General features: G+C 42.1%; 96 protein-coding genes and 1 pseudogene (2 of these 97 running past the window's edge). 79 read left to right on the top strand and 18 right to left on the bottom strand.

The features are described 5' to 3' along the window. The 26 genes from ACFSN5_RS05605 to ACFSN5_RS05480 form a co-directional block, all read left to right on the top strand. On the top strand, positions 1 to 244 hold the final stretch of the coding sequence (locus ACFSN5_RS05605; protein ID WP_165210802.1) for a LysR family transcriptional regulator. Its footprint begins 662 nt before the window's first position; 244 of the gene's 906 nt are visible here — the last part of the coding sequence; its start codon lies off the left edge, out of view; its stop codon occupies positions 242 to 244. Positions 245 to 306: 62 nt separating this feature from the next. Continuing rightward, on the top strand, positions 307 to 771 hold the full coding sequence (gene lspA, locus ACFSN5_RS05600; protein WP_165210805.1) for a signal peptidase II: 465 nt from the start codon (positions 307 to 309) through the stop codon (positions 769 to 771). Beyond that, entirely contained in the window at positions 755 to 1,654 is a 900-nt protein-coding gene (locus ACFSN5_RS05595) for an RluA family pseudouridine synthase (protein ID WP_165210808.1), read from the top strand. Before lspA ends, ACFSN5_RS05595 begins: the two co-directional genes overlap by 17 nt. 447 nt (positions 1,655 to 2,101) lie before the next feature. Further along, a complete protein-coding gene (gene pyrR / locus ACFSN5_RS05590; RefSeq protein ID WP_165210811.1) occupies positions 2,102 to 2,623 on the top strand; it encodes a bifunctional pyr operon transcriptional regulator/uracil phosphoribosyltransferase PyrR in 522 nt (173 codons plus the stop codon). 41 nt (positions 2,624 to 2,664) lie between these two features. Beyond that, the gene (locus tag ACFSN5_RS05585; RefSeq protein WP_165210814.1) at positions 2,665 to 3,927 is read left to right on the top strand and encodes a uracil-xanthine permease family protein; all 1,263 of its coding nucleotides are present in this window, start codon (positions 2,665 to 2,667) and stop codon (positions 3,925 to 3,927) included. Positions 3,928 to 3,933: 6 nt separating this feature from the next. After that, entirely contained in the window at positions 3,934 to 4,860 is a 927-nt protein-coding gene (locus ACFSN5_RS05580; RefSeq protein WP_165329033.1) for an aspartate carbamoyltransferase catalytic subunit, read from the top strand. A gap of 224 nt (positions 4,861 to 5,084) precedes the next feature. Further along, positions 5,085 to 6,173 carry a carbamoyl phosphate synthase small subunit gene (locus tag ACFSN5_RS05575; protein ID WP_165210820.1) on the top strand — a complete coding sequence of 363 codons (1,089 nt, stop codon included), beginning with the start codon at positions 5,085 to 5,087 and terminating at the stop codon, positions 6,171 to 6,173. A gap of 237 nt (positions 6,174 to 6,410) precedes the next feature. Then, on the top strand, positions 6,411 to 9,590 hold the full coding sequence (gene carB, locus ACFSN5_RS05570) for a carbamoyl-phosphate synthase large subunit (RefSeq protein ID WP_165329032.1): 3,180 nt from the start codon (positions 6,411 to 6,413) through the stop codon (positions 9,588 to 9,590). A gap of 858 nt (positions 9,591 to 10,448) precedes the next feature. Beyond that, entirely contained in the window at positions 10,449 to 10,835 is a 387-nt protein-coding gene (locus tag ACFSN5_RS05565) for a hypothetical protein (RefSeq protein ID WP_165210826.1), read from the top strand. Positions 10,836 to 11,007: 172 nt separating this feature from the next. Continuing rightward, a complete protein-coding gene (locus ACFSN5_RS05560) occupies positions 11,008 to 11,301 on the top strand; it encodes a hypothetical protein (RefSeq protein WP_165210829.1) in 294 nt (97 codons plus the stop codon). Positions 11,302 to 12,189: 888 nt separating this feature from the next. Then, on the top strand, positions 12,190 to 12,996 hold the full coding sequence (locus ACFSN5_RS05555) for a Cof-type HAD-IIB family hydrolase (protein ID WP_165210832.1): 807 nt from the start codon (positions 12,190 to 12,192) through the stop codon (positions 12,994 to 12,996). Positions 12,997 to 13,006: 10 nt separating this feature from the next. After that, positions 13,007 to 13,390, top strand: a complete 384-nt coding sequence (locus ACFSN5_RS05550; RefSeq protein WP_165210835.1) for a VOC family protein — start codon at positions 13,007 to 13,009, stop codon at positions 13,388 to 13,390. Positions 13,391 to 13,578: 188 nt separating this feature from the next. After that, positions 13,579 to 14,178 (top strand): histidine phosphatase family protein, encoded by a 600-nt coding sequence (locus ACFSN5_RS05545; protein WP_165210838.1) that lies wholly within the window; start codon positions 13,579 to 13,581, stop codon positions 14,176 to 14,178. Further along, positions 14,175 to 14,777 (top strand): histidine phosphatase family protein, encoded by a 603-nt coding sequence (locus ACFSN5_RS05540; protein WP_165210842.1) that lies wholly within the window; start codon positions 14,175 to 14,177, stop codon positions 14,775 to 14,777. The genes ACFSN5_RS05545 and ACFSN5_RS05540 overlap by 4 nt, the downstream gene beginning before the upstream one ends. Positions 14,778 to 14,947: 170 nt before the next feature. After that, positions 14,948 to 15,550: a histidine phosphatase family protein gene (locus tag ACFSN5_RS05535; protein ID WP_165210845.1), complete on the top strand. Its 603-nt coding sequence runs from the start codon at positions 14,948 to 14,950 to the stop codon at positions 15,548 to 15,550. A gap of 113 nt (positions 15,551 to 15,663) precedes the next feature. After that, a complete protein-coding gene (locus ACFSN5_RS05530; RefSeq protein WP_165210848.1) occupies positions 15,664 to 17,103 on the top strand; it encodes a 6-phospho-beta-glucosidase in 1,440 nt (479 codons plus the stop codon). Positions 17,104 to 17,228: 125 nt separating this feature from the next. Continuing rightward, positions 17,229 to 17,750, top strand: a complete 522-nt coding sequence (locus ACFSN5_RS05525) for a hypothetical protein (RefSeq protein ID WP_165210851.1) — start codon at positions 17,229 to 17,231, stop codon at positions 17,748 to 17,750. 179 nt (positions 17,751 to 17,929) lie between these two features. After that, on the top strand, positions 17,930 to 18,304 hold the full coding sequence (locus ACFSN5_RS05520) for a DUF1149 family protein (protein WP_165210854.1): 375 nt from the start codon (positions 17,930 to 17,932) through the stop codon (positions 18,302 to 18,304). A gap of 1 nt (position 18,305) precedes the next feature. After that, entirely contained in the window at positions 18,306 to 19,154 is an 849-nt protein-coding gene (locus ACFSN5_RS05515; protein ID WP_165329031.1) for a DegV family protein, read from the top strand. 66 nt (positions 19,155 to 19,220) lie between these two features. Continuing rightward, positions 19,221 to 19,988: a 4-hydroxy-tetrahydrodipicolinate reductase gene (gene dapB, locus ACFSN5_RS05510; protein WP_004229002.1), complete on the top strand. Its 768-nt coding sequence runs from the start codon at positions 19,221 to 19,223 to the stop codon at positions 19,986 to 19,988. Beyond that, positions 19,985 to 21,193, top strand: a complete 1,209-nt coding sequence (locus tag ACFSN5_RS05505) for a CCA tRNA nucleotidyltransferase (RefSeq protein ID WP_165210860.1) — start codon at positions 19,985 to 19,987, stop codon at positions 21,191 to 21,193. Before dapB ends, ACFSN5_RS05505 begins: the two co-directional genes overlap by 4 nt. A 66-nt stretch (positions 21,194 to 21,259) precedes the next feature. Continuing rightward, on the top strand, positions 21,260 to 23,137 hold the full coding sequence (locus tag ACFSN5_RS05500) for an ABC-F family ATP-binding cassette domain-containing protein (protein WP_165210863.1): 1,878 nt from the start codon (positions 21,260 to 21,262) through the stop codon (positions 23,135 to 23,137). A 141-nt stretch (positions 23,138 to 23,278) separates the two neighbouring features. Then, positions 23,279 to 25,018: an ABC transporter ATP-binding protein gene (locus ACFSN5_RS05495; RefSeq protein WP_165329030.1), complete on the top strand. Its 1,740-nt coding sequence runs from the start codon at positions 23,279 to 23,281 to the stop codon at positions 25,016 to 25,018. Positions 25,019 to 25,031: 13 nt separating this feature from the next. Further along, on the top strand, positions 25,032 to 26,777 hold the full coding sequence (locus ACFSN5_RS05490) for an ABC transporter ATP-binding protein (RefSeq protein ID WP_165210869.1): 1,746 nt from the start codon (positions 25,032 to 25,034) through the stop codon (positions 26,775 to 26,777). A 127-nt stretch (positions 26,778 to 26,904) separates the two neighbouring features. Then, positions 26,905 to 27,477 (top strand): GrpB family protein, encoded by a 573-nt coding sequence (locus ACFSN5_RS05485; RefSeq protein ID WP_004225287.1) that lies wholly within the window; start codon positions 26,905 to 26,907, stop codon positions 27,475 to 27,477. Positions 27,478 to 27,771: 294 nt separating this feature from the next. Further along, positions 27,772 to 27,990, top strand: a complete 219-nt coding sequence (locus tag ACFSN5_RS05480) for a hypothetical protein (protein ID WP_165210872.1) — start codon at positions 27,772 to 27,774, stop codon at positions 27,988 to 27,990. A 166-nt stretch (positions 27,991 to 28,156) separates the two neighbouring features. On the opposite strand, the gene ACFSN5_RS05475 is transcribed toward ACFSN5_RS05480, so the two are convergent. The 5 genes from ACFSN5_RS05475 to ACFSN5_RS05455 all read right to left on the bottom strand — a co-directional run bounded on the left by ACFSN5_RS05475 (position 28,157) and on the right by ACFSN5_RS05455 (position 31,949). Further along, positions 28,157 to 28,660, bottom strand: a complete 504-nt coding sequence (locus ACFSN5_RS05475; RefSeq protein ID WP_165210875.1) for an HdeD family acid-resistance protein — start codon at positions 28,658 to 28,660, stop codon at positions 28,157 to 28,159. Between the two features lie 219 nt (positions 28,661 to 28,879). Further along, positions 28,880 to 29,740, bottom strand: a complete 861-nt coding sequence (locus tag ACFSN5_RS05470; RefSeq protein WP_165210878.1) for an aldo/keto reductase — start codon at positions 29,738 to 29,740, stop codon at positions 28,880 to 28,882. 286 nt (positions 29,741 to 30,026) lie between these two features. Continuing rightward, positions 30,027 to 30,611, bottom strand: a complete 585-nt coding sequence (locus ACFSN5_RS05465) for an NAD(P)H-binding protein (RefSeq protein ID WP_165210881.1) — start codon at positions 30,609 to 30,611, stop codon at positions 30,027 to 30,029. Between the two features lie 14 nt (positions 30,612 to 30,625). Next, complete coding sequence (locus ACFSN5_RS05460) at positions 30,626 to 31,447, bottom strand: SDR family oxidoreductase (RefSeq protein WP_165329029.1); 822 nt, start codon at positions 31,445 to 31,447, stop codon at positions 30,626 to 30,628. A gap of 124 nt (positions 31,448 to 31,571) precedes the next feature. After that, a complete protein-coding gene (locus ACFSN5_RS05455; RefSeq protein ID WP_165210887.1) occupies positions 31,572 to 31,949 on the bottom strand; it encodes a nuclear transport factor 2 family protein in 378 nt (125 codons plus the stop codon). A gap of 215 nt (positions 31,950 to 32,164) precedes the next feature. On the opposite strand from ACFSN5_RS05455, the gene ACFSN5_RS05450 reads away from it, so the two are divergent. From ACFSN5_RS05450 to ACFSN5_RS05440, 3 genes are all read left to right on the top strand, one after another. Further along, positions 32,165 to 33,052: a LysR family transcriptional regulator gene (locus ACFSN5_RS05450; protein ID WP_165210890.1), complete on the top strand. Its 888-nt coding sequence runs from the start codon at positions 32,165 to 32,167 to the stop codon at positions 33,050 to 33,052. Between the two features lie 303 nt (positions 33,053 to 33,355). Continuing rightward, positions 33,356 to 34,708 carry an NADP-specific glutamate dehydrogenase gene (gene gdhA, locus ACFSN5_RS05445; RefSeq protein WP_165210893.1) on the top strand — a complete coding sequence of 451 codons (1,353 nt, stop codon included), beginning with the start codon at positions 33,356 to 33,358 and terminating at the stop codon, positions 34,706 to 34,708. 678 nt (positions 34,709 to 35,386) lie between these two features. Next, a complete protein-coding gene (locus tag ACFSN5_RS05440; RefSeq protein WP_165210896.1) occupies positions 35,387 to 36,412 on the top strand; it encodes a YdcF family protein in 1,026 nt (341 codons plus the stop codon). Between the two features lie 688 nt (positions 36,413 to 37,100). Here the strand turns inward: ACFSN5_RS05440 and ACFSN5_RS05435 are convergent. Next, positions 37,101 to 38,090 carry a hypothetical protein gene (locus ACFSN5_RS05435; protein WP_165210899.1) on the bottom strand — a complete coding sequence of 330 codons (990 nt, stop codon included), beginning with the start codon at positions 38,088 to 38,090 and terminating at the stop codon, positions 37,101 to 37,103. A gap of 519 nt (positions 38,091 to 38,609) precedes the next feature. On the opposite strand from ACFSN5_RS05435, the gene ACFSN5_RS05430 reads away from it, so the two are divergent. The 7 genes and pseudogenes from ACFSN5_RS05430 to ACFSN5_RS05400 all read left to right on the top strand — a co-directional run bounded on the left by ACFSN5_RS05430 (position 38,610) and on the right by ACFSN5_RS05400 (position 50,485). Further along, entirely contained in the window at positions 38,610 to 39,062 is a 453-nt protein-coding gene (locus ACFSN5_RS05430) for a LytTR family DNA-binding domain-containing protein (RefSeq protein WP_165210902.1), read from the top strand. Continuing rightward, positions 39,052 to 39,498, top strand: a complete 447-nt coding sequence (locus ACFSN5_RS05425; protein ID WP_165210905.1) for a DUF3021 domain-containing protein — start codon at positions 39,052 to 39,054, stop codon at positions 39,496 to 39,498. The genes ACFSN5_RS05430 and ACFSN5_RS05425 overlap by 11 nt, the downstream gene beginning before the upstream one ends. Beyond that, positions 39,473 to 40,306, top strand: coding sequence for an alpha/beta fold hydrolase (locus ACFSN5_RS05420; RefSeq protein WP_241154196.1), 834 nt, complete (start codon positions 39,473 to 39,475; stop codon positions 40,304 to 40,306). The genes ACFSN5_RS05425 and ACFSN5_RS05420 overlap by 26 nt, the downstream gene beginning before the upstream one ends. 68 nt (positions 40,307 to 40,374) lie before the next feature. Next, positions 40,375 to 40,733, top strand: a pseudogene (locus ACFSN5_RS05415) (ATP-binding cassette domain-containing protein); the annotation flags it as partial. 71 nt (positions 40,734 to 40,804) lie between these two features. After that, complete coding sequence (locus ACFSN5_RS05410) at positions 40,805 to 41,626, top strand: alpha/beta fold hydrolase (protein ID WP_165211313.1); 822 nt, start codon at positions 40,805 to 40,807, stop codon at positions 41,624 to 41,626. A 508-nt stretch (positions 41,627 to 42,134) separates the two neighbouring features. After that, a complete protein-coding gene (gene guaC / locus ACFSN5_RS05405) occupies positions 42,135 to 43,118 on the top strand; it encodes a GMP reductase (protein WP_165210908.1) in 984 nt (327 codons plus the stop codon). 287 nt (positions 43,119 to 43,405) lie between these two features. After that, positions 43,406 to 50,485, top strand: a complete 7,080-nt coding sequence (locus ACFSN5_RS05400; protein WP_165329267.1) for a mucin-binding protein — start codon at positions 43,406 to 43,408, stop codon at positions 50,483 to 50,485. A gap of 512 nt (positions 50,486 to 50,997) precedes the next feature. Here the strand turns inward: ACFSN5_RS05400 and ACFSN5_RS05395 are convergent. After that, a complete protein-coding gene (locus ACFSN5_RS05395; RefSeq protein WP_165329266.1) occupies positions 50,998 to 53,091 on the bottom strand; it encodes a surface-anchored 5'-nucleotidase in 2,094 nt (697 codons plus the stop codon). Positions 53,092 to 53,319: 228 nt separating this feature from the next. On the opposite strand from ACFSN5_RS05395, the gene ACFSN5_RS05390 reads away from it, so the two are divergent. From ACFSN5_RS05390 to ACFSN5_RS05325, 14 genes are all read left to right on the top strand, one after another. Then, positions 53,320 to 53,748 carry a MarR family winged helix-turn-helix transcriptional regulator gene (locus tag ACFSN5_RS05390; protein WP_165210917.1) on the top strand — a complete coding sequence of 143 codons (429 nt, stop codon included), beginning with the start codon at positions 53,320 to 53,322 and terminating at the stop codon, positions 53,746 to 53,748. 7 nt (positions 53,749 to 53,755) lie between these two features. Beyond that, the gene (locus ACFSN5_RS05385) at positions 53,756 to 55,585 is read left to right on the top strand and encodes an ABC transporter ATP-binding protein (protein ID WP_165210920.1); all 1,830 of its coding nucleotides are present in this window, start codon (positions 53,756 to 53,758) and stop codon (positions 55,583 to 55,585) included. After that, complete coding sequence (locus tag ACFSN5_RS05380) at positions 55,575 to 57,323, top strand: ABC transporter ATP-binding protein (RefSeq protein ID WP_165210923.1); 1,749 nt, start codon at positions 55,575 to 55,577, stop codon at positions 57,321 to 57,323. The genes ACFSN5_RS05385 and ACFSN5_RS05380 overlap by 11 nt, the downstream gene beginning before the upstream one ends. Before the next feature lie 546 nt (positions 57,324 to 57,869). Further along, positions 57,870 to 59,297 carry a DHA2 family efflux MFS transporter permease subunit gene (locus ACFSN5_RS05375; RefSeq protein WP_241154254.1) on the top strand — a complete coding sequence of 476 codons (1,428 nt, stop codon included), beginning with the start codon at positions 57,870 to 57,872 and terminating at the stop codon, positions 59,295 to 59,297. Positions 59,298 to 59,757: 460 nt separating this feature from the next. Continuing rightward, positions 59,758 to 60,204, top strand: coding sequence for a MarR family winged helix-turn-helix transcriptional regulator (locus tag ACFSN5_RS05370; protein WP_165329265.1), 447 nt, complete (start codon positions 59,758 to 59,760; stop codon positions 60,202 to 60,204). Beyond that, on the top strand, positions 60,201 to 60,830 hold the full coding sequence (locus ACFSN5_RS05365) for an ABC transporter permease (protein WP_165329264.1): 630 nt from the start codon (positions 60,201 to 60,203) through the stop codon (positions 60,828 to 60,830). Before ACFSN5_RS05370 ends, ACFSN5_RS05365 begins: the two co-directional genes overlap by 4 nt. Further along, positions 60,827 to 61,735 carry a glycine betaine ABC transporter substrate-binding protein gene (locus ACFSN5_RS05360; RefSeq protein WP_165329263.1) on the top strand — a complete coding sequence of 303 codons (909 nt, stop codon included), beginning with the start codon at positions 60,827 to 60,829 and terminating at the stop codon, positions 61,733 to 61,735. Before ACFSN5_RS05365 ends, ACFSN5_RS05360 begins: the two co-directional genes overlap by 4 nt. Before the next feature lie 54 nt (positions 61,736 to 61,789). After that, positions 61,790 to 62,548, top strand: a complete 759-nt coding sequence (locus tag ACFSN5_RS05355) for an ABC transporter ATP-binding protein (protein ID WP_206222663.1) — start codon at positions 61,790 to 61,792, stop codon at positions 62,546 to 62,548. Next, positions 62,541 to 63,170 (top strand): ABC transporter permease, encoded by a 630-nt coding sequence (locus ACFSN5_RS05350; RefSeq protein WP_165329261.1) that lies wholly within the window; start codon positions 62,541 to 62,543, stop codon positions 63,168 to 63,170. The genes ACFSN5_RS05355 and ACFSN5_RS05350 overlap by 8 nt, the downstream gene beginning before the upstream one ends. Positions 63,171 to 63,794: 624 nt before the next feature. Further along, entirely contained in the window at positions 63,795 to 64,412 is a 618-nt protein-coding gene (locus ACFSN5_RS05345) for a GTP pyrophosphokinase (protein ID WP_165210941.1), read from the top strand. Beyond that, entirely contained in the window at positions 64,413 to 65,108 is a 696-nt protein-coding gene (locus tag ACFSN5_RS05340; RefSeq protein WP_165210944.1) for a response regulator transcription factor, read from the top strand. After that, complete coding sequence (locus tag ACFSN5_RS05335; protein ID WP_165210947.1) at positions 65,101 to 66,342, top strand: sensor histidine kinase; 1,242 nt, start codon at positions 65,101 to 65,103, stop codon at positions 66,340 to 66,342. The genes ACFSN5_RS05340 and ACFSN5_RS05335 overlap by 8 nt, the downstream gene beginning before the upstream one ends. 82 nt (positions 66,343 to 66,424) lie before the next feature. Beyond that, positions 66,425 to 67,435 (top strand): hypothetical protein, encoded by a 1,011-nt coding sequence (locus ACFSN5_RS05330; RefSeq protein ID WP_165210950.1) that lies wholly within the window; start codon positions 66,425 to 66,427, stop codon positions 67,433 to 67,435. A gap of 19 nt (positions 67,436 to 67,454) precedes the next feature. Further along, entirely contained in the window at positions 67,455 to 68,414 is a 960-nt protein-coding gene (locus ACFSN5_RS05325) for a hypothetical protein (RefSeq protein ID WP_165210953.1), read from the top strand. A 112-nt stretch (positions 68,415 to 68,526) separates the two neighbouring features. On the opposite strand, the gene ACFSN5_RS05320 is transcribed toward ACFSN5_RS05325, so the two are convergent. Next, a complete protein-coding gene (locus ACFSN5_RS05320) occupies positions 68,527 to 68,883 on the bottom strand; it encodes a DUF1304 domain-containing protein (protein WP_165210956.1) in 357 nt (118 codons plus the stop codon). A 386-nt stretch (positions 68,884 to 69,269) separates the two neighbouring features. Here ACFSN5_RS05320 and ACFSN5_RS05315 point away from each other — a divergent pair, with 386 nt between their 5' ends. Then, on the top strand, positions 69,270 to 69,458 hold the full coding sequence (locus ACFSN5_RS05315) for a Blp family class II bacteriocin (protein ID WP_165210959.1): 189 nt from the start codon (positions 69,270 to 69,272) through the stop codon (positions 69,456 to 69,458). Between the two features lie 112 nt (positions 69,459 to 69,570). Here the strand turns inward: ACFSN5_RS05315 and ACFSN5_RS05310 are convergent, their stop codons facing one another. Next, positions 69,571 to 69,753, bottom strand: coding sequence for a 4-oxalocrotonate tautomerase (locus tag ACFSN5_RS05310; protein WP_165210962.1), 183 nt, complete (start codon positions 69,751 to 69,753; stop codon positions 69,571 to 69,573). Positions 69,754 to 70,119: 366 nt separating this feature from the next. On the opposite strand from ACFSN5_RS05310, the gene ACFSN5_RS05305 reads away from it, so the two are divergent. From ACFSN5_RS05305 to ACFSN5_RS05245, 13 genes are all read left to right on the top strand, one after another. Continuing rightward, complete coding sequence (locus ACFSN5_RS05305; protein WP_346773312.1) at positions 70,120 to 70,710, top strand: thymidine kinase; 591 nt, start codon at positions 70,120 to 70,122, stop codon at positions 70,708 to 70,710. After that, positions 70,710 to 71,789, top strand: a complete 1,080-nt coding sequence (gene prfA, locus ACFSN5_RS05300) for a peptide chain release factor 1 (protein ID WP_165329260.1) — start codon at positions 70,710 to 70,712, stop codon at positions 71,787 to 71,789. Before ACFSN5_RS05305 ends, prfA begins: the two co-directional genes overlap by 1 nt. Beyond that, entirely contained in the window at positions 71,786 to 72,616 is an 831-nt protein-coding gene (prmC, locus tag ACFSN5_RS05295) for a peptide chain release factor N(5)-glutamine methyltransferase (RefSeq protein ID WP_165210971.1), read from the top strand. Before prfA ends, prmC begins: the two co-directional genes overlap by 4 nt. Next, positions 72,609 to 73,208 carry an L-threonylcarbamoyladenylate synthase gene (locus ACFSN5_RS05290; protein WP_165210974.1) on the top strand — a complete coding sequence of 200 codons (600 nt, stop codon included), beginning with the start codon at positions 72,609 to 72,611 and terminating at the stop codon, positions 73,206 to 73,208. The genes prmC and ACFSN5_RS05290 overlap by 8 nt, the downstream gene beginning before the upstream one ends. A 392-nt stretch (positions 73,209 to 73,600) precedes the next feature. Beyond that, positions 73,601 to 74,851, top strand: coding sequence for a serine hydroxymethyltransferase (gene glyA / locus ACFSN5_RS05285; RefSeq protein WP_165329259.1), 1,251 nt, complete (start codon positions 73,601 to 73,603; stop codon positions 74,849 to 74,851). Position 74,852: 1 nt separating this feature from the next. Then, on the top strand, positions 74,853 to 75,830 hold the full coding sequence (locus ACFSN5_RS05280) for a nucleoid-associated protein (protein ID WP_004229090.1): 978 nt from the start codon (positions 74,853 to 74,855) through the stop codon (positions 75,828 to 75,830). Between the two features lies 1 nt (position 75,831). Continuing rightward, positions 75,832 to 76,437 carry a lysozyme family protein gene (locus ACFSN5_RS05275; protein WP_165210980.1) on the top strand — a complete coding sequence of 202 codons (606 nt, stop codon included), beginning with the start codon at positions 75,832 to 75,834 and terminating at the stop codon, positions 76,435 to 76,437. Between the two features lie 2 nt (positions 76,438 to 76,439). Next, positions 76,440 to 78,161 (top strand): ABC transporter ATP-binding protein, encoded by a 1,722-nt coding sequence (locus tag ACFSN5_RS05270; protein ID WP_165329258.1) that lies wholly within the window; start codon positions 76,440 to 76,442, stop codon positions 78,159 to 78,161. A gap of 2 nt (positions 78,162 to 78,163) precedes the next feature. Continuing rightward, positions 78,164 to 79,888 (top strand): ABC transporter ATP-binding protein, encoded by a 1,725-nt coding sequence (locus ACFSN5_RS05265; protein ID WP_165210986.1) that lies wholly within the window; start codon positions 78,164 to 78,166, stop codon positions 79,886 to 79,888. 13 nt (positions 79,889 to 79,901) lie between these two features. Further along, complete coding sequence (locus tag ACFSN5_RS05260) at positions 79,902 to 80,303, top strand: SMU1112c/YaeR family gloxylase I-like metalloprotein (protein ID WP_165210989.1); 402 nt, start codon at positions 79,902 to 79,904, stop codon at positions 80,301 to 80,303. Positions 80,304 to 80,496: 193 nt separating this feature from the next. Further along, entirely contained in the window at positions 80,497 to 81,333 is an 837-nt protein-coding gene (gene licT, locus ACFSN5_RS05255) for a BglG family transcription antiterminator LicT (RefSeq protein WP_165210992.1), read from the top strand. A gap of 551 nt (positions 81,334 to 81,884) precedes the next feature. Beyond that, positions 81,885 to 83,774 (top strand): beta-glucoside-specific PTS transporter subunit IIABC, encoded by a 1,890-nt coding sequence (locus ACFSN5_RS05250; RefSeq protein ID WP_165210995.1) that lies wholly within the window; start codon positions 81,885 to 81,887, stop codon positions 83,772 to 83,774. Positions 83,775 to 83,899: 125 nt separating this feature from the next. Next, positions 83,900 to 85,576, top strand: coding sequence for a carboxylesterase family protein (locus ACFSN5_RS05245; RefSeq protein WP_165210998.1), 1,677 nt, complete (start codon positions 83,900 to 83,902; stop codon positions 85,574 to 85,576). A gap of 45 nt (positions 85,577 to 85,621) precedes the next feature. Here the strand turns inward: ACFSN5_RS05245 and ACFSN5_RS05240 are convergent, their stop codons facing one another. Next, a complete protein-coding gene (locus ACFSN5_RS05240; RefSeq protein ID WP_165211001.1) occupies positions 85,622 to 86,542 on the bottom strand; it encodes a helix-turn-helix domain-containing protein in 921 nt (306 codons plus the stop codon). Positions 86,543 to 86,752: 210 nt separating this feature from the next. Between ACFSN5_RS05240 and ACFSN5_RS05235 the strand changes: the two genes are divergently transcribed. The 14 genes from ACFSN5_RS05235 (at position 86,753) to queF (ending at position 103,515) form a co-directional block, all read left to right on the top strand. Continuing rightward, positions 86,753 to 88,192 (top strand): glycoside hydrolase family 1 protein, encoded by a 1,440-nt coding sequence (locus ACFSN5_RS05235; protein WP_165211004.1) that lies wholly within the window; start codon positions 86,753 to 86,755, stop codon positions 88,190 to 88,192. 1,191 nt (positions 88,193 to 89,383) lie between these two features. Further along, positions 89,384 to 91,186 carry a carbohydrate-binding domain-containing protein gene (locus ACFSN5_RS05230; protein ID WP_165211010.1) on the top strand — a complete coding sequence of 601 codons (1,803 nt, stop codon included), beginning with the start codon at positions 89,384 to 89,386 and terminating at the stop codon, positions 91,184 to 91,186. A 387-nt stretch (positions 91,187 to 91,573) separates the two neighbouring features. Next, on the top strand, positions 91,574 to 92,029 hold the full coding sequence (locus tag ACFSN5_RS05225) for a GNAT family N-acetyltransferase (RefSeq protein WP_165211013.1): 456 nt from the start codon (positions 91,574 to 91,576) through the stop codon (positions 92,027 to 92,029). A gap of 346 nt (positions 92,030 to 92,375) precedes the next feature. Beyond that, positions 92,376 to 93,062 carry a response regulator transcription factor gene (locus tag ACFSN5_RS05220; RefSeq protein ID WP_165211016.1) on the top strand — a complete coding sequence of 229 codons (687 nt, stop codon included), beginning with the start codon at positions 92,376 to 92,378 and terminating at the stop codon, positions 93,060 to 93,062. After that, a complete protein-coding gene (locus ACFSN5_RS05215; protein WP_165211019.1) occupies positions 93,052 to 94,041 on the top strand; it encodes a sensor histidine kinase in 990 nt (329 codons plus the stop codon). Before ACFSN5_RS05220 ends, ACFSN5_RS05215 begins: the two co-directional genes overlap by 11 nt. A 363-nt stretch (positions 94,042 to 94,404) precedes the next feature. Then, positions 94,405 to 95,160, top strand: a complete 756-nt coding sequence (locus ACFSN5_RS05210; protein WP_165211022.1) for an ABC transporter ATP-binding protein — start codon at positions 94,405 to 94,407, stop codon at positions 95,158 to 95,160. Then, positions 95,141 to 97,033 carry an ABC transporter permease gene (locus ACFSN5_RS05205; protein WP_346773311.1) on the top strand — a complete coding sequence of 631 codons (1,893 nt, stop codon included), beginning with the start codon at positions 95,141 to 95,143 and terminating at the stop codon, positions 97,031 to 97,033. Before ACFSN5_RS05210 ends, ACFSN5_RS05205 begins: the two co-directional genes overlap by 20 nt. Before the next feature lie 493 nt (positions 97,034 to 97,526). Continuing rightward, positions 97,527 to 98,858 (top strand): methylenetetrahydrofolate--tRNA-(uracil(54)-C(5))-methyltransferase (FADH(2)-oxidizing) TrmFO, encoded by a 1,332-nt coding sequence (gene trmFO / locus ACFSN5_RS05200; RefSeq protein WP_165211028.1) that lies wholly within the window; start codon positions 97,527 to 97,529, stop codon positions 98,856 to 98,858. Positions 98,859 to 99,011: 153 nt separating this feature from the next. Beyond that, positions 99,012 to 100,145 carry an AI-2E family transporter gene (locus ACFSN5_RS05195; protein ID WP_165211031.1) on the top strand — a complete coding sequence of 378 codons (1,134 nt, stop codon included), beginning with the start codon at positions 99,012 to 99,014 and terminating at the stop codon, positions 100,143 to 100,145. 66 nt (positions 100,146 to 100,211) lie between these two features. Continuing rightward, a complete protein-coding gene (locus ACFSN5_RS05190) occupies positions 100,212 to 100,814 on the top strand; it encodes a hypothetical protein (RefSeq protein ID WP_165211034.1) in 603 nt (200 codons plus the stop codon). Positions 100,815 to 101,095: 281 nt separating this feature from the next. Next, positions 101,096 to 101,749 carry a 7-cyano-7-deazaguanine synthase QueC gene (gene queC, locus ACFSN5_RS05185; protein WP_165211037.1) on the top strand — a complete coding sequence of 218 codons (654 nt, stop codon included), beginning with the start codon at positions 101,096 to 101,098 and terminating at the stop codon, positions 101,747 to 101,749. Further along, positions 101,749 to 102,195, top strand: coding sequence for a 6-carboxytetrahydropterin synthase QueD (queD, locus tag ACFSN5_RS05180; protein WP_165211040.1), 447 nt, complete (start codon positions 101,749 to 101,751; stop codon positions 102,193 to 102,195). Before queC ends, queD begins: the two co-directional genes overlap by 1 nt. Positions 102,196 to 102,197: 2 nt before the next feature. Beyond that, on the top strand, positions 102,198 to 102,914 hold the full coding sequence (gene queE, locus ACFSN5_RS05175) for a 7-carboxy-7-deazaguanine synthase QueE (RefSeq protein ID WP_165211043.1): 717 nt from the start codon (positions 102,198 to 102,200) through the stop codon (positions 102,912 to 102,914). Between the two features lie 106 nt (positions 102,915 to 103,020). Beyond that, entirely contained in the window at positions 103,021 to 103,515 is a 495-nt protein-coding gene (gene queF / locus ACFSN5_RS05170) for a preQ(1) synthase (protein WP_165211045.1), read from the top strand. A 117-nt stretch (positions 103,516 to 103,632) separates the two neighbouring features. On the opposite strand, the gene ACFSN5_RS05165 is transcribed toward queF, so the two are convergent. From ACFSN5_RS05165 to ACFSN5_RS05130, 8 genes are all read right to left on the bottom strand, one after another. After that, on the bottom strand, positions 103,633 to 105,024 hold the full coding sequence (locus ACFSN5_RS05165; RefSeq protein ID WP_165211048.1) for a cation:dicarboxylate symporter family transporter: 1,392 nt from the start codon (positions 105,022 to 105,024) through the stop codon (positions 103,633 to 103,635). A gap of 295 nt (positions 105,025 to 105,319) precedes the next feature. Then, a complete protein-coding gene (gene xerS / locus ACFSN5_RS05160) occupies positions 105,320 to 106,390 on the bottom strand; it encodes a tyrosine recombinase XerS (protein WP_165211051.1) in 1,071 nt (356 codons plus the stop codon). A 205-nt stretch (positions 106,391 to 106,595) separates the two neighbouring features. After that, entirely contained in the window at positions 106,596 to 107,318 is a 723-nt protein-coding gene (locus ACFSN5_RS05155; protein ID WP_165211054.1) for an ABC transporter ATP-binding protein, read from the bottom strand. Positions 107,319 to 107,349: 31 nt separating this feature from the next. Next, on the bottom strand, positions 107,350 to 109,701 hold the full coding sequence (locus ACFSN5_RS05150; RefSeq protein WP_165211057.1) for an ABC transporter permease: 2,352 nt from the start codon (positions 109,699 to 109,701) through the stop codon (positions 107,350 to 107,352). A gap of 11 nt (positions 109,702 to 109,712) precedes the next feature. Continuing rightward, the gene (locus tag ACFSN5_RS05145) at positions 109,713 to 110,966 is read right to left on the bottom strand and encodes an MFS transporter (RefSeq protein WP_165211060.1); all 1,254 of its coding nucleotides are present in this window, start codon (positions 110,964 to 110,966) and stop codon (positions 109,713 to 109,715) included. A gap of 99 nt (positions 110,967 to 111,065) precedes the next feature. Next, positions 111,066 to 111,656 carry a TetR/AcrR family transcriptional regulator gene (locus ACFSN5_RS05140; RefSeq protein ID WP_165211063.1) on the bottom strand — a complete coding sequence of 197 codons (591 nt, stop codon included), beginning with the start codon at positions 111,654 to 111,656 and terminating at the stop codon, positions 111,066 to 111,068. A gap of 228 nt (positions 111,657 to 111,884) precedes the next feature. Then, positions 111,885 to 114,506: an ABC transporter permease gene (locus ACFSN5_RS05135; RefSeq protein WP_165329257.1), complete on the bottom strand. Its 2,622-nt coding sequence runs from the start codon at positions 114,504 to 114,506 to the stop codon at positions 111,885 to 111,887. 9 nt (positions 114,507 to 114,515) lie between these two features. Further along, positions 114,516 to 115,217: an ABC transporter ATP-binding protein gene (locus ACFSN5_RS05130; RefSeq protein ID WP_165211069.1), complete on the bottom strand. Its 702-nt coding sequence runs from the start codon at positions 115,215 to 115,217 to the stop codon at positions 114,516 to 114,518. Between the two features lie 113 nt (positions 115,218 to 115,330). On the opposite strand from ACFSN5_RS05130, the gene ACFSN5_RS05125 reads away from it, so the two are divergent. Continuing rightward, a protein-coding gene (locus tag ACFSN5_RS05125) for a TetR/AcrR family transcriptional regulator (RefSeq protein ID WP_165211072.1) crosses the window boundary here: on the top strand, positions 115,331 to 115,343 show its 5' portion. It continues 539 nt past the right edge of the window; only the first 13 of its 552 coding nucleotides appear in the window; its start codon is at positions 115,331 to 115,333; the stop codon falls past the right edge of the window.

The following is a 115,343-nucleotide window of genomic DNA, read 5'->3' as shown; positions in this document are numbered from 1 at the left end:
TTCGCTTATGTACAATGTAACAGACCGGGCTACTCTGAATGGCATTTTAGAGCGGACAGACGCCTATGCGACAGGATCGGGCTTCTTAGACAGTCGCAGTGTCAATGGGATTACAGTTATTCCCCTAGAAGATCATCTGGACAATAAAATGGTTTACGTTAAGCGGGTTGACACTAATCTCTCGACTTGTGCCCTTAAATTTATTGAGGTCATGACTGAGTATTTTAAAAGTTTTAAACCCTAGAAGCTAAGAAAGCTAGTGTCAGCGGACCTTTTAGCTGAATGTCGAGCAAGGAGTAAAAAAGCATGCGTAAGCTTATGATTCCATTGATGATTATCATATTAGTTATTTTGGATCAGTTGAGTAAATTTTGGGTGGTTGAGCATATCCGCCAGGGGGCTGTGCAAAAATTTTTACCGCCGATTTTTAGTTTAACCTATGTCCGCAATTATGGGGCTGCTTTTTCCATCCTGCAGAACCAACAATGGTTCTTTACCTTGATGACCATCCTAGTGATAGGAGTGGCAGTTCGATACCTTTGGAAACATTTATCTGGTTCTTTCTGGCTTGTCGGCGCTCTGACATTAATTATTGCTGGTGGGTTGGGGAACTTTATTGACCGATTGAGACTGGGTTATGTAGTTGATATGGTTCATCTTGATTTTATGGACTTTGCCATTTTTAATTTGGCAGATTCCTGCCTTAGTGTCGGCGTTTTACTATTAATTATTGCTTTTTGGAGAGAGGAGCAGCATGGAAGTCATTATTAATCAAGAGGGACAGCGACTGGACAAGGCGCTTGCGGATTTAACCAGTCTGTCGCGTTCTCAGGCCCATCAGGCCATCAAGAACGGTACTGTTCTGGTTAATAGCCAAGTCAAGAAGGCTAAGTACAGTGTCAAAGCTGGGGATATCATCACGTACGAAGAGCCTGAAGAAGAGGTTTTAGACTATGTCGCCCAAGACCTCCCTCTGGAAATTGTTTATGAGGATCAAGATGTTGCTGTCATTAACAAGCCTCAGGGAATGGTGGTTCATCCATCAGCCGGCCATCCGTCCGGCACTTTGGTTAATGCTCTCCTCTACCATATTAAAGATTTGTCCACCATTAATGGTGTGGTAAGACCTGGTATTGTCCATCGTATTGATAAGGATACTTCTGGTCTACTGATGATTGCTAAGAATGATCAAGCTCATCAAGCTTTGGCCGATGAGCTCAAGGATAAGAAGTCCTTGAGAAAGTATCTGGCTATTGTCCACGGTAATCTCCCCAATGATCGAGGACTGATCGAAGCACCGATTGGCCGTTCAGCCAAAGACCGAAAAAAACAAGCCGTTACTGCTAAAGGTAAACCAGCCGTGACGCATTTTCACGTCTTAGAACGATTTGGAAACTATACTCTGGTCGAATTGCGCCTAGAGACTGGCCGAACTCATCAAATTCGTGTTCACATGGCCTATATTGGTCACCCTATCGCTGGCGATCCTCTCTATGGACCTCGCAAAACGCTCAAGGGTCACGGGCAGTTTCTGCACGCCCAAACTCTCGGTTTCACCCACCCGACGACAGGAGAACTTCTTGAATTTTCTGTTCGGCCTCCGAAACTCTTCCAAGAGACCTTAGAGAACTTGCGTCAGAGTAGGTTGTCATAAAGTGTGTAACTTAAGGCCTCTTTGTTACACAGTCATATTTATGCAGCAAGGTTGAAAACTCTTCAAGAATGATAACACTTTGTGGATGAGGGCCAATTAGCTGTTTACTCCAGCCTCGATTTGTAGGAAAATGCATGTTTGTTCTATTCGTCAAGTGGACTTCCTGCACTGATGTTTTTGTTTTGACCATCAGAGTAACTTAAAAAATGAGGTGCTCAATGAGGTCGCAAAAGACTTACGGTTAATTCTTGCCTTAGCTAGTAGTTTTTGCTATAATGAGCCCAATGAATAAAATCCTTTAAAACTGTCCAGAGAGGCAGGCAAGGAGACAAGCTCAGAAAAAATGATAGGGTAGGCTGTACCCTTATCGCTTATTTTGTGTCATCTCCTTGCAAGGGCAGGGAGATTTTTTGTTCAAAAAAATTATTTTATAAGGAAGGATTTCTTATGAAGACAAAAGAAGTCGTCGATGACGTAACCATGAAGCGGGCTATCACCCGCATCACTTATGAGATTATTGAGCGCAATAAGAGTCTTGATAATCTTGTACTTGCAGGCATCAAGACTCGCGGCGTTTACATCGCTCGTCGGATTCAGGACCGCCTCAAACAGATTGAGGGGATTGATGTTCCAACGGGTGAATTAGATATTAAACCCTTCCGAGATGATGTCAAGGTTGAAAAAGACACGACAACAATGCCTGTTAACGTTACTGATAAGGATGTTATCCTAGTTGATGACGTTCTGTATACAGGACGAACAATTCGAGCTGCTATTGATAACTTAGTGAGCTTGGGACGGCCAGCTCGTGTCAGCTTAGCTGTTTTAGTTGACCGCGGTCACCGTGAATTGCCAATTCGAGCTGATTACGTCGGAAAGAATATTCCAACCAGCTCAGCAGAAGAAATTACTGTGGAAATGGTAGAGGTAGATGGAGCTGACCGTGTCACTATCAGTGATCCAAGTTAAGATAGAAACCTCCGAGGACAAGGATTAGTAAGGAAGTAGTTGTGCAAGAAATAACATACGATATTAGCGACATGCCCAAACCAGGGCTTCTCCTAGGCCTATCTTTCCAGCATCTTTTTGCCATGTTTGGCTCGACAGTGTTGGTACCAATCCTAGTAGGAATCGACCCTGCCATTGCTCTCTTCTCAAGTGGTCTGGGAACTCTGGCTCACTTAACTGTTACCAAGTATAAGATTCCAGCCTATATGGGTTCCAGCTTTGCTTACATAGCAACCATGCAAACCCTCTTGAAGACAGATGGGATGCCGGCAGTGGCTCAGGGAGCTATCTCAGGCGGCCTAGTTTATCTTTTGGTAGCTCTGATTGTTAAGTTTGCTGGTAAGGATTGGATCGATAAGATTTTGCCGCCCATTGTGGTTGGCCCCATTATCATGGTTATTGGACTTAGTCTGGCAACATCAGCTGTCAACAATGCCATGCTGAACGATGATAAATACAGCATTACAAGTTTGGTTGTTTCCATGGTTACGCTCTTTTCGGTTATTCTTTTTAGTATCTATGGGAAAAAGATTGTTGCTGTCATTCCGATTTTATTGGGTTTAATTGTTGGTTACTTCTTTGCTGTTGGACTGGGATTCTTAACAGGTCAAACAATTGTTGATTTTTCAGGAGTGACCAAGGCTTCCTGGTTAGATATCCCCAACTTCCATATCCTATTAGCTGACGGTCATTTTAAACTTTATCCGAGTGCTATTTTGACTATGGCTCCCATTGCTTTTGTTACCATGACTGAGCATTTCGGCCATGTCATGGTTCTCAACAGTTTAACGGGCCGCGATTTCTTTAAGGATCCTGGCTTGGAAAGAACTTTAACTGGGGATGGTTTAGCTCAAATTATTGCTGGTTTCTTCGGTGCTCCTCCGGTAACCTCCTATGGTGAAAATATCGGTGTTATGGCCCTCAATAAGATTTTCTCTGTTTATGTCATTGCCGGGGCTGCAGTAATTGCGGTAGTCATGAGCTTTATTGGTAAGATTTCGGCCCTCCTCCAGTCCATTCCAGTCGCTGTTCTGGGTGGCGTTTCTATCTCTCTCTTTGGGGTCATCGCTTCCAGCGGTTTGAAAATTCTAGTTGAGAACAAAGTCGATTTTGACAATAAGAAAAATCTCTTCATTGCTAGTGTTATTTTAGTGTCAGGGATTGGTGGGCTTATGTTACAAATCGCCCATCTCCAAATCACCAGTGTCGCTTTCTCAACACTTCTTGGTATTATTCTCTATCAAATTCTTCCAGAAAAGGACTAAAGACCTATGGCAGTAACAAATGGTATGGTCTCCCTCAAGCATCTGGTGACCATGGAAACTCTCTCCAATGAAGAAGTTCTCGGGCTGATTAAACGAGGCATGGCCTTTAAACAAGGAAAAGCTGACTTTCATTTGGACCGGCAATATTTTGCAGCAAATCTCTTCTTTGAAAGTTCAACTCGAACCCACAAATCCTTTGAGGTGGCTGAAAAAAAGCTGGGGCTGGATGTGATTGAATTCGATGCTAAGACCAGTTCTGTCAACAAGGGCGAGACTCTCTACGACACAATTCTGACTATGTCAGCTCTGGGGGTAGACATCTGTGTGGTTCGTCACTCCAAGGATGACTACTATAAGGAATTGATTGATAGCCGGACCATTCAGGCTTCGATCATCAATGGCGGCGATGGCTCGGGTCAACATCCCAGTCAGAGTCTCTTAGACCTCATGACCATCTATCAAGAATTTGGCACTTTTGAGGATCTTAAAATTGCTATTGCTGGCGATATTACTCATTCGCGCGTAGCCAAGTCCAACATGCAAATTCTTAAGCGTCTTGGGGCCCAGCTCTATTTCTGCGGTCCAAAGGAGTGGTACTCGCACGAATTCGATGTGTATGGCCAATACGTCACTATTGATGAGATTGTAGAACAGGTTGATGTCATGATGTTCCTGCGGGTACAGCATGAACGCCATGATGGTAGTGAATCTTTCTCAAAAGAAGGCTACCACCGTCTCTATGGTTTGACTAAAGAACGCTATAATCGCTTGAAAGAAGAGGCTATTATCATGCATCCAGCTCCAGTCAATCGTGATGTAGAAATCAAAGATGACTTGGTCGAAGCGCCTAAGTCTCGGATTGTAGCCCAGATGCAAAATGGGGTTTTTGTCCGTATGGCGATTATCGAAGCCGTTCTGAGAGGGAAAGCTTAGGCTAAATTGGAATTTAGAATTATTTGATTAATAATGTAAACCATTTAATTGAGTATGAGCTAAAATTTTAGTAAAAAGATAAACTGCCTTGTGCTTTGGCAGCATAGTGTCAGTTTCCTATTTTATACAGATTTTTCAACGCTCTTTGTATCTTAAATAAAGGAGAAAACAAGTTCATTCTTGCAAGTTTTTGCAGAATATGACCTTGTCCTGAGGATAGATTTATGACAAAAAGACTATTAATTTTAGAAGATGGTACGATTTTTGAAGGTCAAGCCTTCGGAGCTGGGATTGATGTGACCGGTGAAATTGTCTTCAATACTGGTATGACTGGTTATCAGGAATCCATCACCGACCAGTCCTATAACGGTCAAATTTTAACCTTCACTTATCCTTTGATCGGGAATTATGGTATCAACCGTGATGACTATGAGTCCATTACACCAACCTGTAAAGGAGTAGTTGTGGCGGAAAGTGCCAGACGAGCCAGCAATTGGCGTAATCAAATGTCTCTGGATGAATTTTTAAAATCCAAGAATATTCCAGGGATTTCTGGTATTGATACTCGTGCTCTGACCAAGATTATCCGTCGACATGGTACTATGAAGGCAACCTTGGCTAATGCAGGCGATACCATTGAACACCTACAGGATCAATTACGAGCGACAGTTCTGCCGACCAATAATATCGAACAGGTCTCTACCAAGGCAGCTTACCCAGCTCCCGGTGTTGGCAAAAACATTGTTTTGGTAGACTTTGGGCTCAAACATTCCATTCTGCGGGAATTTTCTAAACGTAGCTGTAATGTGACTGTTGTCCCTTACAATACGACAGCTGAAGAAATCCTCAACCTCAATCCAGACGGTGTCATGCTGTCTAACGGGCCGGGGAACCCTGAGGATGTGCCTGAAGCTCTGGACATGATCCGGGGAGTCCAAGGCAAGATTCCTATTTTTGGTATCTGCATGGGACATCAGCTCTTTAGCTTGGCTAACGGTGCTAGAACCTATAAGATGAAGTTTGGGCATCGGGGCTTTAATCATGCAGTGCGTGAAATTGCTACAGGGCGGGTTGATTTTACCAGTCAGAATCACGGTTATGCTGTTGATCGCGAGACCTTACCGGATAGTCTGATTGTCACTCATGAAGAGATTAATGATAAGTCTGTCGAAGGGGTTCGTCATCGCTACTATCCAGCGTTTTCGGTTCAGTACCATCCAGATGCTGCCCCAGGTCCTCATGATGCCAGCTATCTCTTTGATGAGTTTTTGGAATTGATTGATGCTTTCAAATTAGAGAAAGCTATCCGCTAATATTTAATGTTGTACAGTGAGACGACGAATAGTAGAAAGGAGAAGTTCGGTTAGCGTTCCTAACTGAACATGGGACTAAATCCTTAGGAAAAAAGAGACGTAGCTGTTGGTGCTTTGGCACTTTACAGATATAGATACTTAGCAGTGTAAAACTTCCTAGGTGTTGACCTCTGCGCCAGATTTCCTATTTTTCTACAGGATTTTTTGCAAGCAAACTGTCCCTTTGTATCTTGTATTATGCCAAAACGTTCTGATATTTCTAAAATTATGGTCATCGGGTCTGGTCCAATTATTATTGGTCAGGCTGCTGAGTTTGACTACGCTGGTACCCAAGCCTGCCTAGCTCTGCGTGAAGAAGGTTATGAGGTTGTCTTGGTTAACTCGAACCCAGCCACTATCATGACCGATAAAGAAATCGCCGACAAGGTCTATATTGAACCTATCACGACCGAATTTGTGACCCGCATTTTGCGCAAGGAAAGGCCAGACGCCCTCTTGCCAACTCTTGGTGGCCAGACCGGGCTCAATATGGCTATGGAACTGTCTAAAGCGGGTATTCTGGATGAGCTGGGTGTTGAACTTCTAGGAACCAAGCTTTCAGCTATTGATCAGGCTGAAGACCGTGACCTCTTCAAGCAGCTCATGGAAGATTTGGAGCAACCGATTCCTGAATCACAGATTGTTAATACTGTTCAGGAGGCCTTAGATTTTGCGGCCGAGATTGGCTACCCTGTCATTGTCCGCCCTGCCTTCACTCTGGGAGGTACCGGTGGCGGTATGTGTACCAATAAAGAAGAATTGCGTGAAATTGCCGAGAATGGCCTGAAGCTCTCGCCTGTTACACAATGCTTGATTGAGAGATCCATCGCTGGTTTCAAGGAAATTGAATACGAGGTTATGCGGGATAGTGCTGACAATGCTTTAGTGGTCTGTAACATGGAAAATTTCGACCCTGTTGGTATCCACACAGGAGATTCCATTGTGTTTGCCCCAACTCAGACGCTGTCCGATATTGAAAATCAGATGCTGCGGGATGCCAGTCTAAAAATCATTCGTGCCCTTAAGATCGAAGGTGGCTGTAATGTCCAGCTGGCTCTGGATCCTCACAGTTTTAAATACTATGTCATCGAGGTTAATCCGCGGGTATCGCGTTCTTCAGCACTGGCTTCTAAGGCAACAGGTTACCCTATTGCTAAATTGGCTGCTAAAATTGCAGTTGGATTGACACTTGATGAGATGATCAATCCAGTAACTGGCACGACATATGCCATGTTTGAACCAGCCCTTGACTATGTTGTGGCAAAGATTCCCCGTTTTCCATTTGATAAGTTTGAAAATGGAGAACGCCGCCTAGGAACACAGATGAAGGCGACGGGTGAAGTCATGGCTATCGGCCGCAATATTGAAGAAAGTCTGCTCAAGGCTTGCCGTTCGCTGGAAATCGGTGTTCACCACAATGAGATGCCAGAATTAGCGACAGCTAGTGATGACCAGCTTTTCGAGAAGATTGTCAAAGCTCAGGATGACCGACTTTTCTACATTTCGGAAGCTATCCGTCGCGGTTTTAGCATTGAAGAAATTTCAGACTTGACCAAGATTGATATCTTCTTCTTGGATAAGTTGCTCCATATTTTTGAATTGGAGCAAGAGTTGCAAAAGAATGTTGGCAATCTTGATATCTTGAAAGAAGCTAAACGTTTTGGTTTTGGTGACAGAAAAATTGGTCAACTTTGGGGAATGGCTGCCGCAGACATTCGCCAGTTGCGCTTAGATAATAATATTATTCCTGTTTACAAAATGGTTGATACCTGTGCCGCAGAATTTGAATCTGCGACTCCATATTTCTACTCAACCTATGCCTTTGAAAATGAATCAATCAAATCAGATAAGGAATCAGTTATCGTACTGGGTTCTGGCCCAATTCGCATCGGTCAAGGGGTGGAATTTGACTATGCAACCGTTCACTCAGTTAAAGCCTTGCAGGCAGCTGGTTATGAAGCCATTATCATGAATTCCAATCCAGAGACCGTCTCGACTGACTTTTCTGTATCCGATAAGCTCTATTTCGAACCTCTCACTTTCGAAGATGTCATGAATGTCATTGATTTAGAGCAGCCTAAGGGGGTTATCGTACAGTTTGGCGGTCAGACCGCTATCAATCTGGCTGAACCATTGTCTAAGGCTGGTGTTAAAATCTTAGGAACCCAAGTGGCTGATTTAGATCGAGCAGAAGACCGTGACCTTTTTGAACAGGCTCTACAAGACCTTGATATTCCGCAGCCACCGGGTCACACAGCTACCAACGAAGAAGAAGCAGTAGCTGCAGCCCGTCAAATCGGCTTCCCAGTATTGGTTCGTCCTTCCTATGTCCTTGGCGGTCGTGCTATGGAAATTGTTGAAAACGAAGACGACCTTCGCTCTTACATGAGAACAGCGGTTAAGGCGAGTCCAGATCATCCTGTTCTTGTCGACTCTTATCTGGTTGGTCGTGAGTGTGAAGTCGATGCCATATCAGATGGTAAGAATGTCCTCATTCCGGGGATCATGGAACATATCGAACGAGCCGGGGTTCACTCAGGAGACTCTATGGCTGTTTACCCACCGCAAACCTTCTCTCAAGAGATCATCGATACCATTACCGACTATACCAAGCGTCTGGCTATCGGCCTTAATTGCTATGGTATGATGAACATTCAGTTTGTCATTCACGACGAAAGAGTTTATGTCATCGAGGTTAATCCACGCGCCAGCCGGACCGTGCCATTTTTATCCAAGGTAACAGATATTCCAATGGCTCAGGTAGCAACTAAGCTGATCTTAGGGCAAAGCTTAGCTGATTTAGGCTATCAGGACGGTCTCTATCCTGAGAGTGATCGAGTTCATGTCAAGGCCCCTGTCTTCTCCTTTACCAAATTGGCTAAAGTAGACAGCCTCTTAGGCCCTGAAATGAAATCAACTGGTGAAGTTATGGGGTCAGATAAAACCTTAGAAAAAGCCCTCTATAAAGCTTTCGAAGCCAGTTATCTTCACCTACCAACCTTCGGTAATGTCATCTTCACTATTGCAGATGATACCAAAGAAGAGGCTCTGGAGCTGGCGCGCCGCTTTGATGCTATCGGCTATGGTATCTATGCAACAGCTGGAACTGCCCGCTATTTCAAAAAACATGGTTTAAATTCAGTCATTGTTGATAAGCTAGGTGATAACGATGACAATGACATTCCAGCCCTGGTTCGGACCGGTGTTGTCCAGGCCATTGTTAACACGGTTGGTACCAAGCGAACAGCAGATGAAGATGGTCAGACTATCCGTAGCTCGGCCATTGAAGCAGGTGTTCCTCTCTTTACTGCACTGGATACGGCAGATGCTATGGTTAGAGTACTGGAAAGCAGGAGCTTTACAACTCAAGCTATTTAGAGAACCTTAGAATTTTTTATTATCAACTTAAGACTGGGAGAATTTCTCAGTCTTTTTTAGAAGTCTGAAAATGCAACTGGCTGTACTGATGATTTTGATAAAGTGATGCGTGAAGCAGCCAAATCGGCGTACTTTTAGCCTCTTGATCGTCAAACAGTTTACAGTCGCTGACAAATGAATAACATTATTTTTATCCTCAAAAAAATCGCAGTCAGACTAGGTGACAAGCCACAGAGTGTTTAAGCTATTCAGTGGGTAGTTTGAAATTGAGGATAAGGCAAGTGACAAGTTTGCAAGATTGAAGGTATGGCAAGGTGAAGATGACAATGTATCATTTGGACTTTAAAGAAGATTTGGTCAGTTTCACATCGAAGAAATTCTATAATCCCCCAACTAACCGATAGATTGTTAGAATTTAGGGAATTAAAAAGACGAAAAATTTTAAAAAAAGTCGATTCACGACATATTTTGGCCGTTTCACGACATTTTCGTGCACAAAGTAAAAAATAGGTTATACTGTCATTGTTGGATGCAATAGTTGAAGCTTGTTAGTATTTTTGATTGGTGATTAACTCAACAAGCTTCCTGACTCCTTCTTTATTTAAATCAACTCGGGTCCTTTGCTACTTTAGGCCCGAGTGATTCTTTACTCCCAAATAGTAAAAGGAGAGGCCGTATGGGTGCTTTCCTTTTGCTTTATTTACTAGTTTATACTCAAAGAAAATCAGTAATAGATAAGACGACGAAGCATAGACAGTACTGGGTTACGGCAAGCTGAAGCCAACGGGATATAGTTTTGATTTTTAAAGAGTATTAGCTTAATGTGCAATGCCACAGTCTTATAGGAGGTAGCGGCGAATGAGAACCTATCGGAGGTTTACTGTAACCAGCCTTATCACCCTAATGCTCATTATCTGGCTGGGATTTTTCTTGTCGATTGCCCTATGGAAGATTATCTTTCTAGGAGTAATTAATTTTATCCTAGACTATTTGGCCTACCGTGTAGCTTATGAGGAATCTTCTGGCAGTGAATTAACGTTGCGAGAAACATTACAAGGATTTTATCGGCTGATCGGCAATAAGTACTCACTAGTATTTTTAGGTCTTGTACTTATTACAGTCATCTACGATTATGTGACCCACAAACCTCAGATTGATAACTATTTCTTTATCAGTCTTCTCATAATGACTTGTGGGATTCAGTTTATCAGCGCTTCCAATGGTAGATCTAAGAAGTGCCAATAACATCCCAATCAGCTTATTCTTCTAATCTTATTTAATAAAATTAACAAAAATAAGTAATTGAGATGTTATTTTGGGATGGTAAAGTGTTAGAGTGGGTTTTCGATAATAGTTGTTAATTGAAAGTTAATTATTGTTAAAAATTTAGGTGATATTTATTTTATGGAGAAAAGTGATGAAAGCAAGTTATAAAGGAAAATTAATTGATGTCTGGCGAATTAGCAAGGCCGCTCCTTATCCTGCTTGGGTGGCAGAGGCCTTTAAAAAGAAGTGTTTGACTTGGAGGGATAGCAAGAATTTGCAGGTTCTGATTCCAGCTTTGGATCCTAATTGGGCTAGTGACAGCCATTTTTATGGCTATGGTATGTATGCAACAGCTCAGGTTGGTGATGTTATCGACCATACCAATGGACGGATTATTCCTGCTGAACGTTTCGAGCAAGCTTATCGTACTATTGGTGATTGGTAATAAACTTACCTAGAGATGGGGATGATTTTACGATAGGCTTATCCTCACCTTAGCTTTTTAATCAGTGTGAAAGTTTCTGCTGGCGGCAATTTTGGATTTTTCATGAGAGTGAGACAAAATCAGTAGGAGAATAGCAGTAAAAAACTCAAAAGTTGAAATTTTAGTTTGTATTCCTACCTCCGCACAGTTTAATCAAGATCCAAAGCCGTTAAGTCATGCAAAGGAATTTAGGAAATCTCCTAGGTGATAAAATACTTAGGAGATTTTTTATATTATCAGTAGACATATTTGTAAGGAGCTGAGCGCCAGCAGCTATGTCTCTAATTCTACAGTATGGTAGGCATGTTCAATTTTAGCTCTCAAACAGTTCAGTGACTGTTTAAGAGGGGTGTCTGAAAATGAGGAAAGTCTCCCAAGCATATTTTTGTAGACGCTTTCTTTTAGGCTTTTAAAGAAGGAAAATGAGCAATGGCCGATTCAAAAAGGACGACTGAAGCCTTGACCAGCTTTTTTCTAATCTTATCTATTATCATTATCCCGTGTATTTGGGGGACTTATTTACAGTGCACTAGCGATTTCTGATAGTGAAAGTCGGATGTTAGACTGGTGCCTGTAGGAATATTTTTGGCCCTTTCAGTACTTTTAGTTTGAGGATGATGTCTATTAAAAAATTATGAGTGACCCCCAAACAGTCTAAATCATCACTTCTGTCTAGTTTAATGATATAAATTGGATGTTTCAATCAGTTCAGCATTTCGTCTCGGTTTTATAGCTGAGATTTTTTAACAGTCTAAATCATAGGATTCTATCAGTATTTCCCTAGATAGTATAAGTTTTATGAGTGAAATCGTGCTATACTCCTATTACTATTGGAAGAAGGAGCAAAATATGATTAAGGTAATTGCGACCGATATGGATGGAACCTTTTTAAGAGATGATAAAACCTTTGATCGCCAGCGATTTGCCCGGGTTCTCAAGAAGTTAGAGGAACGAGATATTAAGTTTGTTATTGCTAGCGGCAATCAGCATTGCCAGTTGCGGTTGAATTTTCCGCAATACGATCACAGATTGACCTATGTGTCAGAAAATGGTTCTCATGTTGTGACAGAAAATCAAACGATCTGGGAAAATTTTATCGAGCGGCAGACAGCTCTTGACTGTTTGAATTTTCTTAAAGAAAACTTCCCTCAAGCTCTAAATATGGTTATCTGTAAAGATATGGCTTATTTATTGACAGATGCCGATCCTAAAACGATTGATGTGCTTAAGAGTTATTTGTTGCCAAAAATGCAACTGGTCGAGCGTTTTGAGCAAATGCCAGAGGATCCTATTTTTCAGCTGACGGTCTGGGTTCCTGAAGAATTAACCCAGCAAGTTGTGACGGAAGTTTCTCAGACTTTTGCTGACCGAAATTTGACAGGGACCTCCAGTGGTCCCGGAAGCGTTGATATCATCATCTCTGGTATGCATAAGGGGAAAGGGCTGAGCTATCTTCTTGATTATTGGGGGCTGGAAGCAGCTAATCTCATGTGTTTTGGTGATGGTGGCAATGATATTGAGATGCTAAAGCTGGCCGGTCAATCCTATGTCATGGCCAATGCACCAGAAAGCATTAAGGAGTTTGGACAGTTAGCACCATCGAATAATGAAGATGGGGTCTTACAGGTTATTGAAAACTATCTAGATAGGTTGTGAGAAGAAAGCTATGAAAATTGAACATTTAGCTATCTATGTCAAGGATTTAGAGGGAGCTCGAAATTTTTTTGAAACATACTTTCAAACCCAGTCCAATCAGCTCTACCACAACCCAAAGACTGGCTTTCGGTCTTATTTCTTGAGTTTTACAGATGGGGCTAGACTGGAAATTATGAGTAGGCCAGATACGTTAGACCTTGCTAAAGCAGCTAATCGAACTGGGTTGGCTCATTTTGCTATGAGTCTCGGAAATAGGAAGGCGGTTGATGATTTGACGAAACGCTTAGAGGCCGATGGTTACAAGTGCATCAATGGCCCTCGAACAACAGGCGATGGCTATTATGAATCTGTTATTCTAGGATTTGAGGATAATACCATAGAATTAACTGTCTAAATAATCGTATTTCTTATCTGTCTTTTAATATAGAGTTTAGCTGGTGATTTTCATCAGCTTTTTCCGTATGTAATCATAGGATAGTACCAATTCCTAGTAGGATTCTATAAGAAAGAGCCGTTATAAGGTTTTATAATATCAATAAGACTTAGCTTACGAAAGGAGTGGGGGTTGGCCCTAACTGATTTATGACCAAGAAATTATATTTGATGCGGCATGGAGAGACTCTTTTTAACACCCAAAAACGGGTTCAGGGCTGGTGCGATTCTCCTCTAACGCCAGATGGTATTGAGCAGGCGAAGCAGGCTAGGAACTGGTTTAAGGCCAATGATGTTGACCGTCAAGCTATCTATTCTTCAACCCAAGAACGAGCTGCAGATACGGCACGCCTTATTGCTGAAAATGATAGGATTAAGCAGCTCAAGGGGCTCAAGGAAATGAACTTTGGTATCTTCGAGGCCCAACCAGAAAATCTTTTACCAAAAATGCGGCCAGGAGCTCGCTCCTTTGAAAATCTCCTGGTTCCTTATGGCGGTGAGGATATTATTAAGGTTGGTGAGCGGGTTTGTCAAGAGGTTCTAATGACAGCAGAAAATGACCCAGCACAAGAAATCATTATGGTCAGTCATGGAGCAGCCCTCTGGGGACTCATTCAGCATTTAGATTTGGCTTTTCCAGAAGGAGTAACATTCGGTAACTGCAATATCTGCCTCTACGAGTACGAGAGTGGTAGTTTAATACTAAGAAAAGTCATTGATCCTTTAGGTAAGAAAGAAGTGGTTTTATGAAAACACTCTACCTCATGCGACATGGGCAAACACGTTTTAATGTGCAAAAACGAATCCAAGGAGCTTCAGACTCTCCCTTGACAGAGTTAGGTATTGAACAGGCCAGATTAGCTAAGCAATTCTTTGATGACCAGAAAATCGAGTTTGATGCTGTTTATGCCTCAACCCAAGAGCGAGCCGGCGATACAGCCCAAATCGTCAGCGGTCGTAATGATATTATCCGTCTCAAGGGACTCAAAGAGATGGATTTCGGCTCTTATGAGGCACAGCCGGAATACCTCAATCCACCTCTGCATACGGATGGAACAGGCTATCGCGATGCCTTCGTCTTTTTTGGAGGAGAAGATACTATGGCTGTCCGCCGCCGCATGGTTGAAACGCTCACCAATCTCATGGGGGAATTAGCAGAAGGCAGTCAGGTTTTAGCGGTCAGTCACGGGGCTGCCATTGCTCAGTTTTTTCGAGGAGCTTTGGAAGAAGTTCCTGATGTGCGAGGAATGAGTAACTGTGCTATTCTCAAGTTCACCTATGATAAAGGACAGTTTGATATGCACTATATCTACAATCCGATGCAAAAAGAGTTTATCTATCAAAAATAGTCGAACCTCTCCTTGGGAACCTCAGCCATTCGTGTTAAATATGGGATCGAGGTTGAGTTTTCCCTTTTTATTAACTGATTGCTTGGTAGTGGCTTAAGCAGCTGTTTCGTTAAGACAAGTAGAGTTGTATAATAGTCTTGTAAATCATTTTCCTAGAAGGAGTAGCTTAGATGGCAACACATCTTTATTTGATGAGGCATGGTGAAACCCTCTTCAATGTTCAAAAACGGATTCAGGGTTGGTGCGACTCTCCCTTAACTCAAAAAGGAGTTGATCAAGCCAAGCAGGCGGGCCGTTATATGCGAAAGCATGGTATTAAGGCAGACGCTTATTTTGCTTCAACAACTGAGCGGGCTTGTGATACCTTAGAGCTGGCGACAGGCGTAAGCAAGTACGGCCGTCTCAAGGGTCTCAAAGAAATGAGCTTTGGTAGCTTTGAAGGGCAGCAAGAGTACCTTCACCCACCGCGGGACTATCGTCGTAAGGTCGGTAATTATTATGAAATCCATGGTGGTGAGTCTGATAGTCAGGTTCAGGAGCGCCTTAAGGCAACCATCACCCAGCTGGCTCAAGATTATGATGGACAAACAATTTTAGCGGTCAGTCATGCTGGAGCCCTCATGCATTTTGCCCATGCCGTTGGGATTAATTGGGAATCCTACCAAATTTTTCCGACCAATTGCTCAATTTTTGAATACAGCTATGACCGAGGTCAATTCAAGCTACTAAGGCTAATTGATCCTATTCAAGAGGTCGTTTATAACTTTGATTAAAAGGTCAGATTAGAGCGAAAGCATAGGATAGTATTAGAATTTCTAATGATAGATGAGGTTTGCCAAATTTTATCGGGCTATAATAAGAATAATGAAAGAAAGGAAGTATTCTCATGACTAAATTACAAGCATTTCCAGATGGTTTTTTATGGGGTGGAGCAACGGCGGCTAACCAATGCGAAGGGGCTTACGATGTTGATGGACGTGGCCTAGCCAATGTTGATGTGGTCCCGATTGGTCCCGATCGTTTCCCAATCATTGCTGGTAAACGAAAAATGTTCGACTTTGAAGAGGGCTATTTCTATCCGGCCAAGGAATCCATCGATTTCTACCACCACTACAAAGAAGACATCGCCCTCTTTGCTGAGATGGGATTTAAAACCTACCGAATGTCTATCGCTTGGTCGCGAATTTTCCCCAAAGGGGATGAAAGTCAGCCTAATGAAAAAGGTTTGGCCTTCTACGAAGCAGTCTTTAAAGAATGTCACAAATATGGCATTGAACCTCTAGTGACCATTACTCATTTCGATTGCCCAATGTTCTTAATTGAGCATTATGGCGGCTGGCGAAATCGCAAACTGATTGACTTTTACGGTAATCTCTGCCGGGCTATCTTTAATCGTTACAAAGGACTAGTTAAGTATTGGTTGACCTTCAATGAAATCAATATGATTCTGCATGCACCATTCATGGGAGCGGGTATTTGCTTTGAAGAAGGTGAAAACGAAGAAGAAGTCAAATATCAAGCAGTGCACCATGAACTGGTCGCCTCAGCCTTGGCCACTAAGATAGCTCATGAAGTAGATCCTGAAAATAAGGTTGGTTGTATGCTGGCGGCAGGGCAATATTATCCGAATACCCCTAATCCTGCTGACTACTGGCAAGCCATGCAGGACGACCGGGAAGGCTATTCTTTGATTGATGTTCAGGCGCGTGGCTACTATCCAAACTACCTCCTTAAAAAATTTGAACGTGATGGCCTTGATATCACAATGACCGAGCAAGATTTGGGACTCCTGAGAGACCATACGGTTGATTTTGTTTCTTTCTCTTATTATTCCAGCCGAGTGGCTTCTGCCGATCCAAAAGCTAATGAAGAAACACAAGGTAATATCTTTGCTTCCATTAAAAATCCTTACCTGACCTCATCTGAATGGGGCTGGCAGATTGATCCTCTAGGACTTCGGATTACCTTGAATACCATCTGGGATCGTTACCAAAAACCATTATTTGTCGTCGAAAATGGTCTAGGGGCAATTGATGAACCGGATGCGAATGGCTATGTTGAAGATGATTATCGCATTGACTACCTGCGGGAACACATCAAAACTATGAATGCGGCTATCAATGAAGACGGTGTTGAGCTTCTTGGCTACACCACTTGGGGCTGTATTGACCTCGTATCAGCTGGTACTGGTGAAATGAAGAAGCGCTACGGATTTATCTATGTTGATCGTGATAACCAAGGAAATGGCAGTCTCAAACGCTCCAAGAAGAAGTCCTTCGACTGGTACAAGAAGGTTATTGCTTCCAATGGGACAGATATTGATTAGAAGCCGAGTGTACTACAGGCAAAGTCAAGACCTCAGACTTCTGTGGCTTTAAAGCTCAAAAAGACGCTTTTATACTGAAAGTTGTCTTTTTCTTATGCCGAAAAATTCTGTGTTATACTAAATTCATGAAAACTTTTGAAGAAATTTATGCCAACCATGCGGAGATGCCCTATATCTCAGCTAAATATGAGGACGAGCTGAGACGCAAGACCATTCCTAAGCGTAACATGGAACGAACGAGAGAAGGTTTGCTACCTGGACACATTATCTTGCTTTGGCGGATTAATTTTGGTACCTATACGACCTACAGTCCTCAGCACAAATATTTCTATACGACTTATGGTATTGACGTCCAGAAGGAATTGGACTGGTTGATAAAACACGATTACCTTCGTCTGATGTCTGCCCAAGAATCACTCATCTATTTGCGAGCTGATGAGCTTAAAGACTTCCTAAAAATTAAGACAGTCAAGGGCTTGTCCAAGATGAAGCGGCAGGACTTGGAGCAAAAAACGTTAGAGGTATACAGTGAAGACGAATTGGCGCCGCTCTTTGTTCTGCGGGGGTATGCTTTGACAGCCAAGGGTAAAGAGGTCTTAGCTGCTCATTCAGAAATTGTTCGGCGACACCCGCAAAAGAAATTTTAAGTGATTACCGTAACCAAGGCTGAATTTTCAAACTCATTTCCAATCTCCCTTTCTGTCCAGAATTTTCTTTGAGGATTAAGCCCCATAAATAAATAATACCAGACAGGAAAAGCCCTTTGAAGCGAGAGCGAAGTGTGCTATAATAAGCTAGTTAAAAGATTCAAATTAGGAGAAGAATAATGGAACTAACTCGTGATCAAGTATTCGTTAATCAATATCACTATGATGCCCGCAATTTGGAATGGGAAAAGCAAAATGGTGAACCCAAAACCAATGTTGAAGTAACTTTCCAATTGGTCAGCAAGGATGACAAGAAAAACGAAACTCATTTGGTAGCTGTTTTGCAGTTCCAAATCGTCCGTGATGAATTTGTCATTGCTGGTGTCATCTCACAAATGGTGCACGTCCATAATCGTTTAGTTAATGAACCAAAAGAATTTTCTCAAGAAGAGGTTCAAAGTTTGGCAGGACCGCTCTTGGAAACGTTGCAGCGCCTAACTTACGAAGTGTCTGAAATCGCTCTTGACCGTCCAGGTATTAATCTGGAATTCTAAAATGAAATTAGCAGTTATAACGGACTCCTCGGTCTACCTCCCCAAAGATTATTCGGATCACCCCGACCTTTATATCTTGGATATTCCCATTATGATTAGTGGTGAGACCTATGTCGAGGGGAAAAATCTGACCATTGAGGAATTTTATCCCAAGATGCAGCAAGCTTTCGATCTGCCGATGACTAGTCAGCCCAGTATCGCAGATTTAGAGGAGACCTTGATCAATTTGGAAAAGGGCGGTTACAGCCATATTCTGGGGATTTTCCTTTCCAGCGGTATCTCAGGCTTCTGGCAAAATATCCAGTATTTGATTGAGGAACACAGCCAGCTGACGATCGCCTTTCCAGATAGTAAGATTACTAGCAGTCCCATGGGATATATGGTGACCTCAGCTTTAGAAGGAGCGAAAGCCGGGCTGAGCTTTGAAGAGATTTTAGGCCAGTTGGAAATCATGATTGCTGGAACTGAAGCCTATATTATGGTAGATGACCTCAATCACTTGGTAAAAGGCGGCCGCCTCTCCAATGGAGCTGCTCTTTTGGGAAATCTGCTTAATATCAAACCCATTATGTATTTCAATGATGGGGTCATTGAGGTTTTCGAGAAGGTTAGAACCGAGAAAAAAGCCCTCAAACGTTTAATTGCGATTTTAGACCAGAGAGCTGAAGAAAGAGCCTACAAGACTTGGATTATTGAGGCCAATGCCCAAGACAAGGCTCAAGCCTTTCGTCAGCAGCTCTTGGCCAGTGGCTTTAAAGGTGACTTGGATATTGTTCCTTTTTGTGGCGTGATTTCTACCCACCTTGGAGAAGGGGCAGTGGCGGTCGGTTTTACACCCAAGGCGGATTAGCGGCCGCATTTTTTAATAAGGCTGACTTGGTCAACTGTACTTAGTCAATTATAGGAGGAAACAGGTATGAGTATTAAAGTTATTGTGGCAGGATTTAAGGGACGGATGGGCTCAACCGCTGTCGATATGGTCAAGGGAGATGCTGATTTGGAATTGGCGGGACTTCTTGATCCCTTCGCTCCTGAAAAAGAGATTGATGGCATTCCGGTCTTCAACAAGAAGGAAGACTTAGTTGGCTTCGATGCTCAGGTTTGGGTTGATTTCACCATGCCCAAGGTTGCCTATGAAAATACTCGTTTTGCTTTAGAAAACGGCTTTGCTCCTGTTGTTGGGACAACAGGCTTTACACCTGAGCAAATCAGCGAATTGATCGAACTTTCTCGTCAGCAAAAAGTCGGTGGTCTGATTGCGCCTAACTTTGCTATCGGAGCCATTCTTCTTATGGAGTTTGCTGCTAAGGCAGCCAAGTATTTCCCGGATTTAGAAATCATCGAACTCCATCATGATAAGAAAAAAGATGCCCCTAGCGGAACGGCCGTTAAGACTGCTGAATTAATTCAGAAGGTCCGTGCTCCTAAGAAACAGGGGGCTCCGGATGAGGAGGAGACCCTGACTGGTGCACGTGGAGCTGAGTTTGATGGTTTTCGCATCCATTCAGTCCGCCTTCCGGGTCTGATAGCTCACCAAGAGGTCATCTTTGGTGCTGAAGGCCAAGGCTTGACCCTTCGGCACGATTCCTATGACCGCGTTTCCTTCATGAGCGGAGTTAATCTAGGGATCAAAGAAGTGGTGAAACGAGAGGAACTCGTTTATGGGTTGGAAGAATTACTATGAGATTAAAAAATTTGCCTTCTGAGTTTCAGGAGGCTTTACCAGTCTTAGAGAAGATAAAATCAGCAGGCTATGAGGCCTATTTTGTCGGAGGATCGGTGCGGGATGCCCTCTTAAATCGGCCCATCCACGATGTCGATATTGCGACCAGCTCCTATCCTCAGGAAACCAAGAGGATCTTTGAGAGGACGGTAGACATTGGCATTGAACACGGAACAGTCTTGGTCTTGGAAAATGGCGGCGAGTATGAGGTTACGACCTTTAGAACTGAAGATGTTTATGTTGATTACCGCAGACCCAAGAGCGTCTCTTTCGTCCGCTCCTTGGAAGAAGATCTCAAACGACGAGATTTTACTGTCAATGCTTTTGCTTTAGCTGAGGATGCCCAAATTGTTGATCTTTTTGATGGCTTCAGCGACTTGGAGAACCAGGTTCTGCGGGCGGTTGGCAGAGCTGATGAGCGTTTTAGCGAGGATGCCTTGCGAATTATGCGTGGGCTTCGTTTTGCGGCTAGCTTGAATTTTACCATTGAAACTAGTACTTTTGCGGCCATGAAGATCTACGCTCCTCTCTTAGAAAAAATTTCGGTTGAGCGGTCCTTTATCGAGTTTGATAAGCTCTTGACTGCTCCTTATTGGAAAAAAGGATTGGAAGCCTTGATTCAGGCTAAGGCTTGTGACTATCTGCCTGATTTACAAGGGAAGGCTGACAAATTGGCGACCTTGCTGACAGATTATGCAGATGATTTTGTCTTTGCGACCAGCGAACAAGCCTGGGCTGCTCTCTGCTTAGCCTTGAAAATCAAGAATTGCAAGGCTTTCTTGAAAAAGTGGAAGACCTCCAGTCACTTTCAAAAGATGGTAACACAATTAGTAGCTATTTACGACCATCGTCTAACGGCTGTCCACGATAAGCAAACCCTTTATCGCTACAGTAAGCCTCTGGCAGAGTTAGCTGAAAATCTACGACAGGCTCAAGGTTTGACGGTCGATTTTGACTTGATTGCCCAGTTGGATGCTAGTCTCCTCATTCATCATAAGAAAGAGATTGTTGTCAACGGCGGTGACCTCATGGCTCAATTAGGACTCCAGCCAGGTCCAGCGCTGGGGCAGGTTTTGAACCAGATAGAGGCCGCTATTGTTCAAGGGGAGTTAGCTAATGAACGAGAAGCTATTTTAGCCTTTGCTGGAGCCAAGACTGATAACTAACCATAATTATCTAGCATAAATATATTTATGTAATATAAAAGAATTTTCTAGTCCTAAGGAGGAAAAATGAACGATTTTATTGTAGAAGGATTGACCAAATCGGTTGGAGATAAGACCGTTTTTTCAGATATTTCCTTTATTATTCACGATCTGGATCGCATCGGTTTGATTGGGGTTAATGGGACTGGGAAAACAACACTCCTAGATGTTTTGGCGGATAAGATTGGCTTTGATGGAGATGTTTCTCCTTTTTTAAAGGCCAAAGATTATAAAATGGCCTACCTGACTCAAGAGCCAGATTTTGATGATAGCCAAACAGTGTTAGATACGGTTCTCTCGTCTGATTTGAAAGAAATGGTGCTGATTCGCCAGTACGAGGAACTTATGCTCCACTATGATGAGGCCAATCAAGCCCAGCTGGATCAGATCATGGCTGAAATGGACAGTTTAGATGCTTGGACTATTGAGAGCGAGGTTAAAACTGTCCTGTCTAAGTTGGGCATTTCCGAATTGACTCAAAAAGTCAGCCAGCTTTCCGGAGGATTAAAACGGAGGGTGCAGCTGGCTCAGGTTTTGTTAGGGAATGCGGACTTGTTACTGATGGACGAGCCAACCAACCACCTCGACATTGACACCATTGCCTGGCTGACGAATTTTCTCAAAACCTCCAAGAAAACCGTCTTCTTTATCACTCATGATCGCTATTTCTTAGATAGTGTGGCGACACGCATTTTTGAATTGGAGCAGGCCCGATTGACCGAGTACCAAGGCAACTACCAAGATTATGTCCGTCTCAAGGCCGAAGCAGATGAGCGAGAAGCAGCCAATCTGCATAAGAAGCAGCAGCTCTACAAGCAGGAATTGGCCTGGATGCGGACCCAACCCCAAGCCAGAGCTACCAAGCAACAGGCCCGAATCAATCGCTTTAAGGAGCTCAAGGGGGAATTACAAAAGCCATCCTCGACCGGTGAATTGGCCATTAATTTCCAAACCAGCCGAATTGGCAAGAAGGTACTCAATTTCAAGGGGGTATCTTTTGCCTATCCCAACAAGCCAATTTTGCAGGATTTTAATCTTTTGGTGCAGAACAAGGATCGAATCGGCATTGTCGGTGATAATGGCGTTGGCAAATCGACCCTCCTCAATCTCATTAATGGAGATTTACGGCCGACTTCTGGCCAGCTTGATATTGGTGAGACAGTGAGAATTGGTTATTTCTCCCAGCAAATTAAGGGGATGGACGAGAGCAAGCGAGTCATCAATTATTTGCAAGAGGTGGCCGATGAAGTCAGGACAACTGTGGGGACAACCAGTATTACCGAACTTCTGGAACAGTTCCTATTTCCGCGTTCTAGTCATGGTACACGGATTGCCAAGCTATCTGGCGGTGAGAAAAAGCGGCTGTACCTTCTTAAGATTTTGATTGAGAAACCTAATGTTTTACTTCTGGATGAGCCAACCAATGACTTGGATATTGCAACCCTGACTGTTTTGGAGAATTTTCTCCAAGGTTTTGGCGGGGCTGTTATCACTGTTAGTCACGACCGCTACTTCCTAGATAAGGTAGCTAATAAAATCTTAGCCTTTGAAAATAACACGGTTCGGGAGTTTTTTGGCAATTATACTGATTATCTGGATGAGCAAGAATTTCTTCGACATCAAGCCAGCCCTGACAGTCAAAAGGCTGAAAAAGAATCCCAAGATGCTCCAAAAGAAGAGTCTGTCAAGAAACGCATGTCTTGGCAGGAAAAGCAGGAATGGGCTTCAATTGAAGATGACATTGCCAGTCTGGAAGATAAGATTGCGGCAGTTGAAGCTGATATGGGAAATTATGGCAGTGACTTCACCAAGTTGGCCGACCTGCAAAAAGAACTAGACCAGCTCAACCAAAACCTGCTGGAAAAATATGAGCGCTATGAATATCTGAGTGAGTTGGAGAGCTAAGGACTAGTTTATTTCTTAAGTAGCGAGATCGTTAGAAACTCCGAAAAGAAGTTGCTTGCGTCTGCACTGCCTAAGAAAGCATCAAAATTCTGATTGTGATTTTAATCAAGTACGAGTATAAGAAAGGAAACCAAACCCTCTATGAACCTTATCTGGTCTTATTTGAAAAAATATCCTAAGTGGCTGGTTTATGACTTCTGCGGAGCTTTCTTATTTGTAGTGGTCAATCTGGGCTTACCGACGGTTTTGGCTCGGATGATTGACCAAGCTATTAATCCCAAAGATAAGCAGTCTCTGACCTTTTGGGCCCTGATTATGCTGGCTGTTGTCATTTCGGGAATTATCGGCCGGGTGACACTGGCCTATGCAACTGGAAAGCTATCGACGAATATGGTCCGAGATTTGCGTCGGGACATGTATGCCAAACTGCAGGACTATTCCCACGAAGAGTATGAAAAAATCGGTGTCTCTTCACTGGTGACACGTATGACTAATGATGCCTTTGTTTTGATGCAGTTTACCGAAATGAGTTTGCGGATGGGGGTGGTGACACCGCTTATGATGACTTTTTCTGTTGTCATGATTTTAGTCACCAGCCCGTCCTTGGCCTGGGTAGTTGCTGTTTTTATGCCTTTCTTAATAGCAACCATTGCCTATGTGGCGATCAAGACCCGTCCTTTATCTGAGCGGCAGCAGAGGACTTTAGATAAAATTAACCAGTATGTTCGGGAAAATCTGAGCGGCCTGCGGGTCATTCGGGCCTTTGCTCGTGAGTCATTCCAAGAAGACCGTTTTGACGAAAAAAATCAGGATTATGCTGGTATTTCAACGAAACTCTTTACCCTGACCGGCCTGACTGAACCCCTGTTTATCCAGATTATTGTTGCTATGATTGTGGCGATTGTCTGGCTTGCTTTGAAACCTCTGCATCAGGGAAGTCTGCAAATCGGAGATTTAGTGGCTTTCATCGAATATAGTTTTCATGCCCTCTTTTCTTTCTTAATTTTTGCCAACCTCTTTAATATGTACCCTCGGATGGTCGTTTCCAGTCGACGGATCAATGAAGTCATGGATATGCCCCTATCTATTTCGCAAAATCCTGACGGGGTAACCGAAACAGACAGTCGGGGTTATCTGGAATTTGATCATGTCACCTTTGCCTATCCGGGTGAAACAGAAAGTCCAGTTCTCCACGATATTTCCTTCAAGGCTGGCCCCGGGCAAACGACGGCCTTTATCGGCTCAACTGGTTCTGGAAAATCCTCTCTGGTCAGTCTGGTCCCGCGTTTTTACGATGTCACCTTGGGCAAGATTTTGGTTGATGGTGTCGATGTCCGTGATTACAATCTCAGGGCCCTGCGGCAGAAGGTTGGCTTTGTTCCGCAGAAAGCTTTGCTTTTTACCGGTTCGATTGAAGAAAATCTCAAATATGGGAAGCGTGATGCTGACATTCAGGAGCTTGATCAGGCAGCCTCAGTAGCCCAAGCCAAGGAATTTATCGACAGTCGTGAAGAAGGGTACGCCACCCATCTAGCCGAAGGCGGCAGCAATCTTTCTGGTGGTCAAAAGCAGCGCCTAGCCATTGCCCGAGCCGTTGTCAAAAAGCCTGATATTTATATCTTCGATGATTCTTTCTCAGCCTTGGATTATAAAACTGATGCACAGCTGCGAAAACGGCTCAAGGAAGTCACTCAGGATGCGACTGTCTTGATTGTAGCTCAGAGGGTGGGAACTATCATGGATGCAGATCAAATCATTGTTCTTAACGAAGGTCAGATCGTCGGTAGAGGTACCCATGAAGAACTCATGAAAACCAATGATATCTACCGCGAAATCGCTAACTCCCGGCTCAATGCTGGCAAGCTCTTGGAAGAAAACTAGAAAGGAGGGGCTTATGTCAAAAAATGTCTTTTTACGCTTGTGGTCCTATTTAAAACATTATCAGAGCACCCTCTATCTGGCAATCTTTCTTAAAATTGTGGGAGCAGTGGCCAGTGTTGTTGAACCCTTTGTTTTGGGTCTCATGGTGACAGAACTGACCTCTAGCCTTTTATCCGGTCGAGCTATTGATGGGAAGAAAATTCTCTTTCTCATTATTGTTTATGCTATTCGTGGTCTTTTATCTGAAATTGGTAGTTATGGTTCTAATTATTTCATGACCAGAACGGTGCAACGCTCTATCCACGATTTGCGTCATGATCTCAGTCATAAAATCAATAAGATTCCTGTATCTTATTTTGATAAGCACAAGTTTGGGGATATGCTGGGGCGCTTTACCAGCGATGTTGAAACTGTTTCTAACGCCCTGCAGCAATCCTTCTTGCAGATTATCAATGCAGTTCTAACTCTAGCCATGGTCATCGCTATGGTTCTCTACCTCAATATCCAATTAGGCCTTTTCGTTATTGCAACGATTCCCATCACTTATTTCTCAGCGTCTTATCTTCTGAAAAAATCCCAGCCCTATTTCAAACGTCAGGCTGATGTTTTAGGAGATATGAATGGTTTTGTTCAAGAAAATCTGACGGGTTTTAATGTTATCAAGCTCTACGGCCGAGAAGAGGCTTCTGCGCAGGAATTCGACGGTATTCTCGACGAGTTGCAGGAGGTTGGTTTCAAGGCCAGCTTTATTTCAGGTATCATGATGCCTATCCTCAATGCCATCTCAGATACTTCCTATTTGATTATTGCTGTCTGGGGCGGCCTCAAGGTTATCGCCGGAAAATTGACCATTGGTAATCTTCAAGCTTTTGTCCAATACCTCTGGCAAATTGGGCAGCCCATTCAAACATTGACTCAATTAGCTTCTATGCTCCAATCAGCCCGCTCATCTCTAGAACGGATTTTTGCTGTTCTGGATGAAGAGAATGAAGTAGCTGATGTCACCGAGCACCTCTCCCATGATTTAACCGGTCAGGTGTCCTTCAGGCATGTAGATTTCCAATACGCAGAAGGAAAGCCATTGATTAAGGACTTTAATTTGGATGTTCAGCCTGGTCAGATGATTGCTATTGTTGGGCCGACTGGAGCAGGCAAAACAACCCTAATCAACCTGCTTATGCGCTTTTATGATGTGACCAAGGGCGCTATTACAGTAGATGGCCACGATATTCGCCATCTATCTCGGCAGGAGTACCGTCAACAGTTCGGTATGGTGCTCCAAGATGCTTGGCTTTATGAAGGAACCATCAAGGAAAACTTACGCTTTGCTAAGTTAGATGCGACAGATGAGGAAATTATCGCAGCAGCCAAGGCGGCTAATGTTGACCACTTTATTCGAACCCTGCCAGGCGGTTACAATATGGAAACGAACCAAGAATCCAGCAATGTTTCTCTGGGGCAGAAGCAGCTCTTAACCATCGCTAGGGCTCTTTTGGCCGATCCAAAGATTCTGATTTTGGATGAGGCGACTTCCTCGGTTGATACCCGTTTAGAACTCTTGATTCAAAAAGCCATGAGTCGACTTATGGAGGGACGGACAAGCTTCGTCATTGCCCATCGCTTATCAACCATTCAAGAAGCTGATAAGATTCTGGTTCTCAAGGACGGTCAAATTATTGAGCAGGGCACTCACGACAGGCTCTTGGCTGATAAGGGCTTCTATCATGATCTTTATATGAGTCAATTCAGCCAGTCTTAAAACAGTGCTATCAATTCCTTCACTGCAGGCTAACCTCTTTTGCCCTTTTGAATGAAAGTATTTATGGGAGAAGCGTATCGAGAATGAAAAAAGCACGGAAAGTCTATTTTAAACAAAGGAGTTAACAATGAATGGATTAGAAGATATGAGCTCAGAAGAACTTCGGCAGCTTTTTCCTATCTTTTTGGTAGCCCACAATGATGACTGGACAAATTGGTATGAAGAGGAGAAAAAGAGTATTTTGGACTTACTTGCGGATAAATTTTCTGTCAGCGTTCATCATATTGGCAGCACCGCTATTCCCAAGATTTGGGCTAAAAACATTGTGGATATTTTACTGGAAGCTGATAACAGACAAAGTCTTCAAGAGATTAAGACCATCCTGCTGGCTAACGGTTGGCTTTTTATGAGCAAGACTGAAACTCGCATATCGCTTAAGAAAGGTTACACAACAAGTGGTTTTGCTCCAAGAGTTTTTCATCTGCATCTGCGACTTTTGGGAGATTGTGATGAACTCTATTTTAGAGACTATCTGATTAAACATCCGAAAACGGCTAAAGCTTATGAAGAGTTGAAACTTTCTCTCTGGAAAAAATTCGAACACGACCGTAATAGTTATACGGAGGCTAAAGCAGACTTTATCAGGAAATATACTGAATTAGAAAAGCAAAAGGGTGATAAGAATAGGAAAATCCTATAATACAGCCTACTTTCCTCGGTTTGACAGATAGCCAAACAATTGAAGTGTTAATCATTTGTCAATCCTGCATCGGCCATGATGCAGGATTTTTCATTATGGCTTGAAGCTAGTTTTTCTCAAAGAGAAAAACAAGAAAACCACCAGCTTAGCTGGTGGCTGATAAAGACTTCTAGTTTCCATTTATTATGCGATTGTCAGTTCGCTTTGCGGCTTTGGATGCCAAACAAATAAATCACTCGCAAATGTCTAGAAGAAAATTGCTATGATAAGAATGTAAGGAGGGGAGAGAAGTGCATGATGATTTTGAAAGATAAAGGTCAAGAAGTTATACACCTTTCTGCTAGACAAAGAGACTTTATGACTTCTGAAGCTTTGACACAGGAACTCCAGGCCATTTCATCAGCGGCTTTTTATAGTATGTGTTTCGCACTACCGATCTTTTTTGAATTTTTATATTTTACAAGGCTGAGAATACTTTGTAGTTATGAAGCTAATATTTCTTATTATGATTAGCCAGATTGGATTTGGATATTAAAAGGATGGATTGACCATTGACCAAATTTTTGAAAATATTTTATGATTTGTCTCGCACCGCAAGGTGCGAGACGGACTAAAAGTCACATAATTAAAAAGGTCCGAAATTTTTCGGATCTTTTGTTGTTATTTAATAGTTTACAGTTCAGCGAATCCTAAAGTAGAGCGAGAGAAGGGCAATGCCAATCATCAAGAAGAAGGAAGCGACCATAATGCCAATAATACTGGCCGAAAACAGGGGGCTGCCCAGTAGAATAAGGCCAAATAGGATAGTAAGAACAGCCGAGGAGAGATTGATGGAGTATCTCGGATAGCCAGCCCGACGTAGCTGAACGCCAGTGACTAGGCGCAGCAGTCCAGATAGCAAGACCCAGTAAGCAATGATGGTCATAAAGGCTTTAGTCAAGGAAAAGACAGAGCTGCTCAGAAGTACAAAGCCAAAGACGACAGAAAGCAGACTTTGAATGAGCTGCCAAATGCTACGGTATTGGGGACTGTTCAAATATTCCAAAAAACTAGCAATTCCAGTCACAAAGATAATCAAGGCGATGATCCAGGCAATCGTAGCCACGCTTGTTAGTGGATTAGCAAAGAGAAAGACAGCGTACAGGATTGAAAACACTCCTCCGATTAAAGGAAACCATTTCATAAGTAGACCTCACTTCTATGTTTATCCCTATTATAGTTTAGCAATAAAAGAAAAGCAAAGAGAACCCATCATTATTAATAAAAATAGGGACATGGCAATAGTTCGAGACCATCGCTATGTCCTTTTCTCAGAAGATCTAGTAGTTTATACTCTTTGAAAGTCAAAATAATAAGCCTTCGAGTACACAGCCTAATACATTCGTGGCAAGTTTCTATGTTGTTACTCATTAGCATGAATGTCATAATTGTTGAGTAGCCAATCACCAACGCCCGGTGCGTCTGGGTTGTGAGCAGGTTGATTTTTATCAAGAGCGCGCAGTTCTTCCATTTCTTGGCTTGTCAATTCAAATTCGAAAATATCAAGATTCGATTTGATACGAGCTGGTTTAGTTGATTTTGGCAAGACAAGGATACCTTCTTGGTTCTCAAAGCGAAGGATAATTTGTCCGACATCTTTACCGTATTTTTCAGCCAGCTTTTTGATGACTGGATCAGACAGCAGCTCCTTATTCCCCTGACCAAGTGGTCCCCAAGCCTCGATGAGGACATTATCTTTAGCTAGCAGTTCTCGCAATTCTTTTTGTTGGGCATAGGGGTGCATTTCAACTTGGTTGACAGCAGGCCTAGTTTTAAACTGTGGCACATACTCTTTCCATAGTTTAGGTGTCATATTAGAGACACCGATAGATTTGATTTTGCCAGCAGCCTGAAAATTCTCCAAGGCACGCCAGCCATCTAAGACCTCTCCGTAAGGCTGATGAAGCAGGACCAAATCGATGTAGTCTAAATTAAGCTTTTCTAACGAAGTATTTAAGCCTTTGACGGCTAAATCATAGGCGTAATCCTGCAGCCAGAGCTTGGTAGTCACGAAGATTTCTTCGCGCGGAATGCCAGAGTCCGCAATAGCTTGGCCAACTTCTTTTTCATTCATGTAAGCCTGTGCGGTGTCGATGTGGCGATAGCCCACCGCGAGAGCTTCTTTGACTGCCGTATAAGTCGAGCCGTCCGCAGGGATGCGGAAGACCCCGAAACCAACTGCGGGGATAGTATTGCCGTCGTTAAGTGTAAATGTTTGTACCATGGTTTTTCTCCTTTTTAACAAGATATAAAGCCGTTAAGCGACTCAAAGAAATTTAGGAAACCTGACGAGGAAACACTAAAGATCCTAGGAAAGCGAGTCTAATTTCACAGAGTCGTAGGCGCGTTCAATTAACAAGATACAGCCAGATATCTGTTAGCTAAGTGTTATGCACTTGGTAACAAAGGCTAATGATAAGAGTGAATTGGCTGCTTCTAGTTTTATTTTTTTCAAAATTTGCCAAAAGCTAACTAAATAATATAAGCTATTACTAAACAAGTAATGTACGCTAATCGCGTACAATGCCAAAGTTTGTATTGACAAATCTGCTTGGTTCCAGTGCGACTTCCTTTACAAAATCAGCGATAGCCAGCCGCGAAATATTGTTGGCATAAATGATATCACCTTTGGGAATTAAATCATAAGAGCGGTCGCTTGAATTGTCAAGCCAACCTGGTCGTAAAATTGTGATATCAAGGCCTGAGTTTTCCAAAATATCAGCAGCCTGTCGATAAGGTCTTAGAATTCCTGCAACTTGGCCATTTTGACCAGGTAATTCACCATAAATGCCATAAGATGAAATAAAAATAATGCGCTTGGTCTGTGTTGCCTGCATGGCATTGATGATGGCTGTTACCATTCTTGGCAGATCGCCTGATAAAGCAACGAAAACGAGATCACTGCCAGTAAGGGCTTGTTCTAAGGCAGCTTTATCAAAGACACTGGCTGCGATTTTTATCGTACGAGCGCTATCTGGCAGTTTATTGGCCGACCGAGAAAACAAGGTTAGCTCCGCATCTGTCTCATCTAATAATATTTTTGTTGTGGCACGGCCGAGTGACCCTGTTGCGCCGATGATTGTTACTTGTGTCATTTGATATCCTCTTTCTATCCCATACGGCCATTCTTCATGGCAGCGATGACCCCACCGTCAATAAGAAGGTCTGTTCCTGTAATGAAGCTAGCCTCCTCGCTAAGTAAATAGGCACTCGCAGTGGCAACTTCAGCTGTTGTTCCAACACGTTTAGTGGCCGAATTATCAATCAAAGATTGGTAACCAGTCGGATTTGCTTTCAGTTCGTGACGTGCCAAAGGTGTAATGATGATACCAGGGCTGATACTATTGAGTCGAGCTCCGCGCTCTGCCCAATTTAGACTTTCTGCCTGAACCCTCAGAATATTGCCCTGCTTGGAGATACCATAGGCACCTCCAGGCATATCTTCTTGAATAAAATCCAATTTGCCTAAATCATCTGCTGGTGCTGTCATCAAGGCTTGACGTTGTTCAACTGTCACAAAGTCCGTAAACATGTGTCCAGCCATACTTGAAATGACAAGACCAGAACCACCAGGTGCTATGATTTTTCCGAAAATTTCTAGAGCGATAGCTGTCCCAACCAGATCCACCCGAAGGACATCCGCAAAAGTAGCTTGATTTGGTGAAAGTCCCGCTGTATGGACGTAGTAGTTGATATCGCCTAGTTGTTTGGCCTTATCGGCAAAGGCTTGGATAGAGGCGCATTCACCTGCGTCAACAATGACTGTTTCGACGGTGAAGCCAGCATTCTCCAAATCTTCCTTGGCATTCTCAAGATTTGTTTGATTGATATCTCCTAAAATAAGTGTTTTGCTGGTTGCGATGCGGCGCACAATTTCAAGTCCAATAGCTCCTGTACCTAGCAGGACTACAATATCCTTTGATTTTTTCATATTTATAATTCATTCCTTCCTTATCCTATAGTTTTAATCAATTTTACACGCCCAGCCGGTAAATTTCTGCTCCAGTCATTATAATACTTAGTAACTTAAGAGTGCTAGAGTAAAAAATCCTTTCTCAATAGGTGCTAGCCACTTGCTTGGTAATTTTCCACTGACCGTTCACTTTTTCAAAATACATTTTGGTTTGCAAACGCCAGATTGAAGGCCCTATGCCCCAAACCCGCGCTTTGATACGGCTTTGCCCGATGAGACTGGCGCTGTTTTCCCCGACAGTCACCCCCTTAATGGCCTCCTCCTGCCAGGAGTAGTAGGTCATCTCCCCTGAAGCGATCTGGTCCAGCCACTCGCTCACCGGCTGACGATAACCTGTCATGTGAATCAGTAAGGTACCTGGTTCCAACAGCTTTTCAAGCATATTAATATCCTTGGTCACCATAGCTTGATTGATTTGGCGGTAAAGATTTTTCAAGATTTCATCATCTGTCACAAGCATTACCTCCTTTTGGTTGATGAATTCAGTATAAACCCTTATAATCAAATTATCCAATACTTATTTTTGATTATTAATAAAATTATTTTATAAGGAAAAGAAAGGAGCTAAACACAGGCTGTGTGTGAAGTGAGTTAAAAGTTATTTATCACTGAGATGCAAGTATCTTCGGTTAGTTTTCTATCTTAGCCACGTTCGCTTAATAGCCTATTTTAATTATGAATACCAAACAAATGACTTACCTGATTGAAACGGCTAAAACCCTGAATTTGAGCCGTGCTGCTGAAAATCTCTACATTTCTCAGCCATCCTTATCCTACCAAATCAAGGTTATTGAAGAAGAAGTCGGCTTTGCAATTTTTGATCGTATTGGAAAAAGCATTCGTCTGACGCCTGCTGGAGAAGAATTGGTTGTGTCGCTGCAGCGCATTTCGAGGGAGCTGCAGTTTGCCATTGAGCAGGCACAAAATATGGGGGAACGCTACAAGGATTCGATTAAAATTGGATTTTCAACCCGAACATCCCTCTATTATCTGCCTGAGGCTATCAAAATCTTTGAGAAAAAACAACCATCGGTGCAGATTGTGCCAAAGATTCAGTCACCCGATGATTTCGTCAGTTCCTTCATGCGCAGAGAGCTGGACATGATTTTGCTGCCAAGGGAAGAGGCTGAAAAGTTAGCTGGCGTCAGCCTTCATCCACTTTTTATAAGTCACATCTATCTCTTGTGCCAAAATTCAGATCTGCTCGCTCAGAAAGAAATCATCACAGCTGATGACTTGGCCCACCGTACTTTGCTGGTAAACGGAGGTTCATCGTCAAAACTTCGCCAAGTCCAGCAGCGCGTCTTATCAAGTGTTCCTATTCATTACTATAACAGTCCGACGCATGATTTTACTCTGATCCAAGTCGCAAGTGGCAAAGCCATTTGCCTCTCGCCAGGTTTCCTCAATGATTACTCGGGACAGTTTGCTTGGGTACCATTTGATTGTCCAGAGCAGTTTGACTTTGTCTTAGTGACACATGAGGATAATCGTATCACTAGTGTCAAGGTGCTGATTGACATCTTACAAGATTTATATGATGGGGCGAGAGATCGTTTTTAAGTATTTTAAAGTATCAAAACTTTGCATCGTTTTGAATGCTCCTCTATAATTCATCAGATATAAAAAGGATTTCCTTGAAATTTAGCTAGAAGTCACTTAGAGATAGTGATCATCCCTTTTGAGATTTAATTTTCCACCAGATAAGAAGGGGAGCAGCCTGAGAGTCGTGTTATAAAATCTAACATAAAAATCGAAAAAAATTAAAAAAATTGCACAAAGGCCTTGACAAAATATTCTGAAAATTTGTATAATAGCACACGTAAATAGATTTACGAATTAAATCGTATTGGAGGATTTATAATTATGACAACAGGTAAGCAGTACGTTGATAGTGTCTTCGAAAAGGTAAAAAAGCAAAATAGCCATGAGCCGGAATTCTTGCAAGCGGTAGAAGAAGTTTTCCAATCTTTGGTGCCTGTCTTTGATAAGTATCCTAAATATATTGAAGAAAACCTTTTAGAACGTTTGGTTGAACCTGAACGTATCGTGTCTTTCCGTGTCCCATGGGTTGATGACCAAGGAAAGGTTCAAGTAAACCGTGGTTTCCGCGTGCAATTCTCATCTGCCATTGGTCCTTATAAGGGCGGCTTGCGTTTCCATCCATCGGTGAACCAATCCATTATCAAGTTCCTCGGATTTGAACAAATCTTTAAAAATTCGCTAACTGGTCAGCCTATCGGAGGCGGTAAGGGGGGATCAAATTTTGATCCTAAAGGTAAGTCTGACAATGAAATCATGCGCTTCTGTCAAAGCTTCATGACTGAATTGAGCAAACACATCGGTGCAGATACTGATGTTCCTGCCGGTGATATCGGTGTTGGTGGACGTGAAATTGGCTACCTCTACGGTCAATACAAGCGCCTTCGCAATGAATATACTGGCGTTCTTACTGGTAAAGGCCTGCAATGGGGTGGATCACTCGCTCGTACAGAAGCAACTGGTTATGGAGCTGTTTACTTTGCTGAACAAATGCTCAAGGATCGCGGTGAAACCTTCAAGGGTAAAAAAGCTCTTGTCTCAGGTGCCGGTAATGTTGCTATTTACGCCTGTGAAAAATTGGAAGCTCTCGGTGCTAAGGCTGTGACTGTTTCTGACTCATCAGGTTTCGTCTATGATCCGGATGGTATTGATGTGGCTCTCTTGAAAGAAATCAAGGAAGTTAAGCGTGAACGTATCGTTAAATACGCTGATGCTCGTCCAAATGCCACGTTCACACCAGCTGGTGGTGACAAGACTGTTTGGTCTATAAAAGCGGATTTGGCCTTCCCATGTGCTACTCAAAATGAATTGAGTGAGACAGACGCTGAAACGCTTGTGAAGAATGGTGTTATCGCCGTTTCTGAAGGGGCAAATATGCCGTCAACGCTTGGCGCTATTGATGTCTTCCTTAAAGCAGGTGTAGCCTTTGGCCCTGCTAAGGCTGCCAATGCTGGTGGTGTTGCTGTATCAGCACTTGAAATGGCACAAAATAGCCAACGGACATCATGGTCATTTGAAGAAGTTGACTCTAAACTCTATGACATCATGAAAGGTATCTACGAAAATTCAGCAGCAGCAGCTAAAGAATTCGGTCATGAAGGCAATCTCGTTGTTGGTGCTAATATCGCTGGCTTCCTCAAAGTCGCTGAAGCAATGTCTGCTCAAGGGATTGTTTAGTCCAACACGTATGGCAAAGATCTCACTGTGATCTAATGCACGATCGATATTTTTCAATAGATTAGGCTCGGAATATCTTTTTCCGAGCCTTTTTCTTGCTCAAGTTCATGTATTGTATTTTAAAGGGAAGCTAAAATTCGGGTACAAAGGATACTAAGAAAACGAGCAGAAAATTAGGCCATTTGGCGAGGGATAGCAAGTCCTGAGAAAGCTTATCAATTTTCACAGAAACATAGACAGGTGCAAACTAGGCCATTGAGTGATCCAAAGGTTGAGGAAATCTTTAGAGGTCTGTGTGTTATTTAAGGAACTTAACGTAATAGAGTTACTAAAGACTCAGGAAAAGTGAGTTACAGTGGTCAATTGGCAGTACCTATCACTTTGTGATAGCGTCCAACCTTAATCAACTTTGCAGAGGGGCTACTACGAAATTGGCTTTTCGAGCATCAATTTTTCTGTACTTCCCTTTAAATTTACAGCATCGTAGGCGAATTGCATGACAGCGTCTATCGTTTCGATGTTCAAAGACTATTATTATCTTAATGTGTCCTGATAGTTACTCTAAAACATGATGGTTAGGAACTCTGATTTTTGTAATAACCATCAGGCGTTTATGGTATAATTCTTTTAGTAGTTATACATATTCAATTTTATGCAAGAAAAAGATAAGGGGAAACTATGACCTTGTATGCGCTGACTGCAGTTGTTGTCATTTGGTTTATCATTTCGTTTAAAATAGATCGGCGAAAGTTATCAAATGCCTTCTTGTTTTTATTTTCATTAGGCTTGTTATTTCTCAGTTTTGCTTATTTTGCCTACGAACGCCAGTGGGAAACGATTCATGGCCTTTTTATCTTGTTTGTATATGGCTTTATCCCAGTCAGTTTGATGATATTTGCGACTTACATGATTATCAATGGTATCCTTATTTTGAGAAAAGAGCGCAAAAGCCTAGCCAATAGTTTGTCTATTTTCTTTGGAATAGGGATTTTATTTTATTTAGCGATGACGATCTTATATGTGCGCTATTGGTTTAGGCTCTATGTTCAAAATAGTATGCAGGGCTATATTGCTCAATATAGTTATATTATCCTTAGTTTCTTCTTTATTGTTTTTCTCTTTATCTTTTTTGCTTTCTTGGCTTACTCTATTTTGTATTTGACTTTACCTAAGAATAAAGATTACGATTATATCATTATTCATGGGTCGGGCTTGATAGAGGGGGATAAGGTTCCTCCATTATTGGCTTCAAGGATAGATAAAGCAATAGGGGCTTATCGTGCAGCGACCAAGGACGATGTTCGCATCATTGCCAGCGGGGGACAAGGACGTGATGAAATAATTTCTGAGGCGAGAGCAATTGCTGATTATCTAATAGCGAAAGGGATTAAAGAAGACCGTATCATATTAGAAGAGCAATCGACTTCAACTTATGAAAATTTAAAATTTTCGCAAGAACTTACAAGAGGGCAAAAGGAAAATCCTAAATACCTCTTTGTCAGTAATAACTACCATGTCTTTCGTGCGACCCTGTACGCTAGACGGCTCCACATGGATGGTGAGGGGGTTGGAGCTAAAACGGCCGGTTACTATATTCCCAGCGCCTTTTTGCGAGAATACCTTGCCATTTTGAATAAGATAAAGGGAATATTGATTGTGATTTCGGTAGTTTTTCTCCTGTTAGTCTACTTTTCATTAAAATAAGAGTTTGTGATGACCATTACAATAGGTATCGTTGAAGATGTTTAGATTTGGTCAATTTTGTCCAAGGCCACTTAATAAGATATGACTTTGAAATAGTTCTCTATGAGGTTTTTAGGTCTATTGACCAATTTATTGATGCTCAGCAGCCGGACCTTATTTTGCTGGATATTATATTCCTTATTATGATGGTTTTTACTGGTGCTCTGAAATTAGGAACAATACTACAGTCCCAACTATCTTTATATCTGCCGGAACAAAAGAATACGACCAGATAAGAGCGTTATAAATGGTAGTGATGACTATATTACCAATCCATTTTCCTAGAGCTTACTGTTGACAAAGGTCAATTCGAATCTGAGAAAGAGCCTACGGTAATATGCTAATAAAGAAACTGGAGAGATCTTAAAAAATAGATTGAAGAGAAAAGTCCGTTTTGGACACAATTCTTCGATCTATTTTCTTTTTTAAGACTGCTCGATAAAAACTCCTATGAGCATTGGTAATATCAATACTTATAGGAGTGCAAGCTGTCCAGAGATTTTTGCGATAAATAAGAGACTAAGGAAGGATGATCACTGCGGCATTAGAAATTCCGTCTGGCTTTTCAAAATGCTGTCTCTATACCATCTGTGATATGGTCAATAAGGAAAGAGAGAGAATCATTAACGAAATGGGACAAAGGCCTTCATTATTTTTGGCTTTGCTTTTCCCTTTCTTCTTGTTTGGTAATACCGTGGTGACTCGGTTCGTTTTTTCTCATATAGTCTAATTTAAAAGTATGAGCTTGGGCGATAGACTTTTCTATAGCATTTTCAAATTTATCCTTATCTTTTGCAGGATAGTAGACATTAGCAGTGACAATATTGTAGCCTACTTTAAAGAGATAGATAGCCTCAATAACATCACCGTCAGCATAAGACATCGTTTGCTGGTAGATATAGACAGTTCGGCCACGAAGTGTCAGAGAATCATAAGTAATAGTTCCATGCGTCAGATTAAGGGCATTCCCAACATTGTCTAAATTTCTGTTAAATTGTATGTCCTCTTGTCTCTCTAGTTCATGGGCAAAATCGTACTGGGACTTATCTATTTTCGCAAACCGCTTAGCCTCCTTTGAAGCAGCATAATCTCCTGCAGTCTTATATTGTCCGCCAAAAGCCGCAATTTCAAAAAAGATGAAAGCGCCCGAATTGTCTTTGCTATTGAGAATCAGACCGTATTTACCGCCAAAATCAATAGGGGCCTGTCGATCTTTATAAGTTTGTTGCCATTGCTTAGGAATCGGGACAGCAACATCAGTGCCTGGGAGCCAAGACTCATTGGCCTTTAGCTCTTGCGGTTTGGTTTTCTGATAGGTATCAGCCCAGTCAATCAGGGAGCTTTGTTGCTGCTCCTTAGTTGAGGTTCCTGTGGAAGAATTCATGGCCTTGCGATAACTATTTTCTTTAAAAATAAAGAAGAGAGGATCTTGATATTTTCGGACGGCAGCCATATAGTCAATTTCTGCTTCAGTATAAGGCGCGTGCTTATTAATAAGAGCCCTGTAGTAGTCTGACGTATTGTCTTCACGCCAGGAGACTAAGACAGCATAGCCCACCGTAGATAGCAGAGCTATCAGTGATATCCCTAAAATCCCTAGAATAAAACGACCAATTTTAGATTTAAAAAATTTTTTCATAATAGCTTCCTCGCTAAATGTCATTAGAGTAATAGTTGGGGGAGCATCATTAATATGACAGGAGTGGTTATTAAGCAAGAGGGCAGCTATCCAGGTCTCTGACGGACTAAAATGATTCAATAATTTTTTAATGACAGAAATGGAAAGAATTCTCCAGCTCATTTATTTTTATAGGGAAAGCGCTTACCTACCTTAATTATACCATAAAATACTTTAAAGTAGTGATTAAATTTGGTCCTTACAATCTATCCAAACCTTTTGTGCTGCCTGCACTTCATCGCCTTGGCTGTTCCTTGCTTTTCTGTGAGTATTAGTGGCTAGCAGTTGTAGAACAAATAAGTAGGAGTGATTTTTTCTAGCTAGTTTTAAATGAGCGGGCTCCTGTTTCTGGCTGTCATTACGGTAAAAACAGCGGCAAAAGAAGAACGATTGCATCTTGAATGAGATTTTTGCACCTTAATTAAAAGAGGGAGTTGCACTCCCAAATTTCTGTTATAATGACCGCAAAGGAGAAAAGCAGTGAAGTTACGATTAGAACACATTTCCGATGGCCAAGAAGAAGTTATCGTACGTTATCGAACAATGACTCCGACTATTCAGGCTATCAGTAACTTAGTCACCCAAGGGCAGGAGAAAATCCTTGGCAGAAATGAGCAAGGTGAGCGCTATCTCGCCTTGGATGATATCCTGTATTTTGAGAGTATTGACGGTAAGACTTTTGCCTACACGCAAAAAAAAGTCTACCAAGTCGCCTGCACTCTCAAAGACTTAGTCAGCAATTATGCTTTTAAGGGCTTCTTTCGCTGTACCAAGGCTATGGTGGTCAATATCTACCAGATTCAGTCCTTCAAAAGTCAGGCTTATGGCCGAATCGAAGCCACTCTGGACAATGGTGAACGTGTCCTTATCTCACGTAAATACGCCAATAAACTCAGACAGGTCTTGCAGGAGGGAATTAAAGATGAAGACTAAGTGGTGGGAACGTTTCTTAAGTCAGGAAATTGCCAATGAATATAAGACAGCCATCTATTGCTTTTGTGTTTATTTTTTCTATGCTGTCTACCAGCTTTTGCAAGGAAGAACAACAGCCAATATCTATTATTTAATCGAAATGGTTATTGCGGCTTATGTTATCACTCAGATTCAGGTTTTCCTGTTTAAAAATTTTGATGAAGCCGATAGATTAGCGAGAAGAGAGTTATTAGGCTTAATTGTTTGTTCCTGCCTCTATGGCCTTGTTGGGCAATGGCTGAGCTGGTTTGATGGCAATCTTCTAGCAGCTGCTTGTTTTGTCATCTATGTGATGCTGGAATACTTGACTATTTTTATTGCCAACAAAATCAAGCGTAACATTGACAGCAAGAAGCTAAATAAATTGTTGGATGATTATAAGAATCAAAGAAAGTGACAAGTGGAATATTATGTCAGAGATAAAATTAATGAAATTAAATAATGACGAGATGTATTACAGTGATACTGGGGAAGGTATCGCCCTAGTTTTTTTACATGGTCTTGGCTGCGATGGACGAATGTTTTTACAGCAAATTCTAGCTTTTCAGCATCAATATAGAGTAATTTGCCCTGATTTATTGGGAAACGGAAAATCCTCTATTTTAAAAGTCCCTGTTAAGCAAGTGATTGAAAAGCAGGCTGCTGCTGTGATCGCTTTACTGGATGAACTTAACATTAAAGAGGCAGTATTTTGTGGAACGTCATATGGTGGGATTGTCTGTCAGCATATTGCAGTCAACTATCCAAATTATGTTAAAGGATTGGTTTTAACTGATACATTTTCTGATACGACTATTCATAACATCAAGGAATTTCTTAATAAAATGGCTATAAGTGCTAGTTTATGGCTCTATTATTGTCGCGGTCTTCTTAAATGGTCGGTAAAATCACAGTATAAGGGATTTCCAGAAGCACAAAGTTATATGGAGACCATTATGGGAAACCTACGCAGTCGGGAAGTGGTTTTACAGCGCAGGGCTATTAACCAAATTAATTATACTGAGAAGATTGGTCAGTTAAAAATACCTATCTTGTTGTTGGTGGGGGGCCGTTATAATCTTTTGATCGACTATATGAAGAGAATTCATCAAGTTATGCCATCCAGCCAAATTAAAGTTATTGAAGATTCCTTTGATCCGTCTAATATGCTCAAGCCTGATAAGTATAATCAACTATTATTGGAATTCTTGAACACTTCTATTTAAGGAAAGGAAGTAATCATATAGAAGCTGTTATTGATATCAAGCATTTGCGCAAATACTATAGCAGACGCATGGGTGCAGAAGATGTTTAGCTGTCTGTTGAGAAGAGGGAAATCTTTGGTTTTCTGGGTTCCAATGGTGCCGGCAAGTCAACGACTATTCGCTGTTTGCTGGGACTGATTAAGCCAAGCGGCGGCGAGATGACGCTCTTTGGCGGTAAATATGGGACTTTGTAAAAAATCTCAAACATATCGGTTATATGCCGTCAGAAGCCATGTTTTATCCTAATATGAAAGTCAAAGATGTCATTGCTTTTGCGGTTAAATCTAGAAAAAAAGACTGTTCGCAAGAAGCGGACAAGCTTTGTCGGCTTTTAGAGGTACCACTGGAGAAGAAAATTGAAGATCTCTCGCTGGGCAATCGTAAAAAAGAAGGAAATAGAAAAACATATAATGATCAAATAGAAATAACTAATAAATTTGAATTTGTAAGGAGGTAATGATGCTTAGAAAAAAATATGAAACTTCATCAGGAACAATTCATTATTGGATAAATGATTTTGATAAAACTAAAAAAACGGCCCTTATATTTTTACCCGGACTGACTGCTGACCATAGATTATTTGAGAAGCAGATAAATTATTTTAAGGATAAGTTCAGACTATTGGTTTGGGATGCTCCGGGTCATGCTTCATCCTATCCTTTTAAACTCGATTTTGACTTGTTTGATAAGGCAAAATGGTTAGATGAAATATTGATAAAAGAGGGGATTGAAAAACCTGTTTTAATCGGTCAGTCAATGGGAGGCTATTTAGGTCAGGTTTATGCGGAGCTGTTCCCGGATAAGCTTAAGGGACTTGTTATGATTGATACCCCGCCTCTTCAAAGAAAATACTATACAGCTATAGAATTATGGCTATTAAAAATAGTGGAGCCGATTTATAAAATATATCCTTGGAAAGCTCTTTTAAAAGCAGGACCAAAAGGCGCTTCGACAACTGAATATGGAAGAAAATTGATGCTTGACATGATGATGGTTTACGATGGAGATCAGAAAAGATATTCTCATCTTTCAGGACATGGCTATAAAATGATAGCAAAAGCAGTAGAAAAAGATTTGCCCTATGAAATAAAATGTCCGCATATGATAATATGCGGGAAAGAGGATCGGGCAGGCTCTTGTATACGATGTTTAAAGAAATATGAGAAATGTACTAATAAACCTGTTGAATGGATTGATCATGCCGGGCATAATTCCAATACCGATCAAGCGGAAATTGTAAATAAGTTGATCGGTGAGTTTATAGATAAATATGTTATATAAGGCCTTGTTTGTTCATTTCAAATTGGTATGTCTTCGAAAACTTGTCCTATTTGTAGAACATGCCTTTTAAAGACTACACCACGCCAAGTGTTCTTGTCGCAGATAAGAGCTGACAAGTTTTAATAAGGCCACTACAATAGAAAAGGGGCTTTTCAATTTTTAAAGCGAACTTACGATGCGTGTTGATGGAGCAATTCTTTTAATTAAGTAAATTTCTCTATAAATCATTAGTGACAGCTGTCTTATTGCTTTGCATTTTGGTATAAAATGGATTGTAAAGTGTAAAAACCGAACATTATATTTTAATATAGTTATCTTTTTGGACAAAATCAATATATTATTATAATATAATCGCGGAAAGGTAAGAATTTACCTAGCGATGCTCTGATAACAGTGCTAGTTTTCAGAGTTATAGGAAGGTCATCATATTAATGCCAGAGGCTGAAGATGACTTTTCTGATACACAGAAAATCCTCTATCAGTGTTCATGGCTGAAAGAGGATTTTTTATGCTTAATGATTTCCCAGTTTTTGATTATGAAGACATTCAGCTGATTCCCAATAAGTGTACTATTGATAGCCGGTCGGAGGTTGATACAGCAGTAACTTTAGGTCGTTATAGTTTTAAATTACCGGTCGTTCCCGCGAATATGCAAACAATTATTGATGCGGACGTTGCTGAATTGCTAGCTAAAGAAGGGTATTTCTATATTATGCATCGTTTTGATGAAGCGTCACGTAAACCTTTTATCGCACGCATGCATGAGCAAGGCCTCATCGCCTCAATATCAATTGGGGTTAAGGATTCTGAGTATGATTTCGTGACAAGTTTGAAAGATAATGTCCCTGAGTTCATTACTATTGATATTGCCCACGGTCATGCTGACAGTGTGATTAGGATGATTCGGCACATCAAGACTGAATTACCGGATACGTTTGTTATCGCAGGGAATGTTGGTACTCCTGAAGCTGTGCGTGAATTGGAAAATGCTGGTGCCGATGCTACTAAAGTTGGTATTGGTCCTGGAAAGGTCTGTATTACAAAAGTTAAAACGGGATTTGGAACAGGTGGCTGGCAGTTGGCCGCCCTTCGTTGGTGCGCAAAAGCTGCTCGTAAGCCTATTATAGCTGATGGTGGAATCCGCACGCATGGTGATATCGCTAAGTCAATTCGCTTCGGAGCAACAATGGTTATGATCGGATCGCTGTTTGCCGGTCATATCGAAAGTCCCGGGAAATTGGTAGAAGTGGACGGAGAAACGTTCAAAGAATATTATGGGTCGGCTTCGGAATACCAAAAGGGTGAGCGCAAAAACATTGAGGGTAAGAAAATTCTCCTTCCAACTAAGGGCTATCTCAAAGATACCTTAGCCGAAATGGAACAAGATTTGCAGAGTTCAATTTCTTATGCTGGCGGACGTGATCTTAAAAGTTTGACACGTGTTAATTATGTCGTGGTAAAAAATTCTATTTGGAACGGAGACAGAATATAAGAACACCCAAAATGATAACTAAATGTCATTGATGTTCTTCCATCAGAAAATGAGCAAATACTTTAAAATGATATACTTTGAAGTATAAAACAATTTAAGCCAAAAGTAAGATATAAGGGAAAAACAGGGAGAGAAGTGCATTTCTGACCTTATATCTTAATCGCAGATTAAAAAATTAAGAAAAATTAGAAAATTATTGAAATATAAAATGGTTTATATTACAATGAAAATCCCAACATGGCCATAAATAAATGAAATACGCCTTTGGGGAGAGAGAGGTATCTAATATGAAAATTTCTAAAGCCAGACGCTCTAGAAGGAGTTTTAATTGGTATGGACTCTATCAGCGTTTTTCAATTCGTAAATACCATTTTGGTGCAGCATCGGTTTTACTTGGTACTGCATTAATGTTTGGTGTTCAGGCTGACCAAGTGTATGCGGATGGGGCAGTGTCTCCGGCATCAGAGCCGCCTGCTTCAATAGCAGCAATTACTCAGCAGGCAGATACACAAGTATCGCCAACTTTAGATAATACTGTAACAGCAACTTCGGCAGAAACTGCGAATTCTACCGAAGCAGCTGCACCTCAAACAGAAGTTGCTCGAGCAACTGGGACTCCTGTGACTAATCAGAACGAGGCTACTCCTGTAAGTCCGGCAACAAGTACTGTGGATCTTACACCAACTGCGGCTTCACAAATTAGCACTCCATCAGATGTACAAACTTCTGAATCCTCAACTAGTGCAGTTTCAGCATCTGGTGCTAATTCAGAACTTGGAGGTAATGAAAGATCGGCAGCTAGCCAAATTAATAATCAAACTGTTTCAGCGATGCCATTAGTCTCATCTAACATTATCTCTGAACGGCAATCGCAATCTCCAGAGATGCCATCAGCATTTGCTGCAGCGCTTGAAGATATGAAGCGGCAAGGTTTAGCAACAGATACTCAGGTTAGTGATCTTCGCTCAGCGTATCGTGCAGGCTTGTTAAACGATAAAGAAGTTAACCAAGTGAGCGGCAAACTTGGCAGTACTCCAGTGACATCAGCAAGCCCAGTTACAGTATTTATGGCAGAAGGAACTGGTGAAACCCCGCCAATTTATGCACCGCACCTGCATACAAAAGATATTGCACTTCAAGTTACAAATTCAAATACAGCTAACAAACTAATTCGTGCGGTTTACCTTCATAACTATAACCGAAATCCTGATGGAAGCTATACCATTGAGTATCAAATTTACTTGCGTGGGAACATGATTACGGATCCGTATGCAGCTGTTATGGTAAGTACAGATGATAATACAACTGTTGGTTCCTACTATTCCTGGACTGATACAGGTTCTACAGGTTTACATTATCCAAGTGGCACAGATGCTTATACAAGTACTGATGGTGATCGCAAGTATACGAATTCCCCAGTATTAGTTTCTGATGTGATTTCATCCACAACCAACCCAAATGCTTCGATTACTAACCCAACTGGTGTTGGTTTCCGGGTTCTTGTCAATACAACATCGCTTACTGGAACAGGGTTAACCATCAATGTGGCACAAGGTAAAACTGAACAAGCGGCACGCGATATGGCAGCAGGGGGAGTAGCAGACGATGCGGCGGCTAAGGACTCTGTAAACCTTTGGTTGCAAGATTATGCAATGGATCAAGGGCCAACTATCCAACCGGCCATCTATTTCTTACCGATAGGTTTGACCTTGACTAAAGATTCAAATGTTCGTGCAATCGTCGATGGAAATCCCAAGGCAACGGGCGGCGTAACAATTGACCAAATATATAGCCGGGCGGTTGCGTTTGGTGGAAATAACATTGTTAACCAAGTCAATGGAACGTTGCAATCTCAATTAGGCGGAAGTGCTGATGTTACCTTCGATCCTGCAACTGGTATTATAACTGGTACTATTGGCGGATTACTAGCTGGTGGACGTGAAGGTGCAATGGTTAATGGGGTAACTGTTGTCGCTACCGACAGTACGGGTACAGCGATGTCAGACGATAACAATGCGGTTAACTTTGCTCACGTAGTGGTTAAAGGCTTGTCTGGTGTGAAGAATGAAGGCGAAACCTTCACAGAAGATGAATTAAAGAAGCTGATTCGCTTCCGTACGTGGATGGGAACTAGTTATGGTGAAGAACCGCTTGATTACTTGATGAAGAATGGGAATGTATTCTCTAACCGCAATTTCTATAAAGCTGAAAATAGTACTCTTGTTGCGATCAAACCATTCCACGACTTTGTTCAGAAGATGGAAATCTTAACACCGATTGCTAGCACAGGAACAAATAACACTGCAACTATCCGAGTGACTTACGGAAATACTATGACCGGTTATGTTCTTGGTAGCATGGACTATACTGTTAATTACGGATATTCTGTAGCTCCGAGTGTTACACCAATTAATCCAGTTGTAGCGGTTAACCCAGGTGTTACTTATAGTCCAGCTGCAAACGTGACAATTGCTGATCAGGATAATTCTGGTTATCGCTCACAAACAGTTGAAGTTACTGATGCTAGTGGATCCGTAGTTTACGCTGGGGCACTCGGTGACTTTACCGCACCGACGACAGAAGGTACTTATACGGTTAAAGTTTCAGTAACTGATAATTCGGCAACTCAATATAATGGTAAAACCGAAGACATAGGTTATGATGAAGCAACGCCTAAAACAGTTAAACTTCTTGATAAAGATATTCATGACTTGTCAGCATCTGGTACTTACCAACTTATCGTCGCTAAACAAAAAGCGAACATTAAGTTTGTGAATGATACGGAGCCAACAGTTGCTATGACTACTGTTTCAGAGTCTGGTAATAACGGAGATGCGATTCCAACGGTCGATTATAAGACAACATTGAATGATTACCTCAAAGCTGGTTACTCTGTTAAGAGTGATAACTTTACAGGTGGTAAAACGTTTGATACTGACTTCGATACTGATCAAGAATTTACAGTTGTTCTCAAGGAACGTATTGAACCATTCGATCCAGCAAATCCACCAGTTCCAGAACAACCAGTTGATCCAAATGATCCTAACAGCCCAAGATGGCCAGATAATGTTAAGGACCAAAAAGGTACTGAAACAGTTACACGTATCATCCGTTACGTCTACGCAGCAGATGGGTCACAAGCATCTGCCCCAGTGTCAGAAACCTTGACCTTCACACGTCAAGCTAAGGTTAACTTAGTAACTGGTGAAGTGGCATTTGGCGAATGGACAGCAACCGATACAACCTTTGATGTTGTTGTCTCCCCAGTTATAAATAGCTACATCACAGACCGTAAAGAAGTTCCAGCTAAGACAGGTGTTCAGGCTACGGATGCCGATTCTGAAGAAATTGTTAAGTACACGAAACTTGGTCGCTACGTCCCAAATATTCCAGTGCTAAATTTCCCAGACAATCCTTATCCGAATGATCCGACAGATTCAACTAAACCAAAACAGCCAGGTGATCCAGATTACCCAGTCATTCCAGACGTACCAGGAATGACCCCAAAAGATCCAAATGGAACCCCATTGACTCCGGTGGACCCTAACGATCCAAGTAAGGGCTATATTCCACCAATCCCAGAGGATCCAACGGAAGATACCCCGATCAATTACGAAAAAGATGATCAAAAAGCTATTATCAACTTCGTAACCGAAACGGGCCGTCAACTATCACAATTAACGGAAGCTGGCAAGTCAGAAGAAGCTATTCCATCAGCGAACTATACTGCCGCACTTGTGGGCTACCTCAAAGCAGGCTACGCTCTTGTTAGCGATGACTTCAGAGGCTATCAAGTATTTGATAAAAATCAGCTGGTAGACCAAACCTTTACAGTTGTTCTTAAGGAACGTATCGAACCATTCGATCCAGCAAATCCACCAGTTCCAGGGCAACCAGTTGATCCAAATGATCCTAACAGTCCAAGATGGCCAGATAATGTTAAGGACCAAAAAGGTACTGAAACAGTTACACGTATCATCCGTTACGTCTACGCAGCAGATGGGTCACAAGCATCTGCCCCAGTGTCAGAAACCTTGACCTTCACACGTCAAGCTAAGGTTAACTTAGTAACTGGTGAAGTGGCATTTGGCGAATGGACGGCAACTGATACAACCTTTGACGCTAAGACCTCTCCAGCTGTAAATGGCTACATTGCAGATCGTAAAGAAGTTCCAGCTAAGACAGGTGTTCGAGCGATAGATCCGGATTCTGAAGAAAATGTTAAGTACACGAAACTTGGTCGCTACGTCCCAAATATTCCAGTGCCAAACTTCCCAGACAATCCTTATCCGAATGATCCGACAGATCCAACTAAGCCAAAGCAGCCAGGTGATCCAGATTACCCAGTGATTCCGCATAATCCTGGTTACACACCAATTGATCCAAACACCAACACGCCCTTGACTCCGGTGGACCCTAACGAGCCAAGTAAGGGTTATATTCCACCAATCCCAGAGGATCCAACGGAAGATACCCCGATCAATTACGAAGCAGATACTCAAAAAGCCATTATCAACTTCGTAACCGAGACTAATCGTCAACTATCACAATTAACGGAAGCTGGTAAGTCAGAAGAAGCAATTCCGTCAACAGACTATACCGTCACACTTGCGGGCTACCTCAAAACAGGTTACGCTCTTGTTAGCGATGACTTCGGTGGCCATCAAGTATTTGACAAAAATCAGCTGGTAGACCAAACCTTTACAGTTGTTCTTCGTGAACGTATCGAACCATTCGATCCAGCAAATCCACCAGTACCAGATCAGCCCGTAAATCCAAACGATCCTAACAGTCCAAAGTGGCCAAGTACGGTTGAAAATCAACAAGGTACTGAAGCAGTTACACGTACCATCCGTTACGTCTATGCAGCAGATGGTTCACAAGCATCTGCTGCAGTATCAGAAACGTTGGTATTCACACGTCAAGCTAAGGTCAACTTAGTAACTGGTGAAGTGACATTTGATAAATGGATGGCAACCGATACAACCTTTGATGCGAAGACCTCCCCAGTTATAAATGGTTACATCACAGATCGTAAAGAAGTTCCAGCTAAGACAGGCGTTCAGGCTACGGATACCGATTCTGAAGAAATTGTTAAGTACACGAAACTTGGTCACTACGTACCAAACGTACCAGTGCCAAACTTCCCAGACAATCCTTATCCGAATGATCCTGACGATCCAACCCAACCAGAACAACCTGGTAATCCCAACTATCCTGTGATTCCAATCAAGCCAGGATACACACCTTACGATCCAGAAGGCAATCCATTGCAACCGGTAGTTCCAGGTAATCCTACTCAGGGCTATATCCCGCCGGCACCAATAGATCCGACTAAAGATACCCCTGTAAACTATCTTGCGGATATTCAAAAAGCAGTGATTGATTTTGTACAGGAAAATCAAGATAGTACTACACGCACTCCGATGACATCAATTGATGAAACAGGTGAAACAGGCTTAACTATTCCTGCGACTGGTTATCAAAGAGTATTAGATGGCTATCTTAATGCTGGTTATGCTGTTGTGAGCGATGATTTCAAAGGCACTAAGACATTCGATACCGATTCAAATCGCGATCAGACCTTCACTGTAGTTCTTAAAGAGCGTCTCGAACCAATCGGACCAAACATTCCATTTAATCCTGGTCAACCGGTAGATCAGCCAGAGCCAAACAAGCCAAATCCAAATTGGCCGGAATCTGTACGCGATTTCCAAACAACTAAGGACATTCATCGTATCATCAGGTATAGATTCGAAGATGGTTCTCAAGCCAGTGTGGATGTGACTGATGCAGTAAGATTTGAACATACAGCTAAAGTTAATTTGGTGACAGGTGTTATTATTGATGAATCATGGACAGCAGTAGATAGTGATACAACCTTTGATGCCGTTACCTCACCGGTTATTGCTGGTTACATCGCAGATAAGGCAGCAATCGCTGAAAAAACGGGTTTGACACAAAACTCTGCAGATGACAGTCATGTGGTTATCTATAAAATTCTTGGTCACTACATACCAAACATGCCAGTACCAAACTTCCCGGATAATCCATATCCAAACGATCCGACAGATTCAACTAAGCCAAAGCAGCCAAGCGATCCAGATTATCCGGTGATTCCGCATAATCCCGGCTATACACCAGTTGATCCAAACACCAACACACCCTTGACTCCGGTAGATCCTAACGATCCATCTAAAGGCTATATACCACCAACGCCAGAAGATCCAACAAAGGATACCCCGATCAATTACGAAGCAGATAATCAAAAAGCGGTTATCAACTTCCTAACCGAGACTGATCGTCAATTATCACAATTAACGGAAACTGGCAAGTCAGAAGAAGCCATTCCATCAGCAGACTATACCTCCGCACTTGTGGACTACTTCAAGGCTGGTTACGCTCTTGTTAGCGATGACTTTGGTGGCCATCAAGTATTTGATAAAGATAAACTTGCAGACCAAATCTTTACCATCATTCTCAGAGAACGCATCGAACCATTCGATCCATCTAACCCACTAGTACCAGGTCAGCCAGTAGAACCGAACGATCCTAGCAGCCCAGTATGGCCAGATAATGTTAAAGATCAATCGGGAACTGAGACAGTTACTCGGACCGTTAAGTATGTCTACGCTAAAGACGGGTCACAAGCGTCTGCTCCAGTATCAGAAACATTGACCTTCACTCGCCAAGCTAAGGTTAACTTAGTAACTGGTGAAGTGACATTTGATGAATGGATGGCAACTGATACAATATTTGATGCCGTTACCTCGCCTGTGATTGCTGGCTTTATCGCAGATAAAGCAAAAGTTGCGGAAGTGACAGGTGTTCAAGTGAAAGATCCGGATTCTGAAGAAGTTGTTAAGTACACGAAACTTGGCCGCTACGTACCAAACGTGCCAGTGCCAAACTTCCCAGCTAATGCTTATCCGAATGATCCGACAGATCCAACTAAACCAAAGCAGCCAGAAGATCCAGATTATCCGGTGATTCCGTATAATCCTGGCTACACACCAATTAACCCAAACACCAACATGCCATTGACACCAGTGGACCCTAACGATCCAAGTAAGGGTTATATTCCACCAATCCCAGAGGATCCAACTAAAGATACACCAATCAACTATGTTCCAAACCTACCAGAAAAAGAAGTTCCGAATGAACCAGCTATTCCGGAAAAAGCAGAAATGCTTGCTCAATCAGCTAAGGCTGAAGCTGAAACTCCGATTGCTGAAGGACCAGCCGTGACTGCTAAAGAACTTCCTAAAACTGGGGATAAGGGGGCTCAGCCTTCACTAGTAGGCCTGCTGGCACTATTTGTAGGAAGCATACTGGCATTTGGTAAAAAACGCAAAGATGAAAAATAAAGAGAAACTTTAATAAGCTTACGAAGTCATCTATAGTTTTCAACTACCAATGGTAATCCTAAGGGAACCTTTATCAACTGCAGTTGGCAGACAAAAAGGGCTGAGATAAAATAATTTCTCAGCCCTTTTCGAGATCAAAGAGAGAATGGGCAGAAGTCGATTTATATAAAAAATGGACTTCTATCCCACCTCCGCACAGTTCATTAGATATTTTAGCACCAATGAACCCCTGCTGGCTGTTTTTCCTTTTGCCGCAAGGCTAAAGCGAAAAAAACTAGCCAACGGTTCTGATGCCATCCCCTACAGTAAAGCTAGAATCTAATTTTTTCTTAGTATCGATTGACATAATGCTTTTGGCTCATTCTCGGTTTTCTTATGCTATAAGAAGGATCTGATTTATCCGCTTGAAAATCTAGTTTTACCTGTCACAAAAAAAGCATGACATTTTCCCTTCATTTGAGGAATGAGATGTCATGCTTTTTTCATTTCATAGAAAAATTCTTAAGCTAGGGCTAGTTTTCTTCCTTTTTCTTTCCTGTAAAGAAGACTGTAAATGTCATGATCAGACCGACTAGGCTGAGGGCGGTTGCTGATTTCTCCTCGGTCCCCGTTTCCGGCAAGGACTTAGCCTCAGTTCGCTTAACTTGTTTAGCTTGAGCAGCGGTTGACTGATTTCCTGTCTTGTCAGCGAGAGGTGTGAGGTTAAAGCTAGCACTTGGTAGAGCTTGAGTTTCTCGTTGAGCTCTTGCTTCAGACTGATTTTCTTTAATCAATTGGTCGCTGATAATAGCTTGACCGACTGGCTGACCTTGACGATTGACATAGGTCTCTATAGTCAGCAGATGACGACCATCAGGTCGGTCTTGATAGGTATGGGCCGTTTGAACGGTGACATAGGTCTTGTGGTTCATCTCCGGTATATCAACCGTTTTACCGGCAGCCTCTTGATCTTTGATGTATTGGACAAAGGTTTCGGTATCAGGATCAATCGCACCTATCAGGGGAGCATTGCGCAACACAGAGAAACCATCACCACCACCATAGAGGAAGTCGTTGATGACCACCTTGTAGGTCTGACTCGGATCAATTTCGCTGCCGTCATCCTTATAAGCTTTGACCACTTTATAAGGTGTTTCCTTGCCCCCAGCAGGATTATCGGTATAGAGATAGTGAAGCCCAGCCATTTGAAAGAAATAGCGTTGTTGCTCGTCATATTGTTGGTTAAGGGCGTCATAAATCTGTTGGCCTGTCAGCTGAACAACTTGTAAGACATTACCAAATGGCTGAACGGCTTGGGCAGCTCCCCAAGTGATAGATTTGTCAGGATTAACAATCAAATCTGAACGAACACCACCATTATTCGTTAAAGCGAAATCAACATCAGGATAGGTTTTACGAGCAATGGTCAATTGTCCTTGAGTAACCAAATCACCAACAGCTGTTTCCTTATCTTGGTTGGTCTCCCGAGTGATAGCTTGAGGAAGTGTAGCAGTTCCGATTTTAGCCTGCGTGACAGTTTTCACCCGCCTGCTGGCATCGTCAACAATAGCTTGAAGGTCAGGACTACCTGCCTTACCTGGTGCTACAGGAATAATTTGAGCGCTTGGGATATCAGTAAAATCACCTGTATCGGTATCTAAGACGCCGCGAACATCTTCAAAAGCCTTACCTTGGGAAGTGGCCTGAACGACACGTGTTCTGCCAACCACCCCATTAGCGTACTTGTGACTGTGACCGGCAAAGAAAATATCGACACTGTTGTCTGGATAAATTTGGTTGAGCTTATTAAGGATCGGCACAGCATCACCTTCGAGTTCACCCGCATCATTGTCAGCAGCGACGTGAGCCAGAACACCAATAGCATGGACGCCTTGGTCATTTAATTCCTTGGCATATTTGGCAATGGTTTCGGCCTCATCTAGGAAAGTGTAGCCTTCGAGATTTTTCCTCAAGACGAGATTGGGAATTTCAGTCGTAACAATACCAATATAGCCCATCTTGACTTCTTTACCATTAATAGGAATAGTTTTGATAGCATAGGGCTGCCAGCCAAAGGGAATCTGATTCGTCTTTTGGTCAATGATATTGGCGGCTAGGATCTGCTGTTTAGCAGCTTCTTGCTGGCCATCAGCTGAATATTGGTCGACAATAGGATCGAATTTACCCGGTTCCGGTGCTTGTCCCTGAACGATTCGGTTGTACTCAGCTAAACCTTCATCAAATTCGTGATTACCAATAGTTCCGAATTGGACATCCATTTGATTAAAGGCTTTAACAGTTGGTTCATCCTGCAGAAGACCTGAATTGGCAGGACTGGCTCCAACCATATCACCGGCTTGTACTCGAGTCGTGTCACCCTGTGGATGCTCAGCTTGGAATTGCATCTGAGCATCATCCATATAAGCATCAAGCTGGGCAACACCGCCGGCATCCCTGACAGGTCCATCTGGCATAGAAGCCGTCCCCGTCGTATCCAAGGCTCCGTGAAAGTCATTGACTCCAAGAACTTGGACATCTACTTGATCCGCCGCTGCCTGAATGGATAAAAGACTGGCTCCAGCTAGCAAAGCAAGCAGTGAACTTTTTAAAAATATGTGTTTTTTCATAAACACCTCCATAATTTTTTCTAACCAGCATAAGTTTACAATGAAAAGCCGAATATTTCAAGAGTATTTTGTTTTATCATTCAAATTAAAGCGAACAAATCAAAAAAATAAACAGTCATGGTTTGCTGAATAGTTTTCATAGAAACTTATTGCTTGACTTTGCTAACCCAAGAGACTATAATAATTCTCACGAGAACTAGTTGTTTTCAAGAAAAGCGAGGTATTTTCATGAAAGATCCTTTTGATACTTTCAGAAACTTTATCAATTCTATGGAAACTAGCGTTCAGGAATTAGCAAAAGCTCACGGGGTAGAGCACTTAGCTGGCCCTCAGGGATTCACTGTCTCTTACCTTTTCGAAAATCGGGGCAAGGAAATTTTCATTAAGGACATAGAGGAAAAGCTGGAGATTTCCAAGTCTGTCGCTAGTAATCTCATTAAACGGATGGAAAAGAATGGGTTCATCCAAGTCAAACCTTCTCAAAAGGACAAACGTTACAAGCAAATCGTTCTGACTGATTTAGGTTTGGACAAGGCAGAGAAGTTAAAGGTTTTTCGAATCAAAATTCATGAGAAAGTTCTGAATGGTATTGATAAGCAAGACATGGAAGTTGCCCGTCGGGTTTTTACGCAACTGAAATCAAATTTAGAAAAGTAGGAAGAATATGTTCAAAATATTTAAACGCTTAAGCGCTAAAGAATGGGGCATGATTGTTCTGTCGACTATCTTTATCTGTTTAGCAGTTTGGATGGATTTGAAGACACCTGAGTATATGTCTAAAATCACAACCTTACTGCAAAATAAAGGGACGACAACCTCAGACATCATGGACCCTGGTTCAAAGATGCTGATGTTCTCCTTCGGCAGCTTTTTGATGGCTGTCTGTGTTGGCTTTTTAGCAGCCAGAACCGCTGCTAGTTTTACCACTCGCCTGCGCTCAGATATTTTCAATCAAGTAGCTGATTATTCGCAAGCTGAAATCAAGCAGTTTTCTGTTCCGAGTCTCTTAACACGGACAACCAATGACTTGACCCAGCTGCAGATCATGATTACCATGGCTATGCAAGTGGTCACACGGGGACCAATTATGGCAGTCTGGGCTCTGACAAAAATTTGGGGGAAGAGCGGTGATTGGACCAAGGCTGTCGGTGTGGCTGTTTTAATTGTTTTCATTCTCTTGTCTGTTCTCTTATTTGTAGCTTTCCCCCGCCAACGTAAGGTTCAGGGATTAACCGATGACCTTAATGCGACGACCCGTGAATCTTTGACAGGTGTTCGAGTTGTTCGTGCTTACAATGCCGAGGCTTACCAAGATAAAAAATTCCGTGAGGAAAATGAAAATTTGACCAAGCTAAATCTCTTTGTTTATCGGCTGATGTCCTTGATGAACCCTGTGATGACTATGGTTTCCAGCGGTTTGACGTTAGCGATTTATTGGATTGGAGCGCATTTGCTTTCGGATGTTTCCATTCCCAAGGTTGACAAGACTAGCCCTATGGTCATGAAAATGGTAGCAGAAGCTACTAAGGCTGTTAAAGACCGTATTTCCATTTTTAGTGACATGGTAGTTTTCTCTTCTTATGCCATGCAGGTTGTTATCGGCTTTATGATGATGGTGGCTATTTTTATCATTCTGCCAAGAGCCTTGGTTTCTGCTAAGCGGATTAATGAAGTATTAGCTTTGAAATCATCTGTTACATTCAAGAAAGAGTCCAAATCTGATAACGGGCATAAAGGAGAAGTGGAAGTTCACGATGTTTCTTTCCGCTACAGCAAGAATTCGGCAGCCGTTATTGAGCACGTCTCTTTCAAGGCAGAAAAAGGACAGACGATTGCCTTTATCGGTTCGACCGGTTCTGGTAAATCAACCTTGGTCAATCTCATTCCACGTTTCTATGATGCCACCGAGGGTTGGATCAAGATCGATGGTGTCAAGGTGCAAGACTACAGCCACGATGACCTCAACAATAAGGTGGGCTATATTCCTCAGACGGCTGTCCTCTTTAGCGGTACTATCCGTTCCAATATGGAATTCGGCGAAAGCGCTCAAGGGCGCTTGAGTGATGACGCTATTTGGGAAGCTCTTGAGTTGGCTCAAGCTAAAGACTTTGTCCAAAGCAAGGACAAGGGGCTGGATACTGAAGTGGCTCAAGGAGGAACCAACTTCTCAGGCGGGCAAAAACAAAGATTGGCTATTGCCCGCGCTCTTGCCCGTAAGCCTGAAATTCTCATCTTTGATGATTCCTTCTCAGCTCTGGACTATAAGACCGACAGAATTTTGCGTGAGGAACTCAATAAGAAAACTGGTGATTTAACTAAACTGATTGTTGCCCAACGGATTTCAACTATCATGGATGCTGATCAAATCATTGTGCTTGATCAAGGTAAGGTCGTCGGTCAAGGGACTCACAAGGAACTGCTGGCCGGCAACCCTGTCTATCAAGAAATTGCTTACTCACAACTTTCAAAGGAGGAATTGGAAAATGAAGACTAAAAAGACCTCTCTAATCAGCCAAATGACTCCTTATTTGAAAGGATATAAAGCTCTCTTTGGTCTAGCTGTCATCTTTTCTATTGTTTCCAGTACCATTACCGTTATTGGACCAGATAAGCTGAAAGAGATGACCGATACCATGACCAAGGGACTGGCTGGTAAGATTGACTTGGATAAAATCGGTTCCATTGCTATGACCCTTGCTCTCTTGTATATTGGCGGGGCAATTGTCTCTTATATGGCAAGCTTTATCGTTTCAACCCTGATTCAACGTTTTTCACAACGTTTGCGGGATGCAATTGCTGACAAGATTAACAAGATTCCCCTCAAATACTTTGATAGTCACGCCCAAGGGGATACCTTATCGCGGGTAACCAATGATGTTGACTTGATGACCCAATCCTTTAACCAAAGTCTGGTCACCATGGTTTCGGCTATTGTACTTTTAATTGGATCCATCTTGATGATGATAAAAACCAACGGTGCTTTAGCAGGAACGGCTATTGGCTCAGTCTTGGCAGGCTTTGTACTGACTGGCTTTATCATGGCTCGCAGTCAACCGCTCTTTAAAAAACAACAGGCTAACCTAGCTGAAGTCTCTGGCTATGTTGAAGAAATTTACACTGGCCACAATATTGTGACTAGCTATAATGCCCGCCAAGAAACCAAAGAAGTCTTTGAAAAACTTAATAAGAATCTCTACACTAGCATGTGGAAGTCCCAATTTTTCTCGGGTATTATGATGCCCATGATGCAGTTCATCGGAAACTTTGGTTATGTCATGGTCTGTATCGTTGGGGCCCGCATGGCCATCAATGGCGATATTACTATGGGAACTATTGTTGCCTTCATGACCTATGTTCGCATCTTTACCCAGCCGATTTCTCAAATTGCTCAAGGCATTACCCAACTCCAAGCGGCTAGGGCTGCCATGGGACGCGTCTTTGAATTCCTTGGTGAAGAAGAAATGGAAGTTGAAGACGCTAAAACTAAGCAACTGGACAAGGTTAAGGGAGATGTCGCCTTTGAAGATGTTTTCTTTGGCTACAACCCTGACAAAACTATTATTCATGACTTCTCAGCACAAGCCAAGGCTGGTCAAAAAATTGCCATTGTCGGCCCAACAGGTGCTGGTAAAACGACCATTGTTAATTTACTCATGCGATTTTATGAAATCAATAAAGGTAAAATTTCTATCGATGGTGTTAATATCCACGACATGAAACGATCAGAAGTCCATGATGCCTTCTCCATGGTCTTGCAAGATACCTGGCTCTTTGAAGGAACTGTTAAAGAAAATCTGATTTTCAACCAAGACCATATCACAGATGAACAGGTGCTGGCGGCGACCAAGGCTGTCGGTGTCCACCACTACATTAAGACCCTGCCTAAGGGGTATGATACTGTTCTGGATGACTCGGTTACCCTATCTGTCGGACAAAAGCAGCTCATGACTATCGCTCGGGCCTTGCTCAAGGACTCACCGCTTTTGATTTTGGACGAAGCAACCTCATCGGTTGATACTCGGACAGAGGAGTTGATTCAAAAGGCTATGGACAAACTGATGGAAGGACGGACATCCTTCGTCATCGCCCACCGCCTGTCTACTATCCGCAATGCCGATTTGATTTTGGTCATGAAAGATGGCAATATCATCGAACAAGGTAACCACAATGAGCTAATGACTCAGAATGGCTTCTATGCGGATCTCTATAATTCACAATTTGTTTCTGCCTAATGCTGGCAGCAAATCCCGAGCCCAAAAGGCCGGGATTTTTTAGGTACGAAATGGCTGATAGCCAAAAAATTAGGAAGTCCGATACAGGATCATTAATTTAAAGATTCAAGGAAAACTGAGATTTTTGCACAGCATTGTAGGCGTGTTCCGTTTTCAATGACCGATCCTTGTAATTTTCAAAGAGGATGCACTGGACAGGCAGCAGAGCAGCGAGAGATGAATAGCAGTTATAAGAAAGGTTAGCAAATTCAGATGCACCTGCGAAAGAGGAGATTCTTCCTGTTTTTAAGTGTGTTTTCAAACAATTTCAGAAAATGATTATTTTTTCAAAAAAGACTTACGAAAACATTTTTATTTTGCTAAGATAAGTAGTGACTCAATGAGTTCAAATAGCTTACATAGCGATAAAAGTATTATTAGTAGTCTGTAAAAATGAGCTTTTTCGAGGAGAAACAGACCCTTCTATGGTTTTGATGTTCTCTCTTTTTGAAAGACTCTTTTTTATTGGCTTGTAAATCGCTTTTACCGATTGAAAGGAGAATTTTTTTGAAAGAACATACGCAAATGACTACTGGCAAGGCAGCTGTCCCTGTCAAACATCCTTGGCTAGCTATGGCGGGGTTGCTCATTGGTGCCTTTGTTGGGATGTTGTCCGAAACATCACTCAATATTGCCCTGCCTAAATTAGAAACAGCTCTGGGCGTAGGGACCTCCTCCCTACAATGGCTGGTAACCGGTTATATGCTGGTTATCGGAATTGTCCTGCCCTTGTCTAGTCTGATTTCTAAGTGGTTTACAACCCGCCAAACGGTAATCTTCGCCTTAATCGCTTTTATTGGTGGTTCAATTATTTCAGCCTTGGGAACAGACTTCGGTATGGTACTGGCTGGTCGAATGATTCAGGGTATCGGAACTGGCTTGATTATCCCCTTGCTTTTTACCGTAGCTATGAAAATATTCCCTATGCAAAAATTGGGGGCTGCCATGGGGGTCAATGCCCTAGTTATCATGTTTGCACCAGCAGTGGGCCCTACCTTGACAGGGCTGCTCTTGGCCCAACTGTCTTGGCGATATATTTTCTGGGCTTTTGCTCTTATCTTGACCATCGCTTTGATCTTATCTCTTGCTTTTCTGAAGAACATCGCAGAGCTGACCAAACCCAAGGTTGACTTCCTGTCTGTTTTGTCAAGTGTTCTTGGCTTTGGTGCCTTAGTTGTCGGTGTCAGCTTCGCCAGCGAAAACGGCTGGGGGTCTTCGATTGTCCTAGGTTCACTTGTTATTGGTATTCTAATTTTAGCTTTCTATACCTATCGCCAGCTGCAACTGAAACACCCTATCCTCAATTTGAGAATCTTTTCTAAACTGGACTTTAGTACGGCAGCCATTCTGGTAATGTTAGACTTTGCAATTATCCTGTCAGCTATGTATCTCTTCCCGCAATTCATTCAAAATGGGATGAGCCTGCCAGTTGCGATGACCGGGATTATCATGTTACCCGGCGGCATTGTCAATGCTATAGTTTCAGCAGTATCTGGCCGTCTTTATGATACTCTAGGGGCACCAATTCTTGCTAGACTGGGATTTGCTATTGCGGTAATCGGGGCTATCATGCTGCTTTTGGTAAAACCGAGCTCATCTGTCGCCTACATTATTACAGCTCACATCGTCTTAATGATTGGTTGTCCTTTGGCTATGTCACCTGCCCAAACTCATGCTCTCAATAGTTTAAGGGGGGCAGAATCTGCTGATGGTTCAACCATCATGAACACCATGCAACAAATCATTGGTGCTATTGCCACAGCGTTGGCAACCAGTTTCTTGGTCCTCGGTCAAAAGCATTACCAAGGTGAAAGCAAGGCTCTTGCCTTTACCAATGGTGTTCACTATGGATTTTATTTCACCTTAGGTTTGGCAGCAATCGCCTTTTTGCTCAGCTTGACCTTGAGAAGACACAAGAATAGACTAAGAAAGTGATTCTCGAAAGATCAGCTTAAACTTGTATCGAAATAGCAAACAGTTGGGAATAATCTCAGCTGTTTTACTTTATCTATATCAAATTTTTAACCATTTTAGCAATTTATGGTATCCTAGGAGAAATTCTAAATCACAGCTGTGATTTAGAATAGGCTCTATTTAGACATTGTCACCTATTTTGAAACCTGCTGAAGATTGTGGCGGATGGTCTATAAGTCTCGCTGATTTCTGCTCTTTTTAGCAAATTAAGGGGTAAAAAGTGGCTAATCCGCATCGGTCAGCTCTTATCATCTAATAACTGTTTTAGCTTCGGCGGCTAATTAATATAGGGGTTGGTTAGGCTAAACAGCCAAAGGCTGAGCGTATATATAGCAAATAGTTGCAGGCTTGTCTCGGGTATGTTAGACTAATATAGTAAAAGATTTTTACTATATTAAATCTAGGAGAGGAGATAGGAATCATGAAACTCACTAAAGCTCAGTCTTATGCACGACTGCGAGATGAACAGTTTTCCTTGTTTGAAGATTATGCCAGAAAACATGGCATGAACAGCAAATCTCTTTTAGTCTTGATGTGGGTCTATCATTTTCCCTCAGGCATGACACAAAGACAGCTAGCTGAGAGGACCTTTTCGACCAAACAGGTCATGCAGGCTATTATCAAAAATTATTTAAAAAAGGGCTGGGTTTACTTGGAAGCCAGCCAGTTAGACAGGCGCCAAAAAATTGTGAAATTGACAGAGAACGGAAATGAGCAGGTTAAAGAACTGATCGGCCCACTGCAGCGTTATGAAGCCGAAGCTATGGCCAGTTTATCTGAGGAGCAGCAGGAGCAGCTTCTAGCGGCGACTCAGGCCTATTCACAAAAGTTTAAAGAGCTGATAGAAAATACGGGAGACAACCTATGATTAATAAAATCATTCACTATTTTTCAGCCAACGGCTCTACCTACTGGAGCTATGTTTGGCAACATATCAGCCTTAGCTTAGCTGCCTTACTGATTTCTTTAGTACTCGGGCTTTCTCTGGGTTACTGGGCTTACAGAAGTCCGCGGTTCAGGCAGTGGATAACAGGAACCAGTCAGGCCCTGAGGGTCATTCCCAGTCTCGGCGTTCTCTTCATTCTTATCCCTTTTATTGGTGTTGGGGTCCTGCCGGCTCTGATTGCTCTGATTTTTCTTGGTTTGCCGCCTATCCTTGTTAATACAGTAGTGGGATTTGAACAGGTGCCGGATGCTCTGTTGGAAACAGGGCGAGGGTTAGGGATGACCCAGCGCCAGCTGATGGTCAAGGTCAGTTTTCCTTTGGCTTTGCCCTATATTTTAAATGGCATCAAGCTATCTTTGGTTGAAATTATTGCCAGTGCCACATTAGCAACTTATATTGGTGCAGGGGGGCTGGGCAATCTCATCTTCACAGGTTTGCAGCTTTTTAGGTATGATTTGCTGATTATCGGCGGTGGATCGGTAGCTCTCTTATCCTTTCTTAGTATGCTGATTTTAGATTTAGGAATTAAATGGAGTAGTGTCAAATGAACAAAAAATTATTATTAGGTCTTATTTTAGCTATCTTGTTGATTGCTGTAGGGGGATTCTTCTTCTTGGGCAAACAAACAACTGATATGGCAGGAAACAAGGGAACTATCCGCTTTGGTTCCAAAGATTTCACAGAAAATCTAGTTGTTGCCGAAGTCTATTCTCTAGCCTTGGAAGACCACGGTTACAAGGTTGAACGCAAAGCCAATATCGGAAGCTCGCTCATTCATAATTCTCTGAAAAATGATGAGATTGATGTTTACCCAGAATATACCGGAACAGGTCTCTTATCGGTTCTCGGAGAGGACATGCAGACCGATCCTAAAGCGGTCTATAAGACAGTTAAAACGGATTACGAGAAAAAGTTTAACCTAACGTGGTTGGATTATGCGCAGGCTAATGACAGCCAAGGTTTAGTAATTCGGACGGAGGTTGCCAAAAAATTGGGAATCAAGACAATTTCCGATTTGCAAAAACATTCGCAAGAATTACGCTTTGCTTCCCAAGGGGAATTTGATCAGCGAGACGATGGGTTGCCAGGCCTTAAAAAGACTTACGGAGATTTTGCATGGAAGTCCTCGAAAGTTTATGACAACAGCCTAAAATATAAAATTCTCGATAATAACAAGGCTGATGTCACACCTGCTTATACCACAGAAGGTCAATTAGTCAATACAGACAAGTATACCCTGCTGAAAGATGATAAAAATTTCTGGCCGCCGTATAATTTAGCCCCTGTTATCCGTGATGAAACACTTAAAAAATATCCAGAAGTGAAGGGGATTCTGAATCAAGTGACTAAAACCTTATCAACCAAGACAGTTACCAAGCTCAATGCTCAAGTTGATGTAGATGGCAAGGACTACAAAGAGGTTGCTAAGGATTACTATAACAGCATAAAATAATAACTATAGACAAGAAAACGCCATGAATTATAAAAAGGAGAGAGTATGGCCGCAATCATTCACTTTGATCATGTCAGTAAACTTTATAATGGCAAAGCTGTTGTTGATGATGTTAGCTTTACCATTGAAAAGGGAGAGTTCATCACCATTTTGGGGAGTTCTGGTTCTGGTAAAACCACAACCTTGAAAATGATCAACCGTCTCATCGAGCCTAGTAAGGGAAAGATTGATTTTAATGGACAGGATTTGCTGGCGCTAGACCCCATAGCCCATCGACGCCATATAGGGTATGTTGTGCAGCAGATTGGTCTTTTTCCGCACATGACAGTAGCAGACAATATTGCCACTGTTCCCAAATTATTAAAATGGGATAAGGAGCGTATTCGCCAAGAGACAAACCGACTCTTAGAATTGGTACAGCTGCCGGCTCAAGAGTATGCTGATCGCTATCCGCACGAACTCTCAGGCGGTCAGCAGCAGCGAGTCGGTGTGGCCCGTGCTCTGGCCTGCGACCCTAATGTCATTCTTTTTGATGAGCCTTTTGGTGCCATTGATGCGATTACACGAACCGATCTACAGAATCAGCTGCTAAGTATTCATCAGCAGTTAGCTGATAAAACTTTTATTTTTATCACCCATGACATTACAGAGGCTTTTAAATTAGGAAATCGCATCCTTATAATGGATCAGGGGCGAATTTGCCAGTTTGATAGTCCCCAGACGATTATTAAAAATCCGCAGAACAACTTTGTCAGCAAACTGATTGAAACCGCTCGTGCACAGGAATCTTTGTGGAGTCTTGCCCATGATTGATTATTTTAAAACGGCTTCCGACCAGCTGATGTCGGCAACAATTGAACATATTATCCTTGCAGGAACGGCTCTGCTGATCGCCTTGCTGGTTGCTAGTGTCATCACTTTCATTTTGCTCTTTGTACCCAAGCTGCGTCAGCCCTCTGTTTACACACTATCGCTTTTATATGCTGTTCCCAGCTTTGCTCTTTTTGCGCTCCTGATTCCTTGGACGGGGCTTGGGACAACAACAGCAGTCATTACCCTCGTTGTTTACGCACAGTATACGATGGTCAGAACCTTTCTCGAAGGGCTGCTGCAGGTGGATCAAAATGTAATGGAAGCAGCTGTAGGTATGGGGATGACCCCGCTACAAATTTTATATAAAATCCAGCTGCCTCTAGCGGCTCCGGCTATTATAGCCGGTATCCGTTTGGCAGCGACTGCAATCATTGCCATCGCTACCATTGCTTCAACAGTCAATGCCGGCGGACTTGGCACCATTCTTTTCGATGGTCTGCGTACAATGAGTTTTCCTAAAATGGCCTGGGGTATTCTATTAACAGTGACTCTCAGCCTGATTGCTAACGTTATCCTCTATCTCATTGAAGAGATTTTAAAAGAAAGTCAGACAGCTGCCTGAAGGCGGCTGTTTTTCTTTACGACGACGAGTATGTGCCTGTCATACGCCATAAAAGAAGGACTGATCAGTTAGCTGTTGGAACAAATACTATGTAGAATGAAGGACGAGTTGAACGGCTATATGCTGAACGGCCTATACGGTTGTCAGAGGAGGATAGGAAAAAAATCCTACTCTTTACTAACTAGTTTGGATAGAGCAGGTTGCAGCAGTGACTGGGAATGAAAAGAACCTAACATTGACAATTCGAGTTCGCATTCCTACCCCGCACAGCTCTAAAGGTCTAGGAAACCTTTAAAAAGTTGGAAATACGATGAAGGCTGTCCATCACATTCGTTTTAAGTTTTCTGCTTTGGCCTTGCAGTAAAAACAGATTTACGCTAAAGCGACTAATGAGCTGTGCAGGGATAAGACTTCTTGGCCTAGCCAACAAGTCTGGTTTCCCAATCACTGCGCCAAGAATTTATATTTCAAAATTAGGTTTTTAGACATACTCTTCAGATATTACAAGACTGTGTGGGTGAGAGTTAAACCATCATAGCCGTTATCTCGCTCCTGCTCGAATATCGGGAATTATGTAAGTGATTGTGCTATAATAAATCCATTATTATTTTAGAGGAAGATTTTATGACAGGTATCTATGGCGACTATGCAGATTATCTGCCGCAGATTCTGAAAACATTAACCGATGCTATCAAGACAGCTAACCAAGATCAAAAGGCAGCAACCGGTTTCAAGCTCTACGAACATTTACTGGCTCGCATCAAATCAGAAGACAGTATGATTGAAAAATGCGGTCGCAAGGACCTGCCAGCAACTCCTAGATCAGCCCTTAAGGAAATTCATGATAGCATCGGTATTCGTGTCGTCTGTGGCTTCGTTGATGATATCTACAAAACTGTTGACATTCTCAAGGATATGTCCGGGGTTGAGGTCATAACCGAAAAAGACTATATCGCTCAAGCTAAACCTAACGGCTATCGGTCCTACCACCTTATCTTGCAGTTAGAGACAGATTTCCCTGATATTGATGGTAATGCCAGAGGCAAATATTTTGCTGAGGTCCAGCTCCGCACGATTGCTCAGGATTCTTGGGCCAGTCTGGAACATCAGATGAAGTACAAACATGATATCAAGAACCCTGAATTGATAACCCGTGAACTCAAACGCTGTGCGGATGAGTTAGCGTCTTGTGATCTGAGTATGCAGACCATTCGCGATTTAATTGAGGAAGGCGGTGATTAAATGACCTTGCGTATTTTATTGGCAGAAGATGAGGAACAACTAGCCCGCGTTTATCAGGCAGCCTTGGAGCATCAAGGTTATCAAGTTGATCACGCCCCAAATGGGCAAGAAGCTGTTGATTTAAGCCGTGAAAATCCTTATGATGTTATTATTCTCGACATTATGATGCCGATTAAAACAGGGTTGGAAGCATTGAGTGAGATTCGCGCCTTGGGGGACCGCACCCATATCATCATGCTGACGGCTATGTCTGAAATCAATGACCGAGTAACTGGCTTGGATGCTGGAGCTGATGAGTATCTGACCAAACCTATTTCCTTGAAAGAACTTCTAGCCCGCCTGCGCTCGATGGAGCGCAGACTTGAGGGGAGTTTTACAGCCAAGATTTTAGAATATGGCTCTGTCAAACTTAATGTAGCTGAACAGGAAATGACAGCCAGCAACACCATCCGTCTGTCCGGCAAAGAAAACAAGCTGATGGAATTCTTTATGCTCAATCCTGCTAAAATGCTGTCTACCTCAGAAATTTTTCAGCAAATCTGGAGCAAGGATGAGGACGGAGTCACTGAGGATTACGTTTACGTTTATGTTTCCTACCTGCGCCAAAAGCTCAAGTCCATCCAAGCCGATTTGGAAATTGTTGGCGAGAAAGGCAGGAGTTTCAAATTAATAGAAGCAGGTGACCGTCATGTTTAGGCACTTACGGATTCGTATTATTATGATCGCCGCCGCAGCACTCTTGGCTGCTCTTTTTCTCTTTGCCAGTGTCCTTAATTCTGCTTATTATCTCACGACAAATCGACAAATTGACAGTGCGCTTCAGCTTTTATCGACCAATAAGGGGGAATTAGCCTATAATAGCCAAACGTCAGAGCGTCTGGGTATTACGTCGCCGGATGCCCTTTATAAATACCGCTATTTCAGCATCCTTTTAGATAAGGATAATCATCTGGTTTCTGCCTCTATAGAAAATATCCGCTCTGTTAAGGACGGTGACATTGATACTATTATGCAGAAACTTTCGCGTTCCGATGAACCGGATGGGAAATTTATCCTGAGAGGAATTACCTTTTCTTATCGGAAAACCCTTTTAGATAACCATCGAACGCTCATCGTTGTCTTAGATAGCAGCGAGTTTTATGAGTCCAGCAATCGCCTCAGTCGCCTGACTTATTTTATGTCTGTCATCAGTTTTATAGTCTTTCTTGTGATTTTTACGGTTTTCTCCGGTCGCATCATCCGTCCTTTTGTTAGAAATATGGACAAGCAAAGGCGTTTTATCACTAATGCCGGCCATGAACTGAAAACCCCTTTAGCCATCATTCAAGCCAATACAGAGCTTCAGGAATTGATGACCGGAGAAACGGAGTGGTCAACCTCCACTAAGGATCAAGTAACCCGCCTGACCAATCTGATTAATTCAATGGTAGCTCTGGCACGTTTGGAAGAACAGCCTGATTTAGTTTTAGCGGATGTCAATCTATCAGAAGTGACACAAGATGCTGCCGAAGACTTTAAGGGACCCGTTGTCCGTGATGGCAAGAGCTTTGTCATGGAAATTATTCCAGACATTCATATTCAGGCCGAAGAAAAATCAATCTTTGAACTAGTCACTATCCTAGTCGATAATGCGAATAAATACTGTGATCCGGGCGGTCAAGTCAGCGTTCATCTCAGTCAGGTTGGCCGCACCCGAAAACGGGCCCGTCTGCAAATTTCCAATACCTATAAAGAAGGCCAGGGTATTGATTACAGTAAGTTTTTCGAGCGTTTTTACCGAGAAGAAGAGTCCCATAACAACAAGAAAAAGTCTGGTTTTGGTATTGGTCTCTCGATGGCTCAAAGTGTTGCGAAGCTCTTTCGAGGCCGTATTTTTGCTACTTACAAGGACGATACAATCACCTTTACGGTTGTTTTTCCAAAGTCATAAAAAGGCTAGAGCTGAAAAATGTCTAGCTTTTTTTAATCTGGCTATGCTATAATAATCAAGACTAGTTTAAGCGAGGTAATCCATGGATAAAGAAGATTGGATAACATTATTTAAAGAGGTTAATGGACGGGATCCAGAAGCGCAGGAAATTGAAGCAGCTATCAGAAATGGTGTTATCGACCAAGTTCCAGAAGAAGCTAAACCTGCCCCCGAACCAACTCCACAGATCTCAAATAATCACAGCTTCCAAAAGGAAACTACAGCTGGACAGCGTCCAGCTCCTCAGTCCTCAGCAACTCCAGTTAAATCAGCGGCTGAGGAAAAATCAGCAGAAGTGGGTCAGGAGCAACAGAACCTGATACAGACGAGTCCAACCAAGTCTCAGCAGACCCAGCCACGGTTTGCCAAACAGAAGATTTTGAAGGTCGGCTTAATCAGTTTAGCCTGCCTGTTTCTTGCGTTAATCTTGGCCCTAGCCGGCTATGGAACTTGGCGCTACCAATCTGGCAATATCTCTGGAACTTGGAAATTGGAGAAAAAGGTTGTCTATAGCTCTGGTGATAAAATTAAACTGGTTCAAGGCAATGCCAACTCTACCACTCAGGCTAATGTTGCTTATAAGGAATATCTGACAGTCGATAGAGCTAGGAATCTCTATACTTTTGCCTATCTCCAAGATAAGCAGGATAAGGATTCCGTCGGCCTTCCTATCACCAATTACTTCCAAAACTCTCTCAAAGCAAATTACTGGAAAAAAACAATCAGGACGACCTACTCTAAAAAGGAGGCCAAAAAGATGGTTGTCAAATCCTACAATCGTTTCTTCAGTCGCATCGGTGTTAAAGAAACGCTCAAGATAAGGGATCTTAGCTACTTTGACACTGACCGAGATTTGCAAGAGAGATTTGCTTATACCTACAGCTATCAGGTCAAAGGAGATACCTTGACCTTGGTAGCTCGGGACAAAAAGGGCAAAAAAGTAGAAACGCTAACCTATAGAAAATTATCTAAAAAAGGGACTGAGGATTTTCATAAGCAACTCAAGTCGGTTAGGCTCAAATTTGAAAAAAACATGAAGAAACAATATAACTAGAAAATAAAGTGAGGCAAATATGACAAAAGAAGAATGGATTGAATTTTATAAGTCTGTCAATGGCAGAGAACCGAGTCAGGAAGAAATTGATGCGGCTCAGGCATCTGGCGTCTTTAGTCCAGATGAGCAGCAAGCAAACTCCAATCAACAGGCCCAAGCAAGCCAGACGGAAGTGAATCCCAATGCCGTTCAAGCTGACCCAAGGTCAGAGAATATGGCTCACCCCCAAGCACAGGTTCAAGCAGCTGACTTAACCAGCAGTCAAGCTTTTGCAGGGCAGATGCAGGCTGGCATCTCTGGTATGCAAACGCCAGTCAATCAGCTCCCCAAGAAAAAGACAAAATTAGTTTGGAAAATTCTGGCTCTCGTTGTTATCGTAGTCTTGATCCTCGGTGCAGGTGGCGGCGGCTTTACCTGGTGGCACTATAAATCCGGTGACATTCGAGGAACTTGGGAGATGACAGAGTCCCTCTACTACAATAAAAAGAAGAAAAAGTGGGAAAGTCGTCTTAAGGATTACACCAAACTTAACGAAGTTTATACTGAAGTCATGACCATTGATAAAGACAATCAGATCAAAAATACTTCCTTTACAGTGATGACCAGCGAGTACGACTACACCTTTGTTCCGTTTTCTAATAAATACAGGAGCTTCCGCCGTGTCGATCAATGGAATCGGAAAATTGAAACCAGCATGTCTAAGTCTGATTATAGGAAAATGGTTAGCAAGACCGCTTACAAAGAGTTATCCCACACATCAAAATCAGATATTGAAGATTTGATCAAGAGCGATGTTAATAGTGTTTATGATTATCAAGAATCCTATCAGATTAAAGAAAATAAATTAACAATTAGCCGTAAGGATAAAAAAGGCAAGGTAGTATCTAAGATAACCTATAAGAAGCTTTCGAAATCTCAAGCTAATCAGAGAAAAGAAGACTTTAAAAAGGCCGAATACGATTCAGAGCATAATTATTAAAATTGAAGGCAAACAAAAAGACTGAGTTCTGTACTAGACAGGATTCAGTCTTTTTTATAAGATCGTCCGATTCTTAGGGAATGAAAATCCCATTTTCTGTTATGAAGATCGTTTAGCCTAAAAATAAGTCAGCGGCAATGGTCAGGATTGCCAGACCTCCTTGAGTCAAGAGAATCTTAGGGTTAGAAGTTGCAGCGCCATAGGCGGCGACAGCTACGATATAAACCATAATCGGTAAAATCATGCTGGGATTGTAGACCAAGGCGTAGAGAATACCGACCCCAATCAGGCCGTTATAGATACCCTGATTTTTAAAGAGGGTATTAAGATTTTTCGTTTTAAGCTCCTCTTGAGACATCCCAAAAACTCGGGCAGTGGAAGCAGAAGCGGTGGCGAAGGTTTCCAGATACATGATATAGAAAAATTCTAGGGCGACTAGAATGGACAAAACAGTCGTGTAAATTGACAATTAAAATTCCTCACTTCTTAATAATTCTCATCCATTATAGGTTGCTCCCCACCTATTTGCAAGGGATATGACTTGTCCAGTGCTCGCTCTTTTTGGTTTAACGTTTTACGTAGAATATCAAGGAATTGTGAAAGCACCAGTCCTTTACCAATCTGCGGCATCAATTCCGACTACGACTGGCAGAGTGGCTACTTGGCTAGATTTTCTCATTTAGTTTCATTTGAAAGAATTTTTGCGCTAAAGTTAATCGTGTATTTCTTCTTTGACGGAACGATTGTTTTCCCCTAACATCAGGCGTTTGGGGGTTCACAAACTATTTAAAAAATTTTATACTGGCTTTGTCAGATAAAAAGTCTGACAGAATAAGAAGAAAAGGAGTTAATCCTATGACTACAAAAACTTTAGAACAATTTGACGTGATGGATGAACAAGCACTGGCTACTGTAGAAGGCGGGGGTTATTGGGACGACTACGATGCTGTAGGTGCTGGGGCTGCTGCTATTAGCGGAACTGCTGCTCCTTGGTATCTCTTGCAAACTTGTGCACCTGTTGTTGACTTCTTGCCCAGATACTGAAAGGGCTATCGGCTGAGTTAAGTCTGATAATTACATTATAAAAGCGTTTGGAACAAGATTTCCAAGCGCTTTTTGGTTTTCATGTTTGGTAATTAAAATAAGCCCGCTGAATTTATTTCTTCTTCATCTCACCATGCGGGAAGTAACTGCCTTCTGGCAGGTCTTTGATGATGACATGGATGTTTTCTTTGGGCGCATTGGCAACACGGGAGACAACTTCGGTCACTTCGCGGGCTAATTCGATTTTTTGATCTTGCGTACGACCTTCAAAGAGATCAATTTTTACAAATGGCATAGAGATTCCTCCTAAATTTTTTAATGAACATCACCATTCTAACATGAATCAGTCAATAGCGCTTGAGAAAAAAGTGAATAAACCGCTGTCGGTTAATCAATTTTCGGGAGGATAGGAGATTTGTCATCAAGTTCCCTAAAGTTCTTAGCATTGCTTAAGGGCTTAGCAACACAGTGTTTGCCTAGCCTTGTTTACTATCACGTGCGAAACACCTAGATAATAAGCCTTTGCCGTATCCTTAGAAAGGGCTAAAAATATTAAGTTTTAAAAGCATCGGCTCTAAAAATTAACAGGAATTTCCCCCTGCCAGTGAAGGGTAATTTATGGTAAAATAGAACCATTAATGTTTTAGACAGGATGGATATTTTGGCACAGTTATATTATCGCTATGGGACTATGAATTCAGGCAAATCTATTGAAATCTTGAAGGTGGCCTACAACTACGAAGAGCAAGGAAAGCCGGTTGTGCTCTTGACTTCGGCTCTGGATACACGTGGTGGAATTGGTTGGGTTTCCAGTCGAATTGGTCTCAAGCGTCAGGCTAAGCCGATTTCGGGTGATACAGATATCTTTGGTTATATCGAAAGTCTGCCTGAAAAGCCTTACTGTGTCTTAGTTGATGAATGTCAATTTCTGACCAAAGGAAATGTTTTTGACTTGGCCCGAGTAGTGGACGAACTGGATGTTCCGGTCATGGCTTTTGGCCTAAAAAATGATTTCCGTAACCATCTTTTTGAAGGATCGAGGGAACTCTTGCTCTTAGCGGATAAAATCGAAGAAATTAAAACCATCTGTCAATACTGCAGCAAGAAAGCCACCATGGTCCTTCGGATGAAGGGTGGCCAGCCGGTTTATGAAGGCCAGCAGGTGCAAATCGGCGGCAATGAAACCTATGTCTCGGTTTGTCGCAAGCACTATTACCATCCACAACTAGAAAGTGAGAAAAAGCAAGGCTAATGAATATCTACGATCAATTGCAGGCGGTGGAAGACCGCTATGAAGAATTGGGGGAGCTGCTCAGTGACCCTGATGTTGTTTCTGACACCAAACGCTTTATGAAGCTGTCACGCGAAGAGGCCAATACGCGTGAAACCGTGACGGTTTACCGAGAATACAAACAGGTTTTACAAACTATCGACGACGCCGAAGAGATGATTAAGGATGCTGGAGGTGACCCTGAGCTCGAAGAGATGGCCAAGGAAGAACTCAAGGACGCCAAGGCTTCCAAGGAAGAATACGAAGAACGTCTGAAAATCTTGCTGCTGCCTAAAGATCCTAATGATGATAAGAATATTATCTTGGAAATCCGCGGAGCAGCAGGCGGTGATGAAGCCGCCCTATTTGCCGGAGACCTGCTCAACATGTATCAAAAGTATGCTGAAAGTCAAGGCTGGCGTTTTGAAGTCATGGAAGCGTCTTATAATGGTGTAGGCGGTATCAAAGAAGTCGTGGCCATGGTTTCTGGGGATTCGGTCTATTCCAAACTCAAATACGAGTCCGGTGCTCACCGTGTGCAGCGTGTCCCAGTGACTGAAAGTCAAGGCCGCGTCCATACATCGACAGCAACCGTTTTGGTCATGCCTGAAGTGGAAGAAGTGGAGTACGATATCGATCCTAAAGACCTGCGGGTAGATATCTATCACGCTTCCGGTGCCGGCGGACAAAACGTTAATAAGGTAGCGACAGCGGTCCGCATGGTTCACATCCCAACCGGTATCAAGGTTGAGATGCAAGAAGAGCGAACCCAGCAAAAGAACCGCGACAAGGCTATGAAAATTATCCGTGCGCGTGTGGCTGATCACTTTGCTCAGATTGCTCAGGATGAGCAGGATGCCGAACGTAAATCTACTATTGGGACAGGCGACCGTTCTGAGCGGATCCGCACCTATAACTTCCCGCAAAATCGTGTGACTGACCACCGAATCGGCCTCACCCTGCAAAAGTTGGACTCTATTCTCTCTGGTAAAATGGATGAAGTCATCGATGCTTTGGTTCTTTACGATCAAACCCAAAAACTGGAAGAATTAACTCAATGACCTATGCCCAACTATTCCTGCAGTATGAGCTTGAACTGGAAAAAAACCAAGAAGAACCCGAGAGCTTAACCTTTACGTTTAGACATCTCAAAGGGCTTGATATGACTGAGTTTGTCCTGCTTTTACGCCAAAAAGTAAGTGAGGGTGATCGGGCTCTGATCGACCAGATTGCCAAGCGTCTGCTTGCCCATGAGCCTGCCCAATACATTATTGGCTACGAAACTTTTCATGACCTCAGCTTCAAGGTAGATAAGCGGGTGCTGATTCCTCGTCCTGAAACAGCTGAATTGGTTGATTTGGTTTTAGAGGAGAATGCAGATAGTAGGCTGAGCTTGCTTGATCTTGGGACCGGAAGCGGTGCTATTGCTGTATCATTGGCACACAGCCGCCTTGACTGGCAGGTAATGGCTTCTGATATTTCTCAAGATGCTTTGGACTTAGCTGGTGAAAATGCCCTAGCTAACAAGGTGCAGGTAGATTTTCGTCAATCCGATGTTTTTGATCAGATTGAGGAAGTTTTCGATATTATCGTCAGCAACCCGCCTTATATTGCTCAAGCTGATATAGATGAAGTGGGCCTAAATGTTCAGATTTCTGAGCCTCATCTAGCTCTTTTTGCCAAGGAGCAAGGATTGGCTGTTTACCGCAGAATCGCTGAAGAAGCCAAAGCCCACCTCAATCCTGATGGCAAAATTTATCTAGAAATCGGCTATAAGCAAGGACAGGCAGTCTCACAGATGTTTAAAGTTGCCTTTCCAGATAAGCGGGTGAGAGTTTTACCTGACCAATTTGGTCAAGACAGAATGGTGGTGGTTGATAATGGCTGATCTACAAGCTATCAAAACAATCTTAGCTGAGGGTGGTGCTGTTATCCTGCCAACTGAAACGGTTTATGGCCTTTTTGCTAAGGCATTAGACCAGCAAGCCGTTGAGCGTATCTATGAGTTAAAGCAGCGTCCGCTCGACAAGGCTATGAACCTCAATGTTGCTAGCTTGGAAGATATTTTGGCCTACAGTAAGGATCAGCCAGCCTATCTAGCTAAGCTCTATCGAGCTTTCCTGCCTGGTCCGCTAACCATTATCCTCAAGGCTAATGACAAGGTTCCAAGCTGGGTCAATTCCGGTCTGTCAACGGTCGGTTTTCGCCTTCCTAATCATCCCGTAACGCAGCAGCTCATTAGGAAATACGGCCCCTTGATCGGTCCATCGGCCAACCTATCCGGTCGAGCGTCTGGTACGGTCTTCGAGGACATTGTCGAGCAGTTGGGTCGTCAGGTGATAGGAGTAGCAGATGACTCAGCCATTCAAGGTTTGGATTCTACGATCTTAGACTTATCTGGAGATAGAGCCGATATTCTTCGCCAAGGCACCATCAGCAAGGAAGCCTTGCTGGAGGCGGTGCCTGAATTAAATTTCTAAAGGAACAGTGACTGATGTTGAGATTTTTAGTTTTATCAGGCACACCAGCTGTTCAGTCCATCAACCATTATATCCCTTAACTCAGGAAAGAACGGAGCAGCAGCTAGAAAACGGCATTATGCCTTTATTCGGCTCGATTCAGATGACAAACGCAAAGGTGCCCATACTTTTTATGACACTATAGATAGTTTGGCCAACTATTATCAGACTTACATTCAATGGAAATGGCCAACCCATTTAGCGCAGTGGCTGGCTGTCCTTATCCCTTTCTAGGCAGTGATAGCGACCAGCCTAGCCAACTGTGCGGGGGTTGGGAAAGAAGTCAAAATTCTACATTTCGTGACTTCTTTCCCACTCCCAGAAGTGCTTTATTAAATCTATGAGGTGATTTTATGATTTTTGACAAAAATGATTACAAGGCTTACGACCCAGAACTTTGGCAGGCTATTCAAGCAGAAGAAGTTCGACAGCAAAACAATATCGAATTGATCGCATCTGAAAATGTGGTTTCAAAAGCGGTTATGGCTGCCCAAGGTTCCGTTTTGACGAATAAGTATGCCGAAGGCTACCCCGGAAAGCGTTACTATGGTGGTACCGACTGCGTTGATGTGGCTGAAAATCTTGCCATTGAGCGGGCCAAGGAGCTCTTTGGAGCCAAGTTTGCTAATGTTCAGCCTCACTCAGGCAGCCAAGCTAATGCCGCAGCCTATATGGCCTTGATCCAACCCGGAGATACTGTCATGGGAATGGATCTCTCAGCTGGCGGCCATCTTACCCACGGCTCACCCGTCAGTTTTTCAGGTAAGACCTATAATTTTGTTCCTTACAATGTTAATAAGGATACGGAAGCTTTGGATTATGACGAGATCCAGCAGCTGGCTGTGCAACACCAGCCTAAACTGATTGTAGCGGGGGCTTCAGCTTATTCACGGATTATTGATTTTGCCAAATTCCGAGCTATTGCTGACAGTGTCGGTGCCTATCTCATGGTCGACATGGCACATATTGCTGGTCTGGTTGCTTCGGGCCACCATCCTAGCCCAGTGCCTTATGCTCACGTAACGACGACAACCACTCATAAGACCTTGCGCGGACCGCGCGGCGGCTTGATTTTGACCAATGATGAAAATCTGGCTAAGAAAATCAATTCCGCTGTCTTCCCAGGTTTGCAGGGCGGTCCTTTGGAGCATGTAATTGCGGCTAAAGCGGTTGCCCTCAAGGAAGCCTTGGACCCAGCTTTTAAAGAGTACGGTCAAAACGTCATCAAAAATGCCCAGGCCATGGCTGATGTTTTTGATGCCCACCCTGATTTTCATGTCGTGTCTGGCGGAACTGATAATCATGTCTTTCTCGTTGATGTGACTAAGGTCGTTGAAAATGGTAAATTGGCCCAGAATATCCTTGAAGAGGTTAATATTACCCTCAATAAAAACAGCATCCCATTTGAAACGCTGTCACCATTTAAAACGTCGGGTATCCGTATCGGCAGTCCAGCTATTACCAGCCGTGGTATGGGTATTGCTGAGAGTACCAAGATTGCTGAATTGATGATTCAAGCCTTAGAAAATCATGATGATGAGGCTGTACTGGAACGCATTCGCCAAGATGTCAAGTTATTGACAGACACTTTCCCACTTTACTAACATGCTAGATTTATATTTAAAAAAGATTATTATCCACCAATTCAGCCCCGACGACACCGAGCTTCGCTTTGCGGATAGGCCGCTGACTTTAACACCAAGTTTAGATGAGTATTTCCGCAAAAAGCTAGCTAAGGTTTTTACCGCCGACGCTAAGCGAGGAACATTTGAGCCTGAAAATGACTTTATCGCCAACCTCGGTGATGATTTTATGGAATCTGCCCGCAAAATAGCCCAGCTCTGGAAGGAAGAGTTTGTCATCAGTGAGGATCAAAAAACCAATGATCTGATCTTTATCCAATTTGATAAGGATGGTGTTGAACATTTCGCCTTCTTACGGCTGGTGCTTAAGGATAGTTTGGCGCATATTCTGGGAGATGATGAGCAGCCGCTCAAAGTCACCCAGAATAATCTGCCTTCCGCTGCCCAAACGCCAGATGAGGCTTTGGTGATTGACCGCCAAACCTACCGTTATTATTTGATCGAAAAACGCATTAAGCACAATGGTAGTTTCGCTAACTATTTCTCTGAAAACCTGCTCAAGGTTCAGCCTGAGCCATCAATCAATAAGTCCATCAAACAGTTGGAGAAGACAGCTCAGAAGGTAGCCGATGATTTCAACAAGGATGATTTCAATTTCCAATCCAAGATGAAATCAGCTATTTTCAAGAACTTGGAGGAAGATCAAGAACTGTCCCCAGAGAAATTGGCCAACCAGCTTTTTGATGATAATCTCACCGCTCGTTTAACCTTTGTAGATCAGCTTAAAGAAGCTATTCCGGAGCCAATCCCAGTGGCTGATGTGGATTATTCCCGTCAGTCCAAGAAGTTGGAGAGTCAGAAACTTTCTCTCTCAAATGGAATTGAACTCATTGTTCCTAATGGCGTTTATCAGGATGCAGAGTCGGTAGAATTTATCCAAAATAATGATGGTACCTATTCCATCCTAATCAAAAATATTGAGGATATCCAAAACAAATAATATGTTTAAAAAAATTAGACGAATCATCTATGTGATTATTGCCTTGCTCCTAGTTTACCAAGGGGTCAAGGTTTATCAATCAGCCAAACGAGTGTTGGCCTATCGACCGTTGGTGGAGCAAGTTTTGGCCGAGGATGATAATAGCACTAATGAAGATTTAGTATTAGCAGTAATATACACAGAGACCAAGGGGCGTGATGACGATGTTATGCAGGCCAGTGAGAGCTCAACGGGGACCACTAAATCCATCAACGATAATAAAGAAAGTATCAAACAGGGAACCAAGGTCTTAGATGAGAACTTAAAAAAAGCCCAAGCCGCTAAAACGGATTCTTGGACAGCTATTCAAGCCTATAACTTTGGCTCTAACTACATCGACTATGTGGCTGACCACGGTAGGAAGAATACCATCCAGCTAGCCAAGGCCTACTCCAAAGATGTTGTTGCACCGAGCTTGGGAAATAAGACTGGCAAGACCTATTATCATATCAACACCATATCCATTCTTTATGGCGGCGGTAAGCTTTATGTCAATGGTGGCAACCACTATTATGCCAAGCAAGTGCAATTCAACCTTTTCTTGATTCGATTGGTTGACAGGTTATAGAAATGAAAGACTTATTGAAATATTTCCGAGGTTACATTAAGGAAACTATCCTCGGTCCCCTTTTTAAACTTTTGGAAGCAAGCTTTGAGTTGCTAGTCCCCATCATCATAGCTAGGATAGTCGACAGGACCATTCATCATAAAGATACCACTCACCTCTTTATGATGATTGGTCTTTTGGTCTGTCTGGCAGTCTTCGGCGTTTTGGTAGCTATCACTGCTCAGTATTATTCCTCAAAAGCCGCAGTAGGCTATACTAGGCAGTTGACCAAGGATCTCTATAAAAAAATAATGAGGTTGCCAAAGGAAAGCAGGGACCAATTGACAACGTCCAGTTTGGTCACCAGACTATCCAGTGATACTTACCAAATTCAGACAGGCATCAACCAATTTTTGCGCCTCTTTTTGCGGGCACCGATTATTGTTTTTGGGTCAGTTATCATGGCTTTCCTCATCAGTCCTAAAATCACCTTCTGGTTCGTTCTCATGGTTGTTCTCCTGTTTCTCTTGATTTACATCATGTCGCGTCTGGTTAATCCTCTCTATTTGGCAATCAGAAAATTGACTGACAGTCTGGTCAGCCGAACACGTGAACAGCTGGAAGGTATGCAGGTTATCCGTGCTTTCGGCCAGATCAAAAGGGTCAAGCAGGAGTTTGCCAGCCTCAATCAGTCTTATACCAAGGCACAGCTAAAAGCGGGGTTACTTTCTAGTCTGGTTAGCCCCTTGACTTATTGGATTGTCAATGCCACTTTAGTTATCGTTATCTGGCAAGGTAACCTAGCTATTGGTGATAATCTCTTGACTCAAGGGTCATTGATTGCCCTTGTCAACTATCTGTTAAATATTCTGGCTGAGTTGCTCAAATTAGCTATGATGGTAACCAACCTCAATCAGAGTTTCATTAGTGCTGGACGGATTACAGAGGTCTTCGGTCAAGAAGAAGAGAATCTCTATGATAGTATTGAACAACTAAATACTGACAAAGGAGAAATCCTGTCGATCTCTGATATGACATTTACCTACCCAACAGCCGCCCGTCCTTCTTTGACAGAACTTTCCTTAAGTTTGGAGCAAGGCCAAACCTTAGGGGTTATCGGCGGTACTGGATCTGGTAAATCGACCCTTGTCCAGCTTATCATGGGACTTTACCAAGCTCAGAAAGGGCAGCTGAGAATTTTTAATGATGGGCAAAGTCCAGCTAATTTGGCTCAATGGCGCAACTGGGTCGGCTTAGTTCCGCAGAAAGCTGAACTTTTCTTGGGAACTATTCGTTCCAATTTGACCCTTGGTATGGATACTGGTAACGTATCGGATGAACGGCTCTGGTGGGCCTTAGATATCGCTCAAGCCAGTGATTTTGTTAAGGAGAAGGAGGAAGGGCTAGATTCTGAGGTTAAAGAATTCGGCCGTAACTTCTCGGGCGGCCAGCGCCAACGTTTGACCATTGCCCGTGCCCTTCTTAAGCAGTCTCCTATCTTAATCTTGGACGATTCCACTTCGGCTCTCGATTATCTGACCGAAAGTAGACTCCTCAAAGCTATTAAGACTGAACTCAAAACAAGTCTAATAATAATCTCCCAGCGAACCAATAGCCTTAAGTCAGCCGATAAAATTCTCGTTTTAGATAAGGGCAGCCAAGTCGGCTTAGGCAGCCACGAAAGCTTGCTGGCTAACTGTCCGACTTACCAAGCCATTCATTATTCGCAGCACAAGGAGGAGTAAACATGAGACCATCACCCTTAAAACGTTTGGTCCGTGATTTTGCCAAACAAAAAGTTTTGTTAGGGCTAGCTTTGGTGGGAATTTGTCTGCAAGTGGCTTTGACTATTTATCTGCCAATTTTAATTGGGAATGCTGTTGATGCCGTCTTGGTTCCAGATAATCATCTGCTAATTGGGGGAATCATCGCCAAAATGCTGATGGTTATTGCGAGCAACACCTTAATTCAGTACCTCAATCCTCTGATTTACAATAAATTAGTTTTTAGCTTTAGCCAAGATTTGCGGCAAAGGGTTATTGATAAGGTTCATGAACTGCCAATCGCATCTCTAGGACAATCTGTTGGTGATATGGTGAGCCGGGTAACGACCGATGTCGAACAGCTTAACAATGGCCTGCTCATGGTTTTCAATCAGTTCTTCGTTGGGCTTTTGACTATCCTGGTTCTCCTTGTCACCATGGCTAAGATTGATTGGCTCATGATGCTCCTAGTCTTGCTCTTGACCCCCTTATCCCTCTTTTTGGCTCGTTTCATTGCGCGTAAATCATTTAGCCTCTTCCAAAAGCAGACCCAATCTCGCGGTCGGCAAACTCAGCTGATTGAAGAAAGTCTCAATCAGGAAAGCTTAATCCACAGTTTCAATGCCCAGGATGAATTCGTTGAGCGTTTCATTGCTGTAAATGAGACCTATGCAGATTACTCGCAGGGGGCAATTTTCTACTCATCTACGGTTAATCCTGCAACCCGTTTTATCAATGCATTAATCTATGCCCTCTTAGCCGCAGTAGGAGCTATTCGCATTATGAACGGCGCCTTCTCCATCGGCCAACTGACCACCTTCCTCAACTATGTCACCCAGTATACTAAGCCCTTCAATGACATTTCCTCTGTCTTAGCAGAATTACAAGGGGCTCTAGCCTGTGCCCAAAGGCTCTATCAAGTTCTGGATCAAGATAGTCTGGAAGAAACAGGACAAGATATCCTGACCAGCGATCAGGTTCAAGGGCGTTTAACTTTTAAGCATGTTAATTTTGGTTACACCCCTCACAGAACGCTTATAAAGGATCTTAGTATTGACATACCAGCTGCCAGCCGAGTGGCTATTGTTGGTCCAACAGGAGCGGGAAAGTCTACGCTGATTAACCTCCTTATGCGCTTCTACGAGGTCAATTCTGGCCAAATCCTTTTAGATGGTGTCCCGACTAGGTCCTATACTCGTGAGAGTCTGCGCAAGCAAATTGGCATGGTCCTTCAGGACACCTGGCTGCAGGAAGCAACCGTTCACGATAATATAGCTTTTGGCCACCCAAATGCTACCCGAGAATTAGTTGTAGAAGCTGCCAAGGCTGCTAATGCAGACTTCTTCATCAAACAGCTGCCAGCTGGCTATGATACCTACTTGGCCGATGCCGGCGCTTCGCTTTCGCAAGGACAGCGGCAGCTCCTGACTATCGCTCGAATTTTTGTTGCTGTTCCCAAGATTTTGATTTTGGATGAAGCCACCTCCTCCATTGATACCAGAACCGAAAGTCTCATCCAAGATTCCTTTGAAAAACTGATGGAAGGACGAACCAGTTTTATCATTGCCCATCGCCTGTCAACCATCCAAAATGCTGATATCATCCTCGTTATGGTTGATGGCAATATCGTTGAACATGGTAACCATCAAGAACTTATGGAGACTCATGGAGTTTATTACAGGATGCAAACCGCTCAGAGCCAAGCCTAAAAAGGAGATATTTATGAATTTAACAACCATTCACCATGTTGCTATTATCGTTTCTGATTATGAAAAATCTCGAGATTTTTATGTCAATAAACTAGGTTTTGAAGTCATCTGCGAGAATCATCGACCGGAACGGCACGATTATAAGCTGGATCTGCGCTGCGGGAATGCAGAACTAGAGATTTTTGGAAACAAGACTACAGACTCTGCCTATCAGGCCCCGCCCAAGCGCCTATCCTTCCCAGAAGCCTGCGGCCTAAGACATTTGGCTTTTCGGGTAGAAAATATCGGAGCAGTGGTAGCTGAATTAACCAGTCTAGGCATCGAATCCCTCCCTATTCGGACAGATGATTTCACCGGGGAAAAAATGACCTTTTTCTTCGATCCTGATGGCCTTCCCTTAGAACTGCATGAATAATAAATAGCACACGTCATACTAATAATGCAAATCTACCTATCATATACTCCAGACTGTTCTAAGCCGCTCTAAAGAGAAGCGGCTTTTTAGTATGAAACTATCATTAATCTAACCTGAAAATTTTTCCGGCTATTACTAATTTAGTATTTTTCTGTTAAAATAAAATTATCGAATAATTTTTAAGGGGTTTGGCATGAAAATCGAGCGTGTTTATAATAATAATGTCGTTCAGGTCACCGACAAGCAGCACGAAGAAATCATCATGGGAAAAGGGCTGGGTTTTCAAAAGAAACCAGGAGATGAGGTTGATTTAAATAAAATTGAAAAGCGCTTTATCCTGCAGGAAAGCGACCAAGATATGATCGGCGAGTTATCCCGTGTCTATCAAGATTTAACGAGTCAGGAACTCAATCTTGTTTTGACCATTATCGAGCGAGGCCAAGAGGTCTTAAAGCAGACTTTTGAGATTTCCCTGTATATTGCTTTAGCCGATCACTTGCAGTATGCTATTCAAAGAACACGAGACGGAATTAGTTTGCAAAATCCTCTAGCATGGGAAATCCGTAAATTTTACCCGAAAGAATACGAACTAGGTCAAGAAAGCCTTAAATTAATTGAAAGTCATATCGGCTTGAGCATGGAAGCCTCTGAAGCAGCCTCTATCGCCTTACATTTCATCAATGCCCAGAAAGACGGCAGTTTGATTGAGGCTAGCCAGCAAGTCAGCCAAATTGTTATCAACTGCTTGGAAATTGTCCGTCTGCATTTCGGCCATCTAGCAGCAGAGGATTCTGTCAGTTACAACCGTTTTGTCACCCACCTCCAATACTTTGCCCAGCGGGTAGTTTCTGGCAGTGTTCAGGGCAATAATGACGATTTTCTCTATGACCAAGTTAAGGCTAATTATCAAGAGGCTTTTGCCTGCACACAAAAAATTAAGGACTATATCGAAGGCCATTTTGCTTTTCAAATGAGTAAGGATGAGCAGGTCTACCTCACTATTCATATCCAAAGGCAAAATGAGAGTTAACCTTCTCCTCCAAAATTTTGGGGGAGTTTTTAATGACGAAATTTTTAAATTAGCTAAATTATTTCATGAAAGCCCTTGCAAAACCAAAATTATTCTGTTATGATAATAACATCAAAAGGATTGTTACTGGTAAGCAGGCAAAACCTAAATAAATACAAAATGGTTTGCACTAAGAGTGCAGATAGCTGTTTGGTATTTGTTTAGGTTTTTTGTTTGCCACGACCGGCGACTTTCCTAAAAATATTATGCTAGGACTAGCCTTAGCTGGGTTTGATTAGGCAAACGAGCTGTTATAGTTTAGCATCTTGCTTTAATTGAGCTCGCCTACGACTCTTTGAAAAAGGATGAAGCCACCTTGAGTCTTCAATAACTCTTCGTTGTCTTCCCTATTTTCCTTTGAGTCGTGTACGGCTTAGCATCTTATTTTAATTAAGCTCGCCTATGACACTTTGGAAAATGATAACCATTTCCTAGATGCAAGCATCTTTGTCATGGTTCCTATTTTCCCGTGTGTCATTCAAGGCTTAGCATCTTATGAAAGGAGCCTACATATGGCTAAAGATTATACTGAATTAGCTCAGGATATTGTTGATCACGTCGGTGGCAAAGACAATATCGGCAAGCTTGTCCACTGTGTGACGCGTCTGCGTTTCTCACTTAAAGATGAAGGTAAGGCAGACGAGGACTATCTCAAACAGCGTGATGGTATTGTAACCGTTGTTAAAGCCGGCGGTCAATTCCAAGTGGTTATTGGCAACCATGTACCGGATGTTTACGATGCTGTTTTGAAAGTTGCTGGTATTTCCGGCGATGGCGGTATCGATGTTGATGAAGGAGATGTCCCAAAGGGAAATATTCTTGATCGCTTTATCGCCTTGATTTCCGGACTGTTCCAGCCTATGCTTGGTGTGCTTTCGGCTGCTGGTATGCTTAAAGGGATTGTTGCTATTTTAGCAGGAGTGGGGGTTGCCAAAACTGATGGTCTCTATATCATTTTAAATGCAGCTGGTGATGGTTTCTTCCAATTTCTGCCTTTAATCTTGGCTCTAACTGCAGCTAAACGCTTTAAGATGGAGCAATTTACAGCTATTGCCCTTGGCTTTGCTCTGGTTTATCCGGATATCGCGGCAAGTTTTGCCAAGGGAGGCGTGACCTTCTTAGGGATTCCTGTAATCTTCCCAGCTTCCAGTTACTTACAAACGGTCTTGCCGATTATTTTGACGGTCTGGGTAGGATCCAAAGTTGAGTATTTCTTGAAGAAGATTATTCCAGACGTCGTCAAAGTCTTCCTTGTTCCCTTCTTTGTTCTTTTAATAACAGTACCGTTAGCTTACTTGGCCATTGGTCCGGTTATGAATTATGCGAGTGACCTTGTCGGTAGTATCTTTACAGGTATTTATGGCTTTAGTCCAATTGTTTACGGTCTCATCCTTGGTGCCCTTTGGCAAGTACTGGTTATGTTTGGACTCCACTGGGGACTTGTTCCTTTGGCACTCCTTGAAATTCAAACGAAGGGTTCTGGTGTTATCTTGGTAGCAACTGTCGCTATCTGTTTCTCACAAGCTGGTTCTCTTATCAACATTATGATGCGGACCAAGGAAGAAAAAGTACGAGAACTAGCTGTTCCAGCTATGATTTCCGCCTTCTTTGGCGTTACCGAACCCGCTATTTACGGTATTACGCTGCCGATGCGTACACCGTTTATTATGACTTGTATCGCCGGTGCTATCCAAGGGGCTTTCCTTGGTTTGATGGATGTCAAAATGTTTGTCTGGGGAGGACTCGGAATCTTTACCATCCCATCGTTCATTTCAGGTAAAAACTCAATGAACCTAACCTACTATCTCATCGCCTGCGTAGCTTCTCTTATCCTTGGTTTCGTCTTGACACAATTTGTTAAAATCCCTTACCTCTACGGTGGACCAAAAGAAGCAGCAGATACTAAATCTGCTGAAGCCCCTCAAGCTCAGCCGCTTAAAGAACTCAAGCAAGAGATTATCGCATCTCCATTGATTGGTAATGTTGTTAAACTTGAAAACGTCCCAGATCAAGTCTTCGCGTCAGGAGCTATGGGTAAAGGAGTTGCTGTTGATCCAACTGACGGTACCGTTGTCGCACCGGCTAATGGTGAAATTAGTCTTGTGTTCCCAACAGGTCACGCTGTCGGTATGAAGACTGAAAACGGAGCTGAGCTCCTTATCCATATCGGTATGGACACCGTTTCCCTTGCTGGTAAAGGCTTTAAGAGTTTTGTTGAGGCGGGTCAAAAAGTTGAAGCGGGTCAAAAGCTCTTAGAATTTGACTTAGCAACTGTGCGTGATGCTGGCCTGCCAGTTATTTCTCCGGTTATTGTCACTAATTCTGCCGATTTTGATGATGTCCTTGTGACTCAGGAAAACCGCGTTAATGCAGGAGATTATCTCCTAACAGCGGTCAAATAATGATAGATATGATGTTGGGGAGTTCCCCTGGCATCATATTTTTGAAGCAACATGTAAGCGCTGACAAAAGTGAGAGATTCAGGTTTTAAAAGAAATGAGTTGATGAATTAACGGAGGAAACTACTATGAAGAAATATTTTAAATACATTATGATTGGACTGGCTTTAGTAACACTAGCTGCCTGCCAATCGATTAACAGTAGCAAGAATAATTTTGACAATACAGTTGAAAAGACTGTTGCTTCTGGAAAATTAAAGGGGCATAAAGATGCCAAAAACAAGGCCATCGAATGGTTGGGGATTCCTTACGCCAAGGCTCCCGTTAAAAAATTGCGCTGGAAAGCTCCGCAAAAGGTTGAGGATTGGAAGGGAACCAGAGATGCGACCAAGGCCGGTAAACAAAGTATCCAATTTTCAAATGGTCAGGTTACAGGTTCGGAAAATGCCCTAAATTTGGATGTCGTACGGCCAGACAATAATAAGAAGAAGCTTCCAGTCATTGTTTTTCTTCACGGCGGCAATAATCAAACCGGCTCTGCTCAAGAAATAAAAGGAAATAGCTTCGTTAAGGATATTAATGCTGTCTATATCTCTGTCAACTATCGGCTTGGAGTGCTTGGTTTCAATCCTCTTCAAGCTTTAAAAACTGGTAGTGCCCAGGAAAATTCTGGCAACTATAGCTTACTGGATATTGCAGCAGCCTTGGACTGGGTCAAGGAAAATGTTGAAACTTTTGGCGGCGATAAAAACAACATCACTCTGGCGGGCTTTTCTGCTGGTGGCCGCGATGTCATGGCAACTCTTATTTCCCCTCTCTTTAAGGACAAGTATGATAAGGCTATTTCCTTCAGTGGCGGTATGACTTTGGCAGATACTGCTCCAAGTCAAGAAACTTTTGCCAAAGCTCTCGCTCCTTTAGTGGTTGAAGATAAGGTGAAAGCCAGCGTAGAAGAGGCACAGGCCTGGCTTCAGACTGATGGAAAAGATGTCAGAGATTACCTCTATAAAGTTGATGCCAAACGCTTAGCCAAATTGATGGGAAATGCCGGTATTCGAATGTCTGTTTTCCCTCATCTTTATAAGGATGGCACTGTTATCCCTAAGGAAGGATTTGATACTAAAACTTACAATGACGTGCCATTGATGTTGATAACCGGTACAGATGAGTTCTCGATGTTTGCAGCCAATGATCCTTACTTCCAAGAAGATTTTAAGAGTGGGGACCTTTTTAAAAATCCTGAAAAAACAGCCGAATTTACTTATGCTAAAAAGTATGGCGGCCAGCTCTATCGTATGTCCAATACCATTGATAGTACACGACAAATGAAGGGTAAGTATCAGTCAAATATTTATGTCGGTCAGATCTATTATGGTGATAATGCTGAAGTAACACCAGACTTAACTAAGACACTGGGTTCCTTCCATGGTATCTTTGAGCCCATGCTGCAAAGCCCGTCCAATTATAAGGACTACATAGGTGACTACTTCCAAACTCAAGGCGGCAAGGATATGTCTCAAGCTTTCAAGACCTACCTCAAAGCTTTCTTAGCTGATGGAAATCCTAACCAACAAGGACTGGTTTCATGGAAACCATGGACTTCGGATGGAGAAGTTCTTACCATTGATGCAACAAAAGATAAGGATGATATCAAGGCGACAAAAGATACCCAAACTGCCCAAGACGTGCTGAATCAAATGGATGCTGATACTAGTATTTCGCAAGAGTCAAAAGATAATCTTAACCAAAATGTCCTCAATGGTCGCTGGTTCAGTCAACCGATTGATGAGCAATATGGCCAATAAGTCTAGTAAAAAAGCCCAGTAGAATATTAGCTGGGCATCTTACTATCAACTGGGATTGACTAAAACCGTGCCGCTCTTAGCTTGCTTTTCTTTGCGGCGGTATTGGCTGGGAGTTAGCTGATAGTAACGCTTGAACTGGCGGTTGAAATTGGATAGGTTATTAAAGCCGACGTTAGTTGCGATCTCCAAAATTGAAGCACTCGTATTAATCAGCTTTTCACAGGCCTTACTTAGGCGGACTTGTATAATGAATTCCGTGCAGGAGGTTCCAGTCTGTTTCTTAAATACTGTCATAAAATGTGTTTTACTGTACCCCATCTTCTTGGCTAAAACCTCGATAGAGAGGGCTTGATCGTAGTGCTGATTGATATAGTCAATCAGCTGGCGAATTTTCTCATTTTTCCGATAAGCATCATCGGTAGTCTTGCGGATAACACAACGGTAGTAAAAAAGTAAATAGATGAATTCATTGAGCTTAGCTTTGAAAAGGAGTTCAAAATGCCGCCCTTTCTCCTTAAGCAGCTTAAAAATTTCAAAGAGACAATCTTTAATTTCGGTATAACCCACCATGTCGGGTTTGATGACCGGGATAAATTTATAAATGCTATTTTGCAAAGGCTGAAGATAGCGAAGGCTGACTGTATCAAGATAGGAGTGGCCAATTAAATCGAGATGAAACTGCAGCGTATCGCTAATCTGGCGCTCATATCCCTTAGGATGGATGGAGTGCATACCATTAGGACGAATAAGAATAATATCACCAGCCTGACTGTCAAAATAATCGTAGTCAATGTGAAACTGGGCGGTTCCTTCATAGATATAGCTAACTTCCAGCTCAGGATGCCAGTGAAAAAGGACATCAGGACGCCCATCCTTAACCTCAGTATGGTAGAAGTTGTAAGGCAGAGTCTGACGAGTAACATCTAGGTCTTCCCTATAATCTTGTTGTAAATTTTTTTCAACCATGCTTTTCTTATTTCCAGTCTTAGAATAATTTTTTGCTTGAACTGTGCCAAAATCATAAGTCTCTAAACTAAAGCCAAACATTCAAGCACCTCATTAAATCTAGTTTACCATAGATTCATAGGATAGTATCATATTTTCCGATGATAATGCCAGAGATTTCCTAAAAAACCATTTATACTATAATTATCAAGAAAGTAGGAGTGTTAGGATATGACTAAAAACATTTTTCCAAAGAATTTCCTCTGGGGCGGAGCAACCGCTGCCAACCAATTCGAAGGGGCTTATAATGTGGACGGCAAAGGATTGTCCGTTCAAGATGTCACCCCTCAAGGTGGGATTCCTGCGAAAGACGGTGATCTCAATCCTTTGATTACGGATCAACCGACCGAAAATAATCTTAAACTGGAAGGCATCGATTTTTATCATCGTTATAAGGAAGATATTGCTCTCTTTGCTGAGATGGGCTTCAAGGTTTTCCGTCTGTCCATCGCTTGGAGTAGGATTTTCCCAAATGGTGATGAAACGGAACCCAACGAAGCTGGCTTGCAATTTTACGATGATGTTTTTGATGAGTTGGCTAAGTATGGCATTGAACCTCTAGTGACCCTTTCTCACTATGAAACCCCTCTGCACTTGGCGCGCCAGTATAATGGCTGGGCAAACCGTGATTTGATCGGCTTCTACGAACGTTATGTCCGTACAGTCTTTACCCGCTATAAGGATAAAGTAAAATATTGGCTGACCTTCAATGAAGTCAACTCTGTTCTCCACGCGCCATTTATGTCAGGCGGTATTGCCACACCGGTTGAAGAGCTCAGTAAACAGGATCTCTATCAAGCTGTCCACCATGAATTGGTGGCATCAGCCCTAGCTACCAAAGTAGGGCATGACATTAATCCAGACTTCAAGATTGGCTGTATGGTACTGGCTATGCCAGCCTATCCTATGACATCAAATCCTTTGGATCAGTTGGCTGTGCGTGATTTTGAAAATCAAAATTATCTCTTTTCAGATATTCATGCGCGTGGAAAATATCCAAACTATATCAAACGCTATTTTGAAGAAAATGGTATTGAGATCCAATTTGCACCAGAAGACGAGGAAATTCTCAAAAATACTGTTGATTTTATTTCCTTCTCTTATTACATGAGTGTCGCTCAAGCGCATGACCCTGAAAACTATAACTCAGGTCGCGGCAATATTATGGGAGGCATCAACAATCCTTATCTTGAGGCGTCTGAATGGGGCTGGCAAATCGACCCAGTTGGTCTCCGACTCGTTCTTAACAATTTCTACGATCGCTATCAATTGCCGCTCTTCATCGTTGAAAACGGTCTGGGCGCCAAAGATGTCTTGGTAGATGGCCCTAACGGCCCAACTGTTGAAGATGACTACCGCATTGACTACCTGCAAAAGCATTTAGTCCAAGTCGGTGAAGCCTTGAAAGATGGTGTAGAGCTTCTTGGCTACACGACATGGGGACCAATTGACCTAGTTTCAGCTTCCACAGCCCAACTCAGCAAACGCTACGGCTTTATCTATGTGGACCGCAACGACGATGGCAGCGGCACCCTAGCGCGTTACAAGAAAAAATCCTTCAATTGGTATAAGGAAGTTATTGCCAGCAATGGAGAGGTGCTCTTTAATTAAAGCAGGGAAAAGCAGTATGGCAGGATAAGGCCTGCTGCTTTTTTTGGAAAGAAAGGTATTATGAGTATTCGACTAATTGCGGCAGTATATCTGTTTTTTAGTATTCTTGTGTCAACATTAAGTTTGAAGAGACGTGATATAATCTAAGCTATTTTAGCGATTGGAATTTAAAATTATGACGATTATTTTTAAAAGAGTACTATTCCAAGTCCTTATTTTTATAATAGCTAGCTATCTAGCTATTTTTATAAGACCAGAGTTTATTCTTCTTTGGAACATACTTTTTGCAGTTAATTGGGTCGAAAAGGATTTCAACATAAAAGTTAGGGGATGGAAGAAATCTATAAAATTGGGAGTTTTACTAACTTTGATTAGTAATTCACTCGCCATTCCTTTGTATCTGCTATCCATTAGCAGAGGGCATTACTGCTTAAAAATTAACTTTTTATATACAAATACCGTATTAATCTGGATTTCAGCACTGCTATCAGTAGCCTTTTTAGCGAATTATCTAGTGTTATCAAAATATTTTAAAGGAGAGAAATTATTTTACATTTGGTCTCTCATAAATTCTGGGATATGCCTACTGATTTTTATAATTTTAGGAAATCCTGTAGAATTTTGATCTAGATTGGATTGGTCAGCGAGAGAGTTTTGCGATCAAGTGAGGACATATCGCTCTTTATGATAGAGATTTAGAAAGAGCAAGAAAATTTTTAAAACTTACTTACCGCCAAGGGGTATGAGTACCGATACTGGAACAGACCTTTCATCCTATTTTTAACCTTGCAAGGAGAAAAATATAGGAATTATAAACTGCAGGGAAATTATCTAGTTGACTGATGTTATAAGAAGAATTGAGGTCTCATAGCAGGGGATTTCAGTTCTTTTTAGTTAGTCTGGCTTTCTTGTTGTTTGGATAGTTGAGTCCGTGCGCCATTCCATTAATCATTATCTTATTCACTGCAAGATTGCCTCTTAGATTAACTAATAGTGAGTTTCCCCGCCCATCCGAGTTTTTCTGGACTTGGCGGTCTTAATTTCGTTAGATTTAATAGCTGAGATTACTTTAAATATTTGTTAAGTTTACGATTTGTTGCTACAATGGACACTGCCTACAGTGACAGTCTTGACATTGTAGCATTTAGACGACGTTCAACTTTTCAATATTTAGGAGGTTTATGAATCAGTATGAACAAAAAATATTTATTTAACCGTCAGAATTTTGCAAACGCTAAGGGGCACGGGATTAAACGCCGTTCCTCTAAAGGTCTCTTAGCAGGGATTATCTTGGCAGGAACGCTGGTCATATTGGGAGCTGGGCAGACTGTCTCAGCCGATGATCATGCCACTGCACCAGAAGATAAGGTCACAGAAACAGCTACTCCAGATGGTCTTTCACAAACGGTAGAGAATCAACAAACAGCAGCTGCAGACCGTGCTTCTTCTGGTGATTCTGGCCAAACAGAAGAGCAGCCAGTCAATGAAACAAAGGACCAGACCGAAAAACAAGAAGCCCTGCTTAATGGTAAACAAACCGTGTCCGATGAAGATGAGCCAGAAGATGACGAATCAGAAGAAGATGAAGAAGAAAGTGATGAAAGCTTTAAGACAGAGTCATCTGAAACTGCTGTGGCCTACGATCAGGAGGACGACGATGACGATGAGGATAAATCAACTATTATCTTCAGCGATGCTGGAGCACAGTCTTCATCATCACGTGTCACTATTGATGGCCAAAATGTCACCATTTCGACTGCCGGTACCTATACCTTAACAGGTTCTGCCAATGGCTACCATATTGCTGTTGCCGACGGTGTAAAGGGTAAGGTTAAGCTGAAACTTAAAGCTGTCAATCTAACGGATTCCAGTATTTCATCTGTAAAAGATTTGAGCATTAAGGTTTCCTCAGACAGTTCTTTATCATCATCTAAAGCTACGATTGAAGCAGGTGGAGCACTCTTTATCACTGGTAAGAAAAAAAGTACCCTGACGCTGACTAGTACAGGTTCGCATGCGATCAAGGCGAAGAGCCTAAAAGCTGAGGACATTAATCTGAACCTTCATTCAGCAACTAAAGATGGGATTAATGCCCAAACAGAGGTAAGTATCAAAAATTCCAACCTTACCATTACCGCTGGTGATGATGGAATCCAAGTCAGCGATAGTACTGATGTCAATGCCGGTGATCTCAAAATCAAAGATTCAACCATAAATATCACAGCCGCAAGTAAAGGCATTACAGTAAACGACGAGGTAACCGTTAAAGGCTCTACGACCATAATCATCAAGTCTGATTCCGAAGGGATTGAAGGCCGCCATGTTGAGCTGAAAAAAGGAACTGTCACCATTGATTCCGGTGATGATGTGATTAATGCTACTGAGTGGACTGCCAAAGACGATGCCGACCTCTCTCAGTTGACCAACAGCCCAGCTGATATTAAAAACAGCGTTGCTATCATTCTCTCTGATGCCGATGTTAATGGTATTGGCTATGATGATGGTATCGACTCCAATGGTAATTTAACTGTTACTGGCGGTAATCTTAAGATTCAGTCTAAGACCGATTACAGCTCAGCCATTGACTACGATGGTATCGGTCTGGCTTCTGGCGGCACTATCTGGGGAATTGGACACATGGGATTTGCCCAAGGCTTCTCAACAGGAACCAAGCAGGCCTATATTATTGGTATTGCCTCAGGATTAGCCGGTGATACCATTACCGTTACAGATGAAAACGGCGAAGTGGTGGCCGAAACCAAGGCTGAGGTTGATTTTGATAATGTTGTCTACTCGAGTAAAGACCTCAAGGAAGGAAAGACTTACACCATTACAACAGCTGATGGTCATCCGGCAAAGGTAAGGGCAACCAAAGAAACAACTCCTCATCCAGAAATTCGCCGTGATATTCCTAAAGATACGATTCCTCTCTTACCCAACGGCCATCATCCGGCCTTCCCTGGAAGCGGAACACCGCCAGAGGATAATCATTAATGTTTTTATACGGGAATCAAAAACACTGGTATTTTATAATATCAGTCAACTAAGGTACTAAAGTAAAAGAAACTATTCCAAAGTGTTGATTTTTCGACATAAAATGGAATAGTTTTTTAGCTTGGGCTATTTTTGAGCGCACTAAAGAAAGGTTTTTATCCTTCAATTATGGTACCCTATAAGTAAAACTAACCGTTTTTTGGACCTTTTATTTTTCTCGAAAATGTTCGAGCGCATCGGCTAATGGATAAATTGTTTTCAGTTGCAGGGAAGGTAAAGCAGAGCTGAACAGAGATGCTGTGAGTAAAAGATTGTAACAGTTTGTGTGAGAGCGCTACAGAGTGGGGATAACAGCACAAATATTTTGAACTTATGTGGGGGTGTGAGATGACTATCAGATTTGAAGAAGGGATAAATAAAGACCATGCTTTGCTGTTATGTGAGTGGTCTAATAAAGAGGGAAAGGACTTCCAAGAGCAATGGATGGGACCGCAGATTTCTTATCCATTGAATGATGACAAGATAAAAGAATTAGCAAATATATTTTCAATCTTCAATGATGATGAATTTATAGGTGTGATACAAAAAGTGGAGGTTAAGAGCAATAATATACACATAGGGAGATTCGTATTAGACCCCCAAAAAACAGGAATGGGGCTTGGAAAAGAAGCACTGAACGGATTTGTAAATTTAATTTTTGAGGATGACCATATAAAAAGCATCACCTTAACTGTTTTTGATTTCAATCAAAATGCCAAGAAGCTTTATGATAAACTTGGATTCAGAATCGATGAAGTATTCGAAACGCCAAAGCTCAAATATATTATGAGAAGATACAGATAAATCCAGTTATATCGTAAGGTGGTAGGGTGCATCAGCAAATAAGGCTAAAGAATATATAGCTACTCAATAAGTCTCCACACAAAAAACGACTGTCTTCTCAGACATACCAAAGTATTGATCAAAGATCAGTAGTCAGCTGATGGGGGAGGAGGTATGGACCTAGCCCCCGCGATTGGTTTCCCTAGTAGAGCGATTTCATTTGGGTTAAATTATTGTATAATAGATTTGTTTGGGAACCGAAACTGGTAGATTAAACTCATGAAAACCGCATACGAAAAGCCCTAAAACATTTAAAATGGTTAAGCTAACAACATGTGGGTATAACTAATGATTTAAGGAGAGCTATATGGTGTTTAAAATAGGAATGATCGAAGATGATTCAGATTTGGCAACAAGTATCAAAGAACACCTGATTAGGTATGATTTTGAAGTATCTATTTGTAAAGACTTTAAGCATGTTGATCAATTTATTAAGGAATATGTCCCGCATCTGGTTTTGCTGGACATTAACATTCCTTATTACGATGGCTTTTATTGGTGTAATGAGATTAGAAAAATAACCAAAGCTCCTATCATTTTTATGTCCGCAAGATCAGAAGATACTGACCAAGTCAGAGCTATTATGAGCGGAGGGGATGATTATCTAATCAAGCCTTTTTCACATGACCTACTGCTCGCCAAGGTCAACTCACAGCTACGACGGACCTATGGTGAATATGCTCATAATGAGACTGAAGTAATCTGCGGGGATTGCACCTTTAACAAACTCAGATTTACCTTGATGTGCCAAGAACATCAAGTGGATTTATCTAAAAATGAAGCTACTTTAATAGAGCTTTTGTTTGACAGTTATCCAAACGTGATTAGCCGTGAAAAGTTGCTATCTGGCATCTGGGATAACGAGCTTTTCGTAGAAGAAAATACGCTAAATGTAACGATTAGCAGGGTTAGAAAAAAGTTGGCTGACTTAAACTCGCAATTAAAAGTCACAACCGTGAGAGGCATGGGCTATAAGGTGGAATATGAAGCGTAAAAGTGTCCTAAAATTATTCATTGCAGACTGTGCTCCTTTATTTTTCATGAGTTTTTTAACTCAAGTTGTTTTCTTTGGACTGTTGTTTTATCTTAAAGGAATCTGGCTTGAAGAGATTTTCTATTTCAGCTTTTTAGTCTTTGTGATCTTACTCATTTTATTTATCATTAGATTTTATAAAAGAGGGCGGGTATATGAAAAATTATTACTGAAAAGCGATAGTTTAAGTGACTATTTAATTCAAAAGCCTAGAAGCTCATTTGAAGAAAGTTTTAATTTGATGGTAGATAACTTGATTATGAACAATAATCTAAGGGAAATAGAGCAGAAGCAAGATAAAAAGTTACAAAAGGTAATGATCTACCGATTTGTACACCAAATAAAAACTCCGCTGTCGGTATTAAGACTGACTAGTGAAAATCTGCATGATACAGTGCATTATCAAAAAATACGCAGAAACATCAGTACGATTGAGTATGACTTAAATCAGATGTTAGACATCTATCGGCTAGATGACTTTAAGAATGATTTTGTCTCCGAAAAGGTATTCTTAAAAGAACTCTGCCGGGATACGATCAATGGATTGAAAGATTATTTTATCGCATCGCAGATTTATCCTAAACTAGACATTGATGATACTATTTATGTTTATTCCGATTCCAAATGGCTGAAATTGGTTATCCACCAACTTCTGACAAATGCCATAAAGTACAGTCATAAAGGGCAAACAGTGACAATTAGAGCAAAAAGAGAAGAAGATAAGGTTCTCTTGTCCATTATGGATGATGGCACAGGAATAGAAAGGGCTGACTTAAAAAATATTTTTGACTTATTTTACGTAGGAAAAAATGGAAGAAATACAGCTGATTCCAGTGGCATTGGTCTCTATATTGTCAAAAGAGTTGTCGAGCATTTGGGACATGATGTAGAGGTAGATTCCAAAGTAGATGAAGGAACCACAATAACAGTGAGATTTTAGGGATCCTATCCGATAACGTGACAAAACTGTAAGGTTCTGTCATGTTACCGGATTTTTGTTTGGGTTCATACTTGGTAAACTATACTTGTAAAAGATGAATAAGAGTGTGACAGGAATCAATAATTCAAAGAATTTGATTTCGTTGTCTCACCTCCGCACAGTTGATTAGGTTGGCTGCTATCACTTGCGTGGTAGTTAAACAGTCCAGTGGACTGTTTAAGGGGGCGCCTGAAAATAGGAGTGCGCCCCGAGATAAGGACCACCAGTCAACCACTGCGCCTTGCATCTAAAATTGCCAAAATAAATAAGGCCGAGAACTTTTGTCTCAACCTCGTTTAAAATCATTTTGAAAGGAAGCACAACATGATACTAACAGTTTCAAATTTAGAAAAAACATACAAGGGAAAGGTCTCTTTCAAAGCCTTAAACGACATCAATATGGAGGTGGCAGAAGGAGAGTTTATCGCCATCATGGGTCCCAGCGGAAGCGGGAAAAGTACCTTTTTAAATGCCATATCAACCATTGATAAACCCACGGGAGGTTCTGTTTTCATTGCTGGACGCAATCCTTATGACATGAATGATGAACAGCTATCAACTTTCAGAAGAAAAGAGTTGGGTTTTGTTTTTCAGCAGTTTAACCTTATCAACACTTTGACAGTGGGAGAAAATATTATTCTGCCACTGACCTTGGATAATGTGCCCTTGGATAGCATGAGTACAAAGCTTAAACACATCAGCGAATTTTTAGGCATTTCCCATTTGCTCAATAAAAGGACTTATGAAATTTCAGGAGGACAGGCGCAGCGGGTTGCTATCGCCAGAGCAGTCATAAACAATCCATCAATTTTACTGGCAGATGAACCTACCGGAAATTTAGATTCGAAATCAGCACGAGATGTGATGAAGCTTTTTAAAAAGTTAAATGAGTCCATGAAGGTAACGATTATCATGGTAACTCATGACCCCAATATTGCAGCTTACTGTGATAAGACTTATATCATAAAAGATGGCAATATTTATATGGAAATCATTAACAGAAATAACGATGACATCTATAGAAAAGAAATTTTGAATACGATGAGCCTGCTTGGAGGTGATGACAGTGACGCTATTTGATTTTGCACTAAATAATATAAAAAGGGACTTTAGAACCTATTTATACCATTTCCTAAGTTGTACTTTTTCTGTCTTTATCTTCTTTCTCTTCACAACCTTGGCCCAGCATCCAGCCTTAGCCATTGTGGATTCAAGGGGTACGATTGGGCTCGTCTTATTTCTAACGCGTATCGTCTCCGTAGCTTTTGCCTTTGTTCTGATTCTGTATTCAGTAGGCAATTTTTTGAAAATCCGAAGCAAGCAATTTGCCATCTTAAATATTATCGGAACCAGCAAGAAACAATTTAGTAAGCTGATTTTCCTTGAAAATATGATCCTGTCAACGTCAGCCATGTTTTCAGGGATTGTCATGGGAATTATTTTTTCTAAGCTCTTCTTGATGCTAGCGCAACAAATGATAGGCAGATTAGACCTTCACTTTTATTTTCCACTGGTGGCAGTCTTACTAACCTTAGTGCTCATGGGAAGCTTATTCTTAGTTATAGCCCTGCTTGCTCCAGTCATTCTGAGAAAGAAAAAAATCATCGATCTTCTAAAAAAAGAAGAAGTGACGGAAAAAAATCATTTTATCCTGTCCTTGCTAGCCGTTATATTAGTTGTTCCTCTAACGGTATACTTGCATTTAATCTCTGGTGACACACCGTCAATTTTTATCTATGTATTAGATTTATTATCTTATATGAGTAGCACCTACTTTATCTGCTATCTTATCTTTACCGTCTATGCCTCTGTCATGAAAAAGAGCGGACGGCTGTACAACAAGCAGAACTTGGTGATGGTGAGTGATTTTAAATACAAAATCAATACGAATATCAAAACGATGACCGGCGTTATGATTTTATTTAGTATCGTCTTAACTTCTCTCGTTTATATCGTTGGAGCGCCTAGAAATATTGCGCAGGACACAAAAAAAGTAGTCCCGTACTCTTATATGTACGCTAATTGGGAAAATCAAGCAGAGGGCGCTAAAAAGGCAGATACCCTTTCTAAAAAATTAGCAGAAACGGATGATTTTAAGCAGCTGACTATTGACTATGCCCAGCTAAAAAGTAATCTTAGAACAACCAGACATATTATCTTATCGAATACTATGTACAATGACATCGCTAACTTTTTGCATAGAGAGAAGCTTAACCTTACAGACGACAGCTATTTTCTGGTCGGAGTTGATGGTAAAGCAGAGCCAGTTTTAACAGATAATGTTAAAGAAAAATTATCAAGCTATCACATCACAAAGAAAAGTGGCTTAGATAAGAGAGTGATTGCCTTATCAGGCTATTTTACAAGTGTTACCGTTATCTCCGATAAAAAATACGAAGAGCTGTCCCAGAAATTAAACAAAGACACCATCTATGCCTTTGACCAAGTCCACTATCAAGAGGATAAGGCAGGAAAAATGGCAGAGCTGGAGAAAGCGATCGGATTTAAAAAAGGAAAAGAGACCTTGATATCGTATTATATGTATTATGACAATGAAAGTTTAACCAGAAAGTTAGTCTCTTATGTCGGCAGTATTTTATGCGTCTCCTTTTTAATCGGAATGGCCAGCATTATCTACTCAAGACTCTATTCTGCTCTAGAGGAAGAAAGTAAGAAGTACAGCATCATGATGAAGATTGGCCTAAGCCAATCACGTTTAAAAGCTGTTACAGCAAGTACGCTTAGGTGGCTGTTTCTAGCGCCATTTGCAATCGCCCTCGGAATATCTTGGCTCTTTGTTATCATTATCAATCGGGTCACCCTAACGTCTTATACTGAACTGTCTCTTATCTGCTATGGTGTGTGTACCATCATAGAAATTATCTTATATCTTATCGTCAAGAACAAATACCAAAAGCAACTATTTAATAGTATCTATGAGATAAAAGGTTAGTTTGTAAAACTTATCAAGAGGCTGGGACAAAAGTCCTGCCTCATTTAATTTATTTAAGATATAGCAGTTTGCCGCAGTGGTTGATTGGAGGTCCTTATCTTGGGTCGCATTCTCATTTTCAGGCGACCCCTTAAACAGTCCACTGGACTGTTTAACTACCATGCAAGTGACAGCTCCAACAGTTTGGGAAACTGTTGGAGGAATTCCATGAACGTCAGTTCATGTCAATAGTAATCAACTATGCGGAGGTGGGAGTGAAACGGTCTGGGAGACCGTTTCAGGTCGAACACCTAAAAATACGAGAGTGGAGAGAAATCGAAATCGTAATGTCATTACGATTTACCGATTTTTGTCCCCACTCTCTTTTTAAGTTACTCTTTGATAGAGTTGAGTTTAGTGAGCTGACTCGCTTAAATAAGCTTTTTTTGATATACTTAAGCTATATTTTTTAGAAAGATTTGAGCTAGGAATCCCTAGCAAAGAGGTATTAGTTTTGTCTCAATCTTACATCAATGTTATCGGAGCGGGCTTGGCAGGTTCAGAAGCAGCTTATCAAATTGCCAAATGTGGCATCCCTGTTAAATTATATGAAATGCGTGGTGTTAAGCCAACACCCCAGCATAAGACAAGCAATTTTGCTGAGCTGGTTTGTTCTAATTCCTTCCGTGGAGATAGCTTGACCAATGCGGTCGGCCTGCTCAAAGAAGAAATGCGCCGCTTGGATTCCATTATTATGCGTAATGGCGAAGCCCACCGTGTACCAGCTGGAGGCGCTATGGCAGTGGACCGCGAGGGCTATGCAGAAAGTGTTACTGCTGAACTGGAAAATCATCCTCTGATTGAAGTCATTCGTGGAGAAATCACAGATATTCCTGATGATGCGATCACCGTAGTTGCAACAGGTCCTTTGACCTCAGATGCACTGGCTGAGAAAATCCATGCCTTCAATGGTGGAGAAGGCTTTTATTTCTATGATGCAGCAGCCCCAATTGTTGATATCAGTACAGTTGATATGAGCAAGGTCTATCTCAAGTCTCGCTATGACAAGGGTGAGGCTGCCTATCTCAACTGTCCGATGACCAAGCAAGAGTTCATGGATTTCTATGAGGCTTTGGTCAATGCTGAAGAAGCGCCTCTCAATGAGTTTGAAAAAGAAAAATACTTTGAGGGCTGTATGCCGATTGAGGTTATGGCAAAAAGAGGCATTAAAACCATGCTCTATGGACCGATGAAACCAGTAGGTCTAGAGTATCCAGACGACTATCAGGGACCACGCGATGGTGACTTCAAGACACCTTATGCTGTTGTTCAGCTCCGTCAGGACAATGCAGCGGGCAGTCTCTACAATATCGTTGGTTTCCAGACCCATCTCAAATGGGGTGAACAAAAACGTGTATTCCAGATGATTCCAGGACTGGAAAATGCTGAGTTTGTTCGCTACGGAGTTATGCACCGCAATTCTTACATGGATTCACCTAACTTTTTAACTCAAACCTTCCAGTCCCGCAAAAATCCTAATCTCTTCTTTGCTGGTCAGATGACAGGAGTCGAAGGTTATGTCGAGTCAGCAGCTTCTGGATTAGTGGCTGGGGTCAATGCGGCTCGTCTACTTAGGGGAGAAGAACCTCTGATCTTCCCGGAGACGACGGCTATTGGAAGCCTTCCGCACTATGTGACTCACACCGATAGCAAGCATTTCCAGCCTATGAATGTCAATTTCGGTATCATCAAGGAACTTGATGGACCGCGGATTCGTGATAAGAAGGAGCGTTATGAAGCTATTGCGGAGCGCGCTTTAGAAGATCTATCCAAGTTGTCTCTCTAAGAAAAAAACTTTATTTATTTCAAATCAATTCTATTGTTAACAAGACAAAACAATCACTAGCACAAGAGTTCAGCCTATCGAGGCTGACTTTTTTTACGGCTAGATTATAAGGTCTGCTTGAGCTCACTAACTTTTTGAGCTATAATAAGACCTATGAAATTAACCAAGAGACATTTTGGCTATCTCTTTCTTGTGATAGCATTAATCTATGCCACCATTACTTATTGGTCGCTGGGGCAGAGAATCCTCCTGACGATTTATCGAGCCAGCCTCCCCTTTTTAGCCGGTGCCGGAATGGCCTATATCATCAACATTGTCATGTCAGGCTATGAGCATCTGTTGAAGAAAATTCTGGGCCGTGATATTCCAGGAAAAAGAGCCATCAGTTTAATCCTGTCCTATTTAACGTTTGTCATTGCCATTTTCCTGATTTTCTCAATTGTCTTACCAGATCTCATCACTAGTTTAAAAGCGCTGCTAACAATCGATTTTGAAGGCTTAGGTAAATTTTTCAATCATGTCCAGAAGGATTCCAATGTTCAGCGACTGATGCACTATTTCCATATTGATTTGAATAAAAGTGCTTCAAGCTTGCTAAATAAGTACAATAAACAGATTTCAACAACTGTGATTGGGATTCTTAGCGGTCTCCTGACATCAGCAACGAGTCTAGCTTCAGGCCTCATTTCCCTCTTTATTAGCCTCGTCTTTTCAATCTATGTTTTGGCAGGTAAAGAAAAATTGGGCCGTCAGGGAAACATGCTGGTCCATGCCTATTTGCCCAAGTACGAAGAAAAGTTCCACTATGTCAGACGGATTACCCATGAGAGTTTCCATGGTTTCTTCGTCGGCCAAACTTTAGAAGCTATGATTTTGGGAAGTCTCTGTGCCTTGGGCATGCTAATTTTCAAAATTCCATACGCTGGAACGGTTGGTATTTTAGTCGGTTTTACGGCCCTTATCCCCGTCGTCGGAGCCTATATCGGTCTCTCAATCGGTGCTATCTTGATTATGACCCTATCCATTCCTAAAGCAATCTTCTTTGTTGTTTTCCTTGTTATCCTGCAACAGTTTGAAGGCAACTTGATTTATCCCCGTGTTGTTGGCCATTCAATCGGTCTGCCACCCATGTGGGTTATCTTGGTCATTACCATCGGCGCCTCTCTCTGGGGCATCCTAGGTATGCTGATTGCTGTCCCAACAGCTGCAACAATCTATAAGCTGATTAGAAATCACGTGTATCATAAGCAAGCCAAAGAGGAGCAGAAGGCCAGTCAATCTCTGTAACCCCTTTCCTAATAGGCTTAATCGTGTTATAATGATAGAAGATTTTCTAAGAAAGTTGGACAGATTATGTCAAATCGTACGAAAAATATTTTACAGCGAATACTCGTTATCTTAGCTTTGTTAGTTTCTCTAGCTTTATTTGTTTGGTTGATTATTGAAGCTTGGCATATTCAGGAATTGGCAACCCAGATTGGGGTCCACTTTACCAATAAAACAGGTAAGTTAGCATCGCTTGATAGCCCAGTGCAAAAACTTATCTTTATCTTTGCAATTTGGTTAGTACTACAAATCGTTTTCTTCCTAGGACTTTTGATCCATTTCTTCAAAGCGACAAAGAACAATCAGGAAGAAAGCGGGCGCAGAGTAAATAACAGCTCCAATCATAGACGCCATCGCCATGAAGAAGATGAGGAAGAAGCACCTCGCCATCGGAGTTCGGAACGGGAAGAAAAAGAAGCTAGTCGACCTAGACGTCGTCACGTTTCAACTGAATTGAGACATGAGCATGACGAAGAAGGTGACTCTGGTAAAGATAGTACAGCAGTTGATACTGAATTAGAAGATCTTCCTAGAAGAAGAGGTGACAAGGTTACTGAAACAAGTGACGATGACGACTATCTAGAAGTACCAAAACCAGTCGGACGTCGTTCTCGTAAAGATCGTCGCTAGGAATAAGAAAAAAGTCGGACGAAAGTCTGACTTTTTTACGCATCAACATTGGAATTGCTGGGTAAACTTGTATCAAAATGCTTACCTCATTCAACTCATGCACGAGAGAGTCATAAGAAAAACTTGAATTAAAACTGACAACATGCTAAGATAAAGAAGCATAAATACTGATGTTTGGGAAAAGCCATCACTAAAAAAAACCTAACAAAGCGTTATTTTAGTGGCTTTTACCGTTTGGTAAGGGCTTTTTCTTTTGCAGCCATACACTTGGAGGAAAAAATATGAAACGTAAATCCGCCCTAGTCGTCTTTTCTGGCGGTCAGGATTCCACCACTTGTCTTTTTTGGGCGCTCAAGCACTATGACCATGTTGAAGCCGTAACCTTTGCCTACGGTCAACGTCACAGTCAAGAAGTTGAAGTCGCTAAGGGAATTGCTAAAGACTTAAAAATCAGCCATCACATTCTTGACATGTCTCTTTTGGGCCAGATAACCAATAACGCCTTGACATCTGATATAGAAATCGAAGCCTCAGAAGGAGAAGTCCCTAATACTTTTGTTGATGGCCGCAACCACCTTTTTCTCTCTTTTGCGGCTGTCCTTGCAAAACAAAAGGACATTACCGATATTGTGACGGGCGTCTGCGAAACCGACTTTTCAGGCTACCCTGATTGCCGCGATGCTTTTGTCAAATCCCTTAATGTCACTCTCAATTTAGCCATGGATTATGATTTTGTAATTCAAACACCTTTGATGTGGTTAGATAAGGCAGAAACCTGGGCATTGGCTGATCAGTTAGGCGCTTTTGACTACGTAAAAGACAAAACCCTAACATGCTACAATGGAGTTATGGGGGCCGGCTGCGGAGAGTGTCCTGCCTGCAAACTCCGTCAGCACGGCTTAGATACCTATTTGGCAAGAAGAGGTGAAGACTAATGTTTTTTGCTCCTAAAGAAATCAAGAAGGAAATCCCCAATAAATCTCTAATCTACACCCCGAAAAGAGTACTGGTTTCCAAAGAATTTACCTTCGATGCTGCCCACCATCTCTTTCAGTATGAAGGCAAGTGTAAATCCCTCCACGGTCACACCTACCGTTTACAAATCGCTGTCAGTGGAATGCTAGACGAGCGGGGCATGGTCTATGATTTCGGTGACCTCAAGGCTATCTACAAGGAGCATTTAGAACCTCAACTGGATCACCGCTATCTCAACGAAAGCCTGCCTTATATGAATACGACGGCAGAAAATATGGTCTATTGGATTTATAAGACAGTAGAAACTCACCTCCCTGACCAGCGTGGCCTCCAGATAGAATCCGTTCGGCTCTATGAAACCCCTAGCTCTTATGCTGAGTTTAGAAAGGAATGGGACCTAGCATGAGCATGAGAAAAAAACGCGATCTCAAGCTCCCCATCTTAGAAATTTTTGGCCCAACCTTCCAAGGAGAAGGACGTGCTATTGGCCAAAAGACCATGTTTATTCGGACAGGCGGCTGTGACTACCATTGTGATTGGTGTGATTCTGCCTTTACCTGGGATGGTTCAGAGAAGCCTACCCGTATGACCAGCGACCAAGTCATCGCCGAGCTAGACAAGCTGGGAACCTATGACTATGTCACCCTTTCGGGAGGCAATCCCTGCCTTCAGGCAGCTAATATGGCCGAATTAGTTACTAAGCTCAAAGATCGCGGTGTCACCCTAGCTGTTGAAACTCAAGGATCTCGCTGGCAGGATTGGCTCCTAGATATCGACCAAGTTACCCTTAGTCCCAAACCACCTTCCAGCAAGATGGACGTTAATATGGAAACCTTGGACTTTATTGTGGGAAGGCTGGATCCTGCAAAAGTAACTTACAAAATTCCCATCTTTAACGATGAAGATTTAGCTTTCGCCAAAAAAATCCAAGTCCGCTACCAGCCTGATGTCCTTTATCTATCAGTTGGCAATCCTGAACCCAAGGCCGAGGGAGATATTGTCCGCCATCAATTGGATCGCCTGCACGCTCTTTGGGACAAGGTTGCCAAGGATGATAGTTGGGGAAACGTCCGAGTTCTGCCCCAACTCCACACCTTAGTCTATGACAACCAAAGAGGGGTTTAGAAGCTCTTGGAGTTTGCCTTTCAAACCAGCCTAATAGCTGAGAAGTAGAACGGCCAAGTACCATCATCATTAATTAACAAAATATCAAACAGAAAGAAGCAGCAGCATGACAAAGAAATCCGAAGAAACCAAAGACCTAACTCTGCTGGGCAATCAGCAGATTCCTTATGTTTTTGATTATGACCCAAGTATTCTGGAATCCTTCCAAAATCGTCATCAAGAAAATGACTACTTTATCAAGTTTAACTGCCCAGAGTTCACTTCACTTTGTCCCATTACTGGGCAGCCTGATTTTGCAACTATTTATCTGTCTTACATTCCAGATGAACTCTGTGTAGAGTCTAAATCACTGAAACTCTACCTATTTTCTTATCGCAATCATGGTGACTTCCATGAAAATTGTATCAATACTATTGGTAAAGACTTGATTAATCTCCTCAAACCGCGTTATCTTGAAGTTTGGGGGAAATTCACCCCGCGCGGTGGTATTTCCATTGACCCATATTTTAATTATGGGCGGCCAGATACCAAGTATGAAGAAATGGCGAATTACCGTCTCATGAATCACGATCTGTATCCAGAAACAATTGATAATCGCTAACCAAGATACATAGAAATAGCCAGCTAGAGCAAGGATTCTCTAGCTGGCTATTGATTAATAGGCTTCATTTCTAAGTCAATTAAATGAAAAATCACCTTATTCCTGTGTGGCCGAAAGTTATAAAGCACTGGAGACAGTAATATTAATGTCTCTTAGCAGAGTTTCATTCAGTTGATCTGTACGTTTGGCTGTGATGACACCTGCCAAGATACTGTCATTGACATTTACTAGAGTGCGACCCATATCAACAATTGGATCAATGGCAATCAAAATACCTAAAGTTGCTACCGGTAAGTTTAAGGTTCCAAGAACAATCAAGGTTGTAAACAAAGCTCCGCCGCCGACCCCTGCGACACCAAAGGAAGCAATCACATCGATTAAAATAAGAGTCAGGATAAACTGCCATGAAAAAACATTGATTCCAATAGCTGGTGCGATAATCGTCGCCACCATCGAAGGATAAACACCAGCACAACCATTTTGACCGATGGTTAATCCGAAACTAGCAGCGAAGTTTGCGATGGTCGAGTCAACTCCGAGAGACTCTGTTTGGATTTTAACATTTAAAGGAAGTGTACCTGCACTGGTTCGCGAGCTAAAGGCAAATATTAAAGCAGGCCAAGCTTTTTTGTAATACACAATAGGGTTAACACCATGGACTAGCAATAAAATGGTATGAACCAAGAGTACGACAACTAAAGCGACGTAGACTGCAACGATAAAGATACCTAGCCGTCCAATCGTTTTTATAGAATTAACTGCACTTGCATTTGTAATAAGTGCAAAAATACCATACGGTGTTAGCGAAAGGACTAGCTTAACGATACGATTAATGATCAATTGCAGACTTTTGATGAGTTTAGCAAAAACCTCAGCACTCTCTGGATCTGATTTTCTGACAGCTAGATAGGCGACACCTACAAAAATAGCAAAGATAACAACAGCAATAGTACTTGTTGCACGTGTTTCCGAAAAATCAGCAAAGATATTGCTTGGTAGGAAATTTACAATTTGCTGAGGCAGTGTCAGGCCTGTGAGTTCATCTTGATGTTCCTGAATATTGGCCAAAGCCGCTTTATCAGCAACCCCTGAAAAATTAGCCCCCTGTAACCTAAATGAGATGGTCGAAAGGTAGCCAATCAAAGAGGCAACAGCAGTCGTCCCTAACAAAACAGTTAAGGTTGTTCCCGCAATTTTTTTAATATTTTGCGCGATTTCTAATTGGGTAAAAGCGCTGACGAGAGAGATGAAAACCAAAGGGATAATCAGCATCTTTAGGAGACTGACATAACCATTGCCCACGATACCTAACCAATCGAGTGCTGTTGAAAGGGCCGGATGATCAGAACCTAGACTTAGCTGCAGCAGTAGTCCAAAAATTGTTCCGGCAATCAAGGCAGTGAAAACAAGTGCTGTAAATCCTGTCTTTCTACGATGCAAATAAGCCAAGACGGTTAAAATGATGACACCAAGCCCCACGATCAACCCTGCTAAAGCATTTTCTGTCATAGAGTGACCTCCTTTATAATAATAGGTAAAGTCATTGCTAAACAGCTTTTAACAATGACATAGATGTTTTCAATGAATGAGTAAATTATAGTTCGCCTATCTTATAAATTCAACAGATTCGGTTATTCTAATTTTCAATCTCTGCGATAAAGAATTTCTATCACTGAACACATGCTTAGTTTTCTAGTTAATCAGAAAGACATAAAAACCTCACCCTCTTAGTAAATTATAGGTGAGGTAAATTAGGTGCTTGGTTAAATTCTATTATTTTTACATAATTAATAATACGTAAGTTTTATAGATTATCTAGAGCATTTTTTTGCTCGTCATTGACGATATGGGTGTAAAGGTCGGTAACCTGAGTCGAAGCATGACCGAGTTGGTGACTGACGAGTACTTGGGATTTGGTGGCATCATAGAGGCGGGTTGCTAGCGTGTGACGGAGCTTGTGGGGAGTCACACGAACTTTGAAATCTTCGGAATACTTAGCCACCATCTTTTCGATACTGGAGGCATCGATACGGTTAGGAACCCCGCGATATTCAGAAAGAAAGAGGGCAACATCTTGTTTTTCGGCCTTGTAACGATTTTTTCGGATTCTTAGATAATCCTCTAAATAAGATTTGGCAAAGCCAGCAACATTGACGGAATCTCGCTTACCACCCTTACGAGTGACTTCAATAACCATCATATTGAGGTTGATATCTTTCAGATCAAGATTGACAGCTTCTGACAAACGCACACCAGAAGCCAGCAGCAGGGCGATAATAGCTAGATCACGTTCCTTATTTTTTCGGAAAGATGATTTGGCCCGATTGGAAAGCTTGCCTTCATAATCTTTGTCGACATAATCCAAAAATTCCATGGTTTCATCACCTAAGAAGAGCTTCTGTTTGATATTTTCCGCCCTGGCAGCAAGTGTTTCTTTTTTCTTTTTAGTGGAGACTTTTTTCATAACATTACGGTAGAAATAAGGCTCACCCTGATCATTTTCAACCTCCTCAGTCAGATATTTATAGAGACTGGAGAGGGCCGATAAAGTACGGTTGATAGTGGTCTGTGACACCCCGTTTTTGGTCGAATAGGTATTGAGTGACGGACGTTCGCGCAAGTAAAGGATAAAGGATTCCATATCTTTTTTAGTTAATTTCTCTAGAATCTCTAGCGGAATGTCAGCAAGCTTATCAGTCTGAACAATGTCAGCATCTATCAGCCATTCAAAAAAACGACGGTATTCCTTGAGATATTCATATAAAGTCGTCAGACTGTAAGGAACAGCTAATTTGGATTGATAGTATTCCAGAACATACCATGGCATAAGAGCCTTTAATTCTTCGATTTTTTCTAATAAGCGTTGACGTTTCATAAAGTTCGTTTTCCTTTGTTTTTTAATCGTTTTTATCCAGATAGTAGTATATCACGCCTGTATATGTTTTTCAAGAAAATTACAGTTTTTCGGAAAGAAGTTATAACAAATACTCGAAACGATTAATACCCAAACTTTTCGAGTCATGACTAAAACCAGCCACATAAATTTCTTTTATGTGGCTGGTTTTTATCAAGGACTGGTCTTATATTCCTAATTTTTTCGCTTCGTGTTCAATATTCAGTAGGAAATCTTCTGTTTCCTCCTTTATGATTTCAGAAATGATCTGGCCGTCTTTCATGAACAGGCAGCGTTTTCCATAGGAGGCTACATGGCTGTCATGGGTGATGAGGATGATGGTCCTTCCTTCTTGGTTTAGTTTTTGGAAAATACTCATAACTTCTAGGCTCATTTGGGAATTGAGTGCTCCTGTTGGTTCGTCCGCAAATATGATGTCAGGCTGATTAATAAGCGCCCGACAGATACTGGCACGCTGGAGCTGACCGCCCGATACTTGGCGGATATCCATATCTGCCAAATCTGCTATTGCCATCGTTTCGAGTAAGTCATAGGCATGTTGGTAAATCTCTTTTTTGGCTTCTTTTTTTAGCTGGAGAGCTGGCAAAACGATATTGTCAATAAGGGAGAGATTGCTGAGAAATTGATTTTTCTGAAAAACAAACCCCATGTTTTCTAAACGCAATTGACTTAACTGGTTGTCAGATAACTGGCTGAGTGACTGATTATTAAGGGAAACATCTCCGTGCTCGATTCTGTCTAAACCACTGATTTGGTAAAGAAAGGTCGTTTTTCCGCAGCCTGACGGCCCCATGATGGTCACAAAATCACCTTTATGAACGGTTACATTGATATCGGTTAAAACTTGGTTCTTTCCGAAAAATTTAGATAAATGTTGAATGCTTAACATGGTATGACCTTTTTCCTTTCTGATGATCGAGTTATTCGTTTCTGTAGGCTAAGAATGACTGCTTTTTAACAGGAATGAGTGCCATATAAGTGAGGATGGCAATAATAAGGATTAAGACGCAAAAATAAACGGCGAGTTCGGTCCAGCTCATGGCGACAAATGATAATTGCTGAATACCAGAATTTAACAGACCAAACAGACTGCTAATAAAAGGTTCTCCTAGATACTGTACCAATAATATTCCGCTGAAAGCACCAAGCAAAGAACTGATGGCTAACGGATAAAGTTCCTGTAAATAGACAGAGCTAAAGGATAATCCCAACGTACGCTTAAATATGAATTCTTTGAGATTGCGGTTGACATGTAAACTTAAAAATAAGAAGAGAAGGCTGCCAAAAATCAGCAAACTCACTCCTAAAGTGGTATTTGAAGCCTTTTGCAGCTCTTGAATCATTCCGCCTAGGGTTTGCTGAACAATTCCTTTGGCATCGTTAATGCGGTAGCCTTTCTTACCAAGCTTCGATGTTAATAGTTGCAGTATTTTTTTCTTCTGATGGTGGTTGGTCAGCCGGAGGTAGAAAATGTATTTTTGCGAATGTGCCTGACTGAACTCACTGGGTAATTTCGCTGTTTTTCCACCATTTGTAATATCCTGATAGAGTCCGACGATTTTTGGAGAAATGGATTGCCCATTCACTGTAAGAGTGAGTTTATCTCCTAGACCCTTCCCTAATTCCTCGGCTGCTAAAAGAGACAGAGCAATTTCCTGATTATTTCTAGCTGCATGCCCTTGGGTATAATGCAGTTCTTTTCCTGAATCCTGCCCCATATCTACTGGGAGACTGACTGTATCTCCTTGTGATGAGGCGGCCTGCACTTGTGTTCTTCTGATTTCAGAGAGAGATACAGAGTGGCTCTGTGAAATCTTTTGTAGGGTCTGCCTCGCAGTTTTTGCTCTTGCGTCGACTCCTTCTCCTTCTGTTACTTCCAAAGAAATATCGTATTTGGCGCTTCCCATGTAGGTAATGAATTCTGGCGCATTCATGGTATGAATAAGGCGAGAAGGCAGGAGGATAGTTAGACTTATAAAAAGACAGAGCCAAAACGGAAAAGCATAACCGTTTTTGAGCTTTCTTCTTGTTATTAAGAGGTTGGCAGACAGATGGCGGACAGGAGGAAATTTCCTTTTTTTCCTACGCAAGACAAAGCCATTTCCCTGAACAAGGAGATCCACAACACTTGCTTTTTTAATACGATTCAAAATTATCCAAGAATAGAAAGTGATGACGAAGAAAAGCAAGACTACAATCATAAAACCTAGCATACCATCGACTAATGAGAGACCTGTCTGGCCAAAGGTTTCCCTGATTCTTTGCGTCGTTACAGGTAGAAAAACAAGAGCCAGAGAGTAGCCTATTAAACTACCTAAGCCAGTCGTCAAGACTATCTTTTGCAGATAGAGCTGTTTGATGGTCCTGTTGGGCAGACCAATAGCCTTTAAAAGTCCGATCTCGCCGCTTTCAGCCTCAATCTCTGCCAGTAAGATAAAGCGAAGGCAAATCAGTGTAATAACAAGCAGCAAACCTCCCGCTAGAAAGTAGATGGCTGCAGTGGCCAAATCTGTTAAAGCACTGAGAAAAAAGAGTATGCGATAAGTCAAGGATGGCCCGTTTTGTGGTAAACTTGCTTTCTTATAGGCCGATTGATAGCTGTCTGCTTGACCTGTATCGTTAAAGTAAGTTTCGATGATGACTTCTTTTTGAGAAAGATTTTTTGTTAACTCTGCAAAGTCAGCATCGCTCACTAAAAATCGTGTAGAGGAAGCCAAGGTTGAATTCATCTGTGCATCGTGAGCAACCTCTGTAATAGTAAAGGTTTTGCTAAATGCGCCTTCTTGAATACGAAGCCGATCACCGATTTTCATAGAAAATTGATCCCGCAAAAGTTTTGGAACGGCTACTTCTCCCGATTTTAACGCTATTTTTTCATGCTGTGCATTTAAGAGCAGATCGTAGGTTTTATTCTGTTTGACAAAGCTAATATCCAGCTGTGAATCCGCTAAGGCATCGCGCTTTTTGTTTTGGTGATAAACGGTCAGCTGCTTTCCTTCGACATTTAATAGCTGCACAGTCTGCCAAGCTTTGACACCTGAGTATGATTGATTAAATTGATCAATCTCTTCTTGGTTTAGCTGACCGCGATGCATTTGGATGAAATGAGGCGGCTGGGCTACTTGGTACATGTCAGAAATGCTGGATACCGTCTGTTTTATGAGAAAGAAAACGCTACAAACGATAAAGAGAGACAGGCTAGTCAGACCAATTAACAACAAATTTTTGATAGGATGCCGCTTGAGGTCGCTTTTTAGGAGTTTGTAGAACATGTGACACCTCCTTACTCTACTTTCATTTGCTTGATTGAGCGATTGCTGCCGATCAACAGTGAACTAAGGATCAGGCCAATTCCTGAAATAATCAACATAAGCCCGATTCCCCTGCCTGCTCCGCTTCCAATCAATTGTCCAATAATAGTTCCTGCTAAGGCACCTTGTTTGGCCATCAGGGGTTCAAATAGACGGTCTGCCAGAAAACCTGCACACAGATAGGCAATAATGGTACCGAATTGGGTGATAAAACTAATCATTCCCCAGATTCTGCCCTGTAATTCATTAGGAATGGTTACTCTGACCAGCACATCGGCACAGGTATTGACAAAGGCCAAAGTCATAAAAAAGAGGAAAATTGTGATACCGACCCACCATATATTCATGACAAAACCGCACAATCCAATGAAGAGACCTGCTAGCAATCCAGCCTGGGCTAGAATCGCTGCATGCTGCCGATGAATGCCTTTGACCCCAATCCAGAGACTGCCGACTAAGAGCCCTACTGTGCAAAGGGCTTCCATGATTCCAACAGTTTGCGTATCAGCCATGTTCAGTACCAGAGGTTCGACTAAAATTTGAACTAGTCCGATAAAGAAGCAAACCAAGGTCATCATAGCAATTAAGGATTGCAAACCCTTATAGCTCCGGCTAAGCTTCCAAGTTTCTCCAAACGAAATCCTCTCTTTGTCTTTTTGTTTTGAAATCTTGATTCCTTTTTTAACACAGAAAATCAAGAGGACAGCTACTAGGAAAGATAGGATATCCAGACAAAGAATAAAGCGAATATCAAAGTAGGCTAGAAAGAATCCGGCTAAGGCAGGAGAAATTAAATAACGTGAACTAGCTGCCAGTTGAACCATGCCGCTTGCCTTGGCATACTCATCTTTGGTCAATAAATCGCTCACTGTTGCACGATAGGCTGGCTCAACCAGTGACGAAAAGACAGCACTAATGGTTACACCGATATAGATGGGACTTAAATTGGTTGAGCCGATATTCAAGTTCAGTACGATATAAAGCAAGCCTAGGACTGAGAAGCTGTCACCAATCATCATCAAGGCTCTCCGATCATAGCGATCGGCTAAAAAACCGCCAAATGGAGCTAACAGAACAGTTGGCAAAAATGCCAGTAGGGTTATAAGAGAAACTGCGGTTACACTATTTGTAACCTTCAAAGCGTAAATAGTCATAGCAAAGGCAGACATCCCTCCGCCAATACTGGAAATCAATTCCCCAAACCATAGGGTTAAAAATTTTTTCAATTTTGCTCTCCTTTAAATAATATCTTTATATGTCGACCAACGGTCGGTTGCGGTCAAAAATAAAATTGCAGCAAGGGCAATTTTATCTTAGTGAATAACTCAATTCTCAATACCAAGTTGCTTGAAGAGGAAGAATTGAAAAGCCTCAAGCAATTGCTGCTGCTCCTTCTTATCCAGCTGAAAAATTCCGTCATCAAAGAGTGTTGCTACAGCAGCAAGTACGATTTGCACCAGTTGTTTAGGATAGGGACAGTCAAATTGGCCAGCTTGCACCCCTTCTTCAATAATGCCTGTTAGCAGAGGCGTCACTTCGTGCAGGATAGCTTGTAAGGATTTCTGATGGAGGAGAGCATTTTTGGGTTTGTGCATATCTTCCAGCAGCTTTCCGCCATAGATATCTGTAATATTCATACTTTGGAAAGCCTCTGCCAGCTTGTCCTTTGGATCCTTGTTTGGCTTATTGATAACGGCTGCTACTCTTGATTTTAGAACGGCAGTCGCTTCATCTACAACAGCTTCCAGTACTTCTTCCTTAGATTTAAAATAGTAATAAAATGTCCCCTTGGCAATCCCAACGACCTTCAAAATATCGTTGACACTGGCTTTTTCAAAGCCTTTTTCTTGAAAGAGCTGGGTAGCAGCTGCAAGAATCTCAGCCCGGCGCTCATCGTACCCTTTGACAATTCTCATGCTTCCTCCTTCGTCACCAACCGACCAATGGTCGATTCCTCAAATACAGCATAACATAACCCTTGTATTTCTGTCAAATCTAAATATAGCCTGCTATCAAGAAAATACGTTCTGCAGCCCTATAGGATCGATCAACTAAGGTAGTAATGCGAGTAACTGACCAAAAAATCCCTGCGCAGGCAGAGATTCTTCAGGGAATTGGAATTGTTCTTGTAATATTTTATCTTATCAGTCAACGCTTTTGAGTGCTTCTAACATGTCAACGGCTTTTAGTCTATGGTTAACTAGCCAGCCTAGGGCGCTCAGAATGATGATAATAGCTAGCACTGGAATGAGATAAACCGACCAGGTTAACGAGTAACTAAAGTTGAAATCATCTCCGCCCATCCGACTGATCAAAAGCCTGTGGAGTCCAAAACCACCGGCAAGGCCTACCAGAATACCAATTAGCGACAAGGTGATGGTTTCGCGGTAGATATACATGGTGACTTCTTTGCTGTGAAATCCAAGCACCTTGATAGTTGAGAGTTCACGAATACGTTCGGCAACATTGATAGTGGTGAGATTATAGAGAATCACGAGGGCCAGTAAAATTGAGACGATAATCAAAATCAGCATGACGCTGTTGAGAGAGTCCACTACTTTGTTTAAGGAATTAACCATAGCAATATTCTGTGAGACAGCCTCTACCCCTTTTAAGTCCAGAAAATCCGTCGAAAGTTTTTTAACCTTGCTGTCTGAATCATCTTTGGCCTGTAAGAGATAGGCGTTGGTTGATAGATCAGTTTTAAAGGCTTTTTGGTAGTAATTCTGGGTCATAAAGATAAAATGGCCTGTATAGATCTGAGCAATGCCAGATACTTTCAAAGAGACCTTATGGCCATCCTTATCAATATAGTCAAAGTGATCACCGGCCTTTACCTGATAGAGCTGGGCGAGTTTTTCAGATAGAATAACCCCATCATCTGAAAGTTTGAGTTTTTGACCTTTGGACGAGGATAGATTAATCATGCCAGAAAAATCTTTATCTGGTGTTACCAGACATGTTACAGTTTGAGCCTCTGTAACGTATTTAATGGTCTGTTCACTCTTTTCATAATAAATATTTAACGACTTATCAAAGTCTTTGGAAGCAATAGCCTTCTTGACAGCTGCTTTCTCCTGCGATGAGGCTTGCTTGTTGCGAACGGCAATCATATCATAAGAGAAAATCTGTCCGAACTGCTTGTCGGTCACTCCGGAAATGGACGACTGGATTCCCAATCCAGCAAATAATAAAGCAACTGAGCCAGCCACACCAAAGATGGTCATCAGCATGCGCTGTTTATAACGAAAGATATTGCGTGCGGTTACCTTGTGGGTGAAGCTGAGACGATTCCAAAGAAAAGTCAGTCGCTCCAAAAGAATTTTAGAACCCGCTGCTGGCGGTTTGGGCAGCAAGAGCTGGGCTGGTTTATCGCGCAGTTCACGATAAGCGATCCAGAAAGCCGGCAGAATACTGGAAAGAATCGCTAAGCCAAATGCTAAAAGGATATAAGAGGCATAAGGTAACAATTTCATTTTATCCAATGTCAGATCACCCATGGTGATATTGCCGATATTGACAGGAAGATAATAAGTACCCGCTGTAACCCCTAGGGCGGTCCCAAGTATACCAGCCATAAAGCCATAAATGACAAATTTACGGATAACATCCTGATTCGAATAGCCGAGGGCCTTGAAGAGCCCTGAATTTTGCCGCTCCTCATCAACAAAGCGTGTCATGGTCGTAAAGGTGACCATGGCAGCAACTAGATACAAAACAATGGGGAAAAGATCGGCTACAATGGCAATACTCGTGGCTGTTGCGGCAAAAGCCATATAGCCATCGCCACCTGGAAGTGTAGAACGTGTGTAGCTAGTATAGGCTGGTTTGGTTAAGTTGTCTTTCTCTTTTTGGGCAGCAGCAATTTTTGCTTGCGCCTGACTTATTTGCTTGCTGATCTCTGCTGCTTGCTGAGGTGGTAATTGAGCTTGAGCCCCTGCTTGTGCTAATTGCTCCTTGACCTTAGTTACCTGCGCTTGCTTTTTATCAATTTTTTCTTGAGCATCATCTTTGAGGTCAGCCAAACGCTTGGCACCATTATCCTTTAGCAAGTCATTCAGGTCTTTTTGGTGATCTGCTAATCTTTCCTTATAGGTATTTTGAAAGGGATTAAGTCCAGCGAGATCATTATAACGAATGCGAGCAATACTATAGACATCACTGTCGAAGGCTTCTGGTAAAGTAACAGCATACCCTGATAGGCTGCCATCACCAGCTGTTGAGCTGCCCAAGCTTGTTTTAGAGAGGATCTCTGTTGAGTTGATAAAGCCCGTGATCGTGTAGGTATCATACTTCAATGAGGTTTTATTGCCCCTTTTAAAAGTAATGTGGTCTCCAATTTTATAATCCTTACGGTAAGCCTTGGATAGGGCAATTTCCTTGGCCTTTTTAGGAAACCTTCCTGATGTGAGTTCATAGCGAGAGATATTATTAACGGCATTATCGTAGGAGAAAATGCGGACAGCATCTGTATGATCTTTGATTGTGACATCATCTAGGTAGCCGTACTCTACCTTTGCCTCTTTGATAGCAGACAGTTCCTTTTGGTCGTCCTTACTCAGTCCATAATCGGCCATAACGCTCAGGTCCATCGTGTGATACTTGGATAAGTAGTCACTGGCAGTTGTTTGTATATCAGGTGTGGTCGATTTAAGACCGACCAAGGCAAAGGATCCCAACATCAATAAGAGTACAATCGAAATAAAACGTCCCTTGGATACTGTAATAGCCTTGCGCACATCTTTCCAATAGATTTTTTTAGACATAACTTCCTCCTAGTACTCTAGGCTTGCAATATCTTGCGGATGATCATTGGTTTTGATAGATTTTACAGTGGCATCCCGCATATGAATGACACGATCTGCAATGGGTGCTAGAGCTGAATTATGGGTTACGATGATGACTGTTGCGCCTTGCTGACGAGACATGTCCTGCAGGATTTGCAGCACCTGTTTACCGGTTTGGTAATCAAGGGCACCGGTCGGTTCATCACACAGCAGAATCTTTGGCCTTTTAGCCACGGCGCGTGCAATGGAAACACGCTGCTGCTCCCCGCCAGATAGTTGCGCTGGAAAATTATTGATCCGATTTTCAAGTCCGACTTCTTTTAGAATCGTTACAGGATCCATAGCATCTTTGACAATTTCTGAGGCTAATTCAACATTTTCCTTAGCTGTCAGATTGGCGACCAGATTGTAGAATTGAAACACAAAGCCCACATCATCACGGCGGTAATTGGTCCGCTGGTGCGAATTGAGCTGAGCAATATCTGTGCCATCAATAATGACCTGCCCTTCATCATTGGTATCCATTCCTCCCAGAATATTGAGCAGGGTTGATTTCCCTGCTCCTGATGATCCCAGAATAATCACGAGCTCTCCTTTTTCAATCTCGAAATTGACATCATCATTAGCTGAGATAGTGGTATCCCCCATATGATAACGCTTAGTAGAATGTTTAACTTCGATATAAGCCATCGCTTTCCTCCTTAATTGGACACATTGTTGATTTATAACAGGAAATATTATATAATCAGCCTGTTGATTTAACAAGAACAAAAATAAACAAAGTGTTGATTTAAGGAAAGCATATGGCTCAAAAAC

Source organism: Streptococcus tangpeifui (genome assembly GCF_044503215.1).
In the GTDB taxonomy this organism is placed as follows: Bacteria; Bacillota; Bacilli; order Lactobacillales; family Streptococcaceae; genus Streptococcus; species Streptococcus tangpeifui.
The sequence above is the reverse complement of the archived record's forward strand: the minus strand, read 5'-3'. Positions and strand labels throughout refer to the sequence as shown.

Excerpts from the sequence above, each read along its gene's own strand:
- lspA (WP_165210805.1), top strand. The coding sequence starts at position 307 with ATGCGTAAGCTTATGATTCCATTGATGATTATCATATTAGTTATTTTG.
- ACFSN5_RS05595 (WP_165210808.1), top strand. The coding sequence starts at position 755 with ATGGAAGTCATTATTAATCAAGAGGGACAGCGACTGGACAAGGCGCTT.
- pyrR (WP_165210811.1), top strand. The coding sequence starts at position 2,102 with ATGAAGACAAAAGAAGTCGTCGATGACGTAACCATGAAGCGGGCTATC.
- ACFSN5_RS05580 (WP_165329033.1), top strand. The coding sequence starts at position 3,934 with ATGGCAGTAACAAATGGTATGGTCTCCCTCAAGCATCTGGTGACCATG.
- ACFSN5_RS05575 (WP_165210820.1), top strand. The coding sequence starts at position 5,085 with ATGACAAAAAGACTATTAATTTTAGAAGATGGTACGATTTTTGAAGGT.
- carB (WP_165329032.1), top strand. The coding sequence starts at position 6,411 with ATGCCAAAACGTTCTGATATTTCTAAAATTATGGTCATCGGGTCTGGT.
- ACFSN5_RS05565 (WP_165210826.1), top strand. The coding sequence starts at position 10,449 with ATGAGAACCTATCGGAGGTTTACTGTAACCAGCCTTATCACCCTAATG.
- ACFSN5_RS05560 (WP_165210829.1), top strand. The coding sequence starts at position 11,008 with ATGAAAGCAAGTTATAAAGGAAAATTAATTGATGTCTGGCGAATTAGC.
- ACFSN5_RS05555 (WP_165210832.1), top strand. The coding sequence starts at position 12,190 with ATGATTAAGGTAATTGCGACCGATATGGATGGAACCTTTTTAAGAGAT.
- ACFSN5_RS05550 (WP_165210835.1), top strand. The coding sequence starts at position 13,007 with ATGAAAATTGAACATTTAGCTATCTATGTCAAGGATTTAGAGGGAGCT.
- ACFSN5_RS05545 (WP_165210838.1), top strand. The coding sequence starts at position 13,579 with ATGACCAAGAAATTATATTTGATGCGGCATGGAGAGACTCTTTTTAAC.
- ACFSN5_RS05540 (WP_165210842.1), top strand. The coding sequence starts at position 14,175 with ATGAAAACACTCTACCTCATGCGACATGGGCAAACACGTTTTAATGTG.
- ACFSN5_RS05535 (WP_165210845.1), top strand. The coding sequence starts at position 14,948 with ATGGCAACACATCTTTATTTGATGAGGCATGGTGAAACCCTCTTCAAT.
- ACFSN5_RS05530 (WP_165210848.1), top strand. The coding sequence starts at position 15,664 with ATGACTAAATTACAAGCATTTCCAGATGGTTTTTTATGGGGTGGAGCA.
- ACFSN5_RS05525 (WP_165210851.1), top strand. The coding sequence starts at position 17,229 with ATGAAAACTTTTGAAGAAATTTATGCCAACCATGCGGAGATGCCCTAT.
- ACFSN5_RS05520 (WP_165210854.1), top strand. The coding sequence starts at position 17,930 with ATGGAACTAACTCGTGATCAAGTATTCGTTAATCAATATCACTATGAT.
- ACFSN5_RS05515 (WP_165329031.1), top strand. The coding sequence starts at position 18,306 with ATGAAATTAGCAGTTATAACGGACTCCTCGGTCTACCTCCCCAAAGAT.
- dapB (WP_004229002.1), top strand. The coding sequence starts at position 19,221 with ATGAGTATTAAAGTTATTGTGGCAGGATTTAAGGGACGGATGGGCTCA.
- ACFSN5_RS05505 (WP_165210860.1), top strand. The coding sequence starts at position 19,985 with ATGAGATTAAAAAATTTGCCTTCTGAGTTTCAGGAGGCTTTACCAGTC.
- ACFSN5_RS05500 (WP_165210863.1), top strand. The coding sequence starts at position 21,260 with ATGAACGATTTTATTGTAGAAGGATTGACCAAATCGGTTGGAGATAAG.
- ACFSN5_RS05495 (WP_165329030.1), top strand. The coding sequence starts at position 23,279 with ATGAACCTTATCTGGTCTTATTTGAAAAAATATCCTAAGTGGCTGGTT.
- ACFSN5_RS05490 (WP_165210869.1), top strand. The coding sequence starts at position 25,032 with ATGTCAAAAAATGTCTTTTTACGCTTGTGGTCCTATTTAAAACATTAT.
- ACFSN5_RS05485 (WP_004225287.1), top strand. The coding sequence starts at position 26,905 with ATGAATGGATTAGAAGATATGAGCTCAGAAGAACTTCGGCAGCTTTTT.
- ACFSN5_RS05480 (WP_165210872.1), top strand. The coding sequence starts at position 27,772 with ATGATGATTTTGAAAGATAAAGGTCAAGAAGTTATACACCTTTCTGCT.
- ACFSN5_RS05475 (WP_165210875.1), bottom strand. The coding sequence starts at position 28,660 with ATGAAATGGTTTCCTTTAATCGGAGGAGTGTTTTCAATCCTGTACGCT.
- ACFSN5_RS05470 (WP_165210878.1), bottom strand. The coding sequence starts at position 29,740 with ATGGTACAAACATTTACACTTAACGACGGCAATACTATCCCCGCAGTT.
- ACFSN5_RS05465 (WP_165210881.1), bottom strand. The coding sequence starts at position 30,611 with ATGACACAAGTAACAATCATCGGCGCAACAGGGTCACTCGGCCGTGCC.
- ACFSN5_RS05460 (WP_165329029.1), bottom strand. The coding sequence starts at position 31,447 with ATGAAAAAATCAAAGGATATTGTAGTCCTGCTAGGTACAGGAGCTATT.
- ACFSN5_RS05455 (WP_165210887.1), bottom strand. The coding sequence starts at position 31,949 with ATGCTTGTGACAGATGATGAAATCTTGAAAAATCTTTACCGCCAAATC.
- ACFSN5_RS05450 (WP_165210890.1), top strand. The coding sequence starts at position 32,165 with ATGAATACCAAACAAATGACTTACCTGATTGAAACGGCTAAAACCCTG.
- gdhA (WP_165210893.1), top strand. The coding sequence starts at position 33,356 with ATGACAACAGGTAAGCAGTACGTTGATAGTGTCTTCGAAAAGGTAAAA.
- ACFSN5_RS05440 (WP_165210896.1), top strand. The coding sequence starts at position 35,387 with ATGACCTTGTATGCGCTGACTGCAGTTGTTGTCATTTGGTTTATCATT.
- ACFSN5_RS05435 (WP_165210899.1), bottom strand. The coding sequence starts at position 38,090 with ATGAAAAAATTTTTTAAATCTAAAATTGGTCGTTTTATTCTAGGGATT.
- ACFSN5_RS05425 (WP_165210905.1), top strand. The coding sequence starts at position 39,052 with ATGAAGACTAAGTGGTGGGAACGTTTCTTAAGTCAGGAAATTGCCAAT.
- ACFSN5_RS05420 (WP_241154196.1), top strand. The coding sequence starts at position 39,473 with ATGATTATAAGAATCAAAGAAAGTGACAAGTGGAATATTATGTCAGAG.
- ACFSN5_RS05410 (WP_165211313.1), top strand. The coding sequence starts at position 40,805 with ATGCTTAGAAAAAAATATGAAACTTCATCAGGAACAATTCATTATTGG.
- guaC (WP_165210908.1), top strand. The coding sequence starts at position 42,135 with ATGCTTAATGATTTCCCAGTTTTTGATTATGAAGACATTCAGCTGATT.
- ACFSN5_RS05400 (WP_165329267.1), top strand. The coding sequence starts at position 43,406 with ATGAAAATTTCTAAAGCCAGACGCTCTAGAAGGAGTTTTAATTGGTAT.
- ACFSN5_RS05395 (WP_165329266.1), bottom strand. The coding sequence starts at position 53,091 with ATGAAAAAACACATATTTTTAAAAAGTTCACTGCTTGCTTTGCTAGCT.
- ACFSN5_RS05390 (WP_165210917.1), top strand. The coding sequence starts at position 53,320 with ATGAAAGATCCTTTTGATACTTTCAGAAACTTTATCAATTCTATGGAA.
- ACFSN5_RS05385 (WP_165210920.1), top strand. The coding sequence starts at position 53,756 with ATGTTCAAAATATTTAAACGCTTAAGCGCTAAAGAATGGGGCATGATT.
- ACFSN5_RS05380 (WP_165210923.1), top strand. The coding sequence starts at position 55,575 with ATGAAGACTAAAAAGACCTCTCTAATCAGCCAAATGACTCCTTATTTG.
- ACFSN5_RS05370 (WP_165329265.1), top strand. The coding sequence starts at position 59,758 with ATGAAACTCACTAAAGCTCAGTCTTATGCACGACTGCGAGATGAACAG.
- ACFSN5_RS05365 (WP_165329264.1), top strand. The coding sequence starts at position 60,201 with ATGATTAATAAAATCATTCACTATTTTTCAGCCAACGGCTCTACCTAC.
- ACFSN5_RS05360 (WP_165329263.1), top strand. The coding sequence starts at position 60,827 with ATGAACAAAAAATTATTATTAGGTCTTATTTTAGCTATCTTGTTGATT.
- ACFSN5_RS05350 (WP_165329261.1), top strand. The coding sequence starts at position 62,541 with ATGATTGATTATTTTAAAACGGCTTCCGACCAGCTGATGTCGGCAACA.
- ACFSN5_RS05345 (WP_165210941.1), top strand. The coding sequence starts at position 63,795 with ATGACAGGTATCTATGGCGACTATGCAGATTATCTGCCGCAGATTCTG.
- ACFSN5_RS05340 (WP_165210944.1), top strand. The coding sequence starts at position 64,413 with ATGACCTTGCGTATTTTATTGGCAGAAGATGAGGAACAACTAGCCCGC.
- ACFSN5_RS05335 (WP_165210947.1), top strand. The coding sequence starts at position 65,101 with ATGTTTAGGCACTTACGGATTCGTATTATTATGATCGCCGCCGCAGCA.
- ACFSN5_RS05330 (WP_165210950.1), top strand. The coding sequence starts at position 66,425 with ATGGATAAAGAAGATTGGATAACATTATTTAAAGAGGTTAATGGACGG.
- ACFSN5_RS05325 (WP_165210953.1), top strand. The coding sequence starts at position 67,455 with ATGACAAAAGAAGAATGGATTGAATTTTATAAGTCTGTCAATGGCAGA.
- ACFSN5_RS05315 (WP_165210959.1), top strand. The coding sequence starts at position 69,270 with ATGACTACAAAAACTTTAGAACAATTTGACGTGATGGATGAACAAGCA.
- ACFSN5_RS05310 (WP_165210962.1), bottom strand. The coding sequence starts at position 69,753 with ATGCCATTTGTAAAAATTGATCTCTTTGAAGGTCGTACGCAAGATCAA.
- prfA (WP_165329260.1), top strand. The coding sequence starts at position 70,710 with ATGAATATCTACGATCAATTGCAGGCGGTGGAAGACCGCTATGAAGAA.
- prmC (WP_165210971.1), top strand. The coding sequence starts at position 71,786 with ATGACCTATGCCCAACTATTCCTGCAGTATGAGCTTGAACTGGAAAAA.
- ACFSN5_RS05290 (WP_165210974.1), top strand. The coding sequence starts at position 72,609 with ATGGCTGATCTACAAGCTATCAAAACAATCTTAGCTGAGGGTGGTGCT.
- glyA (WP_165329259.1), top strand. The coding sequence starts at position 73,601 with ATGATTTTTGACAAAAATGATTACAAGGCTTACGACCCAGAACTTTGG.
- ACFSN5_RS05280 (WP_004229090.1), top strand. The coding sequence starts at position 74,853 with ATGCTAGATTTATATTTAAAAAAGATTATTATCCACCAATTCAGCCCC.
- ACFSN5_RS05275 (WP_165210980.1), top strand. The coding sequence starts at position 75,832 with ATGTTTAAAAAAATTAGACGAATCATCTATGTGATTATTGCCTTGCTC.
- ACFSN5_RS05270 (WP_165329258.1), top strand. The coding sequence starts at position 76,440 with ATGAAAGACTTATTGAAATATTTCCGAGGTTACATTAAGGAAACTATC.
- ACFSN5_RS05265 (WP_165210986.1), top strand. The coding sequence starts at position 78,164 with ATGAGACCATCACCCTTAAAACGTTTGGTCCGTGATTTTGCCAAACAA.
- ACFSN5_RS05260 (WP_165210989.1), top strand. The coding sequence starts at position 79,902 with ATGAATTTAACAACCATTCACCATGTTGCTATTATCGTTTCTGATTAT.
- licT (WP_165210992.1), top strand. The coding sequence starts at position 80,497 with ATGAAAATCGAGCGTGTTTATAATAATAATGTCGTTCAGGTCACCGAC.
- ACFSN5_RS05250 (WP_165210995.1), top strand. The coding sequence starts at position 81,885 with ATGGCTAAAGATTATACTGAATTAGCTCAGGATATTGTTGATCACGTC.
- ACFSN5_RS05245 (WP_165210998.1), top strand. The coding sequence starts at position 83,900 with ATGAAGAAATATTTTAAATACATTATGATTGGACTGGCTTTAGTAACA.
- ACFSN5_RS05240 (WP_165211001.1), bottom strand. The coding sequence starts at position 86,542 with ATGGTTGAAAAAAATTTACAACAAGATTATAGGGAAGACCTAGATGTT.
- ACFSN5_RS05235 (WP_165211004.1), top strand. The coding sequence starts at position 86,753 with ATGACTAAAAACATTTTTCCAAAGAATTTCCTCTGGGGCGGAGCAACC.
- ACFSN5_RS05230 (WP_165211010.1), top strand. The coding sequence starts at position 89,384 with ATGAACAAAAAATATTTATTTAACCGTCAGAATTTTGCAAACGCTAAG.
- ACFSN5_RS05225 (WP_165211013.1), top strand. The coding sequence starts at position 91,574 with ATGACTATCAGATTTGAAGAAGGGATAAATAAAGACCATGCTTTGCTG.
- ACFSN5_RS05220 (WP_165211016.1), top strand. The coding sequence starts at position 92,376 with ATGGTGTTTAAAATAGGAATGATCGAAGATGATTCAGATTTGGCAACA.
- ACFSN5_RS05215 (WP_165211019.1), top strand. The coding sequence starts at position 93,052 with ATGAAGCGTAAAAGTGTCCTAAAATTATTCATTGCAGACTGTGCTCCT.
- ACFSN5_RS05210 (WP_165211022.1), top strand. The coding sequence starts at position 94,405 with ATGATACTAACAGTTTCAAATTTAGAAAAAACATACAAGGGAAAGGTC.
- ACFSN5_RS05205 (WP_346773311.1), top strand. The coding sequence starts at position 95,141 with ATGACAGTGACGCTATTTGATTTTGCACTAAATAATATAAAAAGGGAC.
- ACFSN5_RS05195 (WP_165211031.1), top strand. The coding sequence starts at position 99,012 with ATGAAATTAACCAAGAGACATTTTGGCTATCTCTTTCTTGTGATAGCA.
- ACFSN5_RS05190 (WP_165211034.1), top strand. The coding sequence starts at position 100,212 with ATGTCAAATCGTACGAAAAATATTTTACAGCGAATACTCGTTATCTTA.
- queC (WP_165211037.1), top strand. The coding sequence starts at position 101,096 with ATGAAACGTAAATCCGCCCTAGTCGTCTTTTCTGGCGGTCAGGATTCC.
- queD (WP_165211040.1), top strand. The coding sequence starts at position 101,749 with ATGTTTTTTGCTCCTAAAGAAATCAAGAAGGAAATCCCCAATAAATCT.
- queE (WP_165211043.1), top strand. The coding sequence starts at position 102,198 with ATGAGAAAAAAACGCGATCTCAAGCTCCCCATCTTAGAAATTTTTGGC.
- queF (WP_165211045.1), top strand. The coding sequence starts at position 103,021 with ATGACAAAGAAATCCGAAGAAACCAAAGACCTAACTCTGCTGGGCAAT.
- ACFSN5_RS05165 (WP_165211048.1), bottom strand. The coding sequence starts at position 105,024 with ATGACAGAAAATGCTTTAGCAGGGTTGATCGTGGGGCTTGGTGTCATC.
- xerS (WP_165211051.1), bottom strand. The coding sequence starts at position 106,390 with ATGAAACGTCAACGCTTATTAGAAAAAATCGAAGAATTAAAGGCTCTT.
- ACFSN5_RS05155 (WP_165211054.1), bottom strand. The coding sequence starts at position 107,318 with ATGTTAAGCATTCAACATTTATCTAAATTTTTCGGAAAGAACCAAGTT.
- ACFSN5_RS05150 (WP_165211057.1), bottom strand. The coding sequence starts at position 109,701 with ATGTTCTACAAACTCCTAAAAAGCGACCTCAAGCGGCATCCTATCAAA.
- ACFSN5_RS05140 (WP_165211063.1), bottom strand. The coding sequence starts at position 111,656 with ATGAGAATTGTCAAAGGGTACGATGAGCGCCGGGCTGAGATTCTTGCA.
- ACFSN5_RS05135 (WP_165329257.1), bottom strand. The coding sequence starts at position 114,506 with ATGTCTAAAAAAATCTATTGGAAAGATGTGCGCAAGGCTATTACAGTA.
- ACFSN5_RS05130 (WP_165211069.1), bottom strand. The coding sequence starts at position 115,217 with ATGGCTTATATCGAAGTTAAACATTCTACTAAGCGTTATCATATGGGG.